This is a genomic window from Pseudomonas sp. SWRI50, assembly GCF_014269095.1.
GTDB lineage: Bacteria > Pseudomonadota > Gammaproteobacteria > Pseudomonadales > Pseudomonadaceae > Aquipseudomonas > Aquipseudomonas kermanshahensis.
The window spans coordinates 1-114,081 of sequence record NZ_JABWRW010000018.1 but is presented as its reverse complement, the minus strand read 5'-3'; the positions used below and the strand labels follow the sequence as shown (position 1 = coordinate 114,081).

The 114,081-nt window shown below is 63.4% G+C and carries 102 protein-coding genes, 2 tRNA genes, 3 pseudogenes and 1 riboswitch (1 of these 108 only partly in view); of the genes and pseudogenes, 49 read left to right on the top strand and 58 right to left on the bottom strand.

Annotated features, from left to right (window positions below; genetic code table 11):
* The 10 genes from HU750_RS19005 to HU750_RS18960 all read left to right on the top strand — a co-directional run.
* On the top strand, window positions 1–69 hold the 3' end of the coding sequence (locus HU750_RS19005) for a chemotaxis protein (RefSeq protein WP_027595496.1). The gene continues 831 nt to the left of window position 1, outside the view; 69 of the gene's 900 nt are visible here — the last part of the coding sequence; its start codon lies off the left edge, out of view; its stop codon occupies window positions 67–69.
* Between the two features lie 88 nt (window positions 70–157).
* A complete protein-coding gene (locus tag HU750_RS19000) occupies window positions 158–469 on the top strand; it encodes a hypothetical protein (RefSeq protein WP_099452939.1) in 312 nt (103 codons plus the stop codon).
* Entirely contained in the window at window positions 466–1,200 is a 735-nt protein-coding gene (locus HU750_RS18995) for a YkgJ family cysteine cluster protein (RefSeq protein ID WP_186681788.1), read from the top strand. Before HU750_RS19000 ends, HU750_RS18995 begins: the two co-directional genes overlap by 4 nt.
* A gap of 262 nt (window positions 1,201–1,462) precedes the next feature.
* Window positions 1,463–2,626 carry an efflux RND transporter periplasmic adaptor subunit gene (locus HU750_RS18990; RefSeq protein WP_186681786.1) on the top strand — a complete coding sequence of 388 codons (1,164 nt, stop codon included), beginning with the start codon at window positions 1,463–1,465 and terminating at the stop codon, window positions 2,624–2,626.
* Complete coding sequence (locus HU750_RS18985; protein ID WP_186681783.1) at window positions 2,623–5,715, top strand: multidrug efflux RND transporter permease subunit; 3,093 nt, start codon at window positions 2,623–2,625, stop codon at window positions 5,713–5,715. Before HU750_RS18990 ends, HU750_RS18985 begins: the two co-directional genes overlap by 4 nt.
* 9 nt (window positions 5,716–5,724) lie before the next feature.
* Window positions 5,725–6,399, top strand: coding sequence for a heavy metal response regulator transcription factor (locus HU750_RS18980; protein WP_027595491.1), 675 nt, complete (start codon window positions 5,725–5,727; stop codon window positions 6,397–6,399).
* Complete coding sequence (locus HU750_RS18975) at window positions 6,374–7,786, top strand: heavy metal sensor histidine kinase (RefSeq protein WP_186681781.1); 1,413 nt, start codon at window positions 6,374–6,376, stop codon at window positions 7,784–7,786. Before HU750_RS18980 ends, HU750_RS18975 begins: the two co-directional genes overlap by 26 nt.
* Window positions 7,787–7,916: 130 nt before the next feature.
* Entirely contained in the window at window positions 7,917–8,141 is a 225-nt protein-coding gene (locus HU750_RS18970; protein ID WP_027595489.1) for a hypothetical protein, read from the top strand.
* Between the two features lie 204 nt (window positions 8,142–8,345).
* On the top strand, window positions 8,346–9,680 hold the full coding sequence (locus HU750_RS18965) for an OprD family outer membrane porin (protein ID WP_186681779.1): 1,335 nt from the start codon (window positions 8,346–8,348) through the stop codon (window positions 9,678–9,680).
* Between the two features lie 175 nt (window positions 9,681–9,855).
* Window positions 9,856–11,352 (top strand): sensor domain-containing diguanylate cyclase, encoded by a 1,497-nt coding sequence (locus HU750_RS18960; RefSeq protein WP_186681776.1) that lies wholly within the window; start codon window positions 9,856–9,858, stop codon window positions 11,350–11,352.
* Here the strand turns inward: HU750_RS18960 and HU750_RS18955 are convergent.
* Entirely contained in the window at window positions 11,349–11,825 is a 477-nt protein-coding gene (locus HU750_RS18955; protein ID WP_027595486.1) for a ferritin-like domain-containing protein, read from the bottom strand. The two genes, HU750_RS18960 and HU750_RS18955, sit on opposite strands and share 4 nt — an antisense overlap.
* A gap of 200 nt (window positions 11,826–12,025) precedes the next feature.
* On the opposite strand from HU750_RS18955, the gene HU750_RS18950 reads away from it, so the two are divergent.
* Window positions 12,026–12,247: a DUF3820 family protein gene (locus HU750_RS18950; protein WP_027595485.1), complete on the top strand. Its 222-nt coding sequence runs from the start codon at window positions 12,026–12,028 to the stop codon at window positions 12,245–12,247.
* Window positions 12,248–12,378: 131 nt separating this feature from the next.
* Here HU750_RS18950 and HU750_RS18945 read toward each other — a convergent pair whose 3' ends face one another.
* From HU750_RS18945 to ptsP, 3 genes are read right to left on the bottom strand one after another with little or no spacing between them, the layout of a single operon-like run.
* A complete protein-coding gene (locus HU750_RS18945) occupies window positions 12,379–14,118 on the bottom strand; it encodes a PTS fructose-like transporter subunit IIB (RefSeq protein ID WP_186681774.1) in 1,740 nt (579 codons plus the stop codon).
* Window positions 14,115–15,062 carry a 1-phosphofructokinase gene (gene pfkB, locus HU750_RS18940; protein ID WP_186681771.1) on the bottom strand — a complete coding sequence of 316 codons (948 nt, stop codon included), beginning with the start codon at window positions 15,060–15,062 and terminating at the stop codon, window positions 14,115–14,117. Before pfkB ends, HU750_RS18945 begins: the two co-directional genes overlap by 4 nt.
* The gene (gene ptsP / locus HU750_RS18935; RefSeq protein ID WP_186681769.1) at window positions 15,062–17,914 is read right to left on the bottom strand and encodes a phosphoenolpyruvate--protein phosphotransferase; all 2,853 of its coding nucleotides are present in this window, start codon (window positions 17,912–17,914) and stop codon (window positions 15,062–15,064) included. Before ptsP ends, pfkB begins: the two co-directional genes overlap by 1 nt.
* Window positions 17,915–18,191: 277 nt before the next feature.
* Here ptsP and cra point away from each other — a divergent pair, with 277 nt between their 5' ends.
* Together cra and HU750_RS18925 are read left to right on the top strand one after the other, a co-directional pair.
* On the top strand, window positions 18,192–19,187 hold the full coding sequence (gene cra, locus HU750_RS18930) for a catabolite repressor/activator (RefSeq protein ID WP_027594423.1): 996 nt from the start codon (window positions 18,192–18,194) through the stop codon (window positions 19,185–19,187).
* 2 nt (window positions 19,188–19,189) lie between these two features.
* On the top strand, window positions 19,190–19,966 hold the full coding sequence (locus tag HU750_RS18925) for a TatD family hydrolase (RefSeq protein ID WP_186681767.1): 777 nt from the start codon (window positions 19,190–19,192) through the stop codon (window positions 19,964–19,966).
* A gap of 139 nt (window positions 19,967–20,105) precedes the next feature.
* Here the strand turns inward: HU750_RS18925 and HU750_RS27620 are convergent, their stop codons facing one another.
* From HU750_RS27620 to HU750_RS18905, 5 genes and pseudogenes are all read right to left on the bottom strand, one after another.
* Window positions 20,106–20,810: a methyl-accepting chemotaxis protein gene (locus HU750_RS27620; protein ID WP_422631636.1), complete on the bottom strand. Its 705-nt coding sequence runs from the start codon at window positions 20,808–20,810 to the stop codon at window positions 20,106–20,108.
* A 153-nt stretch (window positions 20,811–20,963) separates the two neighbouring features.
* A pseudogene (locus HU750_RS27615) lies at window positions 20,964–21,167 on the bottom strand (HAMP domain-containing protein); the annotation flags it as partial.
* Between the two features lie 1,168 nt (window positions 21,168–22,335).
* Complete coding sequence (ampE, locus tag HU750_RS18915) at window positions 22,336–23,166, bottom strand: regulatory signaling modulator protein AmpE (protein WP_027594426.1); 831 nt, start codon at window positions 23,164–23,166, stop codon at window positions 22,336–22,338.
* Window positions 23,163–23,729, bottom strand: coding sequence for a 1,6-anhydro-N-acetylmuramyl-L-alanine amidase AmpD (ampD, locus tag HU750_RS18910; protein WP_186681763.1), 567 nt, complete (start codon window positions 23,727–23,729; stop codon window positions 23,163–23,165). The genes ampE and ampD overlap by 4 nt, the downstream gene beginning before the upstream one ends.
* An 88-nt stretch (window positions 23,730–23,817) precedes the next feature.
* Complete coding sequence (locus HU750_RS18905) at window positions 23,818–25,992, bottom strand: DUF1631 domain-containing protein (RefSeq protein ID WP_186681760.1); 2,175 nt, start codon at window positions 25,990–25,992, stop codon at window positions 23,818–23,820.
* Window positions 25,993–26,233: 241 nt separating this feature from the next.
* On the opposite strand from HU750_RS18905, the gene nadC reads away from it, so the two are divergent.
* Entirely contained in the window at window positions 26,234–27,082 is an 849-nt protein-coding gene (gene nadC, locus HU750_RS18900) for a carboxylating nicotinate-nucleotide diphosphorylase (RefSeq protein ID WP_186681758.1), read from the top strand.
* Between the two features lie 180 nt (window positions 27,083–27,262).
* Here the strand turns inward: nadC and trxB are convergent, their stop codons facing one another.
* Window positions 27,263–28,225 carry a thioredoxin-disulfide reductase gene (gene trxB / locus HU750_RS18895; RefSeq protein ID WP_027594430.1) on the bottom strand — a complete coding sequence of 321 codons (963 nt, stop codon included), beginning with the start codon at window positions 28,223–28,225 and terminating at the stop codon, window positions 27,263–27,265.
* Between the two features lie 329 nt (window positions 28,226–28,554).
* Here trxB and cysZ point away from each other — a divergent pair, with 329 nt between their 5' ends.
* On the top strand, window positions 28,555–29,283 hold the full coding sequence (cysZ, locus tag HU750_RS18890; RefSeq protein ID WP_027594431.1) for a sulfate transporter CysZ: 729 nt from the start codon (window positions 28,555–28,557) through the stop codon (window positions 29,281–29,283).
* Window positions 29,284–29,396: 113 nt separating this feature from the next.
* Here the strand turns inward: cysZ and HU750_RS27610 are convergent.
* Together HU750_RS27610 and HU750_RS27605 are read right to left on the bottom strand one after the other, a co-directional pair.
* Window positions 29,397–29,822: pseudogene (locus HU750_RS27610) on the bottom strand (methyl-accepting chemotaxis protein); the annotation flags it as partial.
* 114 nt (window positions 29,823–29,936) lie between these two features.
* Window positions 29,937–30,623, bottom strand: a pseudogene (locus tag HU750_RS27605) (PAS domain-containing protein); the annotation flags it as partial.
* Window positions 30,624–30,891: 268 nt separating this feature from the next.
* Here HU750_RS27605 and HU750_RS18880 point away from each other — a divergent pair.
* Window positions 30,892–32,109 carry a glycosyltransferase family 4 protein gene (locus HU750_RS18880; RefSeq protein WP_186681756.1) on the top strand — a complete coding sequence of 406 codons (1,218 nt, stop codon included), beginning with the start codon at window positions 30,892–30,894 and terminating at the stop codon, window positions 32,107–32,109.
* A 27-nt stretch (window positions 32,110–32,136) separates the two neighbouring features.
* On the opposite strand, the gene HU750_RS18875 is transcribed toward HU750_RS18880, so the two are convergent.
* Window positions 32,137–32,619, bottom strand: a complete 483-nt coding sequence (locus HU750_RS18875; protein WP_027594434.1) for a glutathione peroxidase — start codon at window positions 32,617–32,619, stop codon at window positions 32,137–32,139.
* Between the two features lie 145 nt (window positions 32,620–32,764).
* On the bottom strand, window positions 32,765–33,250 hold the full coding sequence (locus HU750_RS18870) for an FKBP-type peptidyl-prolyl cis-trans isomerase (RefSeq protein WP_027594435.1): 486 nt from the start codon (window positions 33,248–33,250) through the stop codon (window positions 32,765–32,767).
* Here HU750_RS18870 and HU750_RS18865 point away from each other — a divergent pair.
* Together HU750_RS18865 and pta are read left to right on the top strand one after the other, a co-directional pair.
* The gene (locus HU750_RS18865) at window positions 33,249–33,551 is read left to right on the top strand and encodes a DUF3565 domain-containing protein (protein WP_027594436.1); all 303 of its coding nucleotides are present in this window, start codon (window positions 33,249–33,251) and stop codon (window positions 33,549–33,551) included. The genes HU750_RS18870 and HU750_RS18865 overlap by 2 nt on opposite strands.
* 32 nt (window positions 33,552–33,583) lie before the next feature.
* Entirely contained in the window at window positions 33,584–35,671 is a 2,088-nt protein-coding gene (gene pta / locus HU750_RS18860; RefSeq protein WP_027594437.1) for a phosphate acetyltransferase, read from the top strand.
* A 125-nt stretch (window positions 35,672–35,796) separates the two neighbouring features.
* Here the strand turns inward: pta and HU750_RS18855 are convergent, their stop codons facing one another.
* The 8 genes from HU750_RS18855 to HU750_RS18820 form a co-directional block, all read right to left on the bottom strand.
* The gene (locus HU750_RS18855; RefSeq protein ID WP_027594438.1) at window positions 35,797–36,507 is read right to left on the bottom strand and encodes a YiaD family glycine zipper/OmpA-like lipoprotein; all 711 of its coding nucleotides are present in this window, start codon (window positions 36,505–36,507) and stop codon (window positions 35,797–35,799) included.
* Window positions 36,508–36,616: 109 nt separating this feature from the next.
* Complete coding sequence (locus HU750_RS18850; protein ID WP_085274096.1) at window positions 36,617–37,261, bottom strand: MBL fold metallo-hydrolase; 645 nt, start codon at window positions 37,259–37,261, stop codon at window positions 36,617–36,619.
* Window positions 37,262–37,651: 390 nt separating this feature from the next.
* Window positions 37,652–38,344 carry a sensor histidine kinase gene (locus HU750_RS18845; protein WP_027594440.1) on the bottom strand — a complete coding sequence of 231 codons (693 nt, stop codon included), beginning with the start codon at window positions 38,342–38,344 and terminating at the stop codon, window positions 37,652–37,654.
* The gene (locus HU750_RS18840) at window positions 38,341–39,948 is read right to left on the bottom strand and encodes a tetratricopeptide repeat-containing response regulator (protein ID WP_027594441.1); all 1,608 of its coding nucleotides are present in this window, start codon (window positions 39,946–39,948) and stop codon (window positions 38,341–38,343) included. Before HU750_RS18840 ends, HU750_RS18845 begins: the two co-directional genes overlap by 4 nt.
* A gap of 175 nt (window positions 39,949–40,123) precedes the next feature.
* Entirely contained in the window at window positions 40,124–42,841 is a 2,718-nt protein-coding gene (locus HU750_RS18835; RefSeq protein ID WP_186681754.1) for a winged helix-turn-helix domain-containing protein, read from the bottom strand.
* A gap of 419 nt (window positions 42,842–43,260) precedes the next feature.
* Window positions 43,261–44,625, bottom strand: coding sequence for a DUF1329 domain-containing protein (locus tag HU750_RS18830; protein ID WP_099452916.1), 1,365 nt, complete (start codon window positions 44,623–44,625; stop codon window positions 43,261–43,263).
* A gap of 25 nt (window positions 44,626–44,650) precedes the next feature.
* Complete coding sequence (locus tag HU750_RS18825) at window positions 44,651–46,537, bottom strand: DUF1302 domain-containing protein (protein ID WP_027594444.1); 1,887 nt, start codon at window positions 46,535–46,537, stop codon at window positions 44,651–44,653.
* 332 nt (window positions 46,538–46,869) lie between these two features.
* Window positions 46,870–48,552: a fatty acid--CoA ligase gene (locus tag HU750_RS18820; RefSeq protein ID WP_186681752.1), complete on the bottom strand. Its 1,683-nt coding sequence runs from the start codon at window positions 48,550–48,552 to the stop codon at window positions 46,870–46,872.
* 216 nt (window positions 48,553–48,768) lie between these two features.
* Between HU750_RS18820 and HU750_RS18815 the strand changes: the two genes are divergently transcribed.
* The 3 genes from HU750_RS18815 (at window position 48,769) to HU750_RS18805 (ending at window position 51,641) form a co-directional block, all read left to right on the top strand.
* Window positions 48,769–49,734, top strand: coding sequence for a 2-hydroxyacid dehydrogenase (locus HU750_RS18815; RefSeq protein ID WP_027594446.1), 966 nt, complete (start codon window positions 48,769–48,771; stop codon window positions 49,732–49,734).
* A 55-nt stretch (window positions 49,735–49,789) separates the two neighbouring features.
* The gene (locus HU750_RS18810; protein ID WP_186681749.1) at window positions 49,790–50,788 is read left to right on the top strand and encodes a methyltransferase; all 999 of its coding nucleotides are present in this window, start codon (window positions 49,790–49,792) and stop codon (window positions 50,786–50,788) included.
* Window positions 50,789–50,827: 39 nt separating this feature from the next.
* Window positions 50,828–50,947, top strand: a riboswitch (yybP-ykoY riboswitch).
* A 109-nt stretch (window positions 50,948–51,056) separates the two neighbouring features.
* A complete protein-coding gene (locus HU750_RS18805) occupies window positions 51,057–51,641 on the top strand; it encodes a TMEM165/GDT1 family protein (protein ID WP_027594448.1) in 585 nt (194 codons plus the stop codon).
* A 126-nt stretch (window positions 51,642–51,767) separates the two neighbouring features.
* On the opposite strand, the gene HU750_RS18800 is transcribed toward HU750_RS18805, so the two are convergent.
* The 4 genes from HU750_RS18800 to HU750_RS18785 all read right to left on the bottom strand — a co-directional run bounded on the left by HU750_RS18800 (window position 51,768) and on the right by HU750_RS18785 (window position 53,773).
* Complete coding sequence (locus HU750_RS18800; RefSeq protein WP_027594449.1) at window positions 51,768–52,583, bottom strand: M48 family metallopeptidase; 816 nt, start codon at window positions 52,581–52,583, stop codon at window positions 51,768–51,770.
* Between the two features lie 108 nt (window positions 52,584–52,691).
* Entirely contained in the window at window positions 52,692–53,312 is a 621-nt protein-coding gene (locus HU750_RS18795; RefSeq protein ID WP_085274099.1) for an SOS response-associated peptidase, read from the bottom strand.
* A 15-nt stretch (window positions 53,313–53,327) separates the two neighbouring features.
* Entirely contained in the window at window positions 53,328–53,588 is a 261-nt protein-coding gene (locus tag HU750_RS18790) for a putative signal transducing protein (protein ID WP_027594451.1), read from the bottom strand.
* Window positions 53,588–53,773 (bottom strand): CPXCG motif-containing cysteine-rich protein, encoded by a 186-nt coding sequence (locus tag HU750_RS18785; protein ID WP_186681747.1) that lies wholly within the window; start codon window positions 53,771–53,773, stop codon window positions 53,588–53,590. Before HU750_RS18785 ends, HU750_RS18790 begins: the two co-directional genes overlap by 1 nt.
* A 121-nt stretch (window positions 53,774–53,894) precedes the next feature.
* On the opposite strand from HU750_RS18785, the gene HU750_RS18780 reads away from it, so the two are divergent.
* Complete coding sequence (locus HU750_RS18780) at window positions 53,895–55,064, top strand: 1-acyl-sn-glycerol-3-phosphate acyltransferase (RefSeq protein WP_186681745.1); 1,170 nt, start codon at window positions 53,895–53,897, stop codon at window positions 55,062–55,064.
* A 32-nt stretch (window positions 55,065–55,096) separates the two neighbouring features.
* On the opposite strand, the gene HU750_RS18775 is transcribed toward HU750_RS18780, so the two are convergent.
* Complete coding sequence (locus tag HU750_RS18775; protein ID WP_099452911.1) at window positions 55,097–55,357, bottom strand: hypothetical protein; 261 nt, start codon at window positions 55,355–55,357, stop codon at window positions 55,097–55,099.
* 160 nt (window positions 55,358–55,517) lie between these two features.
* Between HU750_RS18775 and HU750_RS18770 the strand changes: the two genes are divergently transcribed.
* Entirely contained in the window at window positions 55,518–55,724 is a 207-nt protein-coding gene (locus HU750_RS18770; RefSeq protein ID WP_027594455.1) for a hypothetical protein, read from the top strand.
* A gap of 70 nt (window positions 55,725–55,794) precedes the next feature.
* Here HU750_RS18770 and HU750_RS18765 read toward each other — a convergent pair whose 3' ends face one another.
* Window positions 55,795–56,379, bottom strand: a complete 585-nt coding sequence (locus HU750_RS18765) for a YajG family lipoprotein (RefSeq protein WP_085274100.1) — start codon at window positions 56,377–56,379, stop codon at window positions 55,795–55,797.
* A gap of 802 nt (window positions 56,380–57,181) precedes the next feature.
* Between HU750_RS18765 and mqo the strand changes: the two genes are divergently transcribed.
* Complete coding sequence (gene mqo, locus HU750_RS18760; protein ID WP_099452910.1) at window positions 57,182–58,687, top strand: malate dehydrogenase (quinone); 1,506 nt, start codon at window positions 57,182–57,184, stop codon at window positions 58,685–58,687.
* A 167-nt stretch (window positions 58,688–58,854) separates the two neighbouring features.
* Here mqo and HU750_RS18755 read toward each other — a convergent pair whose 3' ends face one another.
* The 4 genes from HU750_RS18755 to HU750_RS18740 form a co-directional block, all read right to left on the bottom strand.
* Window positions 58,855–59,145 (bottom strand): PA4642 family protein, encoded by a 291-nt coding sequence (locus tag HU750_RS18755; protein WP_003247360.1) that lies wholly within the window; start codon window positions 59,143–59,145, stop codon window positions 58,855–58,857.
* 68 nt (window positions 59,146–59,213) lie between these two features.
* Entirely contained in the window at window positions 59,214–59,684 is a 471-nt protein-coding gene (locus HU750_RS18750; protein WP_027594458.1) for a hypothetical protein, read from the bottom strand.
* Window positions 59,685–59,884: 200 nt separating this feature from the next.
* Window positions 59,885–60,358: a WbuC family cupin fold metalloprotein gene (locus HU750_RS18745; RefSeq protein ID WP_099452908.1), complete on the bottom strand. Its 474-nt coding sequence runs from the start codon at window positions 60,356–60,358 to the stop codon at window positions 59,885–59,887.
* Between the two features lie 2 nt (window positions 60,359–60,360).
* Entirely contained in the window at window positions 60,361–60,918 is a 558-nt protein-coding gene (locus tag HU750_RS18740) for a hypoxanthine-guanine phosphoribosyltransferase (RefSeq protein WP_027594460.1), read from the bottom strand.
* A gap of 164 nt (window positions 60,919–61,082) precedes the next feature.
* Between HU750_RS18740 and upp the strand changes: the two genes are divergently transcribed.
* Window positions 61,083–61,721 carry a uracil phosphoribosyltransferase gene (gene upp / locus HU750_RS18735; protein ID WP_027594461.1) on the top strand — a complete coding sequence of 213 codons (639 nt, stop codon included), beginning with the start codon at window positions 61,083–61,085 and terminating at the stop codon, window positions 61,719–61,721.
* Between the two features lie 2 nt (window positions 61,722–61,723).
* Window positions 61,724–62,998 carry a uracil-xanthine permease family protein gene (locus HU750_RS18730; RefSeq protein WP_027594462.1) on the top strand — a complete coding sequence of 425 codons (1,275 nt, stop codon included), beginning with the start codon at window positions 61,724–61,726 and terminating at the stop codon, window positions 62,996–62,998.
* Window positions 62,999–63,139: 141 nt separating this feature from the next.
* Here the strand turns inward: HU750_RS18730 and hemH are convergent, their stop codons facing one another.
* Window positions 63,140–64,153, bottom strand: a complete 1,014-nt coding sequence (gene hemH, locus HU750_RS18725) for a ferrochelatase (protein WP_099428319.1) — start codon at window positions 64,151–64,153, stop codon at window positions 63,140–63,142.
* Between the two features lie 13 nt (window positions 64,154–64,166).
* A complete protein-coding gene (locus tag HU750_RS18720) occupies window positions 64,167–65,072 on the bottom strand; it encodes a TIGR01777 family oxidoreductase (protein ID WP_186681743.1) in 906 nt (301 codons plus the stop codon).
* A 187-nt stretch (window positions 65,073–65,259) separates the two neighbouring features.
* Between HU750_RS18720 and HU750_RS18715 the strand changes: the two genes are divergently transcribed.
* The 5 genes from HU750_RS18715 (at window position 65,260) to HU750_RS18695 (ending at window position 70,338) form a co-directional block, all read left to right on the top strand.
* Entirely contained in the window at window positions 65,260–66,246 is a 987-nt protein-coding gene (locus HU750_RS18715; RefSeq protein WP_085274103.1) for an NAD(P)/FAD-dependent oxidoreductase, read from the top strand.
* A 106-nt stretch (window positions 66,247–66,352) separates the two neighbouring features.
* The gene (locus HU750_RS18710) at window positions 66,353–67,321 is read left to right on the top strand and encodes a YbgA family protein (RefSeq protein ID WP_186681741.1); all 969 of its coding nucleotides are present in this window, start codon (window positions 66,353–66,355) and stop codon (window positions 67,319–67,321) included.
* A complete protein-coding gene (locus HU750_RS18705; protein ID WP_186681739.1) occupies window positions 67,311–68,210 on the top strand; it encodes a MerR family transcriptional regulator in 900 nt (299 codons plus the stop codon). The genes HU750_RS18710 and HU750_RS18705 overlap by 11 nt, the downstream gene beginning before the upstream one ends.
* Entirely contained in the window at window positions 68,201–69,643 is a 1,443-nt protein-coding gene (gene phrB, locus HU750_RS18700) for a deoxyribodipyrimidine photo-lyase (protein WP_186681736.1), read from the top strand. The genes HU750_RS18705 and phrB overlap by 10 nt, the downstream gene beginning before the upstream one ends.
* Window positions 69,640–70,338 (top strand): SDR family NAD(P)-dependent oxidoreductase, encoded by a 699-nt coding sequence (locus HU750_RS18695; protein ID WP_186681734.1) that lies wholly within the window; start codon window positions 69,640–69,642, stop codon window positions 70,336–70,338. The genes phrB and HU750_RS18695 overlap by 4 nt, the downstream gene beginning before the upstream one ends.
* 192 nt (window positions 70,339–70,530) lie before the next feature.
* On the opposite strand, the gene HU750_RS18690 is transcribed toward HU750_RS18695, so the two are convergent.
* The 6 genes from HU750_RS18690 to hemA all read right to left on the bottom strand — a co-directional run bounded on the left by HU750_RS18690 (window position 70,531) and on the right by hemA (window position 75,881).
* Window positions 70,531–71,049: an acyloxyacyl hydrolase gene (locus HU750_RS18690; protein ID WP_186681731.1), complete on the bottom strand. Its 519-nt coding sequence runs from the start codon at window positions 71,047–71,049 to the stop codon at window positions 70,531–70,533.
* A gap of 106 nt (window positions 71,050–71,155) precedes the next feature.
* Entirely contained in the window at window positions 71,156–71,953 is a 798-nt protein-coding gene (gene murI, locus HU750_RS18685; RefSeq protein WP_186681729.1) for a glutamate racemase, read from the bottom strand.
* Entirely contained in the window at window positions 71,946–72,701 is a 756-nt protein-coding gene (locus tag HU750_RS18680; RefSeq protein WP_099452897.1) for a molybdopterin-synthase adenylyltransferase MoeB, read from the bottom strand. The genes murI and HU750_RS18680 overlap by 8 nt, the downstream gene beginning before the upstream one ends.
* Window positions 72,695–73,525, bottom strand: coding sequence for a peptide chain release factor N(5)-glutamine methyltransferase (gene prmC / locus HU750_RS18675; protein ID WP_186681727.1), 831 nt, complete (start codon window positions 73,523–73,525; stop codon window positions 72,695–72,697). The genes HU750_RS18680 and prmC overlap by 7 nt, the downstream gene beginning before the upstream one ends.
* On the bottom strand, window positions 73,525–74,607 hold the full coding sequence (prfA, locus tag HU750_RS18670; protein WP_027594474.1) for a peptide chain release factor 1: 1,083 nt from the start codon (window positions 74,605–74,607) through the stop codon (window positions 73,525–73,527). The genes prmC and prfA overlap by 1 nt, the downstream gene beginning before the upstream one ends.
* A complete protein-coding gene (hemA, locus tag HU750_RS18665) occupies window positions 74,604–75,881 on the bottom strand; it encodes a glutamyl-tRNA reductase (protein ID WP_027594475.1) in 1,278 nt (425 codons plus the stop codon). The genes prfA and hemA overlap by 4 nt, the downstream gene beginning before the upstream one ends.
* A 319-nt stretch (window positions 75,882–76,200) precedes the next feature.
* On the opposite strand from hemA, the gene HU750_RS18660 reads away from it, so the two are divergent.
* The 8 genes from HU750_RS18660 to ychF all read left to right on the top strand — a co-directional run bounded on the left by HU750_RS18660 (window position 76,201) and on the right by ychF (window position 82,994).
* A complete protein-coding gene (locus HU750_RS18660) occupies window positions 76,201–77,922 on the top strand; it encodes a tetratricopeptide repeat protein (RefSeq protein ID WP_186681723.1) in 1,722 nt (573 codons plus the stop codon).
* Between the two features lie 4 nt (window positions 77,923–77,926).
* Window positions 77,927–78,544 carry a lipoprotein insertase outer membrane protein LolB gene (lolB, locus tag HU750_RS18655; protein ID WP_027594477.1) on the top strand — a complete coding sequence of 206 codons (618 nt, stop codon included), beginning with the start codon at window positions 77,927–77,929 and terminating at the stop codon, window positions 78,542–78,544.
* Between the two features lie 3 nt (window positions 78,545–78,547).
* Window positions 78,548–79,408, top strand: coding sequence for a 4-(cytidine 5'-diphospho)-2-C-methyl-D-erythritol kinase (gene ispE / locus HU750_RS18650; RefSeq protein WP_186681721.1), 861 nt, complete (start codon window positions 78,548–78,550; stop codon window positions 79,406–79,408).
* A gap of 19 nt (window positions 79,409–79,427) precedes the next feature.
* Window positions 79,428–79,502, top strand: a tRNA-Gln gene (locus HU750_RS18645).
* Window positions 79,503–79,550: 48 nt separating this feature from the next.
* On the top strand, window positions 79,551–80,492 hold the full coding sequence (locus tag HU750_RS18640) for a ribose-phosphate pyrophosphokinase (RefSeq protein ID WP_003247410.1): 942 nt from the start codon (window positions 79,551–79,553) through the stop codon (window positions 80,490–80,492).
* A gap of 122 nt (window positions 80,493–80,614) precedes the next feature.
* Window positions 80,615–81,208 carry a 50S ribosomal protein L25/general stress protein Ctc gene (locus HU750_RS18635; protein ID WP_027594479.1) on the top strand — a complete coding sequence of 198 codons (594 nt, stop codon included), beginning with the start codon at window positions 80,615–80,617 and terminating at the stop codon, window positions 81,206–81,208.
* Between the two features lie 79 nt (window positions 81,209–81,287).
* Window positions 81,288–81,872 carry an aminoacyl-tRNA hydrolase gene (gene pth / locus HU750_RS18630; RefSeq protein WP_008099045.1) on the top strand — a complete coding sequence of 195 codons (585 nt, stop codon included), beginning with the start codon at window positions 81,288–81,290 and terminating at the stop codon, window positions 81,870–81,872.
* A 21-nt stretch (window positions 81,873–81,893) separates the two neighbouring features.
* The gene (ychF, locus tag HU750_RS18625) at window positions 81,894–82,994 is read left to right on the top strand and encodes a redox-regulated ATPase YchF (RefSeq protein WP_186681718.1); all 1,101 of its coding nucleotides are present in this window, start codon (window positions 81,894–81,896) and stop codon (window positions 82,992–82,994) included.
* Window positions 82,995–83,330: 336 nt separating this feature from the next.
* Here the strand turns inward: ychF and HU750_RS18620 are convergent, their stop codons facing one another.
* Window positions 83,331–83,906 (bottom strand): YjaZ family protein, encoded by a 576-nt coding sequence (locus tag HU750_RS18620; RefSeq protein ID WP_186681716.1) that lies wholly within the window; start codon window positions 83,904–83,906, stop codon window positions 83,331–83,333.
* Between the two features lie 214 nt (window positions 83,907–84,120).
* Between HU750_RS18620 and HU750_RS18615 the strand changes: the two genes are divergently transcribed.
* Window positions 84,121–85,842, top strand: coding sequence for a SulP family inorganic anion transporter (locus tag HU750_RS18615; RefSeq protein WP_186681714.1), 1,722 nt, complete (start codon window positions 84,121–84,123; stop codon window positions 85,840–85,842).
* Here HU750_RS18615 and HU750_RS18610 read toward each other — a convergent pair.
* The 9 genes from HU750_RS18610 to HU750_RS18570 all read right to left on the bottom strand — a co-directional run bounded on the left by HU750_RS18610 (window position 85,839) and on the right by HU750_RS18570 (window position 95,759).
* Window positions 85,839–86,855 carry a DUF2955 domain-containing protein gene (locus tag HU750_RS18610; protein ID WP_186681712.1) on the bottom strand — a complete coding sequence of 339 codons (1,017 nt, stop codon included), beginning with the start codon at window positions 86,853–86,855 and terminating at the stop codon, window positions 85,839–85,841. The two genes, HU750_RS18615 and HU750_RS18610, sit on opposite strands and share 4 nt — an antisense overlap.
* Window positions 86,845–87,942, bottom strand: coding sequence for an HlyD family secretion protein (locus HU750_RS18605; RefSeq protein WP_186681710.1), 1,098 nt, complete (start codon window positions 87,940–87,942; stop codon window positions 86,845–86,847). Before HU750_RS18605 ends, HU750_RS18610 begins: the two co-directional genes overlap by 11 nt.
* Entirely contained in the window at window positions 87,939–89,459 is a 1,521-nt protein-coding gene (locus HU750_RS18600) for an efflux transporter outer membrane subunit (RefSeq protein WP_186681708.1), read from the bottom strand. Before HU750_RS18600 ends, HU750_RS18605 begins: the two co-directional genes overlap by 4 nt.
* 13 nt (window positions 89,460–89,472) lie before the next feature.
* The gene (locus HU750_RS18595; RefSeq protein ID WP_099452888.1) at window positions 89,473–90,570 is read right to left on the bottom strand and encodes an AI-2E family transporter; all 1,098 of its coding nucleotides are present in this window, start codon (window positions 90,568–90,570) and stop codon (window positions 89,473–89,475) included.
* A gap of 40 nt (window positions 90,571–90,610) precedes the next feature.
* Complete coding sequence (locus HU750_RS18590; protein ID WP_186681705.1) at window positions 90,611–91,807, bottom strand: monovalent cation:proton antiporter-2 (CPA2) family protein; 1,197 nt, start codon at window positions 91,805–91,807, stop codon at window positions 90,611–90,613.
* A gap of 36 nt (window positions 91,808–91,843) precedes the next feature.
* A complete protein-coding gene (gene ppk2 / locus HU750_RS18585) occupies window positions 91,844–92,662 on the bottom strand; it encodes a polyphosphate kinase 2 (RefSeq protein ID WP_186681703.1) in 819 nt (272 codons plus the stop codon).
* A gap of 241 nt (window positions 92,663–92,903) precedes the next feature.
* Window positions 92,904–93,524, bottom strand: coding sequence for an isochorismate family cysteine hydrolase YcaC (gene ycaC, locus HU750_RS18580; RefSeq protein WP_027594492.1), 621 nt, complete (start codon window positions 93,522–93,524; stop codon window positions 92,904–92,906).
* Between the two features lie 90 nt (window positions 93,525–93,614).
* A complete protein-coding gene (locus HU750_RS18575; RefSeq protein ID WP_186681701.1) occupies window positions 93,615–94,634 on the bottom strand; it encodes a transporter in 1,020 nt (339 codons plus the stop codon).
* A gap of 135 nt (window positions 94,635–94,769) precedes the next feature.
* The gene (locus HU750_RS18570) at window positions 94,770–95,759 is read right to left on the bottom strand and encodes a Fic family protein (RefSeq protein WP_186681699.1); all 990 of its coding nucleotides are present in this window, start codon (window positions 95,757–95,759) and stop codon (window positions 94,770–94,772) included.
* A gap of 231 nt (window positions 95,760–95,990) precedes the next feature.
* Here HU750_RS18570 and HU750_RS18565 point away from each other — a divergent pair, with 231 nt between their 5' ends.
* The 4 genes from HU750_RS18565 (at window position 95,991) to HU750_RS18550 (ending at window position 100,802) form a co-directional block, all read left to right on the top strand.
* The gene (locus HU750_RS18565) at window positions 95,991–96,380 is read left to right on the top strand and encodes a YybH family protein (protein WP_099452884.1); all 390 of its coding nucleotides are present in this window, start codon (window positions 95,991–95,993) and stop codon (window positions 96,378–96,380) included.
* A 93-nt stretch (window positions 96,381–96,473) separates the two neighbouring features.
* Window positions 96,474–97,973, top strand: coding sequence for a purine-cytosine permease family protein (locus tag HU750_RS18560; RefSeq protein ID WP_186681697.1), 1,500 nt, complete (start codon window positions 96,474–96,476; stop codon window positions 97,971–97,973).
* Between the two features lie 13 nt (window positions 97,974–97,986).
* Window positions 97,987–99,417, top strand: a complete 1,431-nt coding sequence (locus HU750_RS18555; RefSeq protein ID WP_186681694.1) for an aldehyde dehydrogenase family protein — start codon at window positions 97,987–97,989, stop codon at window positions 99,415–99,417.
* Window positions 99,418–99,584: 167 nt separating this feature from the next.
* A complete protein-coding gene (locus HU750_RS18550; RefSeq protein WP_186681692.1) occupies window positions 99,585–100,802 on the top strand; it encodes a DUF3422 domain-containing protein in 1,218 nt (405 codons plus the stop codon).
* A 117-nt stretch (window positions 100,803–100,919) separates the two neighbouring features.
* On the opposite strand, the gene HU750_RS18545 is transcribed toward HU750_RS18550, so the two are convergent.
* The 3 genes from HU750_RS18545 to HU750_RS18535 form a co-directional block, all read right to left on the bottom strand.
* Window positions 100,920–103,322, bottom strand: coding sequence for a DUF3772 domain-containing protein (locus tag HU750_RS18545; protein ID WP_186681689.1), 2,403 nt, complete (start codon window positions 103,320–103,322; stop codon window positions 100,920–100,922).
* Between the two features lie 56 nt (window positions 103,323–103,378).
* Complete coding sequence (ada, locus tag HU750_RS18540) at window positions 103,379–104,437, bottom strand: bifunctional DNA-binding transcriptional regulator/O6-methylguanine-DNA methyltransferase Ada (RefSeq protein WP_186681687.1); 1,059 nt, start codon at window positions 104,435–104,437, stop codon at window positions 103,379–103,381.
* Window positions 104,438–104,585: 148 nt separating this feature from the next.
* Window positions 104,586–105,212 (bottom strand): DNA-3-methyladenine glycosylase family protein, encoded by a 627-nt coding sequence (locus HU750_RS18535; protein ID WP_186681685.1) that lies wholly within the window; start codon window positions 105,210–105,212, stop codon window positions 104,586–104,588.
* A 172-nt stretch (window positions 105,213–105,384) separates the two neighbouring features.
* Here HU750_RS18535 and HU750_RS18530 point away from each other — a divergent pair, with 172 nt between their 5' ends.
* Both HU750_RS18530 and HU750_RS18525 read left to right on the top strand, forming a co-directional pair.
* Window positions 105,385–105,900: a sigma-70 family RNA polymerase sigma factor gene (locus tag HU750_RS18530; RefSeq protein ID WP_027594502.1), complete on the top strand. Its 516-nt coding sequence runs from the start codon at window positions 105,385–105,387 to the stop codon at window positions 105,898–105,900.
* Window positions 105,887–106,843, top strand: coding sequence for a FecR domain-containing protein (locus HU750_RS18525; RefSeq protein WP_186681683.1), 957 nt, complete (start codon window positions 105,887–105,889; stop codon window positions 106,841–106,843). The genes HU750_RS18530 and HU750_RS18525 overlap by 14 nt, the downstream gene beginning before the upstream one ends.
* 11 nt (window positions 106,844–106,854) lie before the next feature.
* Here the strand turns inward: HU750_RS18525 and HU750_RS18520 are convergent, their stop codons facing one another.
* Together HU750_RS18520 and HU750_RS18515 are read right to left on the bottom strand one after the other, a co-directional pair.
* Entirely contained in the window at window positions 106,855–108,012 is a 1,158-nt protein-coding gene (locus HU750_RS18520) for an MFS transporter (protein WP_027594504.1), read from the bottom strand.
* Between the two features lie 491 nt (window positions 108,013–108,503).
* Window positions 108,504–109,718 (bottom strand): MFS transporter, encoded by a 1,215-nt coding sequence (locus HU750_RS18515; protein WP_099428299.1) that lies wholly within the window; start codon window positions 109,716–109,718, stop codon window positions 108,504–108,506.
* A gap of 192 nt (window positions 109,719–109,910) precedes the next feature.
* Between HU750_RS18515 and HU750_RS18510 the strand changes: the two genes are divergently transcribed.
* Both HU750_RS18510 and HU750_RS18505 read left to right on the top strand, forming a co-directional pair.
* Window positions 109,911–110,834 carry a FecR family protein gene (locus HU750_RS18510; protein WP_186681794.1) on the top strand — a complete coding sequence of 308 codons (924 nt, stop codon included), beginning with the start codon at window positions 109,911–109,913 and terminating at the stop codon, window positions 110,832–110,834.
* Window positions 110,835–110,929: 95 nt separating this feature from the next.
* Window positions 110,930–111,006 (top strand) — tRNA-Met (locus HU750_RS18505).
* A 91-nt stretch (window positions 111,007–111,097) separates the two neighbouring features.
* On the opposite strand, the gene HU750_RS18500 is transcribed toward HU750_RS18505, so the two are convergent.
* Complete coding sequence (locus tag HU750_RS18500) at window positions 111,098–111,346, bottom strand: FecR/PupR family sigma factor regulator (protein ID WP_186681680.1); 249 nt, start codon at window positions 111,344–111,346, stop codon at window positions 111,098–111,100.
* Between the two features lie 269 nt (window positions 111,347–111,615).
* Window positions 111,616–112,233, bottom strand: coding sequence for a LysE family translocator (locus HU750_RS18495; RefSeq protein ID WP_186681678.1), 618 nt, complete (start codon window positions 112,231–112,233; stop codon window positions 111,616–111,618).
* Window positions 112,234–112,396: 163 nt separating this feature from the next.
* Here HU750_RS18495 and HU750_RS18490 point away from each other — a divergent pair, with 163 nt between their 5' ends.
* Window positions 112,397–113,314 (top strand): LysR substrate-binding domain-containing protein, encoded by a 918-nt coding sequence (locus tag HU750_RS18490; protein WP_186681676.1) that lies wholly within the window; start codon window positions 112,397–112,399, stop codon window positions 113,312–113,314.
* On the opposite strand, the gene HU750_RS18485 is transcribed toward HU750_RS18490, so the two are convergent.
* Window positions 113,254–113,838: a D-Ala-D-Ala carboxypeptidase family metallohydrolase gene (locus HU750_RS18485; protein WP_027594510.1), complete on the bottom strand. Its 585-nt coding sequence runs from the start codon at window positions 113,836–113,838 to the stop codon at window positions 113,254–113,256. The two genes, HU750_RS18490 and HU750_RS18485, sit on opposite strands and share 61 nt — an antisense overlap.
* Window positions 113,839–114,081: the final 243 nt, after the last annotated feature.

The following is a 114,081-nucleotide window of genomic DNA, read 5'->3' as shown; positions in this document are numbered from 1 at the left end:
TTCTCCTCGCCCGAGCTGACCGATTGCCTGGTGGTGGCGGCGCGGACGGTGGTGTTTGCCGAGCATTGATACATCAAGCGACAAACTCCCCAGCTTGCCGTCGGGGGTGAGTCGGGCATAATTCCCTCCCCTCGGAAGATTTTTGCCGGAATCGCGTATGAAGTTTTTCAGCTCCCTCCTTGTCGCCTGCGCGCTCTTCAGCGGTGTCGCCCAGGCTTCCAGTAGCCAGGCCTGGAACGAGCAGCGCCAGCGGATGCTCAAGGCGTGCCTTGCCGCCAGCCAGTTCAAGGACGCTCACGCGCGTGGCAAGCCCGCCGAATTCGACGACCAGGTCGGCATGAGCGCCCTGCTGATCGAAGGCGTCTACCCGCAAAAACACATGCAGCAGCGCACCGGCACCGAACTGTGCCTGTACGACCGCCAGCACCAGCGCGCGTTCGTCAGCGAATGGAGCCCGGAAGCCAAGTGACCGACAGCGTGCAATTCGCCTGCACCGGCTGCGGCAAGTGCTGCACTGGCCACCATGTGCCCTTGACCCTCGACGAAGCCCGCCAATGGGCGGCCTCCGCTGGCCAGGTGGTGGTGCTGATCGAAGCGTTCGTGGTCGACGGCCCGGGCATGCCGGTCGAGCAGCGCGAGCATGTGCTGCGCCGCTCCCACCCGGTGGCCTGCGGTGACACTGAGGCCCGCGTTTCGGTAACGTTCGCGGCGTTCAACCCAGGGCGCTGTCGTAACCTCGACGATAACGACCTGTGCACCATCTATGACCAGCGCCCGCTGGTCTGCCGCATCTACCCGGTCGAGATCAACCCGCATATCCCACTGCGGCCCGAGAACAAGGACTGCCCGCCCGAAGCTTGGCAACAGGGACCTGAGCTGATTCACGGCACGCAAGTGGCCGACCCGCGGCTGGCGGCGCTGGTGCAGGCATCGCGCCAGGCAGACCGAGATGACATCGCGGCCAAGGTTGCCGTGTGCCAGGCGTTGGGCATGACCACGAGTGCGCTGAAAGGTAACGGGTTTACCGCTTATCTGCCGGAGATGGGCGCGTTTGCCGCGGCACTGGCGCAGGTGCCGGCGGACAACGGTGCGCGGTGGACGCTGCATGTGCAAGATGACGAGCTGACAGCCAATTTGCAGGGCCATGGTTTGCAAACCACTTGCGAAGCACCGGTTTATTACGCCTTTATTGGTTTTTAGGTAGCCTGAGACAACCATCGGGGCCGCTTCGCAGCCCATCGCAGGCAAGCCAGCTCCTACAGGTACGGCGCCGCCCTGGAGATTTGCGCTGTACCTGTAGGAGCTGGCTTGCCTGCGATGGGCCGCAAAGCGGCCCCATTGGCCTTGAATACTGAAACTGTCAGCGCTGTCAGCCAGGCGTCATGCTGCCGACCCGGTCCGGGGGCTATAAGCTTGAATACAGACAACCGTCCCCACCCTTCTGGCCAAGGTGCCCGCTCCGATGCGACGTCCTTCCCGTTCTGTCATCCTCGCCGCCTTGGCGTTGCTTGTCCTGGTCGTGCTGGGCGTCTGGTTCGGCCAGCGCCAGGAGGCCCCCGCCCCCCGCGCGCAGGCGGCTGTGCCGGTGCGCGTGATCAGCGTCAGCCAGCAGGATGTGCCGCGCTATGCCAGTGCGATCGGCTCGGTGCTGTCGCTGCACAGCGTCGAGATCCGCGCACAGGTAGAAGGGGTGCTGACCCAGGTACTGGTCAAGGAAGGCCAGTGGGTAAAGGCAGGTGACCTGCTCGCAACCCTCGACGACCGTGCCATCCGCGCCAGCCTCGACCAGGCCCGTGCGCAGCTCGGCCAGAGCCAGGCGCAGATCCAGGTAGCCGGTGTCGACCTCAAGCGCTACCGCCTGCTGAGCACCGATGACGGGGTGTCAAAGCAGACCCTCGACCAGCAACAAGCGCTGGTCAACCAGCTGCAGGCTACGGTCAAGGGCAACCAGGCGGCCATCGCCAATGCCGAGGTGCAACTGTCCTATACCCAAATTCGCTCACCGGTGACCGGCCGGGTCGGCATCCGCAACGTCGACCCCGGCAACCTGGTGCGCAGCAGCGACACCCAGGGCCTGTTCAGCGTGACCCAGATCGACCCGATTGCCGTCGAGTTCGCCCTGCCGCAACACATGCTGCCTACCCTGCAGAGCTTGCTCAAGGCGCCCGCCCCGGCGCTGGTGCAGGCCTACATGGACGCCGACGGCGAACGCAGCCTGCTGGGTGAAGGCCACCTGGCGCTGATCGACAACCAGATCTCGGCGACCACCGGCACGGTGCGGGTCAAGGCCGAGTTCGACAACAAGGACGGGCGCCTGTGGCCCGGCCAACTGGTCACCATTCGCTTGCGCACGGCCATGCAGGAGAATGCCCTGGTCGTGCCGCCGCCGGTCGTGCAGCGCGGTATCGACGGCCATTTCGTCTACCGCCTGGACGGGGACAAGGTCACCAGCGTGCCGGTCAAGGTGCTGCACCAGGACAGTGGGCTGAACATCATCGCCGGGGTCAAGGCGGGTGATCAGCTGGTGCTCGATGGCCAGTCGCGGCTCAAGCCGGGCTCGCGGGTCGAGGTCACCACCGATGCCCCTGCGCCTTCGGAAATGGCCGACCGCCGGAGTCAGCCATGAATACCCGCAACGGGGTTTCGGCCTGGTGCATCGACCACCCGATCGCCACCCTGCTGCTGACTTTCGCCCTGATCCTGCTGGGCGCCATCGCCTTCCCTCGGCTGCCGGTGGCTCCGCTGCCAGAGGCCGACTTCCCGACCATCCAGGTCACCGCTCAACTGCCTGGGGCCAGCCCGGAAACCATGGCCTCGTCGGTCGCCACGCCGCTTGAAGTGCAGTTCAGCGCCATCCCCGGCATGACCCAGATGACCAGCAGCAGCGCGCTGGGGTCGACCACGCTGATCCTGCAGTTCACCCTCGACAAGAACATCGACACCGCAGCACAGGAAGTGCAGGCCGCCATCAACACCGCCACCGCACGGCTGCCACAAGACCTGCCCAACCCGCCGACCTGGCGCAAGGTCAACCCAGCCGACAGCCCGGTGCTGGTGATGACCGTCAGCTCGAACCAGATGCCCGGCAATGACCTGAGCGACTACGCCGAAACCCTGCTGGCCCGGCAGCTGAGCCAGATCGATGGGGTCGGCCTGATCAACATCACCGGGCAACTGCGCCCGGCCATCCGCGTGCAAGCGCAACCGGAGAAGCTGGCCGCCATCGGCCTGACCCTCGCCGACCTGCGCCAGGCCATCCAGCAAACCAGCCTCAACCTGGCCAAAGGCGCGCTGTACGGCGAGCACAGCGTGTCGACCATCGCCGCCAACGACCAGCTGTTCCACCCCGAAGACTATGCCCAATTGATCGTCTCGTACCGCGACGGTGCGCCGGTGCACCTGCAGGACGTGGCCAAGGTCATCAACGGCGCCGAGAACGCCTACGTCAAGGCTTGGTCCGGTGACCAGCCGGGGTTGAACCTGGTGATCTTCCGCCAGCCCGGCGCGAACATCGTCGACACCGTCGACCGGGTGTTGGCCGCGCTGCCCAAGCTGCAAGAAATGCTCCCGGCGTCGATCGAGGTGTCGGTGTTGCAGGACCGTACCCAAACCATCCGCGCCTCGCTGCACGAGGTGGAGCTGACCTTGATGATCGCCGTGGCCCTGGTGATCGGGGTGATGGCGCTGTTCCTGCGCCAGTGGTCGGCGACCCTGGTGGTGTCCAGCGTGCTCGGCGTGTCGCTGATTGCCAGTTGCGCCTTGATGTACGTACTCGGCTTCAGCCTGAACAACCTGACCCTGGTGGCCATCGTCATTTCGGTGGGGTTCGTGGTCGACGATGCCATCGTCGTGGTGGAAAACATCCATCGCCACCTGGAGGCGGGTGACGACAGCCGCACGGCCGCCCTCAAGGGCGCAGGCGAAATCGGCTTTACCGTGGTCTCGATCAGTTTCTCGCTGATCGCCGCCTTCATCCCGCTGTTGTTCATGGGCGGGGTGGTCGGGCGCCTGTTCAAGGAGTTCGCCCTGACCGCCACGGCCACCATCCTGATTTCGGTGGTGGTTTCGCTGACCCTGGCACCCACCCTGTGTGCACTGTTCATGCGCCGCCCGACCGGCGCGCAGCACAGCGGTTTCGGTGAACGCCTGGTCAAGTGGTACGAAAAAGGCCTGAACCGCGCCCTGGCCCACCAGCGCCTGACCCTCGGTGTGTTCGGCGTGACCCTGGCCCTGGCGGTGGTGGGTTATGTGGCCATCCCCAAGGGCTTCTTCCCGTTGCAGGACACCGGTTTCATCCTCGGCACCAGCGAAGCGGCAGCGGACGTGTCGTACCCGGCCATGATCGAGAAGCACCAGGCCCTGGCCAAGATCATCGAGGCCGACCCGGCCGTGCGGGCGTTCTCGCATTCCGTCGGCGTCACCGGCAGCAACCAGACCATCGCCAACGGCCGCTTCTGGATCGCCCTCAAGCCCCGCGGCGAACGCGATGTGTCGGCCAGCGAGCTGATCGACCGGCTGCGGCCCAAGCTCGCCCAGGTGCCGGGCATTGTGCTGTACATGCGCGCCGGCCAGGACATCAACCTCAGCTCCGGCCCATCACGCACCCAGTACCAGTACGTGCTCAAGAGCAACGACGGCGTGGCGCTGAACCTGTGGACCCAGCGCCTGACCGACCGCCTGCGCGAAAACCCGGCGTTGCGTGACCTGTCCAACGACCTGCAACTGGGGGCCAGCGTCACCCGCATCGACATCGACCGCCAGGCCGCCGCACGCTTCGGCCTGACCACCACCGACATCGACCAGGCGCTGTACGACGCCTTCGGCCAGCGGCAGATCAGCGAGTTCCAGACCGAGACCAATCAGTACAAGGTCATCCTCGAACTGGACGCCCGCCAGCGCGGCAAGGCCGAGAGCCTCAACTACTTCTACCTGCGCTCGCCCCTGAGCAACGAGATGGTGCCCTTGTCGGCGGTGGCCCACGTCGCGCCGCCGAGCACCGGGCCGTTGTCGATCAGCCATGATGGCCTGTTCCCAGCCGCCAACCTGTCGTTCAACCTCGCCCCGGGCGTGGCCCTGGGCGATGCGGTGAGCATCCTTGAGCGCACCCAGCGCGAACTGGGCATGCCCGACTCCATCAGCGGCAACTTCCAGGGTGCGGCGCAGGCCTTCCAGAGTTCGCTGTCGAGCCAGCCGTGGCTGATCCTGGCTGCGCTGGTGGCGGTGTACATCATCCTGGGGGTGCTCTACGAGAGCTTCGTCCACCCACTGACGATCATCTCCACCCTGCCCTCTGCGGGCCTGGGCGCGCTGATTCTGCTCTGGGCCATGGGCCAGGACTTCAGCATCATGGGGCTGATCGGCGTGGTGCTGCTGATCGGCATCGTCAAGAAAAACGGCATCCTGCTGATCGACTTTGCCCTCGAGGCCCAGCGCCACCACGGCCTCACACCCGAGCAGGCAATCCACCAGGCCTGCCTGACGCGCTTCCGGCCGATCATCATGACCACCCTCGCCGCCCTGCTCGGCGCGGTACCGCTGATGTTCGGCTTTGGCACCGGCGCCGAGCTGCGCCAGCCACTGGGCATCGCGGTGGTAGGTGGGTTGTTGGTGAGCCAGGCCCTGACGCTGTTCACCACCCCGGTCATATACTTGGCCCTGGAGCGCCTGTTCCACCGCCGCCGGGCCGCCCATGCGGCCGCGCCAAGTGCCAGTTGAGACAAGACCATGCGTGTGCTGATCATCGAAGACGAAGAAAAAACCGCCGACTACCTGCACCGCGGGCTGAGCGAGCAAGGCTTTACCGTGGACCTGGCGCGTGACGGTATCGATGGCCTGCACCTGGCCCTGGAAGGCGACTACGCCGTGATCGTGCTCGATGTGATGCTGCCCGGCCTGGACGGCTATGGCGTGCTGCGCGCCTTGCGCGCGCGCAAGCAGACGCCGGTGATCATGCTGACCGCCCGCGAGCGGGTCGAAGACCGCATCCATGGCCTGCGCGAAGGCGCCGACGACTACCTGGGCAAGCCTTTTTCGTTCCTTGAGCTGGTCGCGCGCCTGCAGGCCCTGACCCGTCGCAGCAGCAGCCATGAACCGCTGCAGATCCAGGTCGCCGACCTGTGGATCGACCTGATGGCGCGCAAGGCCAGCCGCGCCGGCCAGCGCCTGGACCTGACCGCCAAGGAATTCTCGCTGCTCAGTGTGCTGGCCCGCCGCCAAGGCGAAATCCTGTCCAAGACCGCCATCGCCGAGCTGGTCTGGGACATCAACTTCGACAGTGATGCGAATGTCGTCGAGGTGGCGATCAAGCGCCTGCGCGCCAAGCTCGATGGGCCTTTCGACAACAAGTTGCTGCACACCATCCGAGGCATGGGCTATGTCCTGGAAAACCGTGCGGGCTAACTCCATCGCGCTGCGCCTGTCGGCGCTGTTCATCCTGGTGGCGGTGGGGGTGTTTTTGCTGATCGGGTCGGCGTTGTATCGCCAGGTCGACCACAGCCTCGACCTGCTCCCGGCCGCCGAGCTAGATGCACGGTTCAGCGTGCTCGAGTCCACCCTCAACCGCTTCGGCACCGCCGAGCACTGGGCCAAGGTCAGCAACAAGCTCAACCTGCTCAGCGAGGAGGACAAGCGCATCCGCTTCTGGGTGGTCAGCAGCGATCCGGCATACGACTATGGCCACCCCAGCGAACTAGTGCGCGCGTTTGCCGAAGGCCCGCCAGGCATGCGCGACCTGCGCCTGCCAGACCAGCCCTACCCCTACAAAGTCCTGGTCAGCGAGTTGCCGGCCCTGGCCGACCGCCCGCCGCTGCGTTTTCTGATTGGCATCGACACCGAGACCTTCTGGCAGGCGCAACACAGCCTGCTGGTAGCCATCGTCGGCCTGGCAGTGCTCGGTGTGCTGCTGGCGTCGGTGCTAGGTTACTGGGTGGCCCGCATCGGCCTGCGCCCGTTGCTGGCGTTGTCCAACGAAGCCCAGGCACTGGCCCCACCGCGCTTGGACGGGCGCCTGCAAACTAATGATCTGGCCCCGGAACTGGCGCAATTCGCCGGGGCCTTCAACGCCGCGCTTGACCGGGTCAGCCAAGCCTACTCGCGGCTGGAGGCGTTCAACGCCGACGTGGCCCACGAACTGCGCTCGCCACTGACCAACCTGATCGGCCAGACCCAAGTGGCCCTGACCCGCGGTCGCAGTGCCGAGCACTACTTCGAAGTGCTGCAATCCAACCTTGAAGAACTCGAGCGCCTGCGCAGCATCATCAACGACATGCTGTTCCTGGCCAGCGCCGACCAGGGCAGCAAGGCCACCGCGCTGACCCAGGCGTCGCTGGCAGAGGAAGTGGCGACCACGCTGGATTACCTGGACTACATCCTCGAAGACGCGCAGGTCCGCGTGGAGGTCAGTGGTGATGCTCAGGCACCCATCGAAAAAGCCCAACTGCGCCGCGCACTGATCAACCTGCTGAACAACGCGGTGCAGCACACCGCGCCCGACCAAGTGATCGAGGTGCGAATCGAAAACGGGCCGGAACAGGTCACCATTTCCGTGAGTAACCCGGGGCCTGCAATCGATGACGCGCACCTGCCGCTGCTGTTCGAGCGCTTCTATCGGGTGGATGCCGCGCGCAGTAACAGTGGTGGCGGCAACCACGGTTTGGGGCTCGCGATCGTCAAAGCGATCGCCCTGATGCATGGGGGCGAGGTTTTTGTGTACAGCGAGGCCGGCGCCAACACGTTCGGCATTCGCCTGCCAAGCGCTCAACGACGCGGGTTTCCAGCAAAAGCCTGAGTGTTCGCGGCACGATCGTTACCTTTTGCGCAACAGTGCTTATCGTACTTCGCTCTGTTTCCAAGGCCATTGAGGGACTAACTTTAGCCCTGTCCTCATTAGCACTTGCATCGCAAGAAGGTAGTTTCAAATGTCCAACAGTATGGGTATTGCCAGCGTCTTCGTCCTGTCTTCCCTGTTGTTGTCGCCCCTGGCCATGGCCGAAGAATCCCCCGCTTTCGTCGCCCGTAATGCCGAGCTCGCCGCGGTCCATCAAGAAGCCCGCGAAGCCGTAGCTGCACAGCAGACCGATGCCGTAAAAGACGCAAACCAGACAGCTTCCAAAGTGTCCAGCGACGTTAATGCCGATAGCTGATCGACCGCTGTACCTGCTCCCGATTTCCCTTGGCTACGCCATGGGCACCGCTGGTGCCGATATGTTAGCCTTTTAAAGCCGCTGCCAATCAGCGGCTTTTTTTATGTGCTTTAACTATCAGCCCCGCTGTAACGTCCCTAATAAAAAAGTTGCACATTCAAAAATAAAAACTGCCCCACCGTCAGACCAAAGGAGCTAGTACCGGTGCCTTCCGCGTTTCGTTTTACCCCGCTGTTCATTGCATTGACTGCAACGATGCCCACCGCCGCCCAGGCAGATGAAGACAAGGCTGATGGCTTCATCGAAGGTTCTTCATTCAACCTGCATTTTCGCAATGCCTATTTCAACCGCGACAACCACAACGCCGGCGTGCGCGACACCCGCGAGTGGGGCCAGGGCGCGGTTGCACGCTTCGAGTCCGGCTATACCCCGGGCGTGATCGGCGTTGGCGTCGACGCCCATGCCATGCTGGGCCTCAAGCTCGATGGCGGTGGCGGCCATGCCGGCACCAGCATTCTGCCGACGCATGTGAAGGACGACGGCGAACTGGGCGCGGCCCCGCATTCGTTCTCTACCGCAGGCGCAGCGCTCAAGCTCAAAGCGTTTGACACTGAACTCAAGGCCGGTGACCTGTTCCTCACCAACCCAGTGATCGCTGGCGGCGAAACCCGCATGCTGCCGCAGACCTTCCGCGGTGTAAGCCTGACCAACACCAGCGTCGACGGCCTGCTGCTCGAAGGCGGCCAAGTCAGCTTCACCAAGCCGTACAACCAGAGCGGCCACCGCCGCATCGACACCTATTACGGCTCGCTGGACGAACATGACAAGAGCAAGCACCTGAACTGGGCGGGCGCGTCCTGGAGCGGCACGGAAAACATCACCGCCAACCTTTACGCCGCCGAGCTGAAGGACATCTGGAACCAGTACTACGCTGATTTTGACTACACCTACGTGGTCAACGACCTGGTCAGCCTCAACCCGGGCGTGCACTTCTATCACACCCAGGACACCGGCCAGGCCCTGCTGGGCAAGATCGACAACAATACCTACAGCGTACATTTCACCGTCAACGCCGGCTTCCACAGCGTCACGGCCGCCTACCAGCGGGTCAATGGCGATACGCCGTTCGACTACATCAACCTGGGCGACAGCGTGTACCTCGACAACTCGCGCATGTACTCGGACTTCAACGCCCCCAACGAGCGTTCGTGGAAGCTGCAGTACGGCTATGACTTCGCCGGCCTGGGCGTCCCCGGCTTGAGCACGACGCTGTCGTATTCGCGTGGCGAGGCAGACCTGACCAAGGCTGACCAGGGCAACACGCACTACGACTACTACCGCGCCGATGGCAAGAACGCCATGCACTGGGAGCGTGACCTGGATGTGAAGTACGTGTTCCAGGAAGGCGACTTCAAGGACCTTTCGGTGCTGGTGCGTTATGCCGCACACCGTGGCAGCCAGGGTTATGCGTCGATCGACAGCAGCAGTGACAACGATGAACTGCGCGTGATCGTTGATTATCCGCTGAACGTGTTCTGACCCGCTCCTAGTTTCATTGACTTAGCACAGACCCAGTGGGAGCGGGCTTGAAGGCAGGCTTGCGACCACTGTTCTCTGCACCACCACGCGATTCCGTCGGACAAATCTTGTCCGACAATCCCCTCTTCCCTAGAATATCGCCGCCGCGAATGGCCCTGCCTCAGCAGTAGCGAGCATGCTCACCCGATCACCGCGTTTCGCACTCTACAGGTCGCACCCCGAGCTGATCCTCAACCTGGGCAGTTGCCTCGCCGTGCTCGCCATCGTGGCCATCGTCAGCTACCTGCTGGCCCGTGAGCGCGACAGCGTCGAGCTGTCGGCCATCCGTTCTTCCAACAACATCGTCCAGCTGATCGAAAGCGATATCCTGCGCAATGCCGAACTCTACGATCAGTCGTTGCAAGGGCTGATCTGGGCAGTCGGGCGCAAGGAGCTGCCTGAAGTGCCTGGCGTGTTGCGCCAGCGCCTGTTGTTCAATGAAGCCTTCGTCGACCGCAAACGCGGTGACGTACTCTGGCTCGACAAGCAAGGTAACGTGGTGGGCGATTCCACCAGCGCCATACCGCGCCAGGCCAACTTCGCCGACACCGGTGTGTTCAAGGCCCATCAACACAACGCCAACCTCGGCTTGCTGGTCGGCCCGCCGTTCAAGGCCAAGCTGGGCGACCAGGACTGGTGCATCAGTTTCAGCCGGCGCATCCCCGGCCCAGACGGCGAATTCGCCGGCCTGGCAGCGGGTGCCCTGCGCCTCTCGTACTTCAGCGAACTGTTCAAGCGCCTGGACATCGGAGATGACAGCAGCATCAACCTGTTCAATACCGACGGCCAGTTGCTGGCCCGCCAGCCGACCCGCCCGCAAGACCCGCTGATCGGCACCAATTACGCCGAGCGGCCCAACTTCAAGCGCATCCTTGGCGAGCGCAGTGGCAGCTTCACAGCCCTTTCTGCCACCCACGGCACCTCACGCATGTACACCTTCGCCCGGGTCGCCGACCTGCCGCTGATCGTGTTGGTGGCGCACTCGGCCGACGAGGTGTTCCAGTCGTGGCGGCGCACCGCGATTCTGGTCAGCGTGGCCACCGGCGTGCTGTGCATCGGCATCCTCTGGCTAACCTTGCTGCTGGGCCGCGAGCTGCGCCGCCGGCACGAGGCCGAACAAGGCCTGGCCACCCTGGCCGCCACCGACAGCCTGACCGGCCTGGCCAACCGCCGCCGGCTGGACCAGGTGCTGCGCCAGGAGTGGGCACGCGCGCAGCGCAACCACAAACCGTTGGCCGTGCTGATGGTGGATGTGGACCATTTCAAGGCATTCAACCAGCGCCACGGCCACGCGGGTGGTGACCATGCCTTACGCGAAGTGGCGAAGTGCATCGAGGGGTGCATCAGGCGCCCGGCGGACCTGGCGGCACGCTATGGCGGGGAGGAATTTCAGGTGATATTGCCAGAAACCGATCTGGCCGGCGCCACCCTGCTGGCCGAGCGCATTCGGGCCAGCGTCGCGGCCCTGGCGCCCTTTGCCAATGACACCCGTGCCGTCACGGTCAGCATCGGCATCGGCCTCTACGAAGCAAACCCCCAGCACGATCTGGCGAGCGTGCTGGGGGCTGCGGATGAGGCGCTCTACCGGGCCAAGGCCAATGGCCGTAACCGGGTAGAAGGGCCTGGCGACTAGGAGCGGGCGCGGGCGGCGTTACGCAGCGCTTTCACCTGGTCGTGGTTACGTTGCACGCCTTGCAGTTGTTTTTCCACCAGGGTGTAGCTCTGATCGCTGGCGGTACGGCCCAGTTTGACCAGTTTCTCGCGGGCTTCCTTGTAGGCTTTCAGGGCATGGTCCTCGCCCCGCTCGACTTCGTTCAGCACGGCCTCTTCATCCTTGCCGGTGACCATCGCCTTGAGGTTGACCCAACCACGGTGCAGGTCGCCGCTGATGCTGGTGGACGTCTCAGGATCGCCACCCAAGCGGCGCACTTCGCTTTGCAGTTCACCGGCGGCATTGGCGCACTCACCGGCGCGCTGCACGAAGAAGGCTTTCAGCTCTGGGTTCTTGACGTCATCAGCCGACGACTTGAAGCCTTTTTCGCCATCCTTGCTGTATTCGATCAGGTCGTTGAGCACATCAATTACGTCTTTGTTGGGGTTGCTCATTTCACGAACTCCTTGGCAGGTGATAGTCATCTGTAATGGAGCAGCGTTCGTGCCAACCTTAGACATAAAAATAAATCGTTATAAATCAACAAGTTAATCAATTAGAAGAATGTATTCGACGCGGCGTTCTGCATGATTGCCGCTTGGGCCTTCGTGCAGATTGCAGTATGGTCGGCGCTTTTGGACTGCCAGGTGCGTCGATGAAACCGGAAACCCTCGAACTGCTGGTCACCCGGACCATGCCCTTTGGCAAATACCAAGGCCGGATCATCGCCGACCTGCCGGGCGACTACCTGGCCTGGTTCGCGCGCAAAGGCTTCCCTGCCGGAGAACTGGGCGGGTTATTGGCGTTGATGCATGAAGTCGATCACAACGGGCTGATGGACTTGCTAGAGCCGTTGCGGCAAAAGCATCGGCGCTAACAGCGCCTCATTGGGTGCTGTAGGAGCAGCCTCGTGCTGCGAAGAGGCCATTACCGCTCCAGCCTCTCTACAGCCAAACTGGCCTCTTCGCAGCACAAGGCTGCTCCTACACAGTTCGTGACGGGGTGGGGCTAGCCTTTCACCGGCGCGACAGCCAGTTCCACTTGCTCGCTCTTCTTGATCACCGCATACACCACGGCCGTCAGCAAGCTGCCGGCGACGATCGCCAGCAGGTACAGCAACGCATGGTTGATGGCATTGGGGATCAGCAGCACGAACAGGCCACCGTGCGGCGCCATCAGCTTGCAGCCGAAGTACATCGACAGTGCACCGGTCAAGGCACCACCGGCGACACTCGCCGGGATCACCCGTAGCGGGTCCTTGGCGGCAAACGGGATGGCACCTTCAGAGATGAAGCACAGCCCCAGTGCCAACGCGGCCTTGCCCGCCTCGCGTTCACTCTGGGCGAACTTGCGCCGGGCGAGGAAGCTGGCAATGCCCAGGCCGATGGGCGGCACCATGCCAGCGGCCATGGTCGCCGCCATGGGGGCATAGCTCGAAGAGGCCAGCAGGCCCACCGAGAAGGCGTAGGCGGCCTTGTTGATCGGGCCGCCCAGGTCGACACACATCATGCCGCCGAGTACCAACCCCAGCAGGATGGCATTGGTGGTGCCCATACTGTCGAGGAACTGTGTCAGCCCTTCGAGCATGGCCGCCACCGGCTGGCCAACCACGTAGATCATCACCAGGCCCGTGAACAAGCTGGCCAACAGCGGAATGATCAAGATCGGCTTGAGCGCCTCCAGGCTGCTCGGCAAGCGTGCCCAGCGGGCAATGGCCTTGGCGCTGTAGCCGGCGAGAAAACCGGCGATGATGCCGCCGATGAAGCCCGCGCCCAGGGTGCTGGCCAGCAACCCACCAATCATACCGGGCGCCAGGCCCGGGCGGTCGGCGATCGACCAGGCGATGTAGCCGGCCAACAGCGGCACCATCAGTTTGAACGCCGCCTCGCCGCCAATCTGCATCAACGCTGCCGGCAAGGTGCCCGGCTCCTTGTAGGCCTCGATGCCGAACACGAACGACAAGGCGATCAGCAGGCCACCCGCCACGACCATCGGCAGCATGAACGACACCCCGGTGAGCAGGTGCTTGTACACGCCGGTCTTTTCACCCTTACCGGAAGCGGAGGCCGCCGCGGCATCTGCAGCGTTCTCGACCTTGCCTTCAGCCAGGGCCTTGTCCAGGGTGGCGCGTGCCTGCTTGAGGGCGATGCCGGTGCCGCAGCGGTAAATGCGCTTGCCGGCAAACCGTGCGGTGGGCACTTCGATGTCGGCGGCCAGCAGCACCACGTCGGCTTCGGCGATGGCTTGGGCGGACAGCGGGTTGCGTGCCCCCACCGAGCCCTGGGTCTCCACGGTGAGTTGATAGCCCTGCTGCTGCGCGGCCTGCTGCAAGGCTTCGGCAGCCATGAACGTGTGCGCGACGCCGGTCGGGCACGCCGTGACCGCGACAATCCGCACGCCAGCGCCACTCAACTCTGCCGGGCTGTCGGGCGTATCCGCCAACAGCTGGGCGTTGGCCGCCGCCTCGTCGAGGAACCCCTCACGGTCGGCCAGGGCCTGGGACGGCGTGCTCTGGTACACGCGCTTGCCGACGAAGCGGGCCAGGTCGATTGGCCCGGTGCTTACTACCAGTACCCAATCGGCCTCGGCAAGCTGGGCCGCCGTCAGTTGCCGCTCGGGGTGCTCGGCGTCCTGCACCTCGACACGGGTGCTCCAGCCACGGCGCTGCGCGGCTGCCGCCAGCAAGCGCGCGCTCAGCACACTGGACACCTGGCCGTTGGGGCAGGCGGTGACAATGGCAATGTTCATCGGCAACCCTCTTGTTGTTCTGTCAGTTGCACGCCGGCTTCAAGGCGTGCCAGTTGCTCGCGGTCACGTATGCCAAAGCCGACCTGGGTCACGGCCTGGGCGGCAATGGCGGTAGCACGGCTCAAGGTCTGCGCGGGCGCCTCGCCACGCAACAGGCCATCGACCATGCCAGCCACCAGCGAATCCCCCGCGCCCACGGTGCTGGCCACCCGCACCGTGGGCGGCTGGGCATGCAGGGCGAGGTCGCAGGCGAACCAGCTGACGCCGTGCTCGCCGGCCGACACCACCACATGCTCGATGCCGCTGGCCAGCAGCCGCTCGGCAGCCGCGCGTTGCTGTGCTGGGGTTTGTACGGCCAGGCCCAGCACCTCGCCCAATTCCTCGGTGTTGGGCTTGACCAGCCAAGGCGCGCTTTGCAGGCCGACGCGCAAGGCTTCGCCGCTGCTGTCGAGGGCGACCTTGAGGCCCTGAGCTTTGAGTTGCTCGAGCAACTGGCGGAACCATTCGGGGCTGATACCCCGTGGCAGGCTGCCGGCCACCACTACCGCGTCATGCCCTGGGGCGATCTGTTCCAGCTGCCGCAGCAACGCGGTACGGGCGGCTTCATCGACTTCTGGCCCCTGGCCGTTGATATCGGTCACGCGGCCGTCAGCTTCGACCAGCTTGATGTTGCTGCGCGTTTCGCCTGGCACGCGGACAAAACAGTCGGCAAAACCACGCCAGGCGATCAAGGCCTCGAACGGCTGCAGGTTGTCCTGCCCAAGAAAGCCGCCCACGGTGACGCTGTGGCCAAGGTCGGCCAAGACCTGGGCAACGTTCAGCCCTTTGCCCGCCGCATCGCTGTGCTGGGCCTGGCTACGGTTGACGTGCCCCGGGCACAAAGTATCGAGGCTGATGGTGATATCCAGCGCCGGGTTCAGGGTAAGGGTGAGGATCTTGGCCATCAGTAACGCTCCACCAGCGCGCGAACCGCCGCGGCGCTGTCTTGTTGCAAGGCTTCGCGCGCCAGGGCGCGGGCCGTTTGGTGATCGGCCTGGCGCACCAGGGCTTTGACTTCGGCAATGCTGCGGGCGGCGACGCTCAACTCGTCAACATCCAGGCCAAGCAGCACGGCCACCGCCTGGGGGTCGGCGGCCAGCTCACCGCACACGCCCACCCACTTGCCTTCGGCATGGGCAGCGCGCACGGTCATGTCGATCAGGCTCAATACGGCCGGGTGCAGGCCGTCGGCCTGGGCCGACAGGCTCGGGTGGCCACGGTCGATGGCCAGGGTGTATTGGGTCAGGTCGTTGGTGCCGATGCTGAAGAAGTCCACTTCGCGGGCCAACTGCGGCGCCAGCAGGGCTGCCGAGGGCACCTCGACCATGATCCCCAGTTGCAGGTCGGCCACGGGGATTTCCAAACGCAGGCGCTCGACCATGGCCCGCGCTTCACGCCATTCGTGCACCTGGCCGACCATCGGGAACATGATCCGCAGCGGGCGCTGGTCAGCGGCGCGCAGCAAGGCGCGCAACTGGTCTTCCATGACCTGCGGGCGCTGCAACGTCAAACGCACGCCGCGCACACCGAGGAAGGGGTTGTCTTCGGCAGCGATCGGCCAGTACGGCAGCGGCTTGTCGCCGCCGACATCCAGGGTGCGCACCACCAGGGGCCGCCCACCCAGGCCATCGAGCACGCGGCGGTACTCGGCCTCTTGGGTGGCGACGTCGGGTGCCTGGGGGTGGGCCATGAAGATCAGTTCGGTGCGCAGCAGCCCGACACCTTCCGCGCCCTGCTCCACCACCTTGTCGATACCGCTGCTCTCACCGATGTTGGCGAAAACCTCGACCGCATGGCCATCGCGGGTGACTGCCGGTTCATGGCGATGGGCCCAGGCTGCCTGCAAGCGCTGTTCGCGCTGGTCGCGCTCGGCCAGGGCACGCTGCAGCTCGGCGGCCGCTGGCGCAACACTGACCACACCGCGTTGCCCATCGAGCAGCAATGGCGTGCCGGCCTCGAGCAGCAGAATCGCCGCACCGGCGCCGACCACTGCCGGAATGCCCAGGGCGCGGGCGACAATGGCGCTGTGGGCCGTCGCGCCGCCTTGGGCGGTGACGATACCGGCGACCCGGCTCGGGTCCAGCCTGGCCACATCGGAAGGGCCGACCTCGGTCATCACCAGCACATAGGGCTGTTCCGGCTCGACCTGCGCCTGCACCCCGCACAACTGGGCCAGCACGCGCCGGCCGATGTCGCGCAGGTCAGCGGCCCGTTCGGCGAGCAAAGCATCGTGCAGCGACTCTTGCTGCCGGGCAGCCGCCTCGATCACGGCCATCCACGCCGCCGGGGCGCTTTCGCCTTGGGCCAGGCGCTGCTCGACATCATCGGCCAGCGCCGGATCTGCGAGCATCTCTTGGTGGGTGACGAAGATCTCACCGATGGCCTTGTCGCTGCGCTGCACCAAGTTGTGCAGCTCGCTGTTCACCGTTGCCAAGGCCTCGCGCAGCTTGGCCCGTTCCTGGGCGAGGGATTCGCCGCGCAGGGGGTAATCGATGTCGCGCTCGACGCAGACGTGCGCCGGGCCACTGGCAATCCCAGGCGCCGCGCCTACACCCTGGATCCGGCTGCCTGCGGCGGGTGCCTGAAGCACTTCGAGCGGCAGGCTGGCTAGCGGTGCGGAGCTTTGTGGCAGCGGCTCGACGTCCTCGCCCAAGCCCGCTTCGATGGCCGCCAGCAGCGCTGGCAAGGCATCGGCGGCGATGGCCGGTTCGGCAATCAGTTCCAGCTCCTGGCCACGGCGGGCGCCGAGGCTCAGCAGCTTGCTAAGGCTCTTGACCGACACCGCTGGCTGCGCGCTGTCGGTCAGTCGCACACGGATTTCGCCCTCGAAGCCTTTGGCCAGTTGCGCCAGCACCTTGGCCGGGCGGGCATGCAAACCATGGGGGTTGGCCAACAGGATGCGCGCGCTGGGCCAATCCGCCGGCGCCTCACCGCCCAGCACCTGCAGCACCGCACGGCTGCTGGTGGCCTGGTAGAGCATCTGCCCGCGCCCTTCGATCAGCACTTCGCACAAGCGCTCGAGCAAAGCCTGATGAGCGGCGCCGAGGCTGGCCAGGCAGAACAGGCCGTTGAGCGGCTGATCGCGATAGCGCAGCGATTGCTGCGGGGTGATGAATGCCAGGCCCGGCTGGCGCACCTGGCGCTCGCTGTGCAGCCACCACAGGCCCTCGCCCAGTGGCAAAGGCTCGGCCTGCTGCAGCACGGCGGCAAAGCCACTGTCGACGCAACCGGCGCGCTGCAGCAGGCGCGCACCGCGCCAGGCCAGCTCGTCGAAATCTTCGGCCGGCAGGTTCAAGCTAACCAGTTGCGCATCTAACGCCAACGCCTGTGGCGCGCCTTGCAACAGTTTGAGCAAGGCCTCGGCAGAGCTGGCCCGGCGCAGCGCCTCGGCCAGGTCGGTCTCGCCCAGGGCACGGGTCAGCAATTGCAGCAGGCGCAGGTGTTCATCGGAACGGGCGGCGATGCCGATGGCCAGGTAGACCCTTTGGCCATCGCCCCAGTCCACGCCTTCGGGGAACTGCAGCAAGCGCACACCGGTGGTGTGGACCAGGTCGCGGGTCTGCGGCGTGCCATGCGGGATGGCAATGCCCTGCCCGAGGAAGGTCGAGCCTTGCGCCTCGCGGGCCTGCAGGCCCGCAAGGTAGCCCTCGGCGACCAGGCCGTCGGCCACCAGCTGATCTGCCAGCAGGCGCAAGGCCTCGGCCTTGTCCGCGGCCTTCTGGCCCATGGCTATTTGCCCTGTGGCGAGCTCGAGCATGCCCTTCTCCTTTTGCAGTGCCCAGGTGGGGTACTGAGGTATTGTTGTCGAAAATGGCCAGTTGAACAGCCTTGCGCAGATGGCAGCCGAGGCAGAAAATTTGGCAGCTGAAACGATTAATCTGACCAGGCGGCCACGTTACTCGATAATCTCCCGAGGAAAAAGCCCCATCCTGTCGGACAATTGCGACAATGGTCGTCTGCGCACGAGCGCAGCTCCGGGTCAAACTATCCGGTCTGGCCTTGCAGCCAGCCCCGGTAATAACAAGGAAAATTCGGTGAAACTCAGCGATATCGCCCGTCTGGCCGGTGTGTCCGTGACCACTGCCAGCTACGTCATCAATGGCAAGGCCGAACAGCAGCGCATCAGCAGCAGCACTGTCGAGCGCGTGCGCGCAGTGGTCGAGGCCCATGGCTTCACGCCCAACCCGCAAGCCGCCGGCCTGCGCAGCCGGCATACCCGCACATTGGGCTTCATTCTCCCGGATCTGGAGAACCCCAGCTACGCCCGCATCGCCAAGCAGCTCGAGCAAGGCGCCCGCGCCCGTGGCTATCAGTTGCTGATTGCCAGCAGCGATGACCAGCCGGACAGCGAGCGCCAGCTGCAGCAACTGTTCCGCGCCCGTCGTTGCGATGCCCTGTTCGTCGCCAGCTGCTTGCCTGTGGAAGACGACAGTTACCGTGAGCTGCAAGACAAAGGCCTGCCGGTGATCGCCATCGACCGTCGCCTGGACCCCGCACACTTCTGCTCGGTGATCAGCGATGATCGCGACGCCAGCCGTCAGCTGGCCGCCAGCCTGCTCAGCGCAGCCCCGCGCAGCATCGCCCTGATTGGCGCCCGCCCGGAGCTTTCGGTCAGCCAGGCCCGTGCCGGCGGCTTCGACGAAGCCCTGCAAGGCTATGCGGGTGAAGTGCGCCGATATCAGGGTGAGGCGTTCAGCCGTGAATGCGGTCAGCGCCTGATGCAGCAACTGATCGACGAACAGGGTGGCCTGCCGGATGCCCTGGTAACCACCTCCTACGTGCTGCTGCAGGGCGTGTTCGACACCTTGCAGGCGCGCCCCGCCGACTCGCGCCAGCTGCAGTTGGGCACCTTCGGTGACAACCAGTTGCTCGACTTCTTGCCGCTTCCGGTCAACGCCATGGCCCAACAGCACGGTCTGATCGCCGCCACTGCGCTGGAGCTGGCCCTGGCAGCCATCGAGGAAGAGCGTTACGAGCCCGGCGTGCACGCCATCGGTCGAACCTTCAAGCAACGCATCCCAGCGGCCTGAACATGCGCCTGATCGACACCCACACCCACCTGGACTTCCCCGACTTCGACGCCGACCGCTCGCGCCTGCTGGCCAATGCGGCGGCGCGCGGGGTGGAACGCATGGTGGTGCTGGGGGTGTATCAGGCGAATTTCCAGCGGGTGTGGGACCTGGCCTGCGCCGACACACGTGTGGCTGCTGCCTTGGGCTTGCATCCGGTTTACCTGGGCCAGCATCGCCCAGAGCACCTTGCCCAGCTGCGCGACTGGCTGGAGCGCCTGCGCGGCGACCCGCGCCTGTGCGCCGTGGGTGAGTTCGGGTTGGATTACTACCTGGAAGCATTGGACAAGGATCGCCAGCAAGCGCTGTTTGAAGCACAACTGCAGATGGCTTGCGATTTCGAGCTGCCGGCCTTGCTGCATGTGCGCCGTAGCCATGCCCAGGTGATCGCCACGCTCAAGCGCTACAAGCCGGCCCGGGCTGGGGTCATCCATGCCTTTGCAGGCAGCTATGAAGAGGCGCGCGAGTACATCAAGCTTGGTTTCCGCCTGGGGCTTGGCGGGGCGGCTACCTGGCCGCAGGCAGTGCGCTTGCGCAAGACCCTTGCCCGGCTGCCGCTGGAAAGCGTAGTGCTGGAGACCGACGCGCCAGACATGGCCCCGGTGATGTACCCCGGGCAGCGTAATAGCCCGGAGCACCTGCCGGAGATTGCCGCAGCGCTGGCTGAGGTGATCGGCATAGAGGTGGACGTGTTGGCTGACGCCAGCAGCAAGAATGCCTGTGAGTTATTTGGCTGGTAGCTGACTGCGGTGGCCTGCACCGGCGCTATTCAGCTGTAGGAGCAGCCTTGCGCTGCGAAGAGACCATTACCGCCACAGCATCTCTACAGCCAAACCGGCCTCTTCGCAGCACAAGGCTGCTCCTACAGAGATAGCCTCATTAAACCCTGAACGCCCCAATCAACCGTTTCAACTCCACCACCTGAGCTGACAATGCCCGGCTAGCCTCCTCGGTCAGGCAGGCTCCTTGGGTGGTGTCCTGCGCGGCACTGTTGATCGCCACGATGTTCTGGTCGATGTCATGCGCCACGGCGGTCTGCTGCTCCACGGCAGCGGCAATCTGCTGGTTCTGCTCGACGATACTGCCCACCGCACCCAAAATATTGCCCAACGCCTGCTGCACCCGGCGCGTTTCATCGACGGTGCCAGCGGCCATCTGGTGGCTGCTGCCCATGGCATTAACCGCCGCTGCGACCCCCTCCTGCAAACGCTGGATCATCTGTGCGATCTCTGCAGTCGAGTCCTGGGTGCGCCTGGCCAAGGTGCGCACCTCATCGGCAACCACCGCGAAGCCTCGGCCTTGCTCCCCGGCGCGCGCTGCCTCGATCGCGGCGTTGAGTGCCAGCAGGTTGGTCTGCTCGGCAATGCTGCGGATCACTTCAAGCACCCGCCCGATTGCCTGGCTGTCACTGGCTAGCTGATTGACGGCCCCCACGCTCTGGTCGATCTCGGCAGCCAGCCGGTCGATGCTGCCTTGCTGGCGTTGCACCAGGTCACGGCCACTGGCGCTTTCCTGGTTGACCTGTTGCGCGCCATCGGCAGCCAGAGCCGCACTGCGTGCGACCTCTTGGGCAGTGGCGCTCATCTGGTTCATGGCCGTGGCCACTTGCTCGATTTGCTCACGCTGGCCGCTGACCGCCTGGTTGCTCCGCACTGACACCGCCAACACTTGGCTGGCCTGTTCTTCGACGGCCACCACGGTGCGGCCAACCTGGTCGATCAGGCCACGGATACGCTGCACGGTGTCGCTGAAACCTTGCCCCAGCTCGCCCAACTCGTCGCGGCTGCGGGCCTGGAAGCTGACCGTCATGTCGCCGTTGGCGACCTTGCCCATCGCCCTGCCGAGCTGGCGCAGGGTCGCCCGGGTCGAGACGTAGAACCCGCTGTACAGGTACACAATTAGCGCGAACACACCAGCCAGCACCGCCACCAGGCCGATCATGCGCCACTGTTGCTCGCCCAGCCGGTTTTGTAGTTGCCCCTGCAGGTGCATGAGAATGGCCTCGTTGAGGCGGTAGGTGTGCTCCATCAGCTCATGGGTTTGCTGATAGAACGCAGGCCAGGGCGCATCCAAGGTCTCGGCCACCACCACCTGCGCTTCGAATAACGCAGCGGCCTGCCTGACCGTCGCCTGGCTGGCCTGGGCGCTGCTGGCCAGGGCCGCGTTGGCCGCGGGGTCACTGCCCAGGGCGTCCTCCAAACGCAGTGCGTAGTCGGTGGCCAGGCGCTCGAGGCGCTGCAGCAAATCTTCGAAGCGCGCGCTGCCGGACGAATCCATGAAGCCACGCCCCAGGGCAATGGCTCCCATCGCCTGCCCGTCCGCCAGGGCCTGGGTCACCTGCGCCGTCGCCACACCAAGCAGGTCGTTCAGTTGCCGCACGGAGATTTGGCTGTCCTGGCTCAGGCCAGATTGGCTGGCCACCAGGCGGGTCAGCACCTGGGCCTGGGCGAGCAAGGCGTCGAACAACGCCGTTTTGTTCTGCAGCGAGGACTCTTCGCGGGCGCGGGCAAAGGCATCGGCCAAGTCCTCGCGCTTGGCTTCCAGCTGCGGGTCGTCGCTATGCAGTGCCTGGAGATGCTCCTGCACGTTGCCCTGCAACGCAGCGATACGCGATTCAACATCACCGGCCTGGCCCGACTGGCCGATCACGGCATTGATCTGCAGGAGGCTGCCCAAGCTTTCGAAGCTTGCGCGCAGGGCCAGGCTTTCGCGCAGGGGGGCGATGCCCTGCAGCTCGGCGCGGGTGGCCTGAAACTGCTGGTACGCATCGCGTACCAGGTAGCCGCTGATGACCAGCATGGGCAGGAAAAACAGGACGCTGACAAGGCTGAACTTCTGACCGAAGCTCAGCCGGTTCATCAGTGCGATGGCCGGATAAAGCAGACGCTTCACGGGGCACCTCCTTGGATTCTTATTGTTCTACGGGGTAGCACAGTGCCACGTGTATACCGCAGATCGAATCGGAGGTTTGTAACTTATGGTTAAGCCCCGGTAGGAGCAGCCTTGTGCTGCGAAGAGGCCAGTAGCATCCCGAAGATTCAGGGGTGGTGCTACTGGCCTCTTCGCAGCACAAGGCTGCTCCTACAGGGCGCGTGTTACGGCGGTGAGGTCAGACCAGCACCGTCCACAACGCAAACGCGGCGTACCACAGCACCGCGCAGCGCAGCAGCAATTCCCAAAGGCTGTCCAGCCGGCTTAGGCCACGCTGGCTGTCTTCTTCCTCGGGGATATCGTCGGCAATGCGCCCAACCCTGGCCACCAGGTGGCCGGCGCTGATGTGCCAGTTAAGGAGCTCGTGGAGCATCACGCGGGTCACCGCGACGAAGTTGCCGACCAGCGCGAAGCTCAAGGCCATCACCCGCACCGGCAGCCAGTCCATGATGTGCCGCAGTTGCTCGGCACGCGCCTTGAGCGCGGGCTGCTTGCTGTGCTCGCCGCACAGCGCCAGCAGGCGATAGGCCAAGGCGGCGCCGGGGCCGAGCACGAAATACCAGAAGATCACGGCGAAGAAGCTCTGGTAGGCCTGCCACAGCAGGTAACCCTGCACGCGCACCAGCAGGCTGTGAGGCTCGTCGGCCACCAGGCCCAGGTCGCGCTCGGCCACGTGCAGGGCGGCCTGATCGTCACCCCGCCGCCAGGCATCGCGAAACGGCCCCAGCGCCGCTTTCGCATCGCCGCGGCCCAGGCTGTAGATCAACACCAGCAGGTGCACCGGCAATGCCAGCAGGCCATAGGCGACGGGCTCCAGCACATGCAGCAGCAGGGCCAGCACCGCTACCGGCGCCAGCACCAGAATGGCCAACGTCCACCACGGCTGCACCTTGCCGCTGCGCTCCAGGCGCACCAGTTCACCGAGGAAAAAACCATCGCGCTGTATTCGATGGCGCAGTGCCGAGAATTTCTCGACCCACAGCGCCAGCAGCAAAACCAGAAAACTCATGAGTTGTCCTCGTTATCCTTCACGGTTTGGCGATAACGGCCCCAGTCGAAAGCCGGGCCTGGGTCGGTCTTGCGTACCGGTGCTATGTCGCTGTGGCCCTGAATGCGCTCAAGGCTGATGACCGGCCAGGCGTCGCGGATCTGCCGAGTCAGCTGCGCCAGCGTGGCGTACTGGGCATCGGTGTATGGCAGGTCGTCAGTGCCTTCGAGTTCGATGCCGATGGAGAAGTCGTTGCAGCCCTCGCGCCCGTCGAAGCACGAGACACCGGCATGCCAGGCGCGGTCGAGCAACGACACGAACTGGGTGACGGCGCCATCGCGCTCGACGAACAGGTGCGCCGAAACCGTCAGGTGGCAGATGCTCTGGAAATAGGGATGTTCATGGGCGTCCAGGCGGTTCTGGAAGAATGCCTGAACCTTGCCGGTGCCGAAACACGCCGGCGGCAAGCTGATGTTGTGAATCACCAGCAGGGAGATCGACTCGCCCTCGGGGCGCGCGTTGAAGTTGGGCGACGGGCAGTGGGTGATTCCGTGGAACCAGCCGGTGGCACGGTCCAATTGCATGGGGCAGATCCTGAAAAAACGCCGGGTACAGGGCAGCAGTATGCCCTGCGTCCGCGGCCGTTTGCATGTGAATCATTGTAATGATGACTCAATGGACCTGCTGTTGCCGCAGCCCTTCGAGCACCGACTCCAGCGCCCGCTCGAACAGCGCGCCGTCATCGAGCACCCGCACCTCTCCCCGGTGCAGCGCCTGGGCGAGGCTGCCGCTGTTCCACTCACGCACTTTCATGCCCGTGCGATTGGCGAATACCAGCCGATCGTTGCTGTCGATGCGTGCCACCAGCTTGCAGCGCAATGGGTCCTCTTCATCGAACACCTCGACCCAGCTGCCGATACGCAGGCGCTGCACCTGGCGCAATGCCGAGGCATTGCCGTCGACAAGGTGCAGGGGGGCGCAGGCGGGCTCTTCGGCAAGGGCCAGCACAATGTCCTCGTCCACCAGCACCTCGTCCAGCACGGGCGGGCCATCGGCCCTGTGCCCTTCGGACGCCGAGCAGGCGCGCAGGTGCAATTGCTCAAGCTGCTGGAAGAAGTCACGGGTGGCGGTGGAGTCCAGCGCCACGCCTGCCAGGCCTTCGCGCAAGGCCTTGAGCAGGCCAGGCACCTGTTGCAGCAGTTGCTGACAGGCCTGCGGGTCGTGGTGCGGGGCGATACTGGCGAGCAGCGTGTCCAGGGTGGCCAGGCCGTTGCGCCATGCCTCGGACCCTTCGCCCTGCTTGAGCCACGCCAGCAGCAGCACCTGGCTCCAGCCCTGCACCAGCATCTGCACCACCACGTGCGGCAGCACCCGCCCGCGCAGACGCTGGTTGAGCACCTGCTGCACCTGCTGGCGGGCCTGCAGGGTACGCGCCCGGCCCTCTTCGGCGTCGCGGGTACGCTGTTCGAGTAACTCGTTGCGGCGCCGCTCGTCCTGGCTGAAGGCGAGAAACTCGTCGAGCAGTTCAGCGAACAGGCAGGCGTCATCGGTGAAGTCGTTGAGCAGACGCTGAACGATACGTTCCACCCGTACATGCAAACTGTCGCGCAGGCCTTCGGCGCTGCTCTGCCAACCGATCGCGGCACCCGCGATCTCGTTGAGCAAGCGCCGAGCCGGGTGGCTGGCGCGGCTGAACAGCCCCTTGTCGAGCAGCGCGACCTTGAGCAGCGGGATGTGCAAACGCGCGATCAATGCCCGTAGGCTGGCGGGTAAGTTGTCGTCGTTGTGGATGAAATCGAACAGCAGGCCGATCAGGTTGATCATGTCTTCATCGGCCGTGGCGATGCGCCGACGCGTGCCACTGCGCACACTGACGCGCAACAACAGTTGTTCCAGCTGCTGGCCTAGCGCGAAGTCATCCGCCGCCTGCGTGGCGGGCACATAGTGCTGCAGGTGCGAAAGCAGGCGCAGCAGGTCGGCGGTGCTGATCGGCTGGGCAGCAGCCACCCGCTGCAAACGCGGCGCGATTTGCCCACGCGCGGGGGCCAGAAGCGTTTGCAGTGAAGCAAAATACGCTTGCCCGGCACTGTCCGCACCCAGCGCCCCTTGCGCCTCCAGGCTGGACGGCAGGCGCCCGGCGCTCAGGCACCGATCCTCGGCGCGCCGACGTGGCGCAGGCTGCAGCTCGGGCAGCACACCGGCCGCGGCCAGCAACTGGTTAGCCTCTGCGTAGAGCACCTCCACATCACGCAACACGTAGCGTTCAAACAGCTTCAAGAGGATCAGCTTGACCCGCAGCCCGACCCCTAGGTTGCGGCCCGCTTCGAGGAAATAGCCGCACAGCGCAGCGGGGCCCACGGGGTTTTGCTGCTCGCCCACCGGGCGATTGAGCAATGCCTGCAAGCGCAAACCCAGTTGCTGCAGGGCAAGGCCGTCTCGCGAGAGCACCCGCGCGACCATGCCGTCGATGGCGGATGCACGCTCGCGCTGCGCCTTGTTGCCTGAACCCTGCGCTTCACCCAGGCCGCCCAGAGGGTCTGCCCGGCCGAGGCTGGCGAAGGTGTGATGGAAGGTGTCGAGAAAACCGCGCTCGATGCTCTTGCGCTTCAGGCGCACGTCGCGCATCGCTTCGAAATACAGGCTCTGGTCGCAGCGCTCAGCGGCCTTGTCGGCCATCTCGAAGAGGGTGACGTCGGTGTTGTCGAACAAGGCCTGCAGGCCTTGGCGCAATTGCAGCGCGGCCTTGTCGCGCACTTGCAGGAGCAATACCGGAAGGCAAGGCAGAGGCGTGCGCGCCCCTCGGTCGATGGCTGCCGCCAGGGGCACCACCTTGCCTTCTTTATGCATCCCTAACTCCTTGCAGGCTTGCTTGCCCCACGGGCAACGAATCGTCAAAGCTATGACGCCAAATACTGGTCACTATTATCGGCAAAAAAACGAACAGCTGCCAGCGCCGTTTCGCTTGCTGGGAAATGACCCTGTATTCGGCCAGATGCTCAGACGGGCCGACCAAAGGTCACCGGCCATGGCCCTGTACACACCGCTCCCCTGCCCTATAATCGCGGGCATCTAGCTTGTGGAGCCGACCATGCCGAACCTACGCCTCGCCGACCTGACCGCTGAAATCGAAGCCAACGTGCGCCGTGCACTGTTGGAGGACATCGGCAGTGGCGATATCACCGCGCAGTTGATCCCGGCCGAACGCCTGGCCAAGGCGACCATCATTACCCGCGAGGACTGCGTGATCGCTGGCACCGCCTGGGTCGACGCCGTGTTCCGCCAGCTCGACCCGCGGGTGGCGGTGCACTGGCAAGTGGCCGATGGCGACCGCGCGCTGGCCAACCAGCCGCTGTTCCACCTGGAAGGCCCGGCACGCTCGCTGCTCAGCGGTGAGCGCAGCGCGCTCAACTTCCTGCAGATGCTGTCGGGCGTCGCCACGCGCGCACGCTTTCTGGCCGACTTGGTCGCAGGTACCCACGTACGCCTGCTAGACACCCGCAAGACCCTTCCCGGCCTGCGCCTGGCACAGAAATACGCGGTCACCTGTGGCGGTTGCGACAACCACCGCATCGGCCTTTACGATGCCTTCCTGATCAAGGAAAACCACATCGCCGCCAGCGGTGGCGTGGCCGAGGCAGTGGCGGCAGCGCACCGCATCGCCCCTGGCAAGCCGGTGGAAATCGAGGTGGAGAGCCTGGATGAACTGCGCCAGGCCCTGAGTGCGGGTGCGGATATCGTCATGCTCGACGAGCTGACCCTGGATGAAATGCGCGAAGCGGTACACATCACTGCGGGCAAGGCCAAACTCGAGGCCAGCGGCGGCGTTAACGAGAGCACCTTGCGGGTGATTGCCGAGACCGGCGTCGACTACATTTCCATTGGTGCGATGACCAAGGATGTGAAGGCCGTAGACCTGTCGATGCGTTTGAGCCTCTGAGAGGACGCGGTGCCTGTGCGGGCCTCTTCGCGGGTAAACCCGCTCCCACAGGATCACCGCAGGCTTGAGTGATGTGCGCCCCCTGTGGGAGCGGGTTTACCCGCGAAGAGGCCCGCACAGGCGCAGCAGATCTCAGGTATAAAAAAACCGGCCAGATGGCCGGTTTTTTTCGGGCGTGGATCAGAACGCGGCGTTGGCCAGGCCGTCCAGGTAGCGCTCGACGTCCAATGCGGCCATGCAGCCTGCACCGGCCGAGGTAATGGCCTGACGGTAAACGTGGTCGGCCACGTCGCCCGCAGCGAACACACCTTCGACGTTGGTGGCAGTGGCGTTGCCTTCGCGGCCGCCGTTGACCACCAGGTAGCCGTCCTTGAGGGTCAACTGGCCTTCGAACAGCGAGGTGTTCGGGGTGTGGCCAATGGCGATGAACACGCCGTCGACCTTGATTTCTTCGCTGCTGCCATCGTTATTCTTCAGGCGCGCACCGGTCACGCCCATGTTGTCACCCAGCACTTCGTCCAGGGTGGCATTGAGCTTGAGCTCGATCTTGCCTTCGGCCACACGGGCGTTCAGCTTGTCGACCAGGATCTTCTCGGCGCGGAAGGTCTCGCGGCGGTGAACCAGGGTCACTTTGCTGGCGATGTTGGCCAGGTACAGGGCCTCTTCAACGGCAGTGTTGCCGCCGCCGACGACTGCTACCGGCTTGTTGCGGTAGAAGAAGCCGTCACAGGTAGCGCAGGCCGAAACGCCCTTGCCCATGAAGGTTTCTTCCGACGGCAGGCCCAGGTAACGAGCGCTGGCGCCGGTGGCAACGATCAGTGCGTCGCAGGTGTAGGTGCCACTGTCACCCTGGAGGGTGAACGGCTTGTTGGCCAGGTCGACAGCGTTGATGTGGTCGAAGACGATCTCGGTCTCGAAGCGCTCGGCGTGCTCTTGCATGCGCTGCATCAGGGCTGGGCCGGTCAGGCCATGGGGGTCGCCCGGCCAGTTGTCGACTTCGGTGGTGGTGGTCAGCTGGCCACCGGCCTGCATGCCAGTGATCAGCAGCGGCTTGAGGTTGGCACGGGCGGCATAGACTGCGGCGCTGTAACCGGCAGGGCCGGAACCGAGGATGATGACGCGCGAATGACGTACTTCAGACATGTCGAACTCCTGTCGAGCCGGCCGCACGGGGCCAGCATCGGTGTGCCGGCGGTGCCAGCTGGAATTTAAAAAGGACCCACGCAACCTTGGGGAAGGCTACAACGCGTCGATCCAAAACCTAAAAGTTGAGCGCACTGTAGCGAGGTCGCAAAGATTAAGGAAATATCCTTCGACAATCCACCTCATAGGCATCGTCTATCCAGCAATTTCATTCACGAAAATCGCCCTGACGCTTTTGTTACAGCCGGTTTCGCCAACATCGCCCGCCTTTCGTCGGCGCGACAAACTCGGTAAGGTCAGCGCGTTTTCCTTCTGTTCGGAGTGTCTCGATGCAAGCCCCTGTCCTCTCTGGCCCCCAGTACCTGCGCGAAGGCCTGAAACTGGTGCTGAGCCCGAACCTGCGGTTGTTCGTGCTGTTGCCCCTGGCGGTCAACCTGCTACTGTTTGGTGGCCTGATCTACTTTGCCGGCCATCAGTTCAGTGTCTGGGTCGACGCCCTGATGCCAACCCTGCCCAGCTGGTTGAGCTTCCTCACCTACATTCTGTGGCCACTGTTCGTCGCCTTGGTGGTGCTGATGGTGTTCTTCACCTTCACCCTGGTGGCCAACGTCATTGCGGCGCCGTTCAACGGTTTTCTGGCCGAGAAGGTCGAAGTGGTGGTGCGCGGCCAAGACAACTTCCCTGCCTTCAGCTGGGCCGAGCTGGTGGCCATGGTGCCGCGTACCTTTGGCCGCGAGATGCGCAAGCTGGGCTACTTCCTGCCACGGGCCATCGGCCTGTTCATCCTGTCGCTGATCCCGGTGGTCAACGTGGTCGCCGCGCCGCTATGGCTGATCTTTGGTGTGTGGATGATGGCTATCCAGTACATCGACTACCCGGCGGACAACAACAAGATGAGCTGGCAGGACATGCTGGCCTGGTTGCGCCAGAAGCGCTGGCAATCACTGGGCTTTGGCGGCATCACCTACCTGGCGCTGATGGTGCCGGTGGTGAACGTACTGATGATGCCGGCCGCGGTGGCGGGGGCTACGTTGTTCTGGGTGCGTGAACGCGACTAAATCCAAGCGCAGCCCTGTGTAGGAGCAGCCTTGCGCTGCGAAGAGGCCAGTACTGAACAATACCTATCTGTGGCTAGTACTGGCCGCTTCGCAGCACAAGGCTGCTCCCACCGTCATTGACCGAGCCGGCTGGAAAACTGCCCCACTACATCCACCACTCGCTTCGCCCCCTCCTGGATTTCGACGATCACGTTGCCGGTTTCATCGGCCAACGACAGCCCCTGCTCCGCCTGACGCTTGCTGGTGTCGATGATCGCCACCGCAGCCTGGGCCAATTGCTCGTTCTGCTGCACCACCCGAGCAATCTCCTCGGTGGCCGTGCTGGTACGCGAGGCCAGCTGGCGCACTTCGTCGGCGACCACGGCAAAACCACGCCCCTGCTCGCCCGCCCGGGCCGCCTCGATGGCAGCGTTGAGCGCCAGCAAGTTGGTCTGCCCGGCAATGTCACTGATGGTCTTGATGATCGAGCCGATCACCCGCGACTGGGTGTCCAACGCCTGAATGCCCTCGGCGGCCTCTTGCATCGACGACTCCAGGCCACGCATGACGTTTACCGTCTGCGTGACTACGTCGGTGGCCTTGCGCGCACTGGCGTCAGTGCTCAGCGAGGTGTTGAAGGCGATGTCCGCCGCCTCGGCAACCGCCTGCTCCTGGTTGACCTGGTCGGTTATCACGGTGGCGAACTTGACCACTTTGTACAGCACATCATGGGCGTCGAAGATCGGGTTGTAGGACGCTTCCAGCCAGATTACCCGGCCATGGGCATCGATACGCTTGAAGCGCTCAGCCACGTATTCGCCACGGCGCAGCTTGTCCCAGAACGCCTGATAACCCGACGAATTGGCCTCTTCGGGTTCGCAGAAAATACGGTGATGCTTGCCGCGGATCTGCTCTAGGCGATAACCGACCGACGTCAGAAACCGTTCGTTGGCGGTCAGGATGGTGCCATCAAGGCCAAATTCGATGACTGCGGTAGAGCGCATCAGGGCCTTGATCAGGCTTTCGTGCTCACGGGAGGTCTCGATGGTGCGGGTGAGGTCGCTCGAGTGCAGGGTGAAATACTTGATGCGCCCTTCGCTGTTCTTGACCGGCTGCAGAATCGAGCGCAACCAGGCTTCCTGGCCATTGCCGCGCAGCAGGCGGAATGCCCCGTTGAGGTGCTCGCCCCGGCTGATTGCGCTTTTCATGCGTTGGTAGAAGTCGAGCGACTTCACGTGGGCCGGGACAATGTCCTCGAGTTTGCGTCCAAGCAATTGGTCGGCACGGTAGAGCATCTCGCTCTCGAAGTTGCCGTTGACCATCTCGATCCGTCCCTGGGGGTCGAGTTGGAGCACCAGCATCTCGCTGTCGAGGCTGCACTTGACCTGTTCGACCGACAGCAGGTCTTCGCGCAATTGCTGGATTTCTTGCTTGAGCTTGTTGTTGAACATTACCGCTCTCCTGGAGCGCAGCACGTAATCGAATGCATCTTCATCGGCTGCCACTGCTAGGTTCTTGAGCGCCGCCCACGCAAATATTCACACAATTGAAACAGCCGGCAATCAGGCGTCATTTGTACGTCACAAGGCCGTCACATCGGCGCAATGATGCGAGCGGAAACTTTTTGTCATGAATACACCCGCCCTACGCATCACCCTCGTCAGCGAAACCTTCCCCCCCGAGATCAATGGTGTCGCCAACACCCTTGGCCGCCTCAGCGAAGGGTTGCGCCAACGCGGGCATGACATCGAGATCGTCCGCCCCCGCCAAGCCGGCGAAGAGCCTGTGCACAACGATCCGCAGCTGATGCTGTGCCGCGGTTGGGCGTTGCCCGGCTACCCCGGCCTGCAATGGGGCGAAGTGTCGATGCACCGGCTGTTGCGGCGTTGGCGCAGGCAGCGACCGGACGTGCTGTACATCGCCACCGAGGGGCCTTTGGGGTTGAGCGCATTGCGTGCGGCACGGCGCCTGGGGGTGCCGGTGGTCAGCGGGTTCCATACCAACTTCCCGCAGTATTCCGGCCAGTACGGCTTGGGCTTGCTGGCACGCCTGCTCACCCATTACCTGCGCTGGTTCCATCGCCGCACGGCAGTCACCCTGGTGCCCAGCGTCAGCCAGCGCCTGGAGCTGGAGCGTCGTGGTTTCGAGCGCCTGGACCTGTTGGCCCGTGGCGTCGACGCCTGCCTGTTCAACCCGGCCCGGCGCAGCCAGGCGCTGCGCGAAAGCTGGGGGATCGGGCCGGACGATATCGCCGTGCTGCATGTCGGCCGGCTGGCGGCGGAAAAAAACCTAGGGGTACTGCGACCGTGCCTGGATGCCCTGCAGAAGACTTATCCACACAAGCGCTTGCGCCTGATCGTGGTCGGTGACGGCCCACAGCGCGCCACCTTGCAGCAGCAAGTGCCTGATGCCGTGTTCTGTGGTGCCCAGCGGGGCGAGGTGCTGGCCGAGCACTATGCCAGCGGTGACCTGTTCCTGTTCCCGAGCCTGACCGAAACCTTTGGCAACGTGGTGCTCGAAGGCATGGCCTCAGGCTTGGCGGTGGTCGCCTATGATGAGGCAGCGGCTGCCCAGCACATTCGGCATGGCCATAGCGGTGCGTTGGCGATGCCCGGCGACCAGGCGGCCTTCATCGATGCCGCTTGCTGGCTACTGGAAGAGGAAGAAACCCTGCGCCGGGTGCGCCTGAACGCACGGCAGCACGCCAGCCGACAGGGCTGGCCGGCGATTGTCGAGCAGTTCGAAACCTACCTGTGCAGTGCTTGCAAACAACGCACAGGCGACACGCAAAAAGCTTCAGGTGCTGCACTGGCGATCAAGCCAGGTTCGACAGCGCATCGCGGCTGACCTTCAGCCGCCGCGCGCGCCCATACTTCAGCCCAGCGCCTTCTCGATGGCCTGAACCACGGCTGGATCATCCGGCGCAGTGCGCGGCGAGAAACGCGCCAGCACGCGCCCATCCTTGCCCACCAGAAACTTTTCGAAGTTCCAGGTGATGTCGCCTGGGAACTCAGCACCTTCCCCCGCCAGCAGGCGATACAGCGAATGGCGGTGCGCCCCGTTGACCTCAAGCTTGGCGCCCAGCGGGAAGCTGACACCATAGTTGAGGCTGCAGAACTCCTGGATCTCTTTCTCGCTGCCGGGCTCCTGGCCGGCAAACTGGTTGCACGGCAGCCCCAAAACGCTGAAGCCTTTGCCCTTGAATTGCTGATGCAGCGTCTCCAGCGAAGCGTATTGCGGCGTCAGGCCACACTTGGAGGCAACATTGACCACCAGCACCACTTGGCCCTTGAACGGTGCGAGGGGCAGTTCCCCGCCGTTCAGCGCCTCCAATTTCAGGTCGTGAAAAGCACTCATGATGTAATCCCCTCTCAGGTTCCCGATGGCCGCAGGGCGAAATCCGCCCAATAAAAAAGCGCTCGTCCAAGCCGTCCACCTCCCGTTGGGAAGGCAAATCGGCTTGCCCGAGCGCCTGGCGACTCTCTGAGCTTAGCGCAGAAAATCAGTGGTGATGGCCACCTTCACCGTGGATGTGACGGTGCGCGATTTCTTCTTCGCTGGCGTCACGCACGTCGACAACCTTGACCTGGAAGGTCAGGCGCTGGCCGGCCAGCGGGTGGTTGCCGTCAACGGTGACGTCGTCGCCGTCGATGTCGCGAATGGTGACGATCTGCATCTGGCCATCCGGCGCCGACGCGTGGAACTGCATGCCGACTTCCAGCTCGTCGACGCCTTCGAACAGGCTGCGGTTCAGGGTGCTGACCAGCTCGGCCAGGTATTCACCGTAGGCCTCTTCTGGCTCGATGGAAACGTTCAACTCGTCACCGGCCTGCTTGCCTTCCAGGGCCTTTTCCAGGCCCGGGATGATGTTGCCGGCACCGTGCAGGTAAACCAGCGGCGCGCCACCGGCGGAGCTGTCGATGGTCTCCCCGGCGTCGTTGGTCAGGGTATAGTCGATGGAGACAGCCTTGTTGGCGGCGATCAGCATGGGGCAAGACCTTTTGCAAAAGTATGTAGAGCGGACAAGTGTAACCAAGCCATCGCCCGATTGCGAACGCGCCTCGGCCGAGGAACAGCCCATCAGTCGGATCACCGGCTTCCATCAGGACGAAGAAGGCCACTGGGTGGTCGAGTTGTCGTGCGGCCACACCCAGCACCTTCGTCACCAACCGCCCTGGCAAGCGCGCCCTTGGGTGCTCGATGCCGAGCAGCGCCAACAACGCATCGGCGAGGCTTTCGCGTGTGGCTGGTGTGCACAGGCAGCCGATAGCGCTACCCTTGGCCGTTGATTCCTTGCACCGCTTTAATTCGAGAAGCACGCATGCAAACTTTTTTCATAGCGCCGACCGACTTTGGTGTCGGCCTGACGTCGATCAGCCTCGGCCTGGTGCGCACCCTTGAGCGCGCAGGCCTGAAGGTCGGCTTTTTCAAGCCGATCGCCCAGCCCCACCCAGGTGACACCGGCCCGGAACGCTCCACCGAACTGGTCGCACGCACCCACGGCATCAAACCGCCCATGCCGCTGAGCCTGGCCCACGTCGAGCGCATGCTCGGCGATGGCCAGCTGGACGAGTTGCTGGAGGAAATCATCCGCCTCTACCAGCAAGCCTGCATCGGCAATGACGTGGTCGTGGTCGAAGGCATGGTGCCTACCCGCCACGCCAGTTACGCGGCGCGGGTCAACCTGCACCTGGCCAAGAGCCTGGATGCCGAGGTGATACTGGTTTCGGCGCCCGAAAACGAGGTACTCAGCGAGCTGTCCGGCCGCGTCGAACTGCAGGCCCAGCTGTTCGGCGGCCCCCGCGACCCGAAAGTGCTCGGGGTGATCCTCAACAAGGTGCGCACCGACGAAAGCATGGCGGACTTCGCCACCCGCCTGCGCGAACACTCGCCACTTCTGCGCGGCAACGACTTCCGCCTGCTCGGCTGCATCCCTTACCAGCCCGAGCTGAATGCCCCACGCACCCGCGACGTGGCCGACCTGCTGGGGGCCCAAGTGCTCAACGCGGGCGATTACGAGCAGCGGCGCATGAGCAAGATCATCATTTGTGCGCGCACGGTGGCCAACACCGTGCCGCTGCTCACCCCTGGCACCTTGGTGGTGACCCCGGGTGACCGCGACGACATCATCCTTGCCGTAAGCCTGGCGGCGATCAATGGCGTGCCCCTGGCCGGCCTGCTGCTGACCAGCGACAGCAAGCCCGACGCACGCATCCTCGGCTTGTGCCGCGGCGCCTTGCAGGCCGGCCTGCCGATTCTGTCGGTGAGTACGGGTTCGTACGACACGGCCAACCAGCTCAATTCGCTGAACCGCGAGATCCCGGTGGATGACCGCGAGCGTGCCGAATTCATCACCGACTTTGTCGCCAGCCACCTCGACGCTGCCTGGTTGCACCAGCGCTGCGGCACACCACGCGAGTTGCGCCTGTCGCCTGCGGTGTTCCGCTACCAACTGATCCAGCGCGCGCAACAGGCCAACAAACGCATTGTCCTGCCAGAAGGCGCCGAACCGCTGCTGGTACAGGCGGCGGCGATCTGCCAGGCCCGTGGCATTGCGCGTTGCGTGCTGCTGGCCAAGCCGGAAGAAGTCGAAGCGGTCGCCCGTGCGCAGGGCATTACCTTGCCTGCGGACCTGGAGATACTCGACCCTGAGTTGATTCGCGGGCGCTATGTCGAACCGATGGTCAACCTGCGCAAGAGCAAGAACCTTAACGCCCCGATGGCCGAGCAGCAGTTGGAAGACCCGGTGGTGATCGGCACCATGATGCTTGCCCTGGATGAGGTCGACGGCCTGGTGTCGGGCCTGGTGCACTCTACCGCCAACACCATCCGCCCTGCCCTGCAATTGATCAAGACCGCGCCAGGTGCCAGCCTGGTGTCCTCGGTATTCTTCATGCTGTTCCCCGAGCAGGTGCTGGTGTACGGCGACTGCGTGATGAACCCTCACCCAAGTGCCGCTGAACTGGCAGAAATTGCCCAGCAGAGCGCCGAATCGGCACACACCTTCGGCATCGCGCCGCGGGTGGCGATGATCAGTTATTCAAGCGATTCGGCGAGCGATGAAGAAGTCGACAAGGTGCGTGAAGCGACACGCTTGGCGCAGGGCGCCGCGCACGATCTGCTGATCGATGGACCCTTGCAGTATGACGCGGCGGCCAACCCGGCCATTGCCCGCGAGCTGGCACCAAACAGCCCGGTTGCCGGGCGTGCCACGGTGTTCGTGTTCCCTGATCTGAATACCGGCAACACCACGCACAAAGCGGTGCAGCGCAGCGCCGATGGGGTCAGCCTGGGGCCGATGCTGCAGGGTTTGCGTAAGCCGGTGAACGATTTGCCGCGGGGGGCTCAGGTGGATGACATCGTGCATACCATCGCCCTGACGGCAATCCAGGCCAGCGTCGTACGCTGAATCCAGGGGCTGCTGTGCAGCCCAATCGCCGGCAAGCCGGCTCCCACAGGACTTAAGACCCACACGGTCATGTGGGAGTCGGCTTGCCGGCGATTGGGCCGCACAGCGGCCCCTGTGGTGTGGCCTTACTGCTGAACTTGGCCCTGGTCATACTGCTGGCCAGGAATCGGCTTCAGGTTGACCTCGACACGACGGTTCTGCGCACGGCCGTTAGCATCGGCATTGCTGGCGATCGGCTGGTCCGGGCCCATGCCACGTGCCGAAATACGCGAAGCATCGACACCCTGCGAAGTCAGGTAGGTGCTGACCGCTTGCGCACGGCGCTGGGACAGGTCCATGTTGTGCTGGCGGCTGCCGGTGCTGTCGGTGAAGCCAACCACTTCGATGGTGTTCTGGTTGAACTGCTTGAACGAGCCGGCCAGGTTGTTCAGCGGCGAGTAGAAGCTAGGCGCGATGTTGGCCGAGTCGGTGGCGAAGGTGATGTTGCCGGGCATGATCAGCTTGATCTGGTCACCCTGGCGCTGCACTTCGACGCCGGTATTGGCCATTTGCGCGCGCAGTTCGGCTTCCTGCTTGTCGGCGTAGTAGCCGTAACCTGCGGCGGCGGCACCCACTGCGGCAGCGCCGATCAGTGCGCCTTTACCGCGGTTGTTGTGGTCGATGGCGGCGCCGGCGATGGCACCGGCCAGCGCGCCCAGGCCGCCGTACTTGGCGGTCTTGCTCATCCCCGTGGAGCCCTGCGCCTGACCCTGGTTGTCGTACGGGTTCTGGCTGGCGCAGCCCGTCATCAGGGCGGCGGCGGTTGCGACGATAATCAGACGACGCATGGTGAACATGGACAAGCTCCTACTGAAATTCATAAATGCGGCAGACCGCGAATGGATCTATGCCAGCCTTGGATTGCCCAGACGGCAAAAAATTCCATGAACACCTTTTCATGCAGGTTCATGCCCGCACGAACGGGTTCTCGCGCATCTCGTCACCCAAGCGGGTGTCTGGCCCGTGGCCGGTGACCACGATGGCCTCTTCATCCAGCCGGTACAGCCGCTCCTTGATCGAACGAACGATAGCCCGCTGATCGCCACCCCACAAATCGGTGCGGCCAATACCGCGACGGAACAGGGTGTCGCCGGCAATCAGCAGCTTGGCATCGGCAAACCAGAAACTCATCGAACCCGGCGTGTGCCCTGGGGTGTGCAAAGCCACGCCACAACCACAGGCCAGCGCCTCGTCATCACTCAACCAGCGGTCTGGCGGCGGCACCGGGGTGTAGGGCACGCCGAACATCTGGCATTGCATCTCCAGGTTGTCCCACAGCGACTGGTCGTCCTTGTGCAGGTGCAGCGTCGCGCCGGTCAGCTCCTTGAGCTTGCCCGAGGCGAGGAAGTGATCGAAGTGCGCGTGGGTGTGGATGATGCTCACCAGGGTCAAGCCATGGGCCTGCAGGCGCGCGAGGATCTTGTCCGGGTCACCGCCTGGGTCGACGACGATGGCCTTTTTGGTCAATGGGTCGCCGATCAAGGTGCAGTTGCACTGTAGGGGACCTACGGGGAAGGTTTCGCGGATGAGGGTGGGTGGGGCTTGGTTCATTGTGTATCTCAATAACATTGAGGATCTCACTCGCCTTCAAGTCGAGGTGGCTCCTGGTGGTTTACAAGATATTGCGCTGTGCCTGCCAGGTGCAAGACTGGCGGTATTGGATGTTTTCGAAATCGAGCGCCGCCCGCGCGGCGCTTCGCAGCACAAGGCTGCTCCTACACCTGTTTCGGGCCAGTGAGGCCTGTAATGTTGGCGCGCGACCGCCTTTGTTGATTCGACACGATATTGAGGTGGGCGGTCAGGGGCCACGCGCTAATGGCTCAGGAATAATTGGCCCGAAACAGGTGTAGGAGCAGCCTTGTGCTGCGAAGCGCCGCGCGGGCGGCGCTCGATCTCATAGGCGCCTCGGAACCGTGTCCTGCACCCACTTGCCATGCTGTTTTACGGCAAGAACAACCTGAACAACCCGCCCCCCAGCGCCCCGCCATTGGAAATTTCAATCCGCCCCCTCACCCCATCGCTCTCATGCAGCGCCGCGATCCGCGCAGCGAAATACAGGCCCAGGCCCGTACTGCCACTGTGTGAATCGATGCCCTGGATGAACTCTTCCTGGCGCTCGAGCATGCGCTGTGGATAACCCGGGCCGTCATCGTTGACGCAGATGACCAGTTGATTCGCCTCTTCCTCGATGCTGATCAACAACGCATGCCCGGCAAACCGGGTGGCGTTGGTGATCACGTTGGCGATCACCGATGCCACCAGCTCTCGGTCGAAGAAGCCCAGCGGGTTGTCGGTGTCGATGCGCCAGGTGGCGAGGATGTCGTTGTGCTTGAGCACTTCTTGGTGGGCCGCCAGTTGGGCTTCGATGAAGTCATCCAGCTCATGGTAGTCCGGGCATACCGGCAGCTGGTTCACGCCCAGTTTGTACAACCCCAGCAGTTGCACCAGCATACCGTTGAGGTGCCGGAACTCATGTTCCATCACCCCTTGCTCGGTGCCGCCGCGCAACTCTTCAGGTAAGCGCGCCAGCCACTGGTCATGGGACTGAATCAGCGCGGACAGGGAGTTCTTGAGGTCGTGCACGGTGGAGGCGATCACCGTGGAAAAATCCAGCCCCTGATTGTCTTGATTCATGCGCCGAACACTCGGATGTGCAGTTTGCCATAGCGGTCATAGCGGTTGTCGCTGGCAGGGATACCGGCCACGCTGGTCAAGGCGTCGCGGCATTCCTGCATGATCGCAGGCTGTGGGTCATCCCCCCCGATGCGCAGCAGCGCCTGGGCGGTGTTGAGGGCGATGCTGATGTTCTTGGGTTGCAAGGCCAAGGCCTTGCGGAACAACTGCAGCGCTTCGTCGAGCTGACCTCCCTGGTAACTACGCACTCCCTGGCGGTTGAGGGTGACGGCCTCGGTGATCGCATTGAGCACCGCCGGATCATCCGTCAGCTTGGCCACCCTCTGCATCACTTTGGGGTCGTCGCCGTAACTTTCAACGCAGCTTTTGAGCACGCCGAGCGCGGCCGCTTCCTGCCCTGACGCCTGCAGCTGAGCCGCCACCGTCAACGCGGCATCGACCGAGAAAAACTGCTCCATCTTGTCCAGACGCTGCATGGCCTGCTCGGTGAGCTTGGCGGCCGTCTCGGCATCGCCGGCTTGCTGCAGGCTGGCGGCCTTCATCATGCGGGCGCGTACCTGCAAGCCCTGATCTTCAGGGTATTCCTTGGCCACTTCACTGAGCACGGTGTTGATCTCGACGCGGGTACGGGCGTCGAGGCCAAAACCTGCGTTCTTGTTCATCAGCGCCTGAACCAGGCCAAGGTTGTTCTCGGCATCCTTGTAGCGCGAGCTCTGCCCCTGGTTCACGGCATGGCGGAACGCCTTGGAGGCACTTTCGAAATCTTCGTTGCCCAGCGCCAGCTTGCCCAGCGTGGACTGCCGGCGTACCGACAGCGGCGACAGGCGCACCGCCTCTTCCAGCATGTTCTGGGCGCGCTTGGTCTCGCCCTGCGCCACCAGCACTTCAGCCATACCGTCGTACAGGCCCGGCATGATCGGGAAGGCCTTCAGGGCCTGTTCATACACACCCTGGGCCTGGGCATTCTGGCCACGCTTGTGCATCAAGCTGCCCAGCGCCGAATACACCCACGGCTGCGGGCGGCTGGCGAGAATGGCCTTGAGAAACTTTTCCAGCTCGTCGAAGCGATTGAGCCCGCGCAGGGCATCGGCGCGGTAGCGCAGGCACAGGGGCGCGAAACGCGGGTCCTTCTTGCACAGCTCGGCACACGCTGCCAGCACTTCGGCCGGGCGGCCGCGGTCCAGCGCCTGGAGGATCGGCTTGAGCAAGGTCTTGCGCTGGAACAGCTTCTCGACGCGCTGGGCCAGGCCCACCCGGTTGAACGGCTTGGTCAGGTAGGCATCGGGCTCATGCTCGATGGCACTGAGGACGATGGCCTGGCTGCTCTCGGCGGTCACCATGATGAACACGCATTCATGGCTGATGTGCTTGTCGAGGATCAGGTCCTCAAGCACCTGCTGGCCGTTCTTCTTGCCGTCGCCCAGGTGGAAATCCTGCAGGATGAAGTCATAACGCTTCTGCGCACACATGCGCAGCGCCTGCTCGCCGCTGTCGGCCGTGTCCACGTCGCGCACACCCAGTTCGCGCAACATGGAACGGGTCGACGTACGAAAGTCGGTAAAGTCGTCGACGATCAGAAAGCTCTTTTGCCCGTACTGCAGCATCAACACGACCTGTATTGGGATGATTGAAAAATCGCGCAAGGCGATGCATACCACCGAATGCTGTATCGGCAGCCGGCCGGGAAAGATGAGGATAGAGCACGCAGCGCGCTAAACAACGGCCCAATAATAGCCTCAAGCCATTACTTTAGCGGGCAAACCCCTGGGGCGGCTACTGTCAGGCCAGCAGGCCCAGCGCCTTCGCTTTGGCCACCGCCTGGGTGCGGCGCTCGACGCCCAGTTTGCTGTTGATATGGCTGGCATGGGTCTTCACGGTGTGCAGCGAGATGAACAGCCGTTCGCTGATCTGCTGGTTGGAACAGCCTTGGGCGATCAGCTCAAGCACGGCCCGCTCCCGCCCACTCAATGCCTCGCCACTGCCACTGCTAACGGCAGGTAAAGGAGGCAGGCGCTTGAGCAGTTCGACCTGGACCGGGCAAGCCGAGCGCGCTGCAAGCTGCTCGTGCAGCCACTGCGGGTGTTTTTCGAGCAAGGGTTGGAACGGTTGCAGAACGCCGCCTTGGGCGGCCTCGAGTGCCTTTGGCAGCAGCCCGGCAGCCTGCGCGTCTCGGCCTTCAGCGAGCAGCAGGGCGAGCCACTGGCACAGTGCACTGACGGCCAGCAGCATGCCGCCACTGGCCACGCCACGTTCGACCAGCCCTGACAAGCGCTGAACCGACGCCTCGGTGCGCAACTGGATACGCTCGAGCAATGCCTGCTGCAGTTCGATATGCAGGGGTAACAACGGGTGGAACTCCGGCGCTGCCGCCGGCTGGTCGCCACCGTAGGTCTGCCCCAGCCGCAGCAACCAGGATTCGGCAAGATCGGTGCGCCCCTGTGCCAACCACAGTTCGCACTTCACTAGGGTAATCATGGCCAGGTAGTAGATCGGTGGAACATCCCAGATGTGCATCAGCCGCTCCGCCTCGGCCAGCTCGGCGAACGCTTCGGCGAAGTGGCCCTCGCGGCCATCGAGCGTGGCAATGACGCAGTGGCCGATCAGCACGCTGATGTCTCGGCAGGCACGCGCTTCGCCAAGCCCCGCACGCAAGCGCGCACGGCCTTGGGCTGATTGCAGGCGCGACACCAGCAGGTAACCCTCATAGAGCGTCAGCCTGGCCCGGACCGCGTACAACCGCTGCCCCGACAGCCCCTGAAGGCGCTGCAGGCCCTGGCGCACTTCGTCCAGCGCCCGCAACACTTCACCCCGGGCATGCAGCACCCGTGCTCGATCGTAATGAGCCAGGGCTTCGAACAGCGGGTTGCCGACGCGCTGGGCCAGCTCCAGGGCTTCGCGGTTCCAGCCGCGAGCATGCCAGAAGTCGGCATCGGTGATGGCCAGGTTGGACAGTGTCGACAGGCACACCAGGCGCTGGCCGTAGCGCTTGCACGGCAAGCTTTGCAAGGCTTCGCCACAGTAGGCCAGGGTACGCGCGCGATCCCCCCGCCCCCGCGCGATCACCCCACTCAGGGCCAGCCATTGGGCCAGCATGGACTTCTGTGCGGTCGCCGAGGGTGCAGGCAGAAAACGGCTGAGGTAGCTTGCCAGTTCTTCGGCCGCATCCAGCTGGCACGCCAGCCCCAACGCCCAGCTGTACAGCACGATCAGGCGCGGCGTGCTGATCAGCAAGCTGTCGGGCAGGTCCATCTTCCAGCGCAGCAACATGCCAACGTTCTGCTCGGCCAGCAGTTGCTCCTCGGAGAGGCTCTGCACCAGGCCGGCCGCCACGTCGAGGTGGCCGGCCCGCAGCGCCTGCTCAACCGCCTCGTCCAGCAAACCCTGGGCTTCGAACCAGCGGCACGCCCGCAGGTGCAGGCGCGCTGGCGGTTCGCTGGCCTGGCGGCTTCGCAGCAGGTCGGAGAACAGGTGATGGTAACGAAACCAGTGGCCGTGCTCGTCGAGGGGTACCAGAAACACTTGATGGGCCTGCAGGAAGCGCAGGATATCGGCGCTGTCCTGGCGGTCGCGCAGGGCATCGCAAAGCTGGGCACAGAAGCGCTCCTGGCACGCCGTGTCGTAGAGAAAGGCCTGCACGTCGGCCGGCAGGATCTCGATGACTTCTTCCAGCAAGTAGTCGCGTATCAACCCCTCGCCACCGTGCAGTGCGTGGGGCAAGGCGTGCTCATCACCGGACTCGCTGGCGGCCAGTTGCCAGAAGCGCAGCCCGGCCACCCAGCCGTCACTGCGCTGGATCAGGTTATCCAGCGCCTGGCCGCGCAAGCCGGTGGGTTGGCGGCCGATTACCGCCAGTGACTCGTCGGGTGTCAGCCGCAGCTCTTGCTCGTTGAGTTCGACCAGTTGACGCGACAGGCGCAGGCGCGCCAGGTGCCAGTCTGGGCGCTGGCGGCTGGTGATCAACAGCACCAGGCCACTGGGCAAGTGATTGAGGAAAAACAGCAGGCAGCGGTCGAGTACGGGCCCTTGGGCCAAATGGTAATCGTCCAGCACCAACAGCAGAGGCGTATCGGCTTGCAGGTATTGGGCGAGTTCATCGAGCAGGCCGTCGATCCACTCCTCGAACGCGAAGGGCTGGTGGCGCTGGCGCATTTTCAGCAGGCCCATGGCTTGGCCACCCAATGCAGGGCAGTACTGCTGCAGGCCTTCGAGCAGCCGTTCGAGAAAACGGCCGGGGTCAGCATCGCGCTGGCTCAGGCCAAGCCAAAGGCTACGCCAGTGCTCCGGCAGGGATTCGCAGAACTCGATGGCCAGCGAGCTCTTGCCAAAGCCCGCCGGTGCGTTGACCAGCAGTAACCGCCCATTGAGGCCGGCGTGCAAACGCTGACACAACCGCGTACGCGGCACATGGCCGTCCGGCAGCGGCGGCCGGAAGAAACGCCCGTCCAGCAGGCCTAGGGCCTGGCTGGCGAATCCATGCGTACGGGACAGATCTGTCATGGCCGGCTCGTTCTGAAGGGAAGACAACGGCGGTACGGATGTTTGCGAGACTAGCGGGTAATGCAGCGCATTTGAAGATGATGGGCACAATAGGCCTGTAAAAGACTACGACAAAAAGCAACAACCCTGATGGACAGGGGCTGGAGCGGGGGTTTGGTTGGGTATTCAGCAGATTTATTGCCCGCGCCCACAGGGATTGCGTAGCTTTCAAGGCCAGTGCAGTACCTGTAGGAGCAGCCTTGTGCTGCGAAGAGGCCGATAAGGCTAGAGATTATCTTCGGCTGCAATGGCCTCTTCGCAGCACAAGGCTGCTCCTACAGGGCTTGTGTTTGCCCTGAAACCATCGCCGGAGCAGGATAAAAAAACGTCCCGGGCAAGCCGGGACGTTCTGGGGATCACAGGAGTGGAAGGCTTTCAGATTAACGTACACCTGCCTGGCGCAGGGCCGCGGGCTGGAAATCAGCCTTGCTGGCACTGAAGCCGAAGTCGTAGGCACGCTTCTCTTCGTTCTTCATGCCCAGCGCCAAATAACGACCCGACTGCAGGTCGTAGATGGTTTCCAGGGTGTACCAAGGCACCTCTTTGTTGTAATACGGCTGGGAATGGGCTTCGGAAACGCGCCACAGCTGGCCACGGCCGTCGTACTGGTCGATCACTGCGGCCTGCCAGGTGTCTTCATCGATGTAGAAGTCACGCTTGGCGTAGATGTGCCGCTGGCCCGGCTTGAGGGTTGCGACCACGTGCCAGACGCGGCGCAGCTCGTAGCGCGACAAGTCTTGGTTGATGTGCCCGGCCTTGATGATGTCGGTGTACTTCAGCTTGGGGTCATCCAGCTTGAAGGCGTTGGAGGCGATGTACAGTTCCTTCTTGCCTTCCAGCTTCCAGTCGTAACGGTCTGGCGCACCGTTGAACATGTCCAGGTTGTCCGAGGTACGCAGGCCGTCGGCAGCGGTACCGGGGCCGTCGTACGACACTTGCGGTGCCTGCCGTACACGACGCTGGCCGGCGTTGTAGATCCACGCCTTGCGCGGCTCCTTCACCTGGTCGAGGGTTTCGTGCACCAGCAGCACGGTCCCGGCCAGGCGAGCGGGGGCGGTCACTTCCTGCTTGAAGTAGAACAGGATATTACCCGGGTTGCTTGCGTCGTAATCCTTCATCTTGTCGCGGAAGACGAACTGGTCGGAGAAGTACACCGGGTTGAAAGAGCCGTTCTGCTGTGGCGTAGCCTGAGTAACCAGGCGGCTGACACTGCCCCCTCGGTAGCGTGTGATGTGGTTCCAGATCACTTCCAGGCCGCTTTTCGGGATCGGGAACGGCACCGCCGTATCGAAGTTGTTCAAGCCGTTGCCGCCTTCCACCAGTGTGGTCTGGGTGGCGTTTTTCTTGATGGCGGCGAACACGTCAGCAGGTACAGTGGAGCCGCGGTGGGTCTTGAACACCGGGATCTTGAAGGTGTCCGGGTAGCGCTTGAACATTGCCACCTGGCCCGGCGAGAGCTTGTCCTTGTACTGGTCGACATTCTGCGCGGTGATGGTGAACAGCGGCTTTTCACTGCCATACGGGTCGGAAAGGAACCCCTTGGCATCGACGCTGCCCGCTGATTTCGACAGCGGTTGCCAAGCACTGATCGAGCCATCGGCGTTACCGGCCTTTTCGGCGCCCATCGGGGTCAGGGTGCTGCCCAGCTTGGCCGCCTCATCGGCAGACACCGCTGCCATGACACTGGTCGCCAGCAGGGACAGGCCCAGCACACCGGCTTGCAGCAGACTTCTGGTCTTGTTCATGTCGTGTCGTCCTGGATCAGTATTCTTAGAAGTTCACGCCGAAGCTGAGGGCGACGAAGTCGCGGTCATCCACGGTGCTGTACTTGCCGTCGAAGAAGTTGGTGTACGACAGGCTCGCCGTGTAGGTGTTCTGGTACTCGGCGTCCAGGCCCAGGCTGACGGCCTTGCGGCCTTCTTCAAAGTTGGCGCCAGGGCCGGGCGAGTAGCCGGAAACGTCATGCGACCAGGCCACGCTCGGCTTGAGGTTGACCCCGGCGAAGACGTCGTTGTAGTCCCAGATGACCCGACCGCGGTAACCCCAGGAGGTGCTGGTGGTGTAGCCGTCGTTCTCGCACTTGCGATTCAGGTTGGTGGTCGATGCACCGGCACCCGCGCCTGCGATGGTGCTGGCGTTGAGCGCCTGGCAGGTGTCCGCGCCACCTGTGGCTGGCAGTGGGCCGGGGCCGAATACCGGGTCGCGGCCGTAGCGGGTTTCGTGGGCGTTTTCCAGGCCGCCGACATGGGTAACCCCCACCTCGCCCACCACGGTCATGCGGCTGGCGCCCATCACCTGGTCGAAGAAGTGCGTCAGGGTGGTCTGGAACTGGGTGATTTCCTTGCGACGGTAGCCGTGCAGGTCTTGGCCAGGGGTACCGGAGAGCAGCGAAGCGTTGCTCAGGGCGCCACCAATCGGGCGCACACCCGAGAACAGGATGTCGGTGGTATTGAGCTGCACAGGCGCGTTGGGGCGGTAGCTGACTTCACCACTCCAGGCGGTACCGGTAGGCAGCGTGGTGGAGAAGCTCAGGCCGTACAGGCGGATGTCCTCAGGGTACTCGACGAAGTACTCGGAGTTACCGGCCACGATCAGCGGTGCCAGCGCGCGCAACTGTGCCGGCAGGGCACTCAGGCCAGCGAACACGGAGGGCGGGGCACCGGTGGCGCTGAAGATCGGCGCACGGCTGTGGTAGTTCATGAAGTAGGCACCGAACTCGGTGTCCAGCGGGTCGAACATGTAGCGCAGCGCCACACCGAACTGGCCGCTGTCACGCGCATCACGGTCGGCCCCGCGGCGCACCATCACGCCTTCCTCGTTGATGTTAACGCCCTGGGTGGCGAGGAACTGCTGGGCCGCGCCCGGTACTGTGCGGCTGCTGTTGAGCACGCGCAGGTTGTCGGTACAGCCGTCGGCAATGATGTCCGGCTGCGAGAAGAACGTGCCGCAGTTGTCGACGACGGTCTGGTCCCATTCGATCTGGTAGAAGGCCTCGGCCGACAGGTTGTCGGTCAGGCTCTGGGAGATGTAGAACATGTTGACCGGGATCAGGCCTTCCTTGATCTCGGCCCCAGGGCGGCGGAACGCGGACACGTCGATCGGGTTGATCGAGTTGATACCACCGCCGATGAAGGTACTCTCACCCCAGCTGACAACCTGCTTGCCCAGGCGCACCGAGCCTGGCATGTCGCCAATCGAATAGTTGTGGTAGACGAACGCATCGAGCAGTTCGGCGCCGGACGACTTGGCGCCTTCCTTGCGGTTGGAGTCGCTGATGTCCTTGAACTGGCGGCTTTCGTCCTTGAGTTCGAAGTCGTACCAGTACTTGCCACGCACGAACACCCCGGTGTCGCCGTACTTGAGCTCCAGGTCGTGGATGCCCTTGAAGATCTTGGAGAAGGTCTCGCCACGCTTGAAGTTGAGGTGGCCGTCATCGGAGGTCTGCGATAGCCCCTTGCCGCCATTGTTGACCCCGATCAGGTTCTTGTTCGGGCTGGCGGTCGACCAGCTGGCGCCAACGGAGAGCGACGAGTCGAACTGCCCTTCGATTTCACCTATGTTGAAACTGACAGCGAAAGCAGGACTTGCGAGCGTGGAAGCAAGGCTGACGGCCAAGGGCAACTTGGCCCGGCGCCAGAACAGGTTTGCAGATTTCATCGACGCTACTCCATGTACTTTTTTGTTATGGCAGTGAGTCCTTTCAGAAACGGTCCGTGGGACCGGTGTGCAGGTTTGCACCTGCGGCGACACGGCTTGCGCGTGTCGCCCTCCCCCATTTCTGAAAATCTCCTGGCCTCGACTATAGCCAGCAAGGCACAGGCGCTTGATCCCTCTAAAGTGTGATTTGCGCTCCGTGCCGCCAACTCGCTACGAGGTTTTTCGGGTTACGTGCTGGCCGTGCTGAAGCATGGCGCATTTTTCCTGTTTGGCAAGGCGCCGAGCTCTCTAGCCTGCGGGTCGTGTTCTGTCGTCCACCACCCGCACGGGGGTTACAGGGTAGAAAGGAACGCACTGTTACTGGCCTGCCACTGGACGATGTCCTGGCGGATGCGTTTCTTGTCGAGTTTGCCAACACTGGTCTTGGGAATTTCAGTAACAACGGCAATCTGGCTTGGAATCGCCCATTTATTGATGTGCCCTTCTTCAACAAAAGGCTTGAGGTGGTCCTTGAGTGACTTGGCATCGATGGCCTGCCCATCACGTACCACCAACAGGGCAAACGGCCGCTCGCCCCACTGCGGGTCGGCGATCCCCACCACCGCCACTTCGCGCACGGCCGAATGACGGCTGATCAAGTCTTCGAGGTCGAGCGAGGATATCCACTCACCGCCCGTCTTGATCACGTCCTTGATGCGATCGCGGATATCGATGTAGCCCATGCCGTCGAGGGTCGCGACATCACCGGTGTGCAGCCAGCCGCCCTGCCACAGCTCCTCGCTCTTTTGCGCCTCCTTGAAGTAACCCATGGTCAGCCAGGGCGCGCGCAGTACCAGTTCGCCCTGGGTCTCGCCATCGGCCGGGAGGAAATTGCCCTCGCCGTCGACGATTGCCGCCTCGACCAACGGCACCGGCACACCGGCCTTGATCCGATAGGTGACACGCTCGTCCTCGCTGCCCGCCTGCAGTTCATCGTTCAGGTGCGCTGCCGAGATCAGCGGGCAGGTCTCGGACATGCCGTACGCGGCAGTCAGCTGGATGCCACGCGCCAGGGCCGCCTGATACAGCGAGCGATTGAGCGCGCTGCCGCCGATGATGATCTTCCAACCTGCGAAGTCCTGGCCCTGGGCGGTCGGGCAATTGAGCAACATCTGCAGGATGGTCGGCACGCAATGAGAGAAGGTGACCTGCTCTTCACGCCACAGCTTGACCAGCATGTCGGGCTCGTAACGCCCCGGGTACACCTGCTTCATGCCCAGCATGGTGGCGGCGTAGGGGATGCCCCAGGCATGCACGTGGAACATCGGGGTAATGGGCATGTACACATCATCGCTACCAATCAGGCGCACGCTGTCGATACTGCCAGTGACCGACGTTTCGGCCAGGGTATGCAGCACCAGCTGGCGATGGGTGAAGTACACCCCTTTTGGGTTGCCGGTGGTGCCGGTGGTGTAGAAGGTGGTGGCCACCGAGTTTTCGTCGAAATCCGGGAAGTCATAGCGCGGGCTGGCGGCGGCGATCAACTGCTCGTACTCGCCCACCAGGTTGGGCAGCTCGGCGGTCTTGTCCGGGCCGTCGGTCAGCAGCAAGGTCTTGTCAACGGTGGTCAACTGCCCGGCAATCGCTTGGTAAAGGCCGACGAAGTCGCTGTTGACCAACACCACGCGGTCTTCGGCGTGGTTCATGGTGTAGAGGATTTGTTCTGGCGACAGGCGCACGTTGATGGTGTGCACCACCGCGCCGATCATCGGGATGGCGAACATGCATTCCAGGTAGCGATGGCTGTCCCAGTCCATCACCGCCACCGTGTCACCGGCCTTGACCCCGGCCTCTGTCAGGACATTAGCCAGGCGCGCGATACGCTCGTTGAGCTGTGGATAAGTCAGGCGCAGCTGATCGCGATAGACGATCTCGCGGGTTTTCTCGTAGCGGCTGCCGGACATCAGCAGGCGTTTGATCAGCAGGGGGTAGGCGTAGGCGCCTTCGGCGGGTTTGATGATGCGGGTCTGCAACATGGGTATCCCTTTTCTGAAAAACGGGCCGGACAAGTCTGGATCTACTGTAGTAGCTGAATGTGACGGTCAAATCAGCCGAAGGAATGATTTGGACCGGCAAGGTATGAGTGGCAGGCGTTGACGCGCGGTAACCGCGGGCTAGACACTGCGCTGAACCGCTTCGGACAGTGCCCCGAAGTTGATGGCCCATTTCCCGTCCTGCCACCGGAGAACCCCATGCCCAGCCCGCGTCGCGCCGTGTTTCTCGATCACCAGTCACTGGACTTGGGTGACCTTGACCTGTCCCCTTTGCGGGACCAGTTCGACGCATTCGAGCTGTTTGCCGCCACCCGTCCGGAGCAGGTCGCCGAACGCCTGCAGGGCGCCGTTGCGGTAATCAGCAACAAGGTCATGCTGGATGCCGCGACCCTTGCCGCCAACCCGCAGCTCGAGCTGATCCTGGTGGCCGCCACCGGCACCAACAATGTCGACCTGGCGGCGGCCCGCGCCCAAGGCATCACCGTGTGCAACTGCCAGGGTTACGGCACGCCGTCGGTGGCCCAGCATACCCTCGCCCTGCTGCTGGCCTTGGCCACGCGGCTGTGCGACTACAACCAAGCAGTGGCCGACGGCCAATGGGCCAAGGCCAGCCAGTTCTGCCTGCTGGACTTCCCCATCGTCGAGCTGGAGGGCAAGACCCTCGGCCTGCTCGGCCATGGCGAACTGGGCGGCGCAGTGGCGCGCCTGGCCGAAGCCTTCGGCATGCGCGTCTTGAGCGGGCAGATCCCCGGCCGCCCGGAGCGCGCCGACCGCATGCCCCTGGAAGACCTGCTGCCGCAAGTGGACGCGCTGACCCTGCATTGCCCGTTGAACGAGCATACCCGGCACATGATCGGGGCCCGTGAGCTGGCCTTGCTCAAGCCCGGCGCCCTGGTGGTGAATACCGCACGGGGTGGCTTGATCGACGAACAGGCTCTGGCCGACGCCCTGCGCCAAGGCCACCTGGGTGGCGCCGCTACTGACGTGCTGAGCGTCGAGCCACCGGTCAACGGCAACCCGCTGCTGGCAGGCGATATCCCGCGCCTGATCATCACCCCGCACAGTGCCTGGGGCGCAGTGGAGTCGCGCCAGCGCATCGTCGGCCAGCTCAGCGAGAATGCCCAGGCCTATTTCGCCGGTCAGCCACGCCGCGTGGTCAGCTGAGCGTAGCGTTAGCCTCTGCTACACTGCGCGACTTTTTTTACAGGAGGCGTCGTCCATGGACCCGCGCAGTGAAGTGTTGCTCCGCCAGGCGGACCTGTTCCAAGGCCCGCTGCTGCTCGCCGGCGCGCCCGCCGACGACCTGCTCGGCCACCTGCCCATGGCACATGGCTGGACCTGGCATGCCGGTGACCAGGCCATGCTCGAGGGCCGCTTCGCTGGCCGTAGCCATTACGGTGTCGAAGCCCCCCCGGTGGCCTTCGACAGCGCTGTGCTGTTCCTGCCCAAGTCCCGCGAGCTGGCCGCCTACCTGCTCAATGCGCTGGCCTCGCGCCTGGCCGGGCGCGAGCTGTACCTGGTCGGCGAGAAACGCGGCGGCATCGAAGGCGCGGCGAAGCAACTGCAGGCTTTTGGCAAACCGCGCAAGCTCGACAGCGCCCGGCATTGCCAGTTGTGGCAGGTGACCGTTGACCACGCGCCAGCGGCCACGCCGCTGGAAAGCCTGGCCGAGCGCTTCGAACTCGACCTCGAGGATGGCCCACTGCAAGTGGTCAGCCTGCCGGGCGTGTTCAGCCACGGCCGCCTCGACCGCGGCAGCGCCCTGCTGCTCAAGCACCTGGATGGCCTGCCAAGCGGGCATGTGCTGGACTTCGGTTGCGGTGCCGGGGTGCTGGGCGCCACGGTGAAACGCCGCTACCCGCAAAGCCGGCTGACCCTGCTCGACGTGGACGCGTTTGCCGTGGCAGCCAGCCGCCTGACATTGGCCGCCAACGGCCTGGAAGGTGAAGTAATCAGCGGTGATGGCATCGACGCGGCCCCTGCCGACCTGAGCGTGATCCTGAGCAATCCGCCGTTTCATACCGGCGTGCACACCAATTACCAGGCTTCAGAGAATTTGCTGAAAAAATCCGGCGTTCATCTGCGAAAAGGCGGCGAAATGCGCCTTGTCGCCAATAGCTTCCTGCGCTACCAGCCACTGATCGAAGGGGCCTTGGGTAACTGCCAGGTACGCGCCGAGGCGGACGGTTTCCGGATCTACCAGGCAACACGCGGTTAAAAACAGCGCTTGCCGAAACCGCTTCGGCTAGGCAGAATCCGCACCGTCCTAGGGGAGTAGTCTCCCGCGAGCACCCAGCTCGCCCGGCACGCGTCAACATACTTGGCCCACAGGCCATGGCGCGTGCGACCCACTATGCAGAGCCTGCATAGAGAGATCCGCACAGACGGATCCGCGGTTTGACAAGACCTATGACACGCACACCTTACCCGGGGCGGGAAGGCTGTACGTGTCATAGCCGTGTCGACCCGCCCCCGTAGGAAACCTGATGCTGGAATCCCTGCTGGTCCCCACCGCCATCGTTGCCCTCGCCGAAATCGGCGACAAGACGCAACTGCTCGCGCTCATTCTCGCCGCTCGCTTCCGCAAGCCTTGGCCGATCATCGCCGGCATCATCGCCGCTACCCTGGCCAACCATGCCGCCGCGGGCGCCGTGGGTGCGTGGGTCGGCGGGTTCTTCAGCGACTCGGCGCTGCACTGGATCTTGGCCGCCAGCTTCACCGCCACGGCGCTGTGGACGCTGGTGCCGGACAAGATGGATGACGATGAAAACCCGGCGCGCCGCTTCGGCCCGTTCCTCACCACGCTGATTGCGTTTTTCCTCGCCGAAATCGGTGACAAGACCCAGGTGGCGACAGTCATGCTTGCCGCGCAATACCCGCACCTGATCATGGTCATCATCGGCACCACGCTGGGCATGCTGATTGCCAACGTGCCGGTGGTATTGGCGGGTAACTTTGCGGCAGACAAACTGCCGTTGACCCTGATTCGCCGACTGGCGGCTACCGCGTTCTTCGTGCTGGCGGTGGTGGCCGTGTACTCGGCGATGAAGGCCAGTGGCTGGGTAGGCTGATAGTCGCTGGGTAGACTGACCGGTAGGAGCAGCCTTGCGCTGCGAAGAGGCCAGTGACAGCACAGTAGATCTTCGGCGCTGTCACCGGCCTCTTCGCAGCACAAGGCTGCTCCTACAGGACGCAGATTACTTCTTGGCAGCCTGATACAGCGGCATCACCTTCGGAATCGCTGCCTGCAACGAGGCAATACGGCTTTCGGACGCCGGGTGAGTGCTCATGAACTCAGGCGGCGCGCCTTCAGAAGCCTTGCTCATCTTGTTCCACAAGGTGATCGCGGCATTCGGGTCATAACCGGCACGTGCCGACAACTCTAGGCCGATCAGGTCCGCCTCGTTCTCATTGGCACGGCTGTTGGGCAAGGTCATGGCGTAGTTCACCACGGTGTCGGCCATGGCCATGCTGCTTTGGCCCAGGCCGAAGATGGCACCCGCACCCTGACGGGCCATTTCCACACCATAGGCCTTGGACATGGCTTCACGGCTGTGCTCACGCAGGGCGTGGGCGATCTCGTGACCGACCACCGCAGCAATCTCGGCATCGGTCAGCTTGAGTTGGTCGATCAGGCCGGTGTAAACGATGATCTTGCCGCCAGGGCCACAGTTGGCGTTGAGCTCGTCGCTCTTGATCACGTTGACTTCCCAGTTCCACTGGGCGGCATCCGGGCGAAACTTCGGCGCCTGGGCGATCAACCGGTCAGCGATGACTTGCACGCGCTTGGCATCGGCACTGGACTTGTCCAGCACGCCCTTGTTCGACGCCTCACCGAGGGTCTGCTGATAGGACTGGGCGTACATCTGGTTGACCTCATCGGTCGAGAGCATGCTGAACATGTACTGCTTGCGCTCGACACCGACGGCTCCGCCGCTGGTGGTATTCACCGCCTGGCAGCCTGCCAGCAGGATACCGGCACTCAACACACTGACAACAAATGACTTACGCATGAAAACACTCCCTTTTACATGCGGCGTATCCTAGGCTTAGTCGCCTGGACCCGCCATAGCCGCAGGGAAGAATTTTACCGGCTGCACGGCCCCGCTGCCTGGCCGGCGTCAGGCCGGTGTCAGGCACTCCGGTGCATCCAGTTTCGGGTCATTGACGAAGTTTGCCAATGCCCGCTCACGTAGCGTAGCCGGGGGGCTGGCGAGCAGCTCCTGCAGGCGTGTGATCGGCGTATCAGGGTCCAGCCAGGCCGCCTGCCCCGCCTCGTCCAGAATCAACGGCCGGCGCTGGTTCATGGCGGCCTGGGTCACCACCGCGCAGCTCAGCCAAACCTGGTCCTGCACCGGATAGGCCTCCCACACCGCCGCAAAATACAGTGACGACCCCTCCCCTGGGGTCAGCCAGTAGGGGCGTTTGCGCACCGTACCGCGCCATTCATAAAAGCCATTGGCCGGCATCAGGCAGCGGCGCTGGCGAAACGCTTCGCGGAACATCGGCTGTTCGGCAAGGGTTTCTGCTCGGGCATGGGCAGGCGTGCGGGAAAGGTCAGTGAGCCAGGCTGGCGTCAGGCCCCAGCGTGCCTTGGCCAAGCCATGCTCGCCGTCGACCTGGCGCTGGATCAACACCGACGCACCGGGCGAAATATTCCATTGTGCCGGCTGGCCGACGGGAAAGCCCGGCAGACTGGCAAGGGCCTGGGGCCAGCGAAACAGGGCGTAACGTCCACACATGGGCGAATTTTTTACCTAGCAGATCAAGGTACCGGGATAGCTCTCCGGTTCGTCACCAACCAGTGGCTGGGCATCATTGTACGCATCGATCAGCTGCCGTGCGTACTCGGCCTGCTCGTCGGGCACGGCAAGCCCCAGCAAACCCTGCATCGGCAGCTCACCGGCAGCACCCACCAGGTCGCGGCCGACCAGGTGCACCGAGATGCCCTCACTGGCAAGCATGCCCACCAGCATTTCAGCCTCCAGCAGGCTTTCCGGTTCGTAGATCCGTTGCATCAGGCATCGTCCTCGCGTCTGACATCAAGCATCCATTCGTCATCGTGCACCTGCAGGATCATCACCACAGGCTTGCAACAGACCTGGCAATCCTCGATGTAGACCTGGTCGCCAGCGGAGATATCGACAGTGGTTTCCACCCGTTCGCCACAATACGGGCAATGATAGGAGTCGGTTTCTAGCATCGCGGCCTCCACGGTGACTTATGCGTATAATTGCCGGTCTGATTACAGGGCCTGCGCGTGTTCGAGCCGTTTTTCGAACCCCGTCCCTACCTATTACCCTAGCCGTTTCCAACAAGAGAGCATGATGGGCGAATTCGATGCCATCCGACCGTACGACGACGCTGAGGTCCCTGCCGTGTTGGCACGCCTGCTCAGCGACCCGGCATTCCTCGATATCCTCACCCACTTCCGCTTCCCGCGTGCTGCCGCCCCACTCGGCTGGCTGCTCAAGCCACTGATCGCCCGCCGCCTGCGCAAGGAATTCGCCGGCGTCACCTGCGTGTCGACCTTGCAGGACAAAGTCGAATACTACGTCGACCAGACCATCGAGCGCGCCACCGATGGCGTTACCTATTCGGGTGTCGAGCAACTCAAGGTTGGCACCGCGTACTTGTTCCTGGCCAACCACCGCGACATCGTCATGGACCCGGCCTTCGTCAACTACGCCGTGTACCACGCCGGCCTGCCGACCCCGCGCATCGCCATCGGTGACAACCTGCTGCAAAAACCCTTCGTCAGCGACATGATGCGCCTGAACAAGAGCTTCATCGTGCACCGCTCGCTCAGCGGTCGTCGCGAGAAGCTGGCGGCTTACCAGCTGCTCTCGGCCTACATCAACCACTCGATCCGCAACGATGGCGCATCGATCTGGATCGCCCAGGCCGAAGGCCGCGCCAAGGACGGCGACGACCGTACCGACTCGGCGATCCTCAAGATGTTCCACATGAGCCGCAAGGACGAGCCGTTCGGCGCGGTCATTCAGAGCCTGAACCTGACGCCGGTTTCGATCAGCTACGAGTACGACCCCTGCGACCAGGCCAAGGCCCGCGAGCTGTACATCCGCGCCACCACCGGCACCTACAAGAAGGCGCCGGGCGAGGACGACAACAGCATCGCCAAAGGCATCACTGGCTACAAGGGCCGGGTGCACATCAACTTTGCCGCGCCGGTGACCGAGTACTTCGAGGACACCAAGCAGCTGGCAGCCGAAATTGACCGGCAGGTCCTCGGTGGCTACCGGTTGTTCCCGGTGCACTACCTGGCCTACGCGATGTGGGACGAGAAGGATGAGGCACTGCAAGTGCCGAGCGCCGAGAAGGTGTTCCCAGGCGAAGAGCTGGCGCGTGCCAAGGAAGAATGGCAGCGTCGCTTGGAGGCTTGCCCTGAAGAACAGCGGCCGTACCTGGTGTTGCAATACGCGACGCCGGTGCGCAACCAGTACCAGGTCAAGCAGCAAACGCCAGTTGCCTGATCAACCCGGGGCTGCTTTGCAGCCCCAAGGTTTTACAGCCAGGTACTGAACCAGGACAGCAGCAGCGCCATGGCCAGGCACGAAAAGCCGAGAATATAGAAGTAACGCGGCACCCTCAGGTCAAACGCATCCACTACCCCCTCATCCACCGCCAGGCTTTCCCGCGTGACAGCCTCGCGCCGCCGTGCGCTGTGCAGCAGCATCCCGCCGGGGCACGTCATCAGCAACGCCAGCAGGTTGATCAGCTTGGTGGGATGGGCGGCCAGAAACCCCCAGAGCACTTGCAACGACATTACACAACCTCGGTTTGAAGGACGGCAAAGGCCGGCATTTTACCCAAGTCCGGCGTGGGCGCTCGGGCTCGGCGACAAAGTGTCACTAAATTTCATCTGTCACAGGTTCGTCATCAGAACAGGCCACGCTGTCGGCCTTTTCCCGATCCGGAGCTCGTTCATGCTGCATGCCGAAAACCAGGACCGCCTCTATCTCGTAGCCCAGAGCGACGAACAGCAGGCGTTGATCGACGGTTTTGCCATCAATGTGCAGGACCGCCAGTGGTTGGTCTATTGCGCGCTGGGTGGGCACGCGCATCAGGACTTGCCGGAGGTGGATGTGGCTACCGGTTTCAGCCTGCTGGACTTCCACATCCAGGCGGCCTGAAGCCCCCCCAAAAAAACAAACCCGCTGCCTGTCAGCCAGGCAGCGGGTTTGTTTTAGCAGGGCTGAACGCTTATTCGCCCAGTACTTGCCCGATGGTCGGGTCTTTGAACAGGCGGGTCAGGGCGTCGCTCAGCACGTCGCTGACCAGCTTGGTGTTGGTTTCCTGGTTCGGCGCCATGCCAAAACGCTGGTCCAGCGAAGCACCGTAACGGCCGCTGTAACGGCGGTTGGCGTTGGCCACGTCGGCACGGAAGGTGGCACCGATGGTGGCCTCGGTCACGTACAGGTTGTCCTTGGGCGACTGGTACTTAAGCTCAGCCAGGGTCACGGTCAACTGCGGGGCATTGTAGGCATTCGCCGTCGGGGTGAAACCGAGCAGGCGCACAGCGGCTTCGGCCTGGGCCTGCAGCTTGGGCAGCACATCATTGCCACTGACACTGATGGTGCTGGTCTCGGGGTACATGCCACCGCGCGTGCCCAGGGACTGCGAAGCCCGGCCATCAACCACCTTGACCACCACCGGCTGACCGTGGCCGACAGGTGCGAGCTGGGCGGTGAGCTTGGGCTGCGGGCTGAGTTGTTGCGGGCTGTGGGCACATCCGACCAGGCTGAGGCTGGCCACCGCGATCAAACCGAACAACAGACGTTGCAACATGCGCGTTTCTCCAGAAAATGCGGCTAAGGCGCACAGTATACCTAGCGGCAACCTACAAGCGGCAAGCCACAAGAAAAAGCAGTACGCAGCGGTAGCCGGCTTTATATTGCCGGTTGCAGCCAGCCGCCAACTGCCCGCCAGCGCCCGGGTTTGCGCCCGCGCAAACACCCGTTGGCATCAGCACAGCCTGCCGGCCTGACAAACGCTGCAATAAAAACCACGAATAACGACCTTTCTGCCTTCGACATCGCTATAATCTCCCCCCGATTATAAGGACGTCTCCTGATCGGGCCCCGCATTTGCCGCTTGACCCCGGCACCTTCACCGCTTCGCCCACAGAGAGCCTTCCACTCAGGTCTTGCATCGGCTGTCGTGCCTGCTTTTCCGGCCCTTCGCACTGCATGAACCTGTGGGTTGCCATCGCGCAGTCCCCTTTTGAGGTTCACGTCTCCAAAAGAGCGTGAAAAAACGGTTTTCACAACTTCACGAGAGTGTGGCGAGCAAATGAACAGTCTGGCATGTGCAAAAGCGGCAGATGTGTCCCGAACAGCCCTGAACAGGCGGCAACTGCGCTCATCCCGGATGAGTGTCTGAGGCCGTTCCATAACGCACGCACGACACCTTGACCATAAGTCGAATTGCCGCACCCGTGGCAATCGGGGTTCAATACCCGAACCCGAAGACTGATTGGCGGTGTCCGCGGAAGTTGCAAGAACTGCGAAAAGTCGGACATGGCGATCCTGGCGAACCCAGGGATCCTATGCTGTCAATTAGGTAGCTGTAGATTGTGGAGACGCGTTAAATGGCGCAGAACGAATCGGTTGATGTAGTACTGGTAGGCGCGGGCATCATGAGTGCCACCCTGGCCGTACTGCTCAAGGAGCTCGACCCGACCCTCAAGCTGGAGGTCGTCGAGGCGATGGACTCCGGGGCCGCGGAAAGCTCCAACCCCTGGAACAACGCAGGTACCGGCCACGCTGGCCTGTGCGAGCTTAACTACACGCCCCAGGCCGCCGATGGCAGCATCGACATCAAGAAGGCCGTGCACATCAATACCCAGTTCGAGGTCTCGCGCCAGTTCTGGGCTTACCTGAGCAAGAAGGGTAACTTCGGCTCGGCGCGTGCCTTCATCAACCCTGTCCCGCACCTGAGCTACGTCGAAGGTGACAAGGGTGTTTCCTTCCTCAAGAAGCGCTTCGAGCTGCTCAAGCAGCATCACGCCTTCTCCGAGATGGAATACACCGAAGACAAGGCCGTGATGAGCGACTGGATGCCGTTGATGATGCCCGGCCGCCCGGCCGACCAGCACATCGCCGCCACCCGCGTGGCGAAAGGCACCGACGTCAACTTCGGCGCACTGACCAACAAGCTGCTCAAGCTGCTGGGCGACTCGCCCGACGCGCAGGTCAAGTACAGCAAGAAAGTCGTCGGCCTGCGCCGTAACGGCAGCGGCTGGACCGTGAGCATCAAGGACGTCAACAGCGGCGGCAGCCGTGAAGTCGACGCGCGCTTCGTGTTCCTCGGTGCCGGTGGCGCGGCCCTGCCGCTGCTGCAACTGTCGGGCATCCCCGAGAGCAAAGGCTTCGGCGGCTTCCCGGTCAGCGGCCAGTGGCTGCGTTGCGACAACCCGGAAATCGTCAAACAGCACCAGGCCAAGGTTTACAGCCAGGCGGCGGTCGGCGCGCCACCGATGTCGGTGCCGCACCTGGACACCCGCGTGGTAGACGGCAAGACCTCGCTGCTGTTCGGCCCGTACGCCGGCTTTACCACCAAGTTCCTCAAGCATGGTTCGCTGATGGACCTGCCACTGTCGGTGCGCATGGGTAACATCGGCCCGATGCTGGCCGTGGCCCGCGACAACATGGACCTGACCAAGTACCTGGTCAGCGAAGTGATGCAGTCGATGGAACAGCGCCTGGAATCGCTGCGCCGCTTCTACCCGCAAGCCAAAGCCGAAGACTGGCGCCTGGAAGTGGCCGGCCAACGCGTGCAAATCATCAAGAAAGACCCGAAAAAGGGCGGCATTCTGCAGTTCGGTACCGAGCTGGTCTCGGCCCAGGACGGCAGCCTAGCCGCACTGCTCGGCGCATCGCCGGGCGCTTCGGTAACCGTTTCGATCATGCTGGAACTGATCGAGCGTTGCTTCCCCGAGCAGGCCAAAGGTGCCTGGGCTGCCAAGCTCAAGGAAATCTTCCCCGCTCGCGAGAAGGTCCTGGCAACCGATGCCGCGCTGTACAACAAGATCAGTGCCGACAACGATGCCGCGTTGGAACTGGTGGAAGACAGCCCGGCCAAGCATTACGCCTGAGCTGGCTGAAACGAAAAAACGCCCCTCGGGGCGTTTTTTTGTGCCTGCGTTTTGGCCTGTGCCGGTCTCTTCATGGGCAAGCCCACAGGTGTTTCACAGATCTTGAGAGCGGTGCAATACCTGTGGGAGCGGGCTTGCCCGCGAAGAGGCCAGTACAGGCTTAACAATCAGCCGCGGGCTTTATCGATGATCTCGATGTACTCAGGGGCATTGCGCTGGTCGGCGATCTGTTCGACGAAGGTCTTGCCGTGCTCGTCCTTGCCATCCAGGTCCAGGCCCGCTTCGACGAAGAAGCCGACGAAACGCTCGAAGTCGTCGACACGCAGGCCACGGTAAGCCTTGACCAGCTTGTGCAGCGACGGCGAAGTCACGCCATCGGCCGGCTCGAACTGAAGGAACGACTTGATGTAGTCGTCGCTGATTTCGTCACCGATTACCTGTTTCTTGTCTTTACGCATTGCCGACTCCAACTGGACCATCACGGAATTTCGAAGGCCGGCAGTTTACCCCCCGCAGGGCGCGCGCCTCAACGCGTACGTACGGTGCCGGTGTGCAGGTCGGCCCAGATATGGCCGTTGCCGTAGGTCAAAAACTGCACGTAGAGCGTTTCGTTGCGCAGCAGGTCCATGATCACGCGGTAATCGCTGACCGGGTAGTTGAGGCTCAAGGTGCGAGTTTTCTCGTCATAGACGGGCTTTTTCAAGCTTTTGCCGGCTTCACCATCAAAGGTCAGCAGCACCTGGGCGATGGTGGCGCCCTTGCTCAGCGGCTTGCCCTTGAGGCGCATTTGCAACGATGCGGTGATGGGGATTGGTTGCTGGTCGGACTGGCGCTGGGCGCCGACCACCACTGCATAATCGGTCACTTGCAGCAGTTGCTGACCGGTCGGCGCTTCCTGGCGCAGAGACAGGTCGTCAGGCGGCAGAAACTGGCTGTGCAGCGGGGCGGCACAGATCGGCAGGCTGACCGCGAGCAGGAGGGGAAGAATCGCACGCATGTGAGGCTCCTTGAATGAAGGCGCACTCTAGCATGGCCTGCACTGGCTCTTGTAGGAGCGGCCTTGCGTCGCGAAAGGGCTGCGCAGCAGCCCTACGATTTATGCTTCACAGCTGAAATTGCCGGGGCTGCTGCGCAGCCCTTTCGCGACGCAAGGCCGCTCCTACCGTTGAGCCCGCATGCATACCATTATTGGCAATATCAATCGAACTGGGCGCGCATCCAGGCCTGGTACTCGGCCACGCCCGCCTCGCCTTCACGCGGCGCCCAGTGGGCATGCTCGCCCTCGCCCACTGGCCGGTACGGCCCTGCCTTGCACTCGAAGAGGATGCTGTCCGGCTCCAGTACCACCAACCCGTGGTAGGTACCGGGCGCCAGGTCTACACCCAGGCAATCGCCGCCCGCCTGCAGCACCCGCTTTTCAGTCAGCGCACCGTGCTCATCGAAGATCAGCAGGCCAAGGCGCCCCTTGAGCACGATCAGTGCTTCGGCCTTGTCGTCGCTCAGGTGCCGATGGGGTGGGATGTAGGTCGTCGGCTGCAGCCCGACTGCCATGCGGTGGCAAGGCTCTTCCATCTCATGGAAGTTATGGTGCTGCCGCCCGCGAGGGTTGGCGGCAGCCTTCTGCGCCAGCTCGGCGAACAGCGATTGGTCGATGAACGCGGGCTGGCGCATGGTTACAGCCCCTTGACGGCGAAGATGCCGTTAGCGTTACGCCAGTAGCCCTTGTAGTCCATGCCATAGCCGAAGATGTAGCGATCGACGCAGGGCAGGCCGACGTAGTTGGCTTTAAGGTCCGGGCTGGCTTTGCGGTCGTGGTCCTTGTCGATCAGCACCGCGGTGTGCACCGAGCGCGCACCGGCGTGCTTGCAGAACTCGATGATGGCGCTGAGGGTGTGGCCTTCGTCGAGGATATCGTCGACGATCAGCACGTCACGGTCGATGAACGAGACTTCTGGCTTGGCTTTCCAGAACAACTCGCCGCCGCTGGTCTGGTTGCGGTAGCGGGTGGCGTGCAGGTACGACGCTTCCAGCGGGAACTGCAGGTGGGTCAGCAGCTTGCCCGAGAAGATAAGGCCGCCGTTCATCACGCAGAAGACCACCGGGTTCTTGTCGTGCAGGTCTTTGCAGATCTGCTCGCCGACCTTGGCGATGGCCGCTTCGACTTCGGCTTCGGTGTACAGACAGTCTGCTTCGCGCATGACTTGACGGATGTGCTCGAGATCGGCGGGCATTGCGCTCTCCAGGGGGGGTATTTTGGAAAAGCGGGCAAAGGTACGCATCCGCTCGCCACAGATCAAGCATTTATGGACTAACGTCCAAAAGGACTACACGACAGCACAGGCTGAATAGATTAATCTAGCGCGGTTTTTTTGCCCGCCTTTCGGAGCCCCCCCCTATGCCCACTCGTGAGATCCGCCATCCGCTGATCCGCCACAAGCTCGGCCTCATGCGCCGTGCCGACATCAGCACCAAGAATTTTCGCGAACTTGCCCAGGAAGTCGGCGCGCTTCTGACCTATGAAGCCACCCAGGACCTGCCACTGGAAACCTACGAGATCGACGGGTGGTGTGGCAAGGTACAGGTCGAAAAAATCGCCGGCAAGAAGATTACCGTCGTCCCGATCCTGCGCGCCGGCATCGGCATGCTCGACGGCGTGCTCAGCCTGATTCCGGGTGCCAAGGTCAGTGCCGTCGGCGTCGCGCGCAACGAAGAAACCCTCGAAGCCCACACCTACCTGGAAAAGCTCGCGCCGGACATCAACCAGCGTCTGGCCCTGATCATCGACCCGATGCTGGCCACCGGCGCCTCGATGGTCGCCACCATCGACCTGCTGAAAAAAGCTGGCTGCAAAGAGATTCGCGCCATGGTGCTGGTCGCCGCACCCGAAGGCATCAATGTGGTGGAAAAAGCCCACCCGGATGTACAGATCTACACCGCTTCGATCGACCAGCGCCTGAACGAGCACGGCTACATCGTGCCAGGCCTGGGTGATGCCGGCGACAAGATCTTCGGCACCAAGCAAAAGGACGCCTGACCATGCAGGACGGCTTCAACGACCCGCTTTGGCGCCAGGTCGTTTCGGGCGCGCAGATGCTCTTTGTGGCATTTGGCGCGCTGGTGCTGATGCCACTGATCACCGGCCTCGACCCGAACGTCGCGCTGTTCACCGCCGGTATCGGCACGCTGCTGTTCCAGCTGGTCACCGGCCGTCAGGTCCCGGTGTTCCTGGCATCCAGCTTTGCCTTCATCACCCCGATCATCCTTGCCAAGGGCCAGTTCGGCCTGGCCGAAACCATGGGCGGCGTAATGGCCGCAGGCTTCGTCTACACCTTCATGGGGCTGATGGTAAAAATCAAAGGCACCGGTTTCATCGACCGCATGCTGCCGCCTGTGGTGATTGGCCCAGTGATCATCTCGATTGGCCTGGCCATGGCGCCCATCGCTGCCAACATGGCCATGGGCAAGGGCGGTGACGGTGCTGCGCTGATGCCTTACAAGACCGCCATGCTGATCTCGATGCCGGCACTGCTGACTACCTTGATCGTCGCAGTTTTCGGCAAGGGTATCTTCCGCCTGGTGCCGATCATCTCCGGCGTACTGGTGGGCTTTGCCCTGGCGTTTGCCTTTGGCGTGGTCGACACGGCCAAGATTGCCGCTGCACCGTGGTTGGAGATCCCCAACTTCACCGCGCCGGCGTTCAACTGGCAGGCCATCCTGTTCATCGTGCCGGTAGCCCTGGCACCGGCGATCGAGCATATCGGCGGGGTGATTGCGGTGGGCAGCGTCACCGGGCGCGACTACCTGAAAAAGCCTGGTTTGCACCGCACCCTGCTGGGTGACGGCCTGGCGACCACGGCTGCTGGCCTGTTCGGGGGCCCACCCAACACCACCTACGCCGAAGTGACCGGCGCGGTGATGCTGACCAAGAACTACAACCCGAAGATCATGACCTGGGCGGCGGTGTTTGCTATTACCCTGGCCTTCATCGGCAAGTTCGGCGCGCTGCTGCAGAGCATTCCGGTACCGGTCATGGGCGGCATTCTGTGCCTGCTGTTCGGCTCAATTGCGGCGGTGGGCATGAACACCATGATCCGCCACAAGATCGACCTGGCCGAGGCGCGCAACCTGGTAATCGTTTCGGTGACCCTGGTGTTCGGTATTGGCGGCGTGTTGATCGGCAGCGGTGACGGCCCGGACGACTGGGGCCTGAAGGGCATCGCCCTGTGCGCCGTGGTGGCCATTGCCCTGAACCTGATCCTGCCGGGCAATGATGGCTGGAAGAACAAGAAGCTGGATGATCAGCTACCTTAAGTGACACGCGCTCCTGCCGCAAAACGCCTCCCCTGTAGGAGCAGCCTTGTGCTGCGAAGAGGCCGTTGAAAACACATCAATCTTCTGTGTCATCACCGGCCTCTTCGCAGCACAAGGCCGCCCCCAAAAGGGCGGACTCATTCAGGCTTTTTCGCACATCCCCGCCAGCACCTTCACCCACTCTGGGTGATCATTCAGGCACGGCACCAGCAGCAATTCCTCGCCCCCTGCCTCGATGAATTGTTCTTTGCCGCGATCGCCGATCTCTTCCAACGTTTCGATGCAATCGGCAACGAACGCCGGGCACATCACCAGCAGCTTCTTCACCCCCGCCTTGGCCAACTCGTCCAGCCGCGTCTCGGTATAGGGTTCGATCCACTTGGCGCGCCCCAGGCGCGACTGGAACGACACCGACCACTTGCCATCTGGTATGCCCATTTTCTGCGCAAAGGCCTTGGCCGTGGCCAAACACTGCCCGCGATAACACACGGCGCGCATTTCGGCACTGGCGTCCTTGCAGCAATCGGCCGCCTGAAAATCATGCTTACCGGTGGGGTCGAGCTTTTTCAGGTGCCGCTCCGGCAGCCCATGAAAACTCAGCAATAGGTGGTCGTAATCCTGCTGCAGGTAAGGCTTGGCGCTGGCCACCAACGCCTCGATGTACTCGGGATGGTCGTAGAACGGCTGCAGCACGCGCATCTGCAACGGCAACTGGCGCTCGCTGACCGTCTGTTTGGCCAACGCCACCACGGTGGTCACCGTACTGTCTGCAAACTGTGGATAAAGCGGTGCCAAGGTGACCTTGCGCACGCCCTGAGCTGCCAGGCGCTCCAGCACTTCGGGCAACGCCGGCTGGCCGTAACGCATGGCGATTTCCACCGGGCCATGGGGCCAGTGCTCGACCATCGCAGCCTGCAGGCGGCGGGTCAGCACCACCAGTGGCGAGCCTTCGTCCCACCAGATCGACGCGTAGGCGTGCGCCGACTGTTCCGGGCGCTTGATCAGAATCAACGACACCAGCAAGCGCCGCACCGGCCAAGGCAGGTCGATCACGTACGGGTCCATCAGGAACTGGTTGAGGTAACGGCGCACATCGGCCACCGAAGTGGAGGCCGGGGATCCCAGGTTAACCAGCAGCAGGGCGTGATCGGTCATGCAGCGTCCTATGTCAGAGGCGGCTGGACAGGTCGTCCAGGGCCGATTGCAGATCGTTGAAACGGAAAGTGAAACCTGCCGCCAGCAAGCGCACCGGGCGCGCCCGCTGGCCGCCGAGCAGCAGCGTCGACAGCTCGCCGAGCCCGGCCTTCAGCAAAAGCGCAGGCACAGGCAGCAGCGCCGGCCGGTGCATCGCACGGCCCAGCCGCCTGGCGAACTCACGGTTGCGCACAGGCTCTGGGGCGCAGGCATTATAAGGACCGCTGGTGTCCTTATGCTGCAAGAGAAAATCAATCAGGGCGACCTGGTCGTCTATATGGATCCACGGCATCCACTGCCGACCATCGCCCAACGGTCCGCCCAGCCCGAGCTTGAAGGGCAACCGCAGGCGCGACAAAAAGCCGCCATCGCTGGCCAGTACCAGCCCAGTGCGCACCAGCACCACGCGGGTGCCTTGAGCTTGCGAACGCTGGGCTGTTTCTTCCCAGGCGATACACAACTGGCTGGCAAAATCTTCGCGCACCGGCTGGGACGCCTCGGTGAGTTCACGCTCACCGCCATCCCCATACCAACCCACCGCAGAACCGGAAATCAGCACCTCAGGGCGCTGCTCACGCGCACCCAGCCATGCCAGCAGTTGCTCGGTGAGCGTGATACGGCTGGCCCACAACAGGTTGCGCCGGGCTCCGGTCCAGGGCCGGTCGGCGATCGGCGCACCCGCCAGGTTGATGACCGCGTCGAGGTGATCATCCGCTTGCAGTTCGTCCAGCTGGGCGATACCGCGCACCCCGCTACCGCACAGTTTTGGCACCTGCTCCGGTCGGCGGCTCCAGACCGTGAGGCGATGGCCCTGGCCGAGCCAGAACTGGCACAGGTGCTGGCCAATCAAGCCAGTGCCGCCTGTCAGCAATATATGCATGGCTGTGTCCTCGCAGAATGCGGCTGTGGTCTATTTTTAAGATCAAGGCACTTTTTTGACCCGACGCTCTCGGATAAACATAGGCCAACCTGCTCTATAAAGCGGAATAACCTTATACAAAAGTTGTGCATTGTACAGGTTTGCCTGACAGCGTAGTCTGCTCACAGCAAGGTTTGAAGAGGCCATCATGACAGTACCTATTGCCATCATCGGTGCCGGTATCGCCGGTCTGTCCGCCGCCCAGGCGCTACAAAAGGCCGGGCAATCCGTACACCTATTCGACAAAGGCCACGGCAGTGGCGGGCGCATGGCCAGCAAGCGCAGCGATGCTGGCGCGCTGGACCTGGGCGCCCAGTACTTCACTGCCCGTGATCGGCGCTTCGTCGAACAGGTCCAGCAATGGGTAGCCGCCGGTTGGGCCGAGCAGTGGAAGCCGCAGCTGTACAACTACCGCGATGGCGAACTCACCCCCTCCCCGGACGAGCAGACTCGCTGGGTCGGCGTGCCCCGCATGAGCGCCATTACCCGTGGCCTGCTCAAGGATGTGACCGTCAACTTTGGCTGCCGCATCGCTGAAGTGTTCCGCGGCAAACAGTACTGGCACCTGCAAGACACCGAAGGCTGCAGCCACGGCCCATTCAGCCGCGTGGTAATCGCCGTGCCGGCGCCACAGGCCACGCCGCTGCTGGCCTCGACCCCCAAACTCGCTGCGGTCGCCGCAGGCGTGCAGATGGAGCCCACCTGGGCGGTTGCCCTGGGCTTCCAGACCCCATTGGACACCCCGATGCAAGGCTGCTTCGTGCAGGACAACCCGCTCGACTGGCTGGCCCGCAACCGCAGCAAGCCAGGGCGGGACGAGCACCTCGATACCTGGGTGCTGCATGCCACGTCGCACTGGAGCCGGCAGCACATCGACCTGTCGAAGGAAGAGGTGATCGAGCAGTTGTGGGGCGAGTTCGCCGAACTGGTCGGCTGCGTGGTACCGGCCCCCACGTTCGCCCTCGCCCACCGCTGGTTGTATGCACGCCCCACCAGCAACCACGAGTGGGGCGCCTTGGCCGATGCGGATCAAGGCCTGTATGCCTGTGGCGACTGGTGCTTGTCCGGGCGGGTCGAAGGTGCTTGGCTGAGCGGCCAGGAAGCGGCCCGACGGCTGCTGGAACACCTCGACTGAGCGGGCGCTGAACCTGTACAAAAAAACTTGTTTGCATAACTCCGTAGCTGTGCTGGAATAAACTTGTACAAATTTGATTTCACGTACAGGTTTTCCGGAGACAGCCATGCAAGCCGCCACCGCCCACAGCAAGCCTCGCATCGCGATCAGCGCCTGCCTGACCGGCCACAGTGTGCGCTACAACGGCGGGCACAAGGCCTCTGATCTGTGCCGCACACAACTGGAAGCGCATTTCGAATGGGTGCCCGTTTGCCCAGAAGTGGCTATCGGCCTCGGCATTCCACGCGATCCTATCCGCCTGGTCGGCAACCCTGAGCAACCCGAAGTGGTCGGCACCCGCAACCCCGGCATGGACCTGACCGGCCCGCTGCGCACCTATGGCGAGCAGATGGCCGGCGAGCTCGATGATATCTGCGGCTACATCTTCATGCAGAAGTCGCCCTCCTGCGGCCTGGAGCGGGTCAAGGTCTACCAGGACAACGGCCACCCCGCCTTCCATGGCGGCCGCGGCGTGTACGCCCAGGCCTTCTGCAGCCTGCGTCCGGACCTGCCGGTGGAAGAGGAAGGCCGCCTGCACGATGCTGTGCTGCGCGAAAACTTCATCAGCCGCGTGTACGCCTATGCCGATTGGCAGCGGCTGTTGGCCGAAGGCCTCAGCCGCGGCGCGCTGGTGCGCTTTCATGCGCGCTACAAGTACCTGTTGATGGCCAACAACCCCCAAGCCTACCGCACGCTGGGGCGGCTGCTCGGCACCATGAGCCGCGATGACGACCCACAGGAGATCGGGCCACGTTACTTCAGCGAGCTGATGCAAGCGCTACGTCGCTGTGCCAGCCGTGGCACCCACTGCAACGTGCTGCAGCACCTGAGCGGCTACTTCAAAGATGCCCTGACCGCACAGGACAAGGCCGAATTGCAAACCCTCATCAGCCAGTACCAACAAGGCGTGGTGCCGCTGGTCGTGCCACTGACCTTGCTCAAGCATCACCTGCGCAAACACCCCGACCCTTACCTGATGCAGCAAGCCTACCTGCAACCACACCCCGAGAGCCTGGGGCTTCGTAATGCCGTCTGAAAGCCTGCTGCCTATCGGCGAGCTCGCCCGCCGCACCGGCGTCAACCCCGTCACCCTGCGTGCCTGGGAACGTCGGTACGGCCTGCTCAAGCCGCAACGCACCGCTAAAGGGCACCGGTTGTATTCCATCGAGCAGGTCGAACGTGTCGAAGCGATCCTGGCCTGGCTGCAGCGCGGCGCGTCGGTGGGCCAGGTGCGTGAGCTGCTCGACAAACCCACCAGCAGCGCCCCGCAAAGCGACTGGCAGGCCCGGCAGGCGCAGTTGATCGAGGCCATCGCCAACCTCTCGCAACGTGCACTCGACCAGCAACTCAACCAAGCCATGGCGCTGTACCCCGCCATCACCCTGTGCGAGCAACTGCTGCTGCCCCTGCTCGACAGCCTGGAGCTGCGCTGGCGCAACTATTTCAATGCCCGGCTTGAACAGGTGTTTTTCCAAACCTGGCTGCGCAGCAAGCTCGGCGCCCGGGTGTACCACGACAACCAACTGCTACAAGGCCCAGCGGTGCTGCTGGCCGAAGACAGCGAGGAGGCCTTCGACCCCGCGCTGTGGCTATGCGCCTGGCTGCTGAGCAGCAATGGCATCCCTGTCGAAGTGCTGGAACAGCCGGTCGGCGGCCCACAGCTGCAACGGGCGATCGCCGCACTGCAGCCGCGCGCCCTCCTGCTGCACCTGGGGCCACGCATCGACAGCAAAGCCTTGCAGCGCCTGCTGCAAGGCATACCGGGGCCAAAACTGCTGGGCGGCGCCACGCTCGCCCTGCATCAGGCCCACCTGAACGCCCTCGACCTTCCCGAGCTCTTCCTGTTCGATACCCCACAGTCGGCATTGCGCGTGCTTCAAGGCAATGGCCGCCGGCCTGTAGAGATGAATGCACCATGCAACTGATCTGGCTGCGCAGTGACCTGCGCATCGACGACAACACCGCCTTGAGCGCAGCCTGCGAACGCGGCCCGACCCTTGCCCTGTGGCTGGTCAGCCCCGGCCAGTGGCAGGCGCATGACGACGCCGCCTGCAAAGTCGACTTTTGGCTGCGCAACCTGCGCACGCTGCGTCAGTCGCTGGAGGCCCTCAACATCCCGTTGCTGATCCGCACCGTCGATACGTGGGATCAGGCGCCACAGGCCGTGTTGGACGCCTGCCGTCAGCACCGGGTCGAGGGCGTGCACTGGAACGAGGAGTACGGCATCAACGAAGAGCGCCGCGACCAGGCTACGCGGGCACTGCTGGAACAGTCAGCCATCCAGGCGCACAGCTACCTCGACCAGTTGTTCTTCCGCCCAGGCACGGTCCTCACTCGCAGTGGTGACTACTTCCAGGTCTTCAGCCAATTCAAGAAAAACTGCCTCGAACACTTGCACCGCAGCCTCCCGGCGTTAGCCCCTCGGGTTAAACCGCAGTCGCCCCTGAAGATCGCCAGCGACCCCATACCCGAGCAAATAGAGGGCTTCGACACACCGCCGCGCACCTTGAGCGACCACTGGCCAGCAGGGGAAGCCGAGGCGCAGAGCCGCCTGACGCGCTTTCTGGATGAAGCAGTGGAGGACTACCACTCCTTGCGCGACCTCCCCGCCAAGCCGGGCACCAGCCAGCTCTCGGCTTATCTGGCCGCTGGGGTAATCTCGCCCCGGCAATGCCTGCACGGCGCCCTGGCGTGCAACCGGGGCGAGTTCGACAGCGGCAGCACGGGCGTCCAAACCTGGATTAACGAGCTGCTGTGGCGGGAGTTCTACAAGCACATCCTGACGGGTTATCCCCAGGTCTCCCGGCACCGCGCCTTCCGCACCCACACCGAAGCCTTGCCATGGCGCGATGCGCCTGAAGACCTCGCGGCCTGGGAACAGGGGCGCACCGGCTTCCCGATCATCGATGCCGCCATGCGCCAGTTGCTGGACACCGGGTGGATGCACAACCGCCTGCGCATGATCGTTGCCATGTTTCTCAGCAAGAACCTGCTGATCGACTGGCGCAAAGGCGAACGGCATTTCATGCGCCATCTGATAGACGGTGACCTGGCGGCCAACAATGGTGGCTGGCAATGGAGCGCGTCCACCGGGACCGATGCAGTGCCCTACTTCCGCATCTTCAACCCGGTTTCGCAGTCTCAGCGCTTCGACCCGCAAGGGCGATTCATTCGCCACTGGGTACCGGAATTGCAAGCACTGGATGAGAAAGCCATTCATCAGCCCGTAAAGGCTGCGGATCTTTTTGCACCTAATTCGTATCACAATCCAATAGTCGATCTCGGCAGCAGTCGCCAGCGTGCATTGGAAGCCTTCAAAGGCCTTCCGCGCCGGCAGGATCAGGGGGCAGTATCGTGAACAGTACTCGCAGTTTCTGGGTAACAGGGGCCAGTAACGGATTAGGGCTGGCTTTGGTAGAGCGGCTGCTCGAGCAAGGGCATCGGGTGGCCGCCAGTGCCAGGGAATGCGAAGCACTGGATACACTGGGCGAACGTTTCGCCTCGCAGTTGGTGCGGCTGCCGGGGGAGTTGCAGGTACTGGAACAGGCCGATGCATCCAGCACATTGTTGCTGGATGCTTGGGGTTCGCTGGATTGCCTGATCATCAATGCCGGCACCAGTGATTACCTGGCCGACGACGTGGCCGATGACGAGCTGTTCGAGGCCATCGCCAGCAGCAACCTGGTGGCCAGCGAACGTTGCCTGGCCAGTGCCTTGCCGCTACTGACGAAGGGTGATGCACCTCAGGTAATGGCCATCCTCAATCGCTACTCGGCCTCGCAGCTGTTTGCACCCACCCAGGTTGCCAGCGGCTTCAACAGCACTGCCCAGTGGTTTCGCGAGCAACGTCAGGTACTGGAAAAGCTGCAGATCAGCTTGACGGTAGTAGGGCCGCAATCGTTGAAGACACCCGTGACAACAGCGCAAGCGATACCCGAGGCGTGGACGCCGCAGAGTGCTGCCGAAGAACTGTTGCGGCGGTTACCGCAACGCGAGCCGGAATTGGTGCTGGAGACGCTGGACCTGAGCAGCTTGTGGCCACTACGGCCCTGATCTTGTAGGAGCAGCTTAGAGTGCCATGCGGTAATGCAGGCTGTAACGCTCTACACCGTCAAGTACTGGAAACGCTGTACCTGTAGGAGCAGCCTTGTGCTGCGAAGAGGCCGGTGAAATCACAAAGAATCTCGGCTGTTATCACCGGCCTCTTCGCAGCAAAAGGCTGCTCCTACAAGGGTGCGGGGCAGCTTAGAGTGCCATGCGGTAATGCAGGCTGTAGCTCTCTACGCCGTCGTTAGGTTGCTTGATGCCAGCATTGGAATAGTGAATGGCCCGTACACCAATTTCATGCCCGCCCGCAAAGCGCAGACCAAAACCGATTCGGTCTTCGAACTGGAACGCCGAGCCCAGCTCATTGGTTTCAAGCTCGGTGCTGGAAAAGGCCGCGACGCCAATCCCGGCCTCGATATAGGGCTTTACCGAATCCCCCGCAAACTCATAAACGAATACCGGTGCGAACGACAGGCTGTGGTTGCTCGCCGTCTTGTCGCCATCCCAGTAGGTGTAAGCCCCATCCCAATACCCGGTCAGGCGACCAACGCTGGTCTGCCACCAGCTCGCGTCCCAGTTCGATTGCAGGCCCAGCCGGTAGACCATGGTCGAGTCACCCGTCTGCCCCACCGAAAATGAAACATCAGCCGCCTGCGCCGACACTGCTTGCCCCAAGGTAAAGACGGCAGCCGCCGCCAAGCCGAGCAGTTTCCTCATAAGAAACATCCTTCTTCCTAATGCTGTTGTTAGTGTTCGCCTCGTGTCAGGCAAATCTGTAGAAATCGGCAGTGGTACGATAGTTCAGCTAATTTTCACGTTTTTTTCACAACGTAAAGCGTTGCACACTGTCGGACTTCTGCCACAGCAACGGTAGGATTTTTCTCAGGGATTGTGGGTCGGCACTGGTCCAGAAGCGGGTGCCCACTGCCGGGCCCTCAGCCAGCAGGTCGCTGGCGCCCAGCAGACGCTGCAATTGACGCGCCACGGCGGCGCCGGTATCGATGATGGCCACGTCCGCCGGCACCATGTCGGCCAGCAGCGGGCGCAGGAAGGGGTAATGCGTGCAACCCAGGATCAGCGTGTCGCAGCCAGCCGCCAGCAGCGGCTGCACGTAGCCGAGCAACAACTGGCGCAAGGCCGGGCTGCTCAGGTCGCCGGTTTCGATCCGCTCGACCAGGCCGGGGCAAGGCTGGGTGACCACGCGCACATCGCTGGCGAAGCGGTCGAGCAACGCCGCAAACTTGGCGCTCTGCAAGGTGCCGGTCGTGGCCAGCACGCCGACTACACCGGAGCGGGTGGCTGCAGCAGCCGGCTTTACCGCTGGCTCCATGCCCACCAGCGGCCATTGCGGGTACAGCTCACGCAGGTCGGCAACGGCCGCCACTGTCGCGGTATTACAGGCCAAGACAAAGGCCTTGGCGCCCTGCTGCTGGAAGAACTCGGCAATACGCCGGCAGCGCTGGCGGATGTAATCCGCCGACTTTTCACCGTAAGGCACGTGCCCGCAATCGGCCACATACAGCAGTGATTCGTTAGGCAGCAGGCGCTGGATCTCGGCCAGTACCGACAAACCGCCGACCCCCGAATCCATTACGCCAATCGGCGCCGAACGCTCAGCCATCGCGCTTGCCACAGACCGCGCAAGCCGGGTCGCGCTTGACCCGCAGCTCACGAATGCGCGTGCCGAGGGCATCGATCAGCAATAGGCGGCCCACCAGCGGCTCGCCAAACCCCGCCAAGAGTTTCATGGCTTCCAGGGCCTGCAGGCTACCTACCAGCCCCACCAGCGGGCCGATTACACCGGCTTCGCTGCAGGTCAGTTCAGCCTCGCTGCCATGGCCATACAGGCAGTGGTAGCAAGGGCTGTAGTCACGCCGCGGGTCGAACACCGACAGCTGGCCTTCGAGGCGGATCGCCGCGCCACTGACCAGCGGTTTACCGGCAGCAACGCACGCAGCGTTGACCGCCTCGCGGGTAGAAAAGTTGTCGGAGCAGTCCAGCACCAGGTCGACCGCCGCCACCGCAGCGGCCAGCGAGTCCTCGTCCAACGCCTGGCGATGAGCGACCAGGCTGATCTCTGGGTTGATCGCCTCCAGGCGCTGCAGCGCCGAGTCCACCTTGCTCATGCCGACGCTGGCGCTGTCGTGGATCACCTGGCGTTGCAGGTTGGTCAGGTCAACGGTGTCGAAGTCCGCCAGGTGCAGCTCACCCACGCCCGCCGCAGCCAGGTAAAGCGCGACAGGCGAGCCCAAGCCACCGAGGCCGACGATCAGGGCCTTGCTCTGCTTGAGCCGCAGTTGGCCGTCGATATCGATCTGCGCCAGCAAGACCTGCCGGCTGTAGCGCAACAGTTCCTGATCAGTCAGCATGGCAGGCGCCCCAGGGTAATGCGTTCATGGCGGCCCAGGTCCGTGCGGCTGGCCACCTCGCTAAAGCCGTGTTCAGCCAGCAAGGCACGCACCGCTGCGGCCTGATCGTAGCCGTGCTCCAACAACAACCAGCCACCTGGCAGCAGGTGACGTGGCGCCTGGGCGGCAATCACCCGCAGGTCGTCCAGGCCATCGGTGCCCGCCACCAGCGCGCTGCTGGGTTCGAAGCGCACGTCGCCGGCGACCAGGTGCGGGTCTTCACTGGCGATGTACGGCGGGTTGCTGACAATCAGGTCAAAGCGCGCATCGCCCAGGCCATCGAACCAGTGGCTGACACGCACTTGGACGTTAGCGAGCCCCAGGCGTTGGCGATTACGCTCGGCCAACGCGACCGCCTCCTCCACCCGGTCTACCGCCGTCACCTGCCAGGCCGGGCGATCGCCGGCCAACGCCAGGGCAATGGCCCCAGTCCCGGTGCCCAGGTCGAGCACCTTGGCCGGGGTTGCTGGCTGAAGCTCAAGGGCAGTTTCGACCAGCAGCTCGGTGTCCGGACGCGGGATCAGTGTATGCGGCGCCACTTCCAGGTCGATGTTCCAGAACCCTTGCTGCCCGAGGATATAGGCGACCGGCTCGCCATTACGGCGGCGCTGCAGGTAACCGGCGTAGGTGTCGGCCGCTTCGCTGCTGACGATGCGCTCGGGCCAGGTATGCAGGTAGCTGCGCGACTTGCCGATGGCCGCAGCCAGCAACAGTTCGGCATCCAGCCGCTCGGTGGGCGATTCGGGCAACTGCGCGTTGCGCAGCAAGCTGGCGATGATGGTCATCAGTCCCCCAAGGCGGCCAGTTGATCGGCCTGGTATTCGGCCAACAGCGGTTCGATCACGGCGTCTACGCCACCGGCGAGGATGTCGTCCAGCGAATACAAGGTCAGGTTGATGCGGTGATCGGTGACCCGGCCCTGTGGATAATTGTAGGTGCGGATACGCTCGGAGCGGTCACCGGAGCCCACCAGCAGCTTGCGCTCACTGGCAATGGCGTTCTGTGCGGCGCTGGTCTGCATGTCGTTGAGCTTGGCCGACAGCCAGGACATGGCGCGGGCGCGGTTTTTGTGCTGCGAACGTTCTTCCTGGCACTCGACCACCATACCGGTGGGCAAGTGGGTGATGCGCACGGCCGAGTCGGTCTTGTTGATGTGCTGGCCGCCGGCGCCGGAGGCGCGGTAGGTGTCCACGCGCAAATCGGCCGGGTTGATTTCGATCGCGGCCTGCTCGTCGGGCTCGGGCAGCACCGCCACGGTGCACGCCGAGGTGTGGATACGGCCTTGGGACTCAGTTTCCGGCACGCGCTGCACGCGGTGTGCGCCCGATTCGAACTTGAGCTTGCCGTACACGCTTTCGCCTTCGACGCGGGCAATGATTTCCTTGTAGCCGCCGTGTTCGCCTTCGTTCTCGGAAAGAATCTCCAAGCGCCAGCCACGCTTCTCGGCATAGCGCGAATACATGCGGAACAAGTCGCCCGAAAAGATCGCCGCCTCGTCGCCACCGGTGCCGGCGCGGATTTCGAGGAACACGTTGCGCCCATCGTTAGGGTCCTTGGGCAGCAGCATGCGTTGCAGCTGGGCTTCCAGCGTCAGCAATTGCTCCTTGGCTTCGCGCACTTCTTCCACGGCCATTTCACGCATGTCCGGGTCGCTGTCCTTGAGCAGCGCCTGGGCGCCTTCGAGGTCGTCCTGGACTTTGCGCCACGCTTGATAGGCAGCGTAGACCGGCTCGACTTCGGCGTATTCGCGGGAATAGGCGCGGAAACGCGTCTGGTCGGAGATGACTTCAGCGTCACCGAGCAGTGCGGTCAGTTCTTCGAAGCGGTCCTGGATGATATCCAGTTTGTTCAGCAGCGACGCTTTCATTGCGAGGATTTGTCCGTCGAGCCCTCGTTGAGGGCAAAGAGTTCCTGGGCCATGGCCAGCGCATCGAGGCGGCCCTCGGCCGAGAGCTTTTTCAGCTGCACGCTGGGGGCGTGCAGGAGTTTGTTGGTCAGGCCCCGGGCCAGTTGGGCCAGCACGTCTTCGGGGTTGCCGCCGTTGGCCAGCAGACGCTGGGCTTTTTGCAGTTCTTCATCACGCAGCCGCTCGCTTTGCTGGCGGTAGGCCTTGAGCACGTCCACCGCAGCCAGCTCGCGCAGGCGCACCATAAAGTCTTCGGCGCCCACCGACACCAGCTCTTCGGCGGCCTGGGCAGCGCCCTGGCGGCTCTTGAGATTTTCTGCGACCACATCGTGCAGGTCATCGACGGTGTAGAGGTAAACGTCGTCGAGTTCGCCGACTTCGGGCTCGATGTCACGCGGGACGGCGATGTCGACCATGAAGATCGGCTTGTGCCGGCGTTGCTTCAGCGCGCTCTCGACCGCGCCCTTGCCGAGGATCGGCAACTGGCTGGCGGTGGAGCTGATGACGATGTCGCTGTTGGCCAGCTCTTGCGGGATGTCGGCCAGCAGCACGGCATGGGCGCCAAACTGCTCGGCCAGGGTACTGGCGCGCTCCAGGGTCCGGTTGGCCACGACGATACGCCGCACGCCTTGCTCGTGGAGGTGGCGGGCGACCAGGGTGATGGTCTCGCCGGCGCCAATCAGCAGCGCCTGGCTGCGGCCCAGGTCACTGAAGATCTGCCGCGCCAGGCTCACTGCGGCGAACGCCACCGAGACCGGGTTCTCGCCGATCGCGGTGTCGGTGCGCACCTGCTTGGCGGCACTGAAGGTGGCCTGGAACAGGCGCCCGAGCAGCGGGCCGACAGTGCCGGCCTCACGCGCCACGGCGTAGGCGGACTTCATCTGGCCGAGGATCTGCGGCTCGCCAAGCACCAGCGAGTCGAGGCCCGAGGCCACCCGCATCATGTGCCGCACAGCGTCGTGCTCTTCATGGATGTAGGCGCTGGCGCGCAGTTCATCCAGGCTCAGGCGGTGATAATCGGCCAGCCAATGCAGCACCGCGTCGGCAGACAAGTGGTCCTGCTCTATATAAAGCTCGCTACGGTTGCAAGTCGACAGGATCGCCGCTTCACGGCTGGCGGTCAGTCGGCAGAGCTGCTGCAGGGCGTCCACCAGCTGCTCTGGGGTAAACGCCACGCGCTCGCGTACGTCTACCGAGGCAGTCTTATGGTTGATACCAAGTGCAAGAAAGGCCATGCAAGGTCGCTGGTTGTGACGAGAAGCCGATAATTGTCCTCTTTCGCAGGTTCCAGAACAACCACCGTTCGCTATTGTCGTGTAGGAGCGGCCTTGTGTCGCGAAAGGGCTGCGCAGCAGCCCCGGTATTTCAGCATGGCTATGGAAACGACTGGGGGCACTTCGCGCCCCTTTCGCGACGCAAGGCCGCTCCTACAGAGGCGGCGGAACCTGCTTGCCCCTGCCATGGTCGCAGTTAACCAAATGCTTCGCAGGTGGGTTTGCCACCGCGCTTGTGTCATCATGCTCCGACCGCCGGTGAGTCCTTTTAAGCCTTTTTATGAACAGACCCTACGCACTGCTGCTTGCCTTCGCCCTGCTCCAGGGTTGCCAGAGCCTGGCCCCGCAAAAAGCCGAGCCTCCCGTTGCCGAGGCGGGCACAGGCGAGGCCGAAAAACCCGTGGTGTACGGTTCGTTCAAGCAAGACACCCTTTATAGCCTGCTGGTCGCGGAGCTGGCCGGCCAGCGCAACCGCTTCGACATCGCCCTGGCCAACTACACCGACCAGGCCGAAAAGACCCAGGACCCTGGCGTCTCCGAGCGTGCCTACCGTATCGCCGAATACCTCGGCGCCGACGAGCCGGCCTTGGACAACGCCCTGGTCTGGGCCCGCAACGACCCGGACAACCTCGACGCCCAACGCGCCGCCGCCATCCAGTTGGCCCGTGCCGGGCGCTACGACGATGCCATGGTGTACATGGAGAAAGTCCTGCAGGGCCAGGGCGATACCCATTTCGACTTCCTCGCCCTGTCCGCCGCCGAGACCGACCAGAGCACCCGCGACGGCTTGCTGCAGAGCTTCGAACGCCTGCTGGTCAAATACCCGGACAACGGCCAACTGGTGTTCGGCAAGGCGCTGCTGCTGAACCAGGACGGCAAGACCGAAGAAGCGCTTGAGCTGCTCGAGGCGCACCCGCCGCAAGACGGCGAGATCGCACCGGTCCTGCTGCGCGCCCGCCTGCTCCAGGCCCTGGACCGCGGCAAAGAGGCCCTGCCCTTGTTGCGCGGTGCGATCCGCGACAACCCGGATGACAAACGCCTGCGCCTGACCTACGCCCGTACCCTGGTCGAGCAGGACCGCATGGCCGATGCCAAAAGCGAGTTCATCAGCTTGGTCCAGCAGTACCCCGAGGACGACGAGCTGCGTTACTCCCTAGCCCTGGTATGCCTGGAAAACAAAGACTGGGATGAAGCCGAAGGCTACCTGCAGGAGCTGATCGAGCGTGACAGCAACGTCGATGCCGCCCACCTGAACCTGGGCCGCATCCGCGAAGAGCGCCACGACCCTGAAGCCGCCTTGCGCGAATACGCCTTGGTCGGCCCCGGCCCCGACTACCTGCCGGCGCAACTGCGCCAGGCCGACATCCTGATTGCCAACGGCCGCGGCAGCGAGGCCTCGCGCCTGCTCGCCGAAGCCCGCGAGGCGCAGCCGGACGTCGCTGTGCAGCTGTACCTGATCGAATCGGAGAGCTACAGCAACAACAACAAGGATGCCCAGGCCAACCAGGTGCTGCAGCAGGCCATCCAACGCTACCCGGACGACCTCAACCTGCTGTACACCCGCGCCATGCTGGCCGAAAAGCGCGACGACCTGCCGCAGATGGAAAAAGACCTGCGCGCCATCATCGCCCGCGAACCCGAAAACGCCATGGCGCTGAACGCCCTGGGTTACACCCTGGCCGACCGCACCACCCGCTACGCCGAAGCCAAGGCGCTGATCGACAAAGCCCACCAGCTGACGCCGGACGACCCGGCCGTGCTCGACAGCCTGGGCTGGGTCGCTTACCGCCAGGGCAAACTCGACGAAGCCGAAGGCTACCTGCGCCAGGCCCTGGCGCGCTTCCCCGACCATGAAGTGGCCGCTCACCTGGGCGAAGTCCTGTGGGCCAACGGCAAGCGCCGTGAAGCCCGCCAGGTCTGGGCCAAGGCCTTCGAAGCCCAACCCGACAGCCCTATTCTGCGCAAGACCGTACTGCGCCTGACCGGATCAGAGACCCTTTAACGCCATGTTCCTGCGCCATTTCATCACCTTCACCCTGATCGCCCTGCTCGCGGGCTGTGCTGGCTTCGGTAGCCGCGAAGCCCTGCAGGGCCAAGGCGACCCGCAGCAGTGGCGCCAGCACAAGGCGCAACTCAGCACCCTGGATGGCTGGCAGATCAACGGCAAGGTCGGCATCCGCGCCCCGCGCGATTCCGGCAGCGGCACGTTGTTCTGGCTGCAACGCCAGGACTATTACGACATCCGCCTGGCAGGCCCATTGGGCCGTGGCGCCGCCCGCCTGACCGGCCGCCCCGGTGGCGTGGTGCTGGAAGTGGCCAACCAGGGCCGCTACGAAGCGACCAGCCCCGAGGCCCTGCTGGAAGAACAACTGGGCTGGCAATTGCCGGTTTCGCACTTGGTCTGGTGGGTGCGTGGCCTGCCCGCGCCCGACAGCAAGAGCAAGCTGACCCTGGACGGCGACAGCCGCCTGGCCAGCCTCGATCAGGATGGCTGGCAGGTCCAGTACCTGAGCTATACCGAGCAGAATGGCTACTGGCTGCCCGAGCGCCTGAAACTGCACGGCAAGGACCTCGACGTGACCCTGGTGGTCAAGGATTGGCAGCCACGCCAGCTGGGGCACTGATCGATGAACACGCTCACCCTGCCGGCCCCGGCCAAGCTCAACCTGTGGCTGCACATCATCGGCCGCCGCCCTGACGGTTACCACGAGCTGGAAACCGTCTTCCAATTTCTCGACCACGCCGACGAATTGACCTTCGCCCTGCGTGAAGACGGTGTGATCCACCTGCACACCGACATCGAGGCGGTGCCCCACGACAGCAACCTGATCGTACGCGCCGCACGCAAACTGCAAGCGCAATCCGGCACAACGCTTGGCGCCGACATCTGGCTGACCAAGGTCTTGCCCATGGGCGGTGGTATCGGTGGCGGCAGCTCGGATGCCGCGACCACCCTGCTGGCGCTGGCGCACTTATGGCAACTGGGCTGGGATGAAGACCGTCTGGCGGCCTTGGGCCTGAGCCTGGGCGCCGACGTGCCGGTATTCGTTCGCGGCCACGCGGCATTCGCCCAGGGTGTCGGCGAACAACTGACCCCGGTCGACCCCGACGAACCCTGGTATGTCGTGCTGGTGCCGCAAGTGTCTGTCAGTACTGTAGAAATTTTTTCACATCCGCAGTTGACACGTGATTCCCTCCCCCTTAAGATGCGCCCCGTTCCCGAGGGAAACAGTCGAAATGACTGCCAACGGGTGGTTGAGCAGCGTTATCCAGAAGTTCGAAACGCATTGAATTCTCTGGGTAAATTCACCGAAGCTCGGCTAACCGGAACTGGAAGTTGTGTGTTTGGGGCCTTCCCAAGCAAAGCCGAAGCTGATAAAGTTCTGGCCCTTCTTTCAGCGACCCAAACAGGGTTTGTGGCGAAAGGAAGCAATATTTCGATGTTGCATCGCAAGCTACAAAGTCTGGTCAAGAAGTCGAGTGCATAGCGCTCGCAGCAACAGATACAGGGGCGTCGCCAAGCGGTAAGGCAGCAGGTTTTGATCCTGCCATGCGTTGGTTCGAATCCAGCCGCCCCTGCCATTTTCCTTATACTCATCCAGGTATACCCTCAGCCTTCAGGTACTGCGCGTGTCCAAGATGATGGTCTTTACGGGGAACGCTAACCCCGATCTGGCTCGGCGTGTCGTACGTCAGCTGCATATCCCTCTCGGTGACGTCTCTGTCGGTAAATTCTCCGACGGCGAGATCAGCACTGAGATCAATGAAAATGTCCGCGGTAAAGACGTCTTCATTATTCAGCCGACCTGTGCCCCGACCAACGATAACCTGATGGAACTGGTAGTGATGGCCGACGCCTTCCGCCGCTCCTCAGCATCCCGAATCACCGCCGTGATTCCTTACTTCGGATACGCCCGCCAGGACCGCCGTCCGCGTTCGGCACGTGTTGCTATCAGCGCCAAAGTTGTCGCTGACATGCTCACTGTCGTAGGTATCGACCGTGTACTCACCGTCGACCTGCACGCTGACCAGATCCAGGGTTTCTTCGATATTCCTGTCGACAACATTTACGGCTCGCCCGTATTGGTCGACGATATCGAAGACCAGCGTTTCGAGAACCTGATGATCGTCTCCCCGGACATCGGTGGTGTCGTGCGCGCACGCGCCGTCGCCAAGTCCCTGGGTGTCGACCTGGGTATCATCGATAAACGCCGCGAAAAGGCTAACCACTCCGAGGTTATGCACATCATCGGCGACGTCGAAGGGCGCACTTGCATCCTGGTAGACGACATGGTCGACACCGCCGGCACCCTGTGCCACGCGGCCAAAGCCCTGAAAGAACACGGCGCTGCCAAGGTTTACGCCTACTGCACGCACCCTGTCCTGTCGGGCCGCGCGATCGAGAACATCGAGAAGTCGGTACTGGACGAGCTGGTGGTGACCAACACCGTTCCGCTGTCCGCCGCTGCTCAAGCCTGTGACCGTATCCGCCAGTTGGATATCGCACCGGTTGTCGCTGAAGCGGTACGCCGCATCAGCAATGAAGAATCGATCAGTGCGATGTTCCGCTAAGCGGAACACGTGTTGATGTGAAGCGCCCCGCCCCAGCATGTGTTGGGGCGGGGCTTTTTTGCCCACCCCGTTTGGCGCTGGTCGCAAACGCCTGCGGGAGATGGCTATTTTGGAGAAGCAAAATGACTGATTTCATCCTGAACGCCCAAAAGCGTACTGACCTGGGGAAAGGTGCGAGCCGCCGCCTGCGTCACTCGCTGAGCATCCCTGCCGTTGTCTACGGTGGCGGTAAAGACGCCGAGTCCCTGACCATCGTGTCGAAGGAAATCGCCAAACTGTTCGAAAACGAAGCTGCCTACAGCCACGTGATCGAGCTGAACGTTGACGGCGTCAAGCAAAACGTCATCGTCAAGGCCATGCAGCGCCACCCAGCCAAGCAATTCATCATGCACGCTGACTTCGTTCGCGTCGTTGCTGGCCAGAAGCTGACCGCCAAGGTTCCGGTTCACTTCATCGGCGAAGAAGCCCCGATCAAGAAAGGCGGCGAGATCTCGCACGTTGTTTCCGAGATCGAAGTTTCTTGCGAAGCCAAAGACCTGCCTGAGTTCATCGAAGTTGACCTGGCCAACGCCGAAGTCGGCAGCATCATCCACCTGTCGGACCTGAAAGCTCCGAAAGGCGTAGAGTTCGTCGCTCTGGCCCACGGTGATGACAAAGCTGTTGCCAACGTTCACGCGCCACGCGTTGCTCCAGAAGCTGAAGGCGCTGCCGAGTAATCCACTCGCACGCCGGTGTTGATCGGGGTACAGTGCCACGCGCCCTGTAACCCACCAACTCCAAGGAAGAGCCCCTGACGTGACCGCCATCCAGTTGATCGTTGGCCTGGGTAACCCCGGCCCCGAATACGAACAGACCCGGCATAACGCAGGGGCTCTTTTCGTTGAACGCATTGCCAGCGCCCAGCGCGTCTCCTTGACCGCTGACCGCAAGTATTTCGGCCTGACGGCTAAATTCAGCCATCAGGGCAACGACGTTCGTCTGCTCATCCCCACCACCTACATGAACCGTAGCGGCCAGTCCGTGGCGGCCTTGGCCAATTTCTTCCGCATCAAGCCGGAAGCGATCCTGGTGGCGCATGACGAACTCGACCTGCCTCCAGGCGTCGCCAAGCTCAAACGCGGCGGCGGCCATGGTGGGCACAACGGCCTGCGCGACATCATCGCGCAGCTCGGCAACCAGAACGACTTCCACCGCCTGCGGCTTGGCATTGGCCACCCGGGCGACGCCAAACTGGTCTCCAACTTCGTCCTGGGCCGCGCGCCGCGCGCCGAGCAGGAGAAGCTCGATGCCAGCATCGATTTTGCCCTCGGCGTGCTGCCAGATGTCCTCGCTGGCGATTTCGCCAAGGCGATGCGCGAACTGCACAGCCAGAAGGCCTGATTTCCTAGAGAGGGAATACCCATGGGTTTCAATTGCGGCATCGTCGGCCTGCCCAACGTCGGCAAGTCCACCCTGTTCAACGCCCTGACCAAGTCTGGCATCGCGGCGGAGAACTTCCCTTTCTGCACCATCGAGCCGAACAGCGGCATCGTGCCGATGCCCGATGCGCGCCTGGCTGCACTGGCGGAAATCGTCAAGCCTAACCGCATCCTGCCGACCACCATGGAATTCGTCGACATCGCAGGCCTGGTGGCGGGCGCTTCGAAGGGTGAAGGCCTGGGCAACAAGTTCCTCGCCAACATCCGCGAGACCGATGCCATCGCCCACGTGGTGCGCTGCTTCGAAGACGAGAACGTGATTCACGTTTCCAACAGCGTCGACCCCAAGCGTGACATCGAGATCATCGACCTCGAGCTGATCTTCGCCGACCTCGACAGCTGCGAGAAGCAACTGCAGAAGGTTGCCCGCAACGCCAAGGGCGGCGACAAAGAAGCCCTGGCGCAAAAGGCCATCCTGGAAAAGCTGATCCCGCACTTCACCGAAGGCAAGCCAGCGCGCAGCTTGATGAAGCACATGGCTGACGACGAAAAGGCCGTCATCCGTGGCTTCCACCTGCTGACCAGCAAGCCGGTGATGTACATCGCCAACGTCGCTGAAGACGGCTTCGACAACAACCCGCACCTGGACGTAGTCCGTGCCATCGCCGAAGAAGAAGGCGCGGTCGTGGTGCCGGTCTGCAACAAGATCGAAGCCGAAATCGCCGAGCTGGACGACGGTGAAGAGAAAGACATGTTCCTCGAGGCCCTGGGCCTGGAAGAGCCTGGCCTGAACCGCGTGATCCGCGCTGGTTACGAGCTGCTGAACCTGCAGACCTACTTCACTGCCGGTGTGCAGGAAGTCCGCGCCTGGACCGTCCGCGTCGGCGCCACCGCGCCACAGGCCGCCGGTGTTATCCACACCGACTTCGAAAAAGGCTTCATCCGCGCCGAAGTGGTAGCGTATGAAGACTTCATCCAGTTCAAGGGTGAAAGCGGCGCCAAGGAAGCCGGTAAATGGCGCCTGGAAGGTAAAGACTACATCGTCAAAGACGGTGACGTGATGCACTTCCGCTTCAACGTCTGATGGGAGCCGTGGGATTCCACGGTACTTGAAAGACTTCAAAACCCCCGTGATCGCTAAGCGACACGGGGGTTTTGTACTTAAGGGTATGAGCCTTCCCTGCTTGCAAGGTTATGGGTTATCACGTGATGAAAAAAGCCTTGATCCTATTCCACTGTTAGTGGACTATAGGCCTGCGTTTATACGTAAACCAAAGGGTGGTTACAGGGATCTTCGGATCGCACCCCGTTGCTGGGAAACCAGCTCGCCGAGCGCGACGTGAGAACGACCTGCCCCGTCGAAGCATGCATCGACGGCTGAGAATCCCTCCTCGAGAGGGATTCGCCGTTTCTGGGCCCTTCATTTCTTCCTAGGGTAGCGATTGCGGACCTCTTTGGGGAACTGGCCGTTCGGTTTTTTCAGGGTATCGACCGCGATCTTGAAAATGCTGAAACCTTTTTTCCTGATCGGAATACCCGGCGAACCTTCACCCAACCTTGCAAAGTAGGCGCTGGTGACGTGTATCCGCAGTACCCTGTTTTCGCGAAAGATGGCCATGCAGATCTTGAACGGTTCCACCTCGCCGCTGGCGTTATTCATGACGTCTATTGTGAAAAAGCTCTCTCCCTGAGTCAGGAACACCGTCGCGCTGGCCAGTTTTTCGAGCATTCCCCGGAGGCACTTGGACGTTTCATAGCGCTCTATGCAGATGAATCGGCTTTCACGACCATCAGCGTACTTCAGTGGAATGTTCCGCTCAGTATCGTCTTTGGTGAAGCAATGAAGGCCGTAGGTGACTACGAAGCGGATTGGATCCTTGCCATCTTGTTTTTGCAAGAAGACTTCGTGACAGTCCAGGTGATTAAGGTCATAGGACGTTCCAGCATGTTCAAACGATTCCCAGCGCTGGATAGCGTCGACGTGAAATTTTGCCAAGCTCACTCCCCGAGCGCGCGTTAATCGCCCGACTTTACACGAGGATGGGGAGTTGTCAGGCAACCTGAAGCGCAAGCATGGCTTCATTTGTAACGCGAGGTGAGTGCTTCTAGCAGCCGAGGTTACGTCGCGGCTTGAGCAACGCCGCCATCCACGCTCTAAGCTGACTCCAACGGGACCTCATGCAGTACATGCCCCCCCTGGAGCCTGCACCATGCCCGAAACACCCCCTCCCCCACGCTTCGACTGGCAACGCTGGCTGCCCGGCGTGGTCACCCTGCTTCACTATCAGCGTGCCTGGCTGCCCAGGGACATCGCTGCCGGGCTGGTACTCACCAGCATGCTGGTGCCCGTGGGCATCGCCTACGCCGAAGCCTCGGGCGTACCCGGCATCTACGGCCTCTACGCCACCATCATTCCGCTGCTGGCCTATGCCCTGTTCGGCCCCAGCCGCATCCTGGTATTGGGCCCAGATTCGGCACTGGCCGCGCCCATCCTGGCGGTGGTGGTGCAGTACGCCGCCAGCGACCCGCAGCGGGCCATCACCATCGCCAGCATGATGGCCTTGGTCGCGGGAGTGTTCTGCATGGTCGCCGGTCTGCTGCGCCTGGGCTTCATCACCGAATTGCTGTCCAAGCCGATCCGCTATGGCTACATGAACGGCATCGCCTTGACCGTGCTGATCAGCCAACTGCCCAAACTGTTTGGCTTATCCATCGACAGCCAAGGCCCGCTGCGTGACATCTGGGGCCTGACCCAGGCCCTGCTTGCAGGCCATGGCCACTGGCCCAGCTTCGTCATCGGCGCCGGTAGCCTGGCGCTGATCCTGCTGCTCAAACCGTTCAAGCGCTTGCCCGGCATTCTGATCGCTGTGGTGCTGGCAACACTGGCGGTGAGCCTGCTCGACCTCGACCAGAGCGGCGTCAAAGTCCTCGGCCAGTTACCCCAGGGCCTGCCGGACCTGGTCTTCCCCTGGTTGAGCGATATCGACCTGGTGGAAGTGCTGCTCGGCGGCATCGCAGTGGCGCTGGTGTCATTCGCCGACACCAGCGTACTGTCACGCTCCTACGCGGCCCGCCTGAAGATGCCGGTCAACCCGAACCAGGAAATGTTTGGCCTGGGGGTGGCCAACCTGGCCAGCGGGCTATTCCAGGGCATCCCGATCAGCAGCAGTTCGTCACGCACCCCTGTCGCTGAAGCTGCTGGGGCCAAGACCCAGCTCACCGGCATCATCGGGGCGCTGGCCGTGACCGTTCTGCTGCTGGTGGCGCCCAACCTGATGCATTACCTGCCCAACAGTGCCCTCGCCGCCGTGGTGATCGCCGCCGCACTGGGGCTGTTCGAATTCGCCGACCTCAAACGCATCTTCCACATGCAGCAATGGGAGTTCTGGCTGTCGTTTACCTGTTTTGTCGGGGTGGCAGTGTTTGGTGCCATTCCGGGTATCGGCATTGCCGTGGCAATTTCAGTCATCGAATTTCTCTGGGATGGCTGGAGGCCGCATTTTGCAGTGCTCGGCCGGGTGGATGGCACCCGCGGCTACCATGATGTGCAGCGCTACCCGCAAGCCCGGCGCATCCCCGGCCTGGTGCTGCTGCGGTGGGATGCGCCGCTGTTTTTTGCCAATGCCGAGCAGTTCCAGAGCACCGTACTGGCGGCTGTGGAACAGTCCCCTACCGCCGTGCAACGGTTGGTGATCGCCGCGGAGCCTGTGACCAGCATCGACGTGACCTCTGCAGACATGCTCGCTGAACTGGACCGGGCGCTGGAGGCGCGCGGCGTGGAGTTGCAGTTCGCCGAAATGAAAGACCCGGTGAAAGACAAGATGAAGCGCTTTGAGTTGTTCCAGCACATGGGGGAAAAGGCCTTCCACCCCACCGTCGGCGCTGCGGTGGATGCCTACCTGGAGGACACCGGGGTCGACTGGCAGCCCTAATGCACCCACTGCCGTGCCCTGCGCCGGTCGATCCAGATCAGCAGGGCACTGGCATACACCGACACCGCCAAGAACAGCGCCATGCGCACGGCGAACGCGCGGTAAACATCCTGCCCCGTCGCGCTGTCCTGCACCGACTGCCCCAGCAGTATCAACATCGTAGTCAGGCAACTGACCCAATAGGCCGGGCTATGCCGCGTCGCCACCGCGCGGTACAGCCGCCGGGCCTGCCAAAGCGAAAACAGCAGCACCCACAGGAAAAACATCCACAGGTGCACGAACAGGCTCAATGCCCCCCACAGCAGGATCGCCAGCAGCCCGGCCAGCAAGGTCGAGCCAATCAGTTCTCGGCTGGCATTGCGGGCATGGGTCTCGCTGGCCTGCTGACCGAGGCTCACCGACTTCATGATCAGCGGCATGAACGCATCCGGTGCGATCAGCGCCAGCAAAAAGGCAGGCATGACGATCAGCGTGGCGCGCAGTGCGACCCAGCTGGCCCGTTCAGCGGCGAGCGGCGGCGGTGACGGTTGCACAGGTGCGTCAGCCGGTTCGGGGAACATCACATGCGCCAGCGCCGTGCCCAAGGTTGCCAGGAGCATGCCTTTGGACAAGGCCTCGACCACCGACAGCGCCAAGGTGAAATCGCTGGTGCCGGCTGCGGCGATCATGGTCAGGCCGATAACCAGCAAGTTGGCCAACAGGCCGTTGCCGCCCTTCAGGGCATAACGCAGCACCAGAAACACGCCAACGCCGACCAGCAGCACACCACTTACCGGCGCATGGCGCAACAAGGGAATCAGCAACAGGCCACTGCCACAACTCAGCAGTACCAGCACGGCCAACGCCGGTGCCGCGCGCAACGGCAGGGGCTGGCTACGCATGGCCAACAACAGCACCGCGAACACCGGCGCCAAAATCGGCACCGGCAGGCCAAAACCGAAGCTGACCGCCAGGCACAGCGCCACGCCCCAGGCCAGGCGAAGCGCACGCTGGCGCCGCAGCTCAATAGGCATACGAGAGCCAGCTCATCAGCCACATGAACACACGGCCAAGCACGTTCAGCGGGTTGCCCTCGCTGGGCAGCGCCATCACCTCGGCTTGGCCCCCCACCCGCAAGCCGGACTTGTCTTCCAGCTGGTCCCGGTCAAGCTCGACAATCACCGGAAAGCGTTGGGCCGAGCGCAGCCATTCACGGCTGTTCTGCACGCTCGGCAGCGTGCCCGGCGGGTTGCTCTGGCCCACGCTGATGCCATAACCGATGCTGCGTATGCGCCCCTTCAGCACCGTCCCAGGCAGCGCATCGAGCACCACCAGCACCGGTGTGCCGGGGCGCAGGCGGCCGAGGTTGTTCTCGGTCAGGTCGGCGCTGATCCACACGTCATGGATCGCGATCAGGGTCATCATCGGGCTGCCGGCGCCCACGTAGTGGCCCACGTCGGTGCGCAGGTCGGTGATCAACCCGTTGGTATCGGCGCGCACCACCGTTCGCTCCAGGTCCAGGCGGGCCTTTTGCACATTCGCCGCCGCGCTGCGCACCTGCGCGTTATCCGCTTGCGCCCCACCCTGCTGCTCACGTGCCCGCACCACTTCGGCACGGGCTGCTGCGACTTGGCTGATGGCCTGGTCGCGCGTGGCCTGCGCGCCTTCCAGGCGGCGCTGCGACACCGTGCCGGGGTCTTCCTCGATCAGCCGCTTCAGCCGCTCGGCGTCTTGCCGGGCCTTGCGCTCGTTGGCCTGGGCTGCCATCAACGCCGCCTGGGCCGAGTCGATGCCGGCAGTGTGGGCGCCGATCTGCCGGCCCACCGTGTCGAAGTCGGCTTCGGCGCGAGCCAGGGCAATGCGGTATTGCTCCTGGTCCAGTTCGAACAGCACTTCGCCCTTGCGCACTTCCTGGTTGTTACCCACGGCCACGCGCTTGACCTGGCCGGCCACCTCGGCGCTCACCGGCACCACGTAGGCTTGCAGGCGAGCCTGCTGGGTGTACGGTGTAAAACGGTCGGCCAGCAGGTACCAGAGCAGGCTCACGGCAATCAGCAACAATACCCAGCGCAGGCCACGGTCGGGCGCTTGCGCAGGCGGTGTTTGTGGGGTGTCAGTCATTTTTGCTCACCTGGTGGCTGTGCGCTGGGGGCAGGCTCATCCAGCAAGTCTCCCCAATCGGTGCGTTGCTGCATCTGGCGACGGGTGGCCGGGTCGATCGGCGCACGGCCTGGGTCCCAACCGCCGCCCAGGGCCTTGTACAAGGTCACCAGGCTGCTGACGGCATTGCCGCGGCTGACCAGGTAGCCATCCTGTTGTTGCAGCAGCAACTGTTGGGCGTCGAGCACCCGCTGGAAATCAGCGAACCCTTCGCGGTACTGCGACATGGCCAGGCTCAACGAGCGCTGCGCGGCTTGCGAGGCTTGATCGCGAATGCCTGCACTTTGCAGCGAGCGCACCAGGCCACTGGCGGCATCGTCAGCCTCACGGGCGGCTTCGCGCACACGTTGCTGATACAGCTCGATCAATTGCTGCAAGCGCGCATCTTCGACACGCACGGCGTTCTTGCGCCGGCCGTAGTCGAACGGGTTCCAGATCAGGCTTGGGCCGGCCGCGAGGTCGAGCGTGTTGGGCAGGTGACTGGCCGAGACGAACGTCCAACCGAGGCTGCCCAACAGGCTCAGCTGTGGATAAAGGTCAGCTTCGGCCACCCCGACCAGTGCCGATTGCGCCGCCACGGCCTGTTCGGCAGCGCGGATGTCTGGGCGCCGCTGCAAGAGGCGAGCAGGCACGTCCTGCAGCAGTGCGCGGTCCGGCAGTGGCAACTGGCCGTATTGCGACTGCAGCTCCGGCAGTGGGCCGGGGGGGCGCCCGAGCAGGGAGCAGAGCACGTTGCGCAGGGCGTTGAGCTGGTTCTCGAACTCGGGGATGGTCGCCTGGGTCGCCAAGTACTGCGTGCGGGCCTGCTGCCAATCGAGTTCGTCATGCTCGCCATGGCGGAACAACCGCTCGGTGATCTCCAGGCTGCGTGCCTGGCGCTTGGCGTTTTCTTCGGCAATGGCAAGGCGCGCCTCGGCGGTACGCAATGCAAAGTAGGTGTCAGCTACCTGCGCACGCAATAACAACATGGCATCGGCGTAGTTGGCCTGGGAGGCGAAATACAGGGCATCGGCAGACTCGATGGCACGGCTGAAGCGCCCCCAGAAGTCAATTTCCCAGGCGATGTCGAACCCTGCGCTGGACTGCCAGAACACCGAATCGCGGGCAGTGTCGGTGCCGGACTGGTCTTGCTTGAGGTAGAGGCTTTGCGCCCGCACCTGCTGCAACTGCGGGTAACGCCCAGTCTGCACGATGGCCAGCTGTGCACGTGCCTCGGCGATGCGCAGGCCGGCCACGCGCAGGTTGCTGTTGTGGGCGTCGGCTTCGGCAATCAGCGCATCCAGTGCGGGGTCGGCGAACACCTGCCACCACTGGCGAAAGTCCACCGTTGCATCACGCCGCCCGGCCTGCTCCAGCAAGCGTGTGCTCCACGGGTCCAGCCAGGCCGTTTGCGGGGGTTGAAAGTCTGGCCCGACCTGGGTGCAGCCTGACAGCAAGGCAACCAGGCCCAAGGCGCGACGCCAGGTAGGTCCAGGCATGCCAGGCCCCGGCTCAGGCCGACGGTTCGACAGGGTTTTCGGGTACCTGCAGCGCGACCCATTGCCAGAACAACACATAGGTCACGCCAAGAATCACCGGGCCGATGAACAGGCCGATAATGCCTTTGACCACCATGCCGCCCAGTGCGCCGATCAGCACGACAGGCATCGGCACATCGACCCCGCGCCCCAGCAGCAGGGGCTTGAGCACATTGTCAGCGAGGCCGGCGACGAAGGTGTAGACGGCAAACACGATGGTCGCCAGGGTGAAGCCCTCGGCATGGAACACGTAGGCGATCACCGGTAGCGTGATCAGCGTGGCCGGCGCCTGGGCAATACCCAGCATGAGGATGGCAATCGCCAACATTCCCGCCCCCGGCACGCCCTTGATAACAAAGCCAACGCCGATCAGCAGCATCTGGATGAAGGCGATGCCGATTACGCCCTGGGCGACGGCGCGAATGGTGGCGGTGCACAGCTTGGCAATCGACCTGCCGCGCTGCTCGCCGGATACGCGCATGGCAATGCGCTGCGCCGCCAGCTCGCCACGCGCGCCGAAGGCCATGATCACCCCCGAGATGATGATCGCCGCGATGAACATCAAAAACGCCCCCCCGGCACTGGCCGCGGCCCCCAGCAGCACTCGCCCGGCGTCCTTGAGCTGCGGCATCATGCTGTTGAGCACCCCGCTCAGGCTCTCGGATGCTGCCAGCCACAAGGCATACAGGCGCGGCCCGATCAACGGCCAGGAAGCCACCGATTCGGGGGGTGTCGGTACGCTCCAGGCGCCGCTCTTGAGCAGCGTCAGCATGCTGTCCACCGACTCGGTGATCGACACCACCACCAGATAGATCGGCACCAGCAACACCACCAGTACCAGCAGCACCACTACTGTCGCCGCATAGCCATCCTTGAGCCCCCAGCGCCGCGTGATGCGGCAGTGCAGCGGGTACAGCGTGACGGCCAGGATCACCGCCCACAGCATCAGCTCGAGGAACGGCTGGAACACCTGGAAGGAGAAGATCACCAGGGCAGCCACCAAGCCTGCCTTGATCAAGACATCGAGCAAGCCCTGCGACAGGGCGCTGTCCAGCTTGAAACTCGGCTGCATGCTTCACCTCCGAACAGTCAGTACGCCGTCTTGGCGCGAGTCAGTGATCGGTTTCAGGCGTGGGGCGGGTGGCGTCGGGGTCGCGCAACTGTCGGCTCAGGGCCATCATCACCAACGGCACCACCGCCATCGACAGGGTGATGGCCAGCACCAACAGGTCATGCACCTGCTGCTCGAGCACCTGGTGCTCAAGCGCCAGCTTGAACACCACGAACGCAAACTCACCGCCAGATGCCAACACCACGCCCAGGCACAACGCCTGGGGTCGGTTCAGCCCTCCGGCCGTACGGCCCAAAGCCACCAACAGCGGTAGCTTGACGCCCACCAGCAGCAACGTAAGCCCCAGCACCGCCAAGGGCATGCCGAACAGCAGGCGCAAATCGGCGCTCATGCCCACGCCGACGAAAAACAGCCCCAGCAACAGGCCTTTGAGGGGTTCGATCTGGGTTTCGAGCTCGTGACGGAACGGCGACTCGGCCATCAATACGCCAGCGAGAAACGCACCAAGCGCCATCGAGATGCCGACATGCTCCATCACCCAAGCGGTGCCCAGTACTACCAGCAACGCGGTAGCGGTGGACAGCTCCGGCAACCCGGAGCCGACCGTCCATTTGAATACGGGGGTCATCAGGTACCGGCCCCCAATAATGATCACGCCGATGCCGACCGCCACGCCCACCAGCGGCCACGTCCCTTCATCAGCGCGGCTGACATCACCGCCCAGCAAGGGCACCACGGCAATCAGGGGGATGGCGGCAATGTCCTGGAACAGCAGAATCGCGACCGCCAGGCGCCCGTGAGGCTTGCCCAGGTCCTTGCGCTCGGCCAGCACCTGCAAGCCAAACGCCGTGGACGACAGGGCCAGCCCCAGCCCCAGCACGACGGCCGCCGCCTTCGATTGGCCGAACAGCCAATAGGCGAGCAGGCCAAGCACCGCAGCGGTCAGCCCGACCTGCAACGAGCCAACGCCGAAAAGCGCCCGGCGCATGGTCCACAGGCGGCGTGGCGAAAGCTCGAGGCCAATGACGAACAGCAGCATCACCACGCCCATCTCTGACAGGCGTGCGACGTTATCCGGGTTACCCAGCAAACCCAGCACCGAAGGGCCGATGAGGATGCCGGCCAGCAGATACCCCGGCACGGCCCCCAGTTTCAAACGCTGCGCCAGCGGCACCAGCAGTACCACGGCCAAGAGGAACACCACCGTTGCCTGGAGCAAGCTGCCGTCATGTGGCATAGGTCTACACCCTGTAGGCTCCCCGCGGGGATGGGGTCAGTAACGCGCTTCGACAACCTTGAACGGGTAGTTCACCGCCTTGTACTTGCCGACCTTGCCGCGCTTGGGCAATTTCACGACCTGGTCGCGGGTGATGTCCTTGTAGGGAATGCGGCCGAGCAGGTGGCTGATGATGTTCAGCCGTGCGCGCCGCTTGTCGTTGGAGTGGGCCATGAACCATGGCGCCCAGGAGGAATCCGACGCGGCGAACATGTCATCGCGGGCTTTGGTGTAGTCATCCCAGCGGGTATACGACTTCAGGTCCATCGGCGACAGCTTCCACAGCTTGCGGCCGTCATTGATGCGGTCCTGCAGGCGGCGGGTCTGCTCTTCGGCGCTGACCTCCAGCCAGTACTTGATGAGGATGATCCCCGACTCAACCATCATCTTCTCGAACAACGGCACCACAGTGAGAAACTTGTTGGCCTGTTCATCGCTGCAAAACCCCATCACCCGCTCGACACCGGCGCGGTTGTACCAACTGCGGTCGAAGATCACCACCTCGCCTGCAGCAGGCAAATGGCCCAGGTAGCGTTGCACGTACATCTGGGTTTTTTCCCGCTCGGTCGGCGCTGGCAGCGCCACCACACGGAACACCCGAGGGCTGACCCGCTCGGTGAGGGCCTTGATGGTCCCGCCCTTGCCCGCACCATCGCGGCCTTCAAAGACGATGCACACCTTCAGGCCCTTGGCCACGACCCATTCCTGCAGCTTCACCAACTCGACGTGAAGGTGCTTGAGCGCCTTCTCGTAGGCCTTGCCGCCCAATTTTTCGGGCTGTGCCTGAGGGTCCTTCTTCTTGGCTGACTTCGACATGGCTCGCTCCCGCTGGCGAATGAAGACTCAGTATGGTCGATCCATAGCGGTTTGCCGCTTCGCTTATTACGCCCGCGCCGAGCCTTACTGGTGAATGGTTTGCTCGGTCTTTGTGTGTGTAGGAGCAGCCTTGCGCTGCGAAGAGGCCGGTGACTGCCTGAAAGATTCTCTGTGCTACACCGGCCTCTTCGCAGCGCAAGGCTGCTCCTACACAGAACCGCCCCGCGTGCGAGGCAGGGCGCTACTTGGCCAGCTTGTCGTAACTGGTCATCAGGTTGCGGTAATCGGGAAGGTGGTTGGAGAACAGCGTCCCCAGCCCTTCGACGTCATTACGCCAGTCGCGGTGCAGCTCGCAGGCCACGCCGAACCAGGTCATCAGTTGTGCCCCGGCAGCCTCCATACGCCGCCAGGCCGAATCGCGGGTCAATTCGTTGAAGGTGCCAGAGGCGTCGGTGACGACGAACACCTCAAAGCCCTCCTCCAGTGCCGACAGTGCCGGGAACGCGACACAGACCTCAGTCACTACACCGGCGATCAACAGTTGCTTCTTGCCCGTGGCCTTGACGGCCTTGACGAAGTCTTCGTTGTCCCAGGCGTTGATGTTGCCGGGGCGAGCGATGTAGGGGGCATCGGGGAACTGCGCCTTGAGCTCGGGGACCAACGGGCCGTTGGGGCCGGTTTCGAAGCTGGTGGTGAGGATGGTCGGCAGCTTGAAGTACTGGGCCAGGTCTGCCAGGGCCAGGACGTTGTTCTTGAAGCGGTCCGGGTCGATGTCACGCACCAGCGAAAGCAAACCCGCCTGGTGATCGACCAGCAGGACTGCGGCGTTGTTCTTGTCCAGACGCTTGTATTGGAAGGCCATGGTGAAGCTCCTTGCATCAGCAGATGGGGAGTATCAGCGTAGGCAAGGATCAGAGATGGCGGGGACCGCCAGTCGGGGCGCATGCCGCCGTCAGTATTCACGCCGCTTGCGAAACGCCCAACGCCCCACCAGCACGGTGAAGGTCGCCACCAGTGCCACCAGCACCCAGAAGCCATGTGGGTCGTCCGACAGCGGCACGCCACCGACATTCATGCCGAAAAAGCCGGCGATGATGTTGATGGGCAGCGCCAGCACGGTCACCACCGTCAGGGTGAACAGGGTGCGGTTGGTCTGCTCGTTGAGCTTGGCGGCGATCTCTTCCTGCAGCAACTTGATCCGCTCACCCAGGGCGGTGAGGTCGCTGATCACCAGGGTGAACTCTTCGGTCGCCGCGCGCAGCTGGCGCATGTCCTGTTCCTGCAGCCAGTCCGGTGGGCGGTTGAGCAGGCGCAGCAGGGCCCCAGGCTCGAGCGCCAGCAGGCGCTGCAAACGCACCAGTACCCGACGCATGCTGCTGAGTTCGGCGCGGTTGTCACTCAGGCGCTGGGACAGCAACTGGTCTTCGATGCGATCGACGCTGGTGGTGGTTTCGCGCACGATCTGGGTCAACACATCCCCCTGGTCGCGCAGCAGATGCACCAGCAGTTCGATGGACGAATGGAAGCGCTCGCCACGCTTGACCGACGAGCGCAGCTTGTCCACCGAATGCAACGGCTGCAAACGCGCGCTCACCAGCAGCTGGCTGCTGGCGCAGGCCCACAGCGTGGAAATGTCCGACGACACCAGGCCGAAGTTGAACACCACATCGTTGACCACCGCCAACAGCGCCGAATCGGCATGTTCGATACGGGTCGACCGGGACCCCTCGCGCAAGGTTTCGAAAAACGCATCGGGCAGCGTCAGGTGGGCGCGCAGCCAGCGCTCGCAAGCGGCATGGGCCAGGTTCAGGTGCAGCCATAAAAATTCGTCGGGCTCAGGCGGTTCGCCGAGCTTGCGCAGCAACTGCGCCGAATCGATCTCGCGACCGGGCTGGCCTGGGCGGAAGGCAAAAGCATAAAGCAGGCCGAACAGGTCATGGTCCTGTTGCGGATGCAGCGCGGGATGACCCATTCGAACTCGCAATGAGGCATTGAGGTTGATGGCAGAAAGGGTGCGGGATGTACGTTGCAGTTCGATGACAGCGGGTTTGGCGTATGCCGGTCATTTGGGGATAGCCCCGCCAGTTGGCCCATACAAGCGGATCGTTTACTTGGCGACTCGACGATATTGCTGTCTAGGACTGCGAGCAGAATGAGGATCAGTCATTTCGATCAAACCCATAGCAATTGCTGGTTTAAGGTAATTCTTGCTGAATGTGGGACGGTGCGAGAGCCCAAGGCGATCCATCAATTCATTGGCCTTCAATGAAATCCCAATGGGCAGAACATTGAGCAGTCTCGCTACTTGATCGGTTACTTGATCGCCTACTTGATCGCTACCCACTGCTTCGCTGAGGGCTTGAAGCAGTGCTTGGAGCATATACTCGACAAACGGGGTTGCTTCACCAGACTGATCGGCTGCGGCAAGCGCCAAATAGTAGGCTTCTTGCTGCTCACGGATTACCGTTTCTACCGGAAGGTATGCCAGGACTGGTCGCCAACGACTAAGCAACAGCGTCTGCCAGAGCCGTCCCATTCGCCCATTTCCATCAGCAAACGGGTGGATGAACTCAAACTCGTAGTGAAATACACAGCTGATGATCAGGGGGTGCCAATCGTTTTTTACGAGCCAGTGCAATAGGCCCTGCACGAGCGTCGCGACCCGACTGGCTGGGGGCGCCATGTGCAGTAAGCGTACCCCGCGATAGATCCCTACGCCCCCCTTGCGAAAATGGCCAGCGTCATCAATCAGCCCTTGCATCAGCATACCGTGTGCAGCGAGGAGATCGTCTTGAGAGCCGGGGCGCCAGTTCGCCATTGCATCATAGGTAACGAATGCATTTCGGACTTCCTGGATTTCACGTGGCAACCCCAATACCCGCTTGCCATCCAGCAATGCAGTTACCTGCTCCACGCTCAACGTATTGTTCTCTATTGCAAGTGATGCCTGGATAGTCCGAATACGGTTGCCCCGGCGCAGTTGCGGCGTCAGCCCGCTGTCCGGGTGAGCAGCCAACAACCCCACAAGCTCACTGATCTCGGCAACCAATGCCAAAATACGAGGTGTTACCGTGAGCGGTGGTTCGTACTTACTCATTGCCTACAGTCCAAGGAGGTAAGGGGCTTCGTCAGTTTTACGTTCTACACGCCAATGGCTACTGCTCAACACGACTCCTTCCACCTTAATCCACGGGCAATACGAGGGTAAAGCCAGCCAAACATCACTTCACACTTTCCTGAACTGATTATTTGCCCCCAGCGATTTTTCCCCCCGCCAAGCGCCACCAGAATCGCTCACCACAATCACAAAAAGCGTGAGGCCACTCCCGTGGACCAGACACTCCAGGTACGGCAAGCCGCCGCCGACCTCGTCGATGCCTTTGCCAGCAACGACACCGCCCGCTACTTCGCCTGCTTCAGCGAAGACGCCACCTTTCTCTTCCACACCTTGGCGCAGCCGCTGTTGTCGCGTGGCGCTTATGAAGCCGTGTGGGCCCAGTGGCAGGCCGACGGTTTTGCCGTGCTGGCGTGTGAGTCGGGCAATGCGCAAGTGAGCCTGCAAGGTGACGTGGCGATCTTCATGCACGATGTGGCCACACACATCCGCATCGCCGGTGAAGAGCACCAGCTGGCCGAGCGTGAAACCATCGTGTTTCGCCGCCAGGGCGAGCGCTGGTTGGCCTGCCATGAACACCTGTCGGTCGTCACCACCGCCTGATCCTCTTTTACGCGGCCTTGCCGCTCTGCCATCGCACCCACAATAAGGCCCGCGCACTGCGCCGGGCGACAACAACCGCGCTGGAGTATCACCATGAGCCACTCGACCGGTATCGAGACCAACGGCGTCGAACAGATTCCCGACGACCAACGCCACGCCTCCCCGCTTGACCTGTTCCGCCTGATTTTCGGCGGTGCCAACACCTTTGCCACGGCCGTGCTGGGCAGCTTCCCGGTGCTGTTCGGGTTGTCGTTCCAGGCCGGGGTCTGGGCGATTGTGCTCGGGGTCGGCATCGGTGCCATCATCCTCGCCCCCATGGGCCTGTTCGGTGCGCTCAACGGCACCAACAACGCGGTGTCGTCGGGCGCGCACTTCGGCGTGCACGGGCGCATCGTCGGCTCGTTCCTGTCGCTGCTCACCGCCGTGGCGTTCTTCTCGCTGTCGGTGTGGAGCTCGGGCGATGCCTTGGTGGGTGGCGCCAAACGCCTGGCCGGCCTACCAGAAACCGACCTCACCCTGGGCCTGGCCTATGGCCTGTTCGCGGTGTTGGTCCTGGTGGTGTGCATCTTCGGCTTCCGCTTCATGCTGTGGGTCAACAAGATTGCCGTGTGGGCGTCGAGCTTGCTGTTCTTGCTGGGCATCGCGGCCTTCGCCGGGCCGTTCGATGCGGGCTATGCCGGCAGCGTCAACCTTGGCCAAGCGGGTTTCTGGGCAGCCTTCGTCGGTGCGGCGATCCTGGCCATGAGCAACCCGGTGTCGTTCGGTGCGTTCCTGGGCGACTGGTCGCGCTACATTCCGCGGACCACGCCCAAGTCGCGCATCATGCTGGCGGTGATCGGCGCCCAGGTCGCGACCTTGATCCCGTTCCTGTTCGGCCTGTGTACCGCCACCTTGGTCGCCAGCCAGGCGCCTGACTATATCGCGGCCAACAACTATGTCGGCGGCCTGCTGGCGATCTCGCCGAGCTGGTTCTTCCTGCCGGTGTGCCTGATTGCGGTGATCGGCGGCATGTCCACCGGTACCACCGCGCTGTACGGCACGGGCCTGGACATGTCCAGCGTGTTCCCGCGCTTGCTCAGCCGCGCCGCCGCCACCTTGCTGATCGGCGTGCTGGCGATCGGCTTCATCTTCATCGGCCGCTTCACCTTCAACCTGGTGCAGAGCGTGTCGACCTTCGCCGTGCTGATCATCACCTGCACCAGCCCATGGATGGTGATCATGATCCTCGGCCTGATCACCCGTCGCGGCTTCTACCATGCCGATGACCTGCAGGTGTTCACCCGTGGCCAGCGCGGCGGCCACTACTGGTTCACGCACGGCTGGAACTGGCGCGGCATGGGGGCGTGGATCCCCAGCGCGGCAGTCGGCCTGTGCTTCGTCAACCTGCCGGGTCAGTTCGTTGGCCCGCTGGGCGACCTGGCCGGCGGCATCGACCTGAGCCTGCCGGTAACCCTGGGGCTGGCGGGGGTACTGTACCTCGCTCTGCTCAACCTGTTCCCTGAACCTGCTGGCGTATATGGGCCCAATGGCCCGCGCTGGGTGCGCTGCAAAAGCACCTCGCATGCGCCGGTAATCACTGCCGAAATGGCCTGACTGGAATTTGCCCATGACCACTTCTCACTACATCGCCGGCCGCTGGGTCGAAGGCCAAGGCAGCGACTGCATCAGCGTCAATGACCCTGCCCTGGGCCAGCCCTTCGCCGAATTGATGGCCGCCAGCGCTGCCCAGGTCGACCAAGCCGTGGTCGCCGCGCGCGAAGCCCTGCCGGCCTGGAAGCAGACCAGCGCCAGCGAACGTGCAGCGTACCTGCGCGGTTTCGCCGAGCAACTCGGGCAGCGCCGTGAAGCGTTGATCACCCTGCAGATGCGCAACAACGGCAAGCCGCGCCCCGAGGCCGAAGTCGACCTGGACGACGCGATTGCCACCTTCAACTACTACGCCGACCTGGCGGAGCAGTTGCCGCAAAAGAACCGCGACGTGCCCCTGGCCGCGCCCGGCTTCACCGCCCGCACCCGCCTGGAACCGGTCGGCGTGGTCGGCCTGATCGTGCCGTGGAACTTCCCGCTGGTGACCAGCGCCTGGAAGCTCGCCCCCGCCTTGGCCGCAGGCTGCACCGTGGTGCTCAAGCCTTCGGAAATCACCCCGCTGATCGAGCAGGCGTACGGCCAGATCGCCGAGGCCCTCGGCCTGCCCGCCGGCGTGCTGAACATCGTCAACGGCAAGGCCGAAACCGGCGCGGCGCTGAGCAACCACGCAGGCCTGGACAAGCTGTCGTTCACCGGCAGCAACAGTGTTGGCAGCCAGGTGATGCGCAGCGCTTCTGCCCAATGCCGGCCCGTGACGCTGGAGCTAGGCGGCAAGTCGGCGATCGTGGTGTTCGATGATTGCGATGTCGACCAGGCCGTGGAATGGATTGTCGCTGGCATCAGCTGGAACGCCGGGCAGATGTGCTCGGCCACCTCACGCCTGCTGGTGCAGGACGGCATCGCCGATGCGCTGCTGCCGCGCTTGCAGGCGGCACTCGAGAACCTGCGGGTGGGCAACCCGTTGAGCGAAGAAGTGGACATGGGCCCGCTGACCAGCCAGGCGCAATGGCTAAAGGTTGCCAGCTACTTCGCCACCGCACGCGAAGAGGGCCTGCAATGCCTGGCCGGCGGCAAAGCGCTGGACCGTGACGGCTGGTTCGTCAGCCCCACGCTGTATGTGGACGTCCCTGCCCACAGCCGCCTGTGGACCGAAGAGATCTTCGGCCCGGTGCTGTGTGCACGGCGCTTCACCACTGAAGCGCAGGCGATCGCCGAAGCCAACGACAGCCGCTTCGGCCTGGTGGCCACGGTCTGCTCTGCCGACCTGGAACGCGCCGAACGCGTTGCCGATGCGCTGGAGGTTGGCCACGTGTGGATCAACTCGGTGCAGGCAGTATTCGTCGAGACCTCGTGGGGCGGAACCAAAGGCAGCGGCATCGGGCGCGAGCTCGGGCCCTGGGGGTTGTCGGGGTACCTCTCGGTGAAGCATGTGACGCGCTGCCTGGGTTAACCCCAGCGGCTGGTCAAGAAGCCCCTTGCTGACGGATGTCACAAGGGGCTTTTGCTTTGCGCTTGATTCCGTTTCACAAAGGCCCTCATGGCCACGTGACTTTTCAGTCATCGCGCAAAGTCCCACTTCCTGGTACCCCCACAATCACAACACCAGGCCGGACCACCATGCACCCTCAACGCACCGCCTTGCACAACGAACTGCACGCTCGCCCGTCGCTGTATTTCGACGGCCCGGCCCATGTCTTCCACCTCGCCTTGCTCGGCGGCGATGCAGCGTGTGCGGCGCTGCTGCAACGCTGCTGCCCAGAGGCGCAGCACATCAACGCAGCGCAGGGCATTACCCGGCTGGACGGCCACCCGTTCAAATGGGAACGGCACACCGAGTTCTTCACCCTGACCCTGGTGGTGCCCTGCTCCACCGCCAACACCGAGTGGCAAGCCCTGCCACAGGTGCTAGCCGAAGCCATCGCCCCGCAAACGGCGCAGGTGATCAATGCGGTGCAGGTGCTGGTCCGCGACGAACAGGACCTCGACCTGAGCCACTATGGCTTCAAAGACCCCTGCGGCTCCTGTGTGGGCGGTGGCGATGCGTCGGTGTGGAGCGATTTTCGCCTGACCGAGGACGGTACCAACCGCTTCCTGTTCATCAATCGCCGCCTCAATGCCTACCGCCAGGGCCGCATGATCCGGCGCCTGCTGGAGATCGAAACCTACCGCATGATGGCCTCGCTGACCCTGACCACGGCCAAGGCCCTGAGCCAAGAGCTGGACGCCTTCGACAAGACCCTGGTGAGCCTGTCCGAACGCAGCGCCGGCGGCGATGGCCACGACTCCAAGGGGCTGCTCGACGCCATCGCCCTGCTCTCGCGCCAGGTGGTCAGCCACACGGTGAAGACCCGCCACCGCTTCGGCGCTACCCAGGCGTATGCGCAACTGGTGTTCGAGCGGTTGGCTGAACTGCGCGAGAGCCACGTGGGCGATTGCCAGCGGTTGGGCGTGTTCATCGAACGCCGGTTCAAGCCTACGGTGCGTTACTGCGCAGCCACCGAGCAACGGCTGGAGCAGTTGGCGAAGAATGTCGCCAACCTGGGGGACCTGCTGCAGGCCCGGGTGCAGGTGGAGATGGAAGAGCAGAACGCAGAGATCCTGCGCAGCCTCAATGCCCGGGCCGACGCCCAGGTGAAGATTCAGCGGGCGGTGGAGGGGCTGTCGATCATCGCCATCACCTATTACCTGTTGAACCTGTTCAAGCTGCTGTATGGCGGGCTGAATGTGCTGGGGGTGGGGCTGACGGCGCGGGATGGGTTGTTGGCGATGGCGCCGCCAGTGCTGTTAGTGCTGCTGGTGATCCTGGTGAGGATCAGGCAGGCCAAGCAGCATTGAAGCCCTGTGGGCTGCCTTGCAGCCCAATCGCCGGCAAGCCCGCGCCTACAGGCCCATGCTAGCGCAAACCTGTGGGAGCGGGCTTGCCCGCGAATGGGCCGCACAGCGGCCCCGGCTTCACGCCGGCTCGTCAGCCGGGCGCGCGCCCTCTTGCACCAACACCATGCTTTGCGGCGACGACAGCGGGATGCCCTCATCGCGTAACCGGCCAAGAATGGTGAACAGCAGGTCACTGCGCGTGCCCGACACCTGCCGCGGCCCCGCTACATAACCACTGACGCCAATGACCATGCCACTGGTGGTCAGGTCCTTGAACGACACCGAACACGCAGGTGCATCCAGTATCGCTTCGTGCTCCTGGTACGCCGCCAGCAGCAATTCCCGCACACGGTTGGCATCGGTTTCCAGCGGCAAGGTCAGGGTAATGCTGACCACACCAAGGGCATTGCCCATGGTCACGTTGCGCACGTTTTGCGAGATGAACTGCGAGTTGGGCACGATCACCGTCGAGCGGTCGGACATCTGAATCTCGGTGGCGCGCACATTGATGCGGCGGATATCACCCTCGACACCGGCCAGGCTGACCCAGTCGCCCACCTTCACCGGGCGCTCAGTAAGCAGGATCAGGCCGGAGATGAAGTTCTGCACGATCTGCTGCAGACCAAAACCGATACCGACCGACAGCGCACTCACCACCCAGGTCAGGCTGGTCAGGTTGATGCGCAGGGTCGACATCACCAGCATGGCCAGGAACAGGAAGCCCAGGTAACCCACCAGCGTCACCAGCGAGGCGCGCATGCCGGCGTCCATGTCGGTTTCTGGCAGCAGGCGCTCGCTCAACCAGCGCTTGAGCACACGAATACCGAACATGCCGCCGAAGAACATCACCACCGCCAACAGGATGTCCTGCGGCACGATGTTCATGTTGCCGAGCATCTTGCCACCGGTATCGTCCCAATCCCCCAGGCTGAGCAGCAATTCGCCGGGGCTGGTGCCCGACGGCGTCAAGGCCAGCAATACCGCCAGGAACAGCAACACAGTGCGACCAATGCCGGCGAGAATCGTGCTGGCCTGGGCCTGATGACGCGGCGCCAGGCCCAGCGTCGACGCCAAGGCCAGGCCACCGGGCTGACGAGGCGAAAGCAAGGTCTCGCACAGGTCACCGAGGAAGGTGGTCAACAGGTAGGCACAGGTGGCCACCACGCTGATCCACAGCAACTTGGCGGTCAGGAAGTAGGCCAGGGTCAGGAAGCCGGCCAGCAGTGCCAGCACGATCAGCCCCACCCACACCACGATGACGAAGGGGATCAGCCCCGCCAGGCCGGTCGGGCGCTCCAGGTCATGCTGGCGCAAGGTGCGGCGGTAGCGCAGCAAGGCCACCGAGAAAATCACCGCCACCACCAGCGCGGTCAGGCCGTTGGTGGCCACGGTCAGCGCCAGGCTGGTGCCGATCACGCTGTTGATGCGCTCCTGGGTCAGCAGCACCATCAACGCCAGAGCCAGCAGTTTGGGGAACCAGCCCAGGGCGCTGGCCACTTCATCGTGGATCGGCGGCAGGCGCCAGGACGGGCGCTGCAGCATCAACATGGCGCGGCCCAGGCCCGAAATGAAGGCGCTGAACACCACCAGGGTAAGGATATGGTTGGTCAGGCTGGCGATGTCCGAACCCAGCTCGGCGCTGCTTTCCAGGCCCCAGCGCAGCAGCGACACGGAGCCGGCGATGGTACCCAGCGTCGCCAGGCTGACGCTCAGGGCCAAGGCGCTGCGGCGCAGGCGGCCTTCCGGCAGCCATCGGATCATGGCGTCTGCCAACAGGCGTTCGAGCAGGCGACGGACCAAGGTCCAGACCAGGATTGCCGCCACCAGGCTGGTCAGGAACAACCAGCGATGCTCGGCACTGAACGCGCTGGCCACGGCATCAGCCGCCTCGCCGCGCAGGTCTCGCAGGCGACTCAGGTCTTCAGCGGTAGGGCGGATCAGCGATTGCCAGAACGCCGGGGTCAGCGGGCTGGTCGCGCGGCTGGTGACCTGAGAGTTGAACTGGCTGCGGCGCAGGTTGACGATCTGCGTGGACAGGTCGCGGGCCGACTGGGTCAGCTTGGTCGCCTGTTCCTGCTCGGCCAATACAGACTTTTTCTGTGCCTCGAGGTCCTTGCGCTGAAGCGTGATGGTCGCGGTCTCGTCCGGCTGGGGCGGGCCAAGCACCTTGAGTTTGTCGTCCAGGCCATCGACGTCGGTGGTCCGCAGCGCACTCAGTGCATCGGCCTGACGCTGCACCTGCATGGCCGCCTGGCGCAACTGCGAGAGCACGTCGTCATTGGCGTTGCTGGTGACGCCCTGGCGGATCTCGTCGAGTCGGTCATTCAGTTGCTCAAGGCTCGCGTTTTCTTCGAGCACCGGCAGTTCGGCAGCGGCCAGGCTGGAGACTGGCGTGGCCGGTGCGGACCAGGCCGGGGTGGCCAACGCCACCATCAGGGCCAATACGCCTAGGCAATAACGGGCAAGGCTGACACGCCTCATCGAACATTCCTCTATACATTTCGATTTGGCGGGGGATTCTACGCGGCTTGAGGCGATCAGGAGAGTGCCGTTTCTCGCGTGAGCAGTTGCTGCTTGCGCTCGACGCCCCAGCGGTAGCCGCTAATGTCGCCATCGCGGCGTACCACCCGGTGGCACGGGATGGCCACGGCAATGCGGTTGGCGGCGCAGGCCATGGCCACCGCGCGCACCGCCTTGGGTGCGCCGATACGCTCGGCGATGTCGGTGTAACTGACCCGACAGCCGGCCGGCACCTCGCGCAGGGCCTGCCAGACCCGCTCCTGAAAAGCCGTGCCTTGCACATCCAAAGGCAGCGCCAGGCCCAGTGCTGGCGCTTCGACAAAGCCCACCACCTCGGCGACCACGCGTTCATATTCGTTGTCGCCGCCTATCAGCCGGGCGTTTGGGAACTGGTCCTGCAACGCGTGCAGCAGTGGCTCGGGGTCATCACCCAGCAGGATCGCGCAAATGCCCTTCTCGCTCTGCGCCACCAATATCGCCCCCAGCGAACACTGGCCCAGCGCAAAGCGAATGGTCGCCCCCTGCCCGCCGGCACGGTAGGCCTTGGGGCGCATGCCCAAGCGTTGCTCGGCACTTTCGTAGAAGCGGCTGTTGGAGTTGTAGCCGGCGTCGTAAATGGCATCGGTGACTGAGCGCTGGTCATTTTCCAGGTGCTCGCGCAGGCGCCTGGCACGAAACGCCGAAGCGTAAGCCTTGGGGGTCAAGCCGGTTTCGGCCTTGAACAGGCGGTGCAGGTGAAAGGGGCTGACGGCCAGTTGTGCACTGAGTTGGTCGAGATTCGGCGAAATCTCGTCGCCCTCGAGCAGGCGGCAGGCGCGGGTGACCAGCTCGCTACGCCGGGTTGCAGTGGCACGGCTCGCGCTTGTGCAACGCTTGCAGGCCCGGTAACCCGCAGATTCGGCAGCGGCGGCATCGCTGTAGAACGCGACGTTTTCGCGCTTGGCCATGCGCGCTTTGCAGCCAGGGCGGCAGTAGATACCGGTGGTGCGCACGGCGTAGACGAAGTGACCGGCGGCGTTACCGTCGCGAGCCTGCACGGCCTGCCAACGTTGTTCGGAGGTTGTGTAGGGTTTCATCGCGGGTTACCTCTTATCTTTATCGCCTGTACCGGCCTCTTCGCGGGCAAGCCCGCTCCCACAGGTACACCACGGGTCCCGACGACAGTGGAGACCATGTGGGAGCGGGCTTGCCCGCGAAGAGGCCGGTGCAGGCACAGCAAATACCTCAGGCCCGCCACAGGTACCAGGCCGCCACGGTGCGGAACGGGCGCCAGCCACCGCCCAGCGAGCGCATCTGCGCCGGCGTCGGTGCCTTCTCCAACCCCTTGAGCCGACGATACCCCTCACGCACCGCGAAGTCGTCGACCGGCAGAATGTCCGAACGCTCAAGGCAATAGATCAGCAACATCTCCACCGTCCAGCGCCCTACCCCGCGCAAGGCCACCAGGCGCTCGATCAACGCGTCATCGGGCATGGCCAGCGCCTCCTCGCGGCTGGGCACCACACCCGCTAGGCGGGCCTGGGCAATGCCCTGAACCGTGGCTGCCTTGCTCGCCGAAAAGCCGCACGCACGCATCACCTCTGGCGTTACAGCCAGCAATTGCTGCGGTGCGGGAAAGCCGCCTTCAGGGAACAGCGCCAACAGCCGGCCCAAAATCGACTCGGCAGCGCGTGCATGCAATTGCTGGTAGGCAATCGCCCGTACCAGCGCCTCATAAGGCTCGCGTCCCGGCGTCGCCTGGTGCAGGCACGGCCCGATCGCTGCGATATGCCGCGCCCAGTCCGGGTCCGACTCGGCCAGGTAGCGGGCAGCTTCCCGGTAGGCTTCGGGCGAAAGGTCAGCCAGGATCATAGCGGCTCCAACACGTCGACTAGAGGCCTAGCTTAGCCCAACCGTTCATCGGCGAAACGCCGGATCTTGCGCGGCTAATTCCTGGCATACCATTGCTCTGCGGCGTGTTACCCGCATAGAATTGAGAACTATTCACAATCGCGCACGCTCACGGGATCAGGCCTTCGATACGATGCAGATCAACGACACGCTCAAGCCCACCGAGGTCGCTCTGCTCTATCAGTCCCACCACGCCTGGCTAAGCAGCTGGCTGCGCAGCCGGGTCGGGTGCCATGAGCATGCCGCCGACCTGGCCCAGGATACCTTCGTCCGGGTGTTGCGTGCCCGTCAGGCATCACCGCTCAAGGAGCCCCGCGCCTACCTCAGCGCCATCGCCCGTGGGCTGATGATCGACCAGTTCCGCCGCCGCGCCCTGGAGCGGGCCTATCAGGAAAGCCTGGCCCACCTGCCGGAAGCCGAAGTGCCCAGCGAGGAACACCGGCTGGTCATCCTCGATACGCTGGAACGCCTCGACCGCGCCCTGCAGGCGCTGAAGCCGCGGGTGCGGCAGGCCTTTCTGCTGGCCCAGATCGACGGGCTGAGCATCGCGCAGATCGCCCTGCAGCTGGATGTGTCCCGCGCGACCATCGAGCGCGACTTGGCCAAGGCCCTGGGTGTCTGCTACCGGTTGCGTTATGCCGAACGCTGAGAACGCCCCCGCGCAAACCCAGGTCGACCAGGCCATCGACTGGCTGGTCAAACTGCGCTTCGACACCCCCAGCCCGCGTACCGAGCGGCAATTCCAGCAATGGCTGGCCAGCCACCCACAAAACCCTCAGGCCTGGCAGCGTGTCAGCAGCCTCAGCGACGAGCTGGCCGGGTTGCCCAAGGCACTGAGCCGACGCACCCTCGACGCCAGCCAGCGCCAGCACAGCAGCCGCCGGGACCACCTCAAGCTGCTGGCGCTGTTGGCCGTTGGCGGCAGCCTGGGCTGGGCCGCGCGCGCGCCCTTGGGCCTGCCGCAGCTACTGGCCGACAGCAGCACCGCGGCAGGTGAGCGCCGGCAATTGCAAGGCAGTGATGGCAGCCGTATCCAGCTCAACACCGCCAGTGCCATCGACCTGCACTACAGCAGCCAACAACGACTGCTCGAACTGATACGGGGCGAGGTCAGCCTGGACGCCAACGCCAACGACAGCCGCCCCTTCCGCATCGATACCCGTGTCGGCACCTTGGGCACACTCGACGGCCAACTGCTGCTGCGCGAAAACGACAATGGCTTGTTGGTGGCCGTACGCCGTGGCGAGGTCACACTGTTCCCCGCGTCGCCTTCAGCGCGGTTGGTACAGGCTGGCGAAACCTTGCAGGTGCAGGCCAACGGCAGCTCGCAGGCCGTGAGCCTGCGCAGCGACCCGTGGGGCTGGACCGACGGCGTGCTCAGCGTGCAGCAGATGCCGCTGGGCGAATTCGCGGCGGAGCTGGCCCGCTACCGCCCGGGCCTGCTGCGCTGCGCCGACGAAGTGGCAAACCTCAAGGTCTCCGGCACCTACCAGCTGGCCGATACCGGGCAGATTCTGCAATTGCTCACGCGCAGCCTGCCGGTGCGGGTCGAGTACCGCACACGCTATTGGGTGAGCATCGACGCCGCCTGAACCCCGCGTGGTCAGTCCGCCACCGCGCGCAAGCGCCCTGCCCGCCGGTACGACTGCCGGGCAAAACAGACGAACAACCCTGCCATGATCGCCAGCGCCATCGGCAACCCGTGCGGTGCCACATCCATCGCCGCGCCACTGACCAGCGGCCCGATCAGGCTGCCCACACCCCACAGCAAGCCGACGCTGGCATTGGCCGTGACCAAGTCCTGCCCTTTAAAGCGCTGCCCGATCAGCACCAGCGCCAAGGTGTAGATGCCCCCCGCCACTGCGCCCAGCACCACCAGCAGCGGCCACAGCAACCAGGTCATCTGCAGCAGCCACGGCAGGCCGATGCCGATCAGCATCGCCACCAGGCCGCACACCAGGTGCAGCCCGGTGCGCTCGACCCGGTCGGCCAACCAGCCCAAAGGCAGCTGGAACAGCATGTCGCCAGCAAACACCACCGTCACCATCAGCGCCGCCACACCCACGGCAAAGCCGTGGCTGGTGGCGTACACCGGCAGCAGCGACAGCACCACGGCGTCGAAGAAGGAGAAGAACAGCACCGCCACGCACAAGGCCGGCGCCACGCGGAAGAACCCGGCCAGGCCGAAGCTTTTTTCGCCTTCTTCATGCTCGACGTAGTCGTTGGGCACGGTCAGCACGATGCACAGCAGCGCCAGGCCATAGCAGGCGGTGACCACGCCAGTGATCCACGGGCTGTCGGCGCCCAGCACGGCCAGCATTGCCGGGCCGAGTACCTGGAAGCCGGTAAAGCTGGTGGCGTACAGGGCCATGATTTTGCCGCGGTTATGCTCGGGGCACAGCTCGTTGACCCAGGACTCGCCCAGAATGATAGCGATACCCATGCCGATGCCCAGGCCCAAGCGCAGCAACGCCAGCAGCCAGATCGAGTCGAAAGCCGACTCCAGCAAGGCGATGCTGACGGTGCACAGGCTGAAGCACAGCAAGTAGATGGTGCGCCGGGTCAGGCGCCGGCAGCAGGCGTCGACCATGAACGCCGAAAGCATCATCCCAGCTGCCGGGATGGCCGAAATAATGCCGATTTCCAGCGTGCCTGCGCCGGCCTCATGCAGGCGCAACGACACCAACGGCAGGCTGGCCCCGAGGCTAAAGCCCACCACCGACACGGCGAACAACAGGCCCGCCAGCAAACGCATGTTCATTTACCACTCCTTGCAAACTGAAAAGACGAGCAAACACGAGCGCGCACGCCGGGACGGCGGACGACGCAAAGGCGCGGATCAGTTCAGGGCAAGGTGAGGCGAGAAGGTGAAGGCAAACAGCACGCTGCGCCGACGCTTGAGCACCGTGTCGCTCGGCCACGCACGACGCAGGGCCTGGAGTGCAGGCTGGCGAGCAGGTGGGAGGGACGGGTTACGGCGCATTGCTTTGACTACGCAGGTTGGAGAAAAGAGGCGGCACTCTAGGCTAACGGTGGTCGGGCCGTCAATCATCAGGGGGCGTGGGAGCGGGCTTGCCCCGCGAACACCGGCGAAGCCGGTGCCATGCACCGCGTAGCCCCATTCGCGGGACAAGCCCACTCCCACAGGGTCCTCACAAGGTCTGAGCCTGCGCAGTTACCTGTGGGAGCAACTGTCTTCTTGTGGAGGCTGGCCTTGCAGGCGATTGGGCTGCGCAGCAGCCCCTTACAGGCTCAACGCTTGCCGGTAGACGGCAGGAACACCGCCAACAACCCGAACAACGGCAGGAACGAGCACACGCCATACACGTACTCGATACCGCGCAGGTCCGCAACATAACCCAGCAGCGCCGCGCCAATACCGCCGAAGCCGAACATCAGCCCGAAGAAGATCCCGGCAATCATGCCCACGCTGCCCGGCACCAGCTCCTGCGCATACACCACGATGGCCGAAAACGCCGAGGCCAGGATGAAGCCGATCACCACGCTCAGCACGGTGGTCCAGAACAGGTCGGCATACGGCAGCGCCAGGGTGAACGGTGTCACGCCCAGAATGGAGAACCAGATCACCGCCTTGCGCCCGATACGGTCACCGATCGGCCCGCCGAAGAAGGTACCGGCCGCCACCGCGCCCAGGAACAGGAACAGGTGCAGCTGCGAGCTGGCCACCGAAACGTCGAACTTTTCGATCAGGTAGAAGGTGAAGTAGCTGGTGAAACTGGCCATGTAGAAGTACTTCGAGAACACCAACAGGCCTAACACGATCAGCGCCGCGATCACCCGCTTGCGCGAGATGCCATGGGTGGCCTGCACCGCCTTGCGGGCCTTGGCCTGGTTGAGGTGCTCCTTGTACCAGCTACGCAGCATCAGGGTCACGGCGAAGAAGAACAGCCCCGCCAGGCCAAACCAGGCCACGTGCGTTTGCCCGAACGGGATGACGATCGCCGCCGCCAGCAGTGGCCCCAGCGCCGAGCCGGTGTTGCCGCCTACCTGGAAGGTCGATTGGGCCAGACCAAAACGCCCGCCCGAGGCCAACCGCGCGATGCGCGAGGTTTCTGGGTGGAAGGTGGACGAACCAATGCCCACCAGCGCCGAGGCCAGCAGAATCATCGGGAAGCTGCCGACAAAAGCCAGCATCACGATCCCCACCAGCGTGCACAGGGTGCCCATCGGCAGCAGGTTGGGTGCGGGCCGGCGGTCGGTAAAGAAGCCGACCCAAGGCTGCAGCAGCGAGGCGGTTATCTGGAATGTCAGGGTGATCATGCCGATCTGGGCGAAGCTCAGGTCGTAGTTGGCCTTGAGCATCGGGTAGATCGCCGGCAGCACCGACTGGATCAGGTCATTGATCAAGTGCGCCAGGGCGCAGAAGCCGATGATGCGCATCACCAACGGGTTGGCAGGGTTCGCCGCTGCGCTGGTGGACGCCGTGGAGGTGCTACTGATGGCCATGTGCCTGAATCTCCGTCCGCAGGTTTGGGATCCGATTATCGGGAAACAAATAGATACATAGCTACCTTTTTTATCCCTCCGTCGAAACGTACTTGTAAATGGTTCTCAATATAATTAGCATCCTCGACTCATTCCCCTGTCATCGTTGGGCGAAACGGCCCCTATCGTGAGCAGACCGATCCCATGAGCCCGATGCCCGCCAAGCAACTCCAGCCCGACCCTCAGCAGGAAGCCCTGGAGTGGTTTTCCCGTTTGCGTCAGCCCGGCTGTGACGAAGGCGAACGCCAGGTGTTTGCCGCCTGGTGCCAGGCGCCGCAGAACGCCCAAGCCTACGCTGAACTGGAAACCTTCTGGCAACAGCTGCAACCGCCACCGGCACGCCCCCGACCGCGGCAGATAAATACGCGCCGCAGCCACCTGGGCAAATGGCTGGCGCTGCTGTTTTTGCTGGTGCTAGGCGCTGTGGCCTACCTGTACTGGCCACTGATGCAACGCCTGGGCAGCGAACTGCACACCGACGTGGGCGAACGCCGCAGCTTGCGCCTGCCCGACGGCTCTACCCTGCACCTGGACAGCGCCAGCGCGATGAACGTCGACCTGCGTGGCCGTACCCGCCAGCTGCACCTGGTACAAGGCCAGGTGTACCTGGAGGTCCTGCTCGACGGCCGGGCCATGGAGGTAGACGTGGGCGATGCGCGCATCCAGGTATTTGGCACCCGCTTGCAAATCGCGCGCTATGCGCACCACGACGAGCTGGTGGTGCTCAGTGGCAAGGCCATGGTTGTGCAGGGCGGGGAGCAGCGCCTGGTCTCGGCGGGTGAACGGGTGAGCTTCGACGGCACACGGATCAATACTGTGCAAAAAGCCGATCCGAAGACCGCCGACAGCTGGCGCAACGGCCGCCTGCGCGCCACTGATATGCCGCTTGGGCAAGTGTTGGAGCGCCTGGCGGGCTACCAGGGCGAACGGCTGTGGATAGTCGACGCACACACCGCCCATCGGCGCGTGAGCGGCGATTTCAACCTCGACCGCCCAACCGAAAGCCTCGCCGCACTGGCCAGCGCCCAGCATTTGCAGCTGCACAGCGTGCTCGGGCACTGGCTGATCGTTCGCTGAAGGCGGGCCTGGCGGCTAAGTTTTTGAAAGCGTGCAAATTTTTTTTGAAATGAGTGTTGACAGGGGGGCATCACAAGGGAATAATGCGCGCCATTGGCTACATAGCTCAGTTGGTTAGAGCATAGCATTCATAATGCTGGGGTCCGGGGTTCAAGTCCCTGTGTAGCCACCAAACATGATAAAGGGCTTACCGAAAGGTAGGCCCTTTTTCTTTGCCTGTGAAAAAGTTGCGGCGTCTCCGGCAACTGACCCAGTGCGATGTGCTAAACCCACACAGCTGTAAGCAGTGCTAGCACTGCCACCAGGGCCAGCACTTTAATTGTCTGAGCCGTACGCGCGGCAGGCGCATGCTCGTGCGAAGAGGTCAGGGTTTCCTGCATGCGCTTAAAGGCTTCGATGTGCTCTTCATCTTGCGCCAGCCAGACACGAAAAGCCTTGCGCTCGCGGCCACTGGGCTGGCCGTCGAGGCGCGCCAGCCATTCGACGGCTTCGTGTAGGATTTCAGGGCTCATAGCGGCGACCCAATGAGGCATTGGCGCAACCACACCAGCAGCCACTGGTGACAGCCCCTGCACCAGTCATCCAGGCAGTCTGCGGCGGGGAATGGAGGTATTTTCATCGCGATGCTTCGCAAATGGGAATGATTCTATTCTAAATTGCCACTACCCGACATGCAATCACCAGCTTGACGCAGGCATATCACTTGCCTGTTCGAAGGATCCTGCCTGATACGATCACATCGCTACAACTGATAGAAGTACCAGGTGCCCACCCTGCCCTGTCAGCGCACACTCGCCATTACAACTGCCAGACCAAGGCCGATCAGCGCCAGGCCAATCACTCGGTCCATCATGACTTGCCGCTCGATCATCGCCTTGCGCAACGCCGTGCTGGAGAAGAACACCGCCACCAAACTGAACCACACCCAATGGGCAAACGACATGAACGCGCCGTAAGCGAAGTCCAGCGCCAGCGGGCTGCCCGGCTGCACCACCTGGGTGTAGGCGCTGATGACGAAGAGCATTGTCTTGGGGTTCAGGGCATTAGTCAGAAACCCAGTGCGCAGTGCCGCCCACAGGCTGGCGCCGGTGTCTTGGCCAACGCCGTCGAGGTGGATGCGCGTGGTGTTGGTCAGCGATTTATAGCCTAGGTAGATCAGGTACCCAGCACCGACGACCTTCATGAACAGGAACAGGGATGGGCTCTGGCTGATGATCACAGCGATGCCCAGCACCGTATACAGCACATGCACCTGCACGCCCAAGGCGATCCCCACGGCAGCCGCCAGTCCGGCTTTACGGCCCTGTGCATAACTGCTGCGGGTGACCATGGCGAAGTCGGCCCCCGGGCTGATAATCGCAAGGATGGTGAACAGGGCTACGGCGATAAGTTCGGTCATTGGCGGGTCTCGATTGGCGATGAAAATGCACAGACACGCCGATTATCCTGGGCTTATGGGCCGCTAAAAATCGATTTATAGTGGCGGATATTCGATAGTTTTTCTCACAGAGGTGCAGTGCTTGCACTGCCCGCGAAGAGGCCGGAACAGGCACCACAAAACCATGAAACTGCCCCCTCTCAACGCCTTCCGCTACTTCGACATTGCCGCCGAAACCGAAAGCTTCGTGCGCGCCGCCGAGCGCCTGCATGTCACCCACGGCGCGGTCAGCCGGCAGGTACGGCTGCTTGAGGAAAGCCTCGGTATCGAACTGTTCGAACGCCGCAACCGGGCCATCTTCCTCACCGCCGCCGGCCGTGCGCTGCATGGCACCACCCAGGCCATGTTCGAACAGCTCGAAGGCGCCGTGCAGCGCCTGCAACAGCAGGAGCGCGACAACGTGCTGGTGCTCTCCTGCGAGCCCACCATCGCCATGCGCTGGCTGATCCCGCGCCTACCGCGCTTCCACAGCGCCCACCCCGACCTGCAACTGCATCTGGTAGCCGCCGGTGGGCCGCTGGACTTCGCGCGCAGCGGCGTCGACCTGGCGCTGCGCCGCGATGACTTCCACTGGGACCGCCAACTGCATCACCGCAAGATCTGCGACGAATGGATCGGCCCAGTCTGCCGCCCCGTCGCCGCCACCGGCCTGGACGGCCAGCGCTTATTGCACAGCCGCACCCGGCCCAGCGCCTGGCCCACCTGGCTGCGCCTGAGCGAACAACGGGCCAGGCACACCCAGCGCAGCGACTATGAGCATTTCTATTTGTCGATCCAGGCCGCCAGCGCGGGCCTGGGCCTGGCCATGGGGTCAGCCTTGATGGTGCGCGACGAACTCGACAGCGGCCAACTGCAGGCCCCTTTCGGCTTCTTTCGCGACGGCTCTGCCTATCATCTGCTCAGCCCGCAGCCGCTGGACGAGGGTGGCAAGCGCCAGCGTTTCGCCGAATGGGTGATCGACGAATGCCAGGCCTGCCTGGCTCACTTGGGTTTGATACAGAACGACGACCCGGCGCTGCCATCGCCACCCCAGGTGCGGTAGCCGGCCGTGTCGACATGAATACGACCTGACGGGTAGCGGCCCAGGCCCATGTTCCAGGCTTGGCCATGCTGTTGCCAGAAACGGCACAACGGGTTGGGGTCAGCCCAGGCCGGCAACAGCATATCGACGGCGAAGGCACGGGTGTGGGCGCTGTTGGCGGCGCCACCGGCACAGACGTTCAGGCGCGGGTCACGGTAGGCTGAAACCACCTCGAACTGGCGCAGGATGCCTTGATCGCCGAGGGTTTTGAGCAGCGACAGCGTCGAGCGCACCGCAGGCCATTGGCTCGCCGGTGGCACCGCAAACGGCGACGCCCGGCACAGCTTCCAGTCCGAGGCCGAGCGAAGCAGTTGGTGAATAGGCACCACCCCGTACAAGCGGGCGTCTACCAGCATCTCGCGGAACGGGCGAGTCTGATGATCGCCAGCCCATTGAGCGAACATCCACACGTCGCGGTCATCGGCCTGCGCCGCATTGACCGCCCACATCCCCGCCACCAGCAGTAGCCACTTCGTCCCTGTCATCCCTACTCCCGGCTCAAGCCTCATGGCCTGTAATTGGGGCCGCTTGGCAGCCCATCGCCGCGACTGGTCACCACGACAATGCCTCAGGTATAGCGCAGTATAGAAAGGCTCCCACACCTGTGGGAGCTCCTATGTTCTGGTCAAGTTTTTCCGGACACCGATTACGGTGATCAAGCCGCTTGCTGCTCCATGGCTATTGGCGACAGGTAGTTGTTGTAGCTGTGGAGCCTAATGCGGTTGTAA

Coding starts and splice junctions, on each gene's coding strand:
- HU750_RS18780 (WP_186681745.1), top strand. CDS start 53,895: ATGATGGGCGAATTCGATGCCATCCGACCGTACGACGACGCTGAGGTC.
- ppk2 (WP_186681703.1), bottom strand. CDS start 92,662: ATGTCGAAGTCAGCCAAGAAGAAGGACCCTCAGGCACAGCCCGAAAAA.
- HU750_RS18745 (WP_099452908.1), bottom strand. CDS start 60,358: ATGCGCCAGCCCGCGTTCATCGACCAATCGCTGTTCGCCGAGCTGGCG.
- HU750_RS18550 (WP_186681692.1), top strand. CDS start 99,585: ATGCACCCTCAACGCACCGCCTTGCACAACGAACTGCACGCTCGCCCG.
- HU750_RS18730 (WP_027594462.1), top strand. CDS start 61,724: ATGCAGGACGGCTTCAACGACCCGCTTTGGCGCCAGGTCGTTTCGGGC.
- ada (WP_186681687.1), bottom strand. CDS start 104,437: ATGAAACCCTACACAACCTCCGAACAACGTTGGCAGGCCGTGCAGGCT.
- prfA (WP_027594474.1), bottom strand. CDS start 74,607: ATGAAAGCGTCGCTGCTGAACAAACTGGATATCATCCAGGACCGCTTC.
- HU750_RS18805 (WP_027594448.1), top strand. CDS start 51,057: ATGCTGGAATCCCTGCTGGTCCCCACCGCCATCGTTGCCCTCGCCGAA.
- HU750_RS18945 (WP_186681774.1), bottom strand. CDS start 14,118: ATGAACATTGCCATTGTCACCGCCTGCCCCAACGGCCAGGTGTCCAGT.
- HU750_RS18595 (WP_099452888.1), bottom strand. CDS start 90,570: ATGCAGCCGAGTTTCAAGCTGGACAGCGCCCTGTCGCAGGGCTTGCTC.
- HU750_RS18800 (WP_027594449.1), bottom strand. CDS start 52,583: ATGCGTAAGTCATTTGTTGTCAGTGTGTTGAGTGCCGGTATCCTGCTG.
- murI (WP_186681729.1), bottom strand. CDS start 71,953: ATGGCTGAGCGTTCGGCGCCGATTGGCGTAATGGATTCGGGGGTCGGC.
- HU750_RS18495 (WP_186681678.1), bottom strand. CDS start 112,233: ATGACCGAACTTATCGCCGTAGCCCTGTTCACCATCCTTGCGATTATC.
- lolB (WP_027594477.1), top strand. CDS start 77,927: ATGTTCCTGCGCCATTTCATCACCTTCACCCTGATCGCCCTGCTCGCG.
- HU750_RS18810 (WP_186681749.1), top strand. CDS start 49,790: ATGGACCCGCGCAGTGAAGTGTTGCTCCGCCAGGCGGACCTGTTCCAA.
- phrB (WP_186681736.1), top strand. CDS start 68,201: ATGCAACTGATCTGGCTGCGCAGTGACCTGCGCATCGACGACAACACC.
- HU750_RS18720 (WP_186681743.1), bottom strand. CDS start 65,072: ATGCATATATTGCTGACAGGCGGCACTGGCTTGATTGGCCAGCACCTG.
- mqo (WP_099452910.1), top strand. CDS start 57,182: ATGGCGCAGAACGAATCGGTTGATGTAGTACTGGTAGGCGCGGGCATC.
- HU750_RS18605 (WP_186681710.1), bottom strand. CDS start 87,942: ATGACTGACACCCCACAAACACCGCCTGCGCAAGCGCCCGACCGTGGC.
- HU750_RS18835 (WP_186681754.1), bottom strand. CDS start 42,841: ATGACAGATCTGTCCCGTACGCATGGATTCGCCAGCCAGGCCCTAGGC.
- ampD (WP_186681763.1), bottom strand. CDS start 23,729: ATGCAATTGGACCGTGCCACCGGCTGGTTCCACGGAATCACCCACTGC.
- hemH (WP_099428319.1), bottom strand. CDS start 64,153: ATGACCGATCACGCCCTGCTGCTGGTTAACCTGGGATCCCCGGCCTCC.
- HU750_RS18500 (WP_186681680.1), bottom strand. CDS start 111,346: ATGAGCCCTGAAATCCTACACGAAGCCGTCGAATGGCTGGCGCGCCTC.
- HU750_RS18820 (WP_186681752.1), bottom strand. CDS start 48,552: ATGTTGCAGACCCGCATCATCAAACCCGCCGAAGGCGCCTACGCCTAC.
- ispE (WP_186681721.1), top strand. CDS start 78,548: ATGAACACGCTCACCCTGCCGGCCCCGGCCAAGCTCAACCTGTGGCTG.
- HU750_RS18785 (WP_186681747.1), bottom strand. CDS start 53,773: ATGCTAGAAACCGACTCCTATCATTGCCCGTATTGTGGCGAACGGGTG.
- nadC (WP_186681758.1), top strand. CDS start 26,234: ATGCCGAACCTACGCCTCGCCGACCTGACCGCTGAAATCGAAGCCAAC.
- trxB (WP_027594430.1), bottom strand. CDS start 28,225: ATGTCTGAAGTACGTCATTCGCGCGTCATCATCCTCGGTTCCGGCCCT.
- HU750_RS18960 (WP_186681776.1), top strand. CDS start 9,856: ATGCTCACCCGATCACCGCGTTTCGCACTCTACAGGTCGCACCCCGAG.
- HU750_RS18535 (WP_186681685.1), bottom strand. CDS start 105,212: ATGATCCTGGCTGACCTTTCGCCCGAAGCCTACCGGGAAGCTGCCCGC.
- HU750_RS18830 (WP_099452916.1), bottom strand. CDS start 44,625: ATGAACAAGACCAGAAGTCTGCTGCAAGCCGGTGTGCTGGGCCTGTCC.
- HU750_RS19000 (WP_099452939.1), top strand. CDS start 158: ATGAAGTTTTTCAGCTCCCTCCTTGTCGCCTGCGCGCTCTTCAGCGGT.
- HU750_RS18790 (WP_027594451.1), bottom strand. CDS start 53,588: ATGCAACGGATCTACGAACCGGAAAGCCTGCTGGAGGCTGAAATGCTG.
- HU750_RS18875 (WP_027594434.1), bottom strand. CDS start 32,619: ATGAGTGCTTTTCACGACCTGAAATTGGAGGCGCTGAACGGCGGGGAA.
- HU750_RS18705 (WP_186681739.1), top strand. CDS start 67,311: ATGCCGTCTGAAAGCCTGCTGCCTATCGGCGAGCTCGCCCGCCGCACC.
- HU750_RS18845 (WP_027594440.1), bottom strand. CDS start 38,344: ATGAATCAAGACAATCAGGGGCTGGATTTTTCCACGGTGATCGCCTCC.
- HU750_RS18750 (WP_027594458.1), bottom strand. CDS start 59,684: ATGCGTGCGATTCTTCCCCTCCTGCTCGCGGTCAGCCTGCCGATCTGT.
- HU750_RS18870 (WP_027594435.1), bottom strand. CDS start 33,250: ATGCTGATCGCCGCCAACAAGGCTGTCTCCATCGACTATACCCTGACC.
- HU750_RS18490 (WP_186681676.1), top strand. CDS start 112,397: ATGAAACTGCCCCCTCTCAACGCCTTCCGCTACTTCGACATTGCCGCC.
- upp (WP_027594461.1), top strand. CDS start 61,083: ATGCCCACTCGTGAGATCCGCCATCCGCTGATCCGCCACAAGCTCGGC.
- HU750_RS18560 (WP_186681697.1), top strand. CDS start 96,474: ATGAGCCACTCGACCGGTATCGAGACCAACGGCGTCGAACAGATTCCC.
- HU750_RS18600 (WP_186681708.1), bottom strand. CDS start 89,459: ATGCCTGGACCTACCTGGCGTCGCGCCTTGGGCCTGGTTGCCTTGCTG.
- HU750_RS18905 (WP_186681760.1), bottom strand. CDS start 25,992: ATGCATAAAGAAGGCAAGGTGGTGCCCCTGGCGGCAGCCATCGACCGA.
- HU750_RS18615 (WP_186681714.1), top strand. CDS start 84,121: ATGCCCGAAACACCCCCTCCCCCACGCTTCGACTGGCAACGCTGGCTG.
- HU750_RS18775 (WP_099452911.1), bottom strand. CDS start 55,357: ATGTCGTTGCAAGTGCTCTGGGGGTTTCTGGCCGCCCATCCCACCAAG.
- HU750_RS18925 (WP_186681767.1), top strand. CDS start 19,190: ATGCGCCTGATCGACACCCACACCCACCTGGACTTCCCCGACTTCGAC.
- HU750_RS18510 (WP_186681794.1), top strand. CDS start 109,911: ATGCCCGCCAAGCAACTCCAGCCCGACCCTCAGCAGGAAGCCCTGGAG.
- HU750_RS27620 (WP_422631636.1), bottom strand. CDS start 20,810: ATGAGCGCCACTGCCCAAGAGGTCGCACGCAGTGCGGCTCTGGCTGCC.
- ampE (WP_027594426.1), bottom strand. CDS start 23,166: ATGAGTTTTCTGGTTTTGCTGCTGGCGCTGTGGGTCGAGAAATTCTCG.
- HU750_RS18770 (WP_027594455.1), top strand. CDS start 55,518: ATGCTGCATGCCGAAAACCAGGACCGCCTCTATCTCGTAGCCCAGAGC.
- HU750_RS18525 (WP_186681683.1), top strand. CDS start 105,887: ATGCCGAACGCTGAGAACGCCCCCGCGCAAACCCAGGTCGACCAGGCC.
- hemA (WP_027594475.1), bottom strand. CDS start 75,881: ATGGCCTTTCTTGCACTTGGTATCAACCATAAGACTGCCTCGGTAGAC.
- HU750_RS18515 (WP_099428299.1), bottom strand. CDS start 109,718: ATGGCCATCAGTAGCACCTCCACGGCGTCCACCAGCGCAGCGGCGAAC.
- ychF (WP_186681718.1), top strand. CDS start 81,894: ATGGGTTTCAATTGCGGCATCGTCGGCCTGCCCAACGTCGGCAAGTCC.
- HU750_RS18570 (WP_186681699.1), bottom strand. CDS start 95,759: ATGAGTAAGTACGAACCACCGCTCACGGTAACACCTCGTATTTTGGCA.
- prmC (WP_186681727.1), bottom strand. CDS start 73,525: ATGACCATCATCGCCAGCTTGCTGCGCAACGCGCAGTTGCCCGAATCG.
- HU750_RS18530 (WP_027594502.1), top strand. CDS start 105,385: ATGCAGATCAACGACACGCTCAAGCCCACCGAGGTCGCTCTGCTCTAT.
- HU750_RS18590 (WP_186681705.1), bottom strand. CDS start 91,807: ATGCCACATGACGGCAGCTTGCTCCAGGCAACGGTGGTGTTCCTCTTG.
- HU750_RS18765 (WP_085274100.1), bottom strand. CDS start 56,379: ATGTTGCAACGTCTGTTGTTCGGTTTGATCGCGGTGGCCAGCCTCAGC.
- HU750_RS18485 (WP_027594510.1), bottom strand. CDS start 113,838: ATGACAGGGACGAAGTGGCTACTGCTGGTGGCGGGGATGTGGGCGGTC.
- HU750_RS18815 (WP_027594446.1), top strand. CDS start 48,769: ATGCCCAGCCCGCGTCGCGCCGTGTTTCTCGATCACCAGTCACTGGAC.
- HU750_RS18740 (WP_027594460.1), bottom strand. CDS start 60,918: ATGCCCGCCGATCTCGAGCACATCCGTCAAGTCATGCGCGAAGCAGAC.
- HU750_RS18795 (WP_085274099.1), bottom strand. CDS start 53,312: ATGTGTGGACGTTACGCCCTGTTTCGCTGGCCCCAGGCCCTTGCCAGT.
- HU750_RS18975 (WP_186681781.1), top strand. CDS start 6,374: ATGTCCTGGAAAACCGTGCGGGCTAACTCCATCGCGCTGCGCCTGTCG.
- HU750_RS18610 (WP_186681712.1), bottom strand. CDS start 86,855: ATGCCTATTGAGCTGCGGCGCCAGCGTGCGCTTCGCCTGGCCTGGGGC.
- HU750_RS18680 (WP_099452897.1), bottom strand. CDS start 72,701: ATGCTGACTGATCAGGAACTGTTGCGCTACAGCCGGCAGGTCTTGCTG.
- HU750_RS18710 (WP_186681741.1), top strand. CDS start 66,353: ATGCAAGCCGCCACCGCCCACAGCAAGCCTCGCATCGCGATCAGCGCC.
- HU750_RS18755 (WP_003247360.1), bottom strand. CDS start 59,145: ATGCGTAAAGACAAGAAACAGGTAATCGGTGACGAAATCAGCGACGAC.
- HU750_RS18990 (WP_186681786.1), top strand. CDS start 1,463: ATGCGACGTCCTTCCCGTTCTGTCATCCTCGCCGCCTTGGCGTTGCTT.
- HU750_RS18840 (WP_027594441.1), bottom strand. CDS start 39,948: ATGCTGCAGTACGGGCAAAAGAGCTTTCTGATCGTCGACGACTTTACC.
- HU750_RS18850 (WP_085274096.1), bottom strand. CDS start 37,261: ATGAACCAAGCCCCACCCACCCTCATCCGCGAAACCTTCCCCGTAGGT.
- HU750_RS18545 (WP_186681689.1), bottom strand. CDS start 103,322: ATGAGGCGTGTCAGCCTTGCCCGTTATTGCCTAGGCGTATTGGCCCTG.
- HU750_RS18715 (WP_085274103.1), top strand. CDS start 65,260: ATGACAGTACCTATTGCCATCATCGGTGCCGGTATCGCCGGTCTGTCC.
- HU750_RS18555 (WP_186681694.1), top strand. CDS start 97,987: ATGACCACTTCTCACTACATCGCCGGCCGCTGGGTCGAAGGCCAAGGC.
- HU750_RS18690 (WP_186681731.1), bottom strand. CDS start 71,049: ATGAGGAAACTGCTCGGCTTGGCGGCGGCTGCCGTCTTTACCTTGGGG.
- ptsP (WP_186681769.1), bottom strand. CDS start 17,914: ATGCTCGAGCTCGCCACAGGGCAAATAGCCATGGGCCAGAAGGCCGCG.
- HU750_RS18955 (WP_027595486.1), bottom strand. CDS start 11,825: ATGAGCAACCCCAACAAAGACGTAATTGATGTGCTCAACGACCTGATC.
- HU750_RS18985 (WP_186681783.1), top strand. CDS start 2,623: ATGAATACCCGCAACGGGGTTTCGGCCTGGTGCATCGACCACCCGATC.
- cysZ (WP_027594431.1), top strand. CDS start 28,555: ATGCAAGCCCCTGTCCTCTCTGGCCCCCAGTACCTGCGCGAAGGCCTG.
- HU750_RS18980 (WP_027595491.1), top strand. CDS start 5,725: ATGCGTGTGCTGATCATCGAAGACGAAGAAAAAACCGCCGACTACCTG.
- pfkB (WP_186681771.1), bottom strand. CDS start 15,062: ATGGCCAAGATCCTCACCCTTACCCTGAACCCGGCGCTGGATATCACC.
- HU750_RS18635 (WP_027594479.1), top strand. CDS start 80,615: ATGACTGATTTCATCCTGAACGCCCAAAAGCGTACTGACCTGGGGAAA.
- HU750_RS18865 (WP_027594436.1), top strand. CDS start 33,249: ATGGGGCAAGACCTTTTGCAAAAGTATGTAGAGCGGACAAGTGTAACC.
- HU750_RS18520 (WP_027594504.1), bottom strand. CDS start 108,012: ATGAACATGCGTTTGCTGGCGGGCCTGTTGTTCGCCGTGTCGGTGGTG.
- HU750_RS18575 (WP_186681701.1), bottom strand. CDS start 94,634: ATGGGTCATCCCGCGCTGCATCCGCAACAGGACCATGACCTGTTCGGC.
- HU750_RS18825 (WP_027594444.1), bottom strand. CDS start 46,537: ATGAAATCTGCAAACCTGTTCTGGCGCCGGGCCAAGTTGCCCTTGGCC.
- HU750_RS18970 (WP_027595489.1), top strand. CDS start 7,917: ATGTCCAACAGTATGGGTATTGCCAGCGTCTTCGTCCTGTCTTCCCTG.
- HU750_RS18660 (WP_186681723.1), top strand. CDS start 76,201: ATGAACAGACCCTACGCACTGCTGCTTGCCTTCGCCCTGCTCCAGGGT.
- HU750_RS18855 (WP_027594438.1), bottom strand. CDS start 36,507: ATGTTCACCATGCGTCGTCTGATTATCGTCGCAACCGCCGCCGCCCTG.
- pta (WP_027594437.1), top strand. CDS start 33,584: ATGCAAACTTTTTTCATAGCGCCGACCGACTTTGGTGTCGGCCTGACG.
- HU750_RS18880 (WP_186681756.1), top strand. CDS start 30,892: ATGAATACACCCGCCCTACGCATCACCCTCGTCAGCGAAACCTTCCCC.
- HU750_RS18950 (WP_027595485.1), top strand. CDS start 12,026: ATGAAACCGGAAACCCTCGAACTGCTGGTCACCCGGACCATGCCCTTT.
- ycaC (WP_027594492.1), bottom strand. CDS start 93,524: ATGGCCTTCCAATACAAGCGTCTGGACAAGAACAACGCCGCAGTCCTG.